Origin of the sequence: Streptomyces sp. NPDC004609 (genome assembly GCF_042873655.1) — a bacterium.
In the GTDB taxonomy this organism is placed as follows: Bacteria; Actinomycetota; Actinomycetes; order Streptomycetales; family Streptomycetaceae; genus Streptomyces.
This window is the reverse complement of sequence record NZ_JBIALS010000005.1, coordinates 172,837-286,270: the sequence shown is the minus strand read 5'-3', so window position 1 is coordinate 286,270 and position 113,434 is coordinate 172,837. Positions and strand designations below refer to the sequence as shown.

Sequence of the window (113,434 nt, the reverse complement as noted above, 5' to 3'; positions counted from 1 at the left end):
GTGGAAGAGGCGTGGAAGCCCCTCTGGGAGCATCTGGACATCGCGAACGACGACTTCATCCGCACGACGGAGAAGCGGCACACGGACCGTGTGCAGGAGTTCGTGCAGGACCTGTACGACAAGGGCGAGATCTACCAGGGCGGGTACGAGGGCCCGTACTGCGTGGGCTGCGAGGAGTACAAGCTCCCGGGCGATCTGATCGACGGCGAGGGCGAGTACGCGGGGCAGAAGCTGTGCCCCATCCACAAGAAGCCGGTGGAGCTGCTGAAGGAGGAGAACTACTTCTTCAAGCTCAGTGAGTACGGTCCCAGGCTGCTGGAGTTCTACGAGGCCAACCCGGGCTTCATCCAGCCCGAGTCCGCGCGCAACGAGGTCGTGAACTTCGTCAAGCAGGGCCTCCAGGACCTCTCCATCTCGCGCTCGACGTTCGACTGGGGCATCAGGATCCCGTGGGACGAGAAGCACGTCATCTACGTGTGGGTCGACGCGCTGCTGAACTACGCGACGGCCGTCGGCTACAACGAGAACCCGGCGAAGTTCGCGGAGACCTTCCCCGCGAACGTCCACCTGGTCGGCAAGGACATCCTGCGCTTCCACGCGATCATCTGGCCCGCGATGCTGATGGCGAACGGCCTGCCCGTGCCGGGCCGGGTCGCCGCGAACGGCTGGCTGATGGTCGGCGGCGAGAAGATGTCCAAGTCGAACCTGACCGGCATCAAGCCGCAGGACCTCACCTCCCACTTCGGCGTGGACGCCTACCGCTGGTACTTCCTGCGCGCGATCGCGTTCGGCCAGGACGGGTCCTTCTCCTGGGAGGACTTCACCGCCCGCTACACGAGCGAGCTGGCGAACGACTACGGCAATCTCGCCTCGCGGGTCGCGGCGATGGTCGCCAAGTACTTCGACGGCACGCTCCCGGAGGCGACGGCGTCCGGTGAGGCCGAGCGGGCGGTGCGGGACGGGCTGGCGAAGGCCGTCGCCGAGGCGGACCGGAAGATCGGCGACGAGCTGGACTTCCAGGGCGGCATTCTGGCGATCTTCGACTTCGTCAAGCAGGTCAACGGCTATCTGACGGAGCAGGAGCCCTGGAAGGTCGCGAAGGACCCGTCGCCGGAGGGCCAGGCGCGGCTCGCCACGATCCTCTACACGGCGGCGGAGTCGCTCCGGGCCGTGGCCGTCCTCCTCAACCCGGTGATGCCCCGCACGTCCGAAGCCCTGTGGGACTCCCTCGGCGCGGAGGCGTCCCTCGGCGCGCTGGCCGCGCAACGGGTCCAGTCCGCGGGCGAGTGGGGCGGGCTGCCGGCCGGCTCCCACGTCACCAAGGGCGCGGTGCTCTTCCCCCGCCTGGAGGAACCCACCACCTCATGAGCCCCCGCTGAGGGCTTCGCCCCCGGCCCCTCCGGGACCGCTCCCCAGCAGATCCGACACCCGGGGACCTGCTGGGGGAGTAGTCCCTCGGCTGCTCCACCCCGCGCCCTGCAGCCGGGCAGGTCTTACATTTGACCTACAACGTCAGGCCAGTGGGGCACTGACAGCGCGATGGAAAACAATCCAGCCCCCGCAATACCACGGCGGGAGCGGTCCATTTCTTGACGGCTCAAGTTGAGGATCCCTTCCAGCGTGGAAGGATAGCTGTTCGACTCCCCCGAAGGCGCGGGAAAACCCGCCGTGGGTGTGATGGGGCGCTGCAATTTTCGCGCGAGCGCTTCCAGGATTAACGGCCGCGACTCTTCCTTCGGCAGGTTTCCGTTGAGCCACTGGTTCACGGACGTTGTTGGTACTTGCCGGGGTGCCGCGTTCGGCGCCAATGCGGTGGGGTGCCTGCGGTGACTTTGAGACGACTGGGCAGCTGACTGTCACCTACGACAACTTCTCCGTAAGACCCTCCACGCGTCCCTTCATAAGAATGTATGGCGGAAATAGTGGGTCATTGAACCTGTAGCGAAATCTCCGAAGAACGCCACGTTTTGTGAGGATTCCGCCGCGCGCATCATCGGGTGACGAGAAGTCTTTAAAATGCGTAGCGAAGGCCGGAATATCGTACTTACGCCCGGAGATTTCACACAGCTTCTCTCTGACATCAGGAGCGTGAGCACTCTTGAGGCGTACGTTGCTGCGCTCGGGGGAAAGCTTGAGATCGTCGCGGACTTCGGCGACGAGAAAATCATCCTGGGCTAGAGCGAAGCTTTTACCACGGAGGCGGAACGTGCACGCGTTCCGCCTCCACGGTTCGTAGCCTGGTTGTTCGGAGGAGCCAGGCGCTCTCTGGTCGCGACCACCGGAACCTGCTGATCGCAGCCCATCAGCGGCTCGGCGGCCCCGGTCTGTCCATCAATTCCGCGAACGTCCCGGCCGGCAGCACGAATTCCATGTCAGTAACCCTTTCAACAGGGAAACGTCATACCTCCCGGCGCGGTGGAAAGCCATGCGGCAGCGGACGCAGCCGGATCGGCTGGCCGGCGCCGGGGGCCTTTCACGTTCGTCACACGCGAGTGGTGTGCTGGTCCAGGACGGCCCGCAGCAGGTCGAGGCCCTCGGCCTCATGCAGGCCCCGCTTGGGCAGGACGTCGAGGCACATGATGTTGGGGTCCCGGCTGAGCAGGACGAAGTGGCCTGCCGTCTCCCGGTAGCCCTGGAAGACGGACCACTTCTGGACCAACGTGCTGTGGTCGCTGCGGCAGGTGATCCCGGCCGGAGACACGGTGACGCGGTACTCGCCCTGCCATCCGATGATCCGCTGCACATGGGCGGCCTGCAGCCGTGGGTACCCCCACACCAGCAGGACGACGAACAGGAGCAGAACCGTCGAGACCACGTCGATACTCCCGCGGCCCATGGCGGAGAGCAGCCAGTGCCCCACCCACAGTGCGAGGAACACGCCCCGCAGCAGCAGTCCGGTCCGCTTGATCCGCTCGCGGACCCGCAGGCCGACCAGTGTGTCGGCGGACTGGGGCCGGTACGCCAGCTGGACCGCGGTCCGCCCGTCCACGACACCGTCAGCAGTCTCCGCGAAGTTGCCGGTGCCTTCGGCGCTGCGGCCCTCGGCCATGATCCCTCCCCGGTATGAAGACCTGCGGATCCTACCGAACCTCAGTGTCCTCGATGACCCGTGGCTCCGGGCCTGACCGGGCCACCGCCCCGGTGACCGGCCCGGTGCCGGTGATACGGCCTCAGCGGGCGAGTTCCTCCGCCGGGCCCATCGCGACGACCGGCCGGGCCGAGGGGTCCAGGCGTCGCAGGAGGTCCTTCATACGCTCCCGGGCCAGGCCCACACAGCCCTCCGTGCCGCCGCCGTGGCCCACGTGGATCCAGATGCCGCCGCCGCGGGAGGTGCCGAGGGGGCGGGTCCAGTCGAGGGGGGTGGTGCCGGGCTTGCGGTTGTAGTTGACGGCGACGACGTAGTCGAACGCACCGCGCTTCGGCTCGCCCTCGAAGTTCGTGCCGCCGGTACGGAACGCCGGGCCCCGGTCGTACGGAAGCTCCGTCCCCGGATCGGCCAGCCGCCCGCCCGCGTCGGTGAGGCCGAAGACCCCTATCGGGGAGCGGAGATCGCCCTGGCGGTGGTGCCGGGTCCAGCCTCGGTGGGCGTTGCGCGCGGGCCAGGGGTCGGCCGCGGGCTTCCAGCCGAGTACGGGATCGCGTTCGTACAGCGTCCCGGTGGAGTGGTTGGAGTCCATGGACGCGCCGGTCACCACGAACACCTGCCGTGTCCCGGCGCCGATGCGTGCCCGGGTCAGCGGCCCGAGGCCGGGTATCTCCGCGGGTCCCGAAGAGGTGGGCGACGCCTTGTGCTGCCCGGCGCCGCCGAGCGCCGGGGTGGGCGCGGAACCGGGCCCGCGCCCGGCGGCACCGGAGCCGGAACCACCCGCCTGGCAGCCCGTGAGCAGCAGCCCCACGGCCAGCGCGAGTACCGGAACCATGCGCTTCATCGCCGCTCCCCCGTCCTTTTCGTTCCCGGCTGCGGTCCCGGCTGGGTTCCCGGCGGCGTTCCCGGTACGTCCGGCGAACGCGTCGAGGGCGGGCCGGGAGCTTCCGTATCGTCGAAGCGGGCGCCTTCGACGCGATCCTTCATGTCGTTCACCGTGCTCTCCGGCATGTCTTCGGCACCGCAGAGAACGGCGGAGATCAGAACGCCGGGATCCTTCGCACCGGCGATGAGAGCGCTGTACGAGTAGGCCCCGCCGATGCTCAGGCAAGCGGGCGTGGGCTTGGCCAGCCGGTTCAGCGGTATGCCGTGCTTCCTCAGCTTCAGGGGCCATTTCCCGGAGTGCTCCGGGGTCAGTTCGAGGAGCGCGCCGCCGGGGCGCAGCCTGTCCAGGGGCATGCACGCGCGCTGGTCGTCCGCCGCGCACGGCCGCGGGAACGCGCGGAGGGGCTGATCCGCCGCGAACCCCCGGGCGGGCACCTTGAACTCCCCGGACTCCGGCAGCTCCAGCGTCTGCCAGCCCCCCGGGAGGCGGAGCCTGAGCCCGGCGAGCTCCGGATAGCCGACCGTGCGTTCCCCCACCGTGCCGGAGGGCGGCGGCGGCACGGTGGGTCCCCCGGAAACGGAGGGCGCGGCGGGCGGCACGGGCCCCGGGTCGCGCAGAGCGTCCGGGAGCAGCGTTCCGGCGAGCGCCAGCACGGTCACGGCCGTCGCGGTCGCGCCCACCGCCCGCCTGCGGCGCCGCCGGATCCGTTCCCGTATCTGCTCCAACCGTCCCTCGGGCGACGGCAGACGGGGAGTGGCGCGCTCCAGCAGAACGCGCAGCTCCCGTTCCCCGGACCCACCGCTCTCATCGGTCCCGTCCCGCATCCCGGTCCCGTCCGGCATCCCAGTCCCGTCCCGCATCCCGGTCCCGTCCGGCATCCCGAGCCGGTCCGGCACACCGGCCCCGCCCGGATCGCCGGGGCGGGCGTCACGGCCACCGGGCCGGGTGTCACGATCGCGCACGGCAGTCACCACCCTCCGCCATCGCGGCGGGGAGCAGCGCCCGCAGCGTACGCAGGGCCTTCGCCGACTGGCTCTTGACCGTGCCGGGCGCGCAGCCCAGCGTCGCCGCCGTGTCCTCGACGCTCAGGTCCTCGAAGTAGCGCAGGACGACCACCGCCCGCTGGCGCACCGGCAGGGCGCGTACGGCGGCGGCGAGCGACTGCTCCAGGTCGACGCTCTCGTACGCGTCGTACGCCCCCCGGGGCGGGGCCGTCTCCGGCAGCTCGCCGTGCGGCACCTCGCCCCGCCAGCGTCTGCGCCACCAGGAGGCATGGGTGTGGATCAGCGCCTTGCGTATGTACGCCTCCGGATGGTCCCCGGCGATCTTCCGCCACCTGGGCCAGACCCGGGCCAGCACGGTCTGCAGCAGATCCTCGGCGAGATGCGCGTCGCCCGTGAGCAGCCAGGCGACTCGGAGCAGCCTCGGGCCCCGGGCGGCGACGAATTCCTCGAAGCCGCCGTCGTCGCCCTGGGAACCCATCCTGCCGCCCTCGCCCTTGAAGCCCTCGTGTTCCGTCGTCCACGTGAGGGGAACGCGGTGGGGCGGGTATCGGGTTGCCCTCCGTACCGTGTTCACACCCCCGGCGGCGCGGACATGTGCCCGGGGCCGCGTCCCCCGCCGGGTAAGGCCCACCGCACCCGCGCGGGACCGGTGCCGGGTGCCGGTGCCGACGGGAGCGGCCCGAAGCGGCCCGCGCCCCCACGCCGTCACAGATGCCGTCTACAGCGCGTCGGTTCACCCGGCGGCCACGCATACGGATCCCCGGACGGCCCGGCGCACGGAACTCCGGCAACGACCCGAAACGGAACCGGGAACGGCCCGAGAACGCGGAAGGCCCCGTACCACCGCGGCGGTACGGGGCCTTCGCCCGGAAAAAGTCAGGGAGCTCCGGGTCCGGGTGTCACTCCCCGGGCTTGGCGACCGGCTTGCGCAGCTGGATGTTCAGCTCCCGCAGCCGTGACTCGTCCAGCTCGGTCGGCGCGCCCATCATCAGGTCCTGCGCGTTGCCGTTGAGCGGGAAGGCGATGGTCTCGCGGATGTTCGGCTCGTCCGCGAGCAGCATCACGATGCGGTCGATGCCGGGGGCGATACCGCCGTGCGGCGGGGCGCCGAGACGGAAGGCGCGCAGCATGCCCGCGAACTCGTGCTCGACGGTCTCGCGGTCGTAACCGGCGATCTCGAACGCCTTGAGCATGACCTCGGGCTCGTGGTTGCGGATGGCGCCGGAGGACAGCTCGATGCCGTTGCAGACGATGTCGTACTGCCAGGCGAGGATGTCGAGCGGGTCCTTCTCCTCCAGGTCCTTCATGCCGCCCTGGGGCATCGAGAAGGGGTTGTGGGAGAAGTCGATCTTCCCGGTGTCCTCGTCCTTCTCGTACATCGGGAAGTCGACGATCCAGCAGAACCGGAAGACGCCCTCCTCGAAGTGGCCGGACCGCTTGGCGGCCTCGACCCGGACGGCGCTCATGATCCTGGAGACCTCGTCGACGTCACCCGCGCCGAAGAAGACGGCGTGCCCGGCGGCGAGGCCGAGCCGCTCGGTGAGGACCTTGACGTTCTCCTCGGTGAGGAACTTGGCGATCGGACCGGAGAGCGTGGGGGTACCTCCCTGGCCCCCAGGGCCATGGGGGACGTCTTCGGCGACGCGTACCCAGGCGAGGCCCTTCGCGCCCTGCTCGATCGCGTACTCACCGAGCTGGTCGAAGAACTTGCGCGGCTGGGCGGAGACGTCCGGCACCGGCAGGGCGCGCACGTGCTTGCCCGCGAACGCCTTGAACTCGGAGCCCTCGAAGACATCGGTGATGTCGAACAGTTCCAGCTTGGCGCGCAGGTCCGGCTTGTCGTTGCCGTACTTCAGCATCGCCTCGCGGAAGGGGATGCGCGGGAACGGCGAGGTGACGTGCCGGCCGTCGCCGAACTCCTCGAACAGCTCCGTCATCAGCTTCTCGACGGGCCCGAAGACGTCCTCCTGCTCGACGAAGCTCATCTCCAGGTCGAGCTGGTAGAACTCGCCGGGCGAGCGGTCGGCGCGGGCGTCCTCGTCGCGGAAGCAGGGCGCGATCTGGAAGTAGCGGTCGAAGCCGGAGATCATCAGCAGCTGCTTGAACTGCTGCGGGGCCTGCGGCAGCGCGTAGAACTTGCCGGGGTTCAGCCGGGAGGGGACCACGAAGTCACGGGCGCCCTCGGGGGAGGTCGCGGTGAGGATCGGGGTCGCCATCTCGTTGAAGCCGAGGGCGGTCATCTTGTGCCGGATCGCGGAGATCACGGCGGTGCGCAGCATGATGTTGCGGTGCATGCGCTCACGGCGCAGATCGAGGAAGCGGTACTCCAGACGCCGTTCCTCGTTGACGCCGTCGTCCGTGTTGATGGTGAAGGGGATCTGGGCCGCGGCGCCCAGGACCTCGACCTCCGAGACCTCGATCTCGATCTCACCGGTGGGCAGCTCGGGGTTGACGTTGTCCGCGCCCCGGCTGACGACCTTGCCGTCCACCCGGACGACGGTCTCCTTGGTGAGATGGCTCAGCGCCTCGTTCGCCGGGGTGCCGGGGCGGGCCACGAGCTGGGTGATCCCGTAGTGGTCGCGCAGATCGATGAAGAGGATGCCGCCCAGGTCTCGGCGATTGTGCAGCCAGCCGCTCAGCCGGACGTCGGAGGAGACGTCAGAGGCGCGGAGCTCGCCGCAGGTGTGGGACCTGTACCGATGCATTCTCGTTCATCCAGTCTTGGGGATTCGGGGGTGGCCGGGCCTGTCAAGGTTACCGCCCGGCTCCCCCGCCCCTCATTGGCTTATACATGCCACGGAACGGCTTCCGGCGGTCCGGTGACCGGGCCCTCGACGGTGGCCGCCGGGCCCGGCGGCCCGGGGGGTGTGACCAGGCCGACGACCGCGGTGTGGACCCCGCCACATCGTCCGGGAGCGGATCGGAATAAAGTGAGGCAATGCGCACCGAGGACGTCCTGGCCGCGATCGCGACCGGCCTGTGGCGGTGGGACAACGCATCCGGGACGGTCACCCTCGACGCCGAGGCCGCCCGGTTGCTGGAGCTGCCCGTGGAGCCCGGTACGTACCCCGCCTCCGTCGTACGCTCCCGCTTCCACCCCGTCGACTGGAACGAGATCAACGCCGTCGTCTCCCTCGCGCTCGCCGAGGGCACGGTCGCCGAGGGCCGACTCCGCATCGTCGACGACGGGGGCCGGGTCGTGCGGACGATCCGGAGCCGCTCCAAGCCGCTCGCGGCCGGCGACCACGGCACGTACGAACTGATCGGCATGCTCCAGGAGGTCGCCGAGCCCACCGAGGGCACGGCCGCGAAGACCCCCATCACCGGTGACTGGCGGCGCTCGCGGGAGGCGTTCCTGCTGGACGCGGGCCGGGCGCTCGCCGAGGCCCGCTCCACCGCCGAGGTGCTGCGGGTCGCCGCCTCCCTCTCGATGCCCGGCTTCTCGCCCGACGGGCTCGCGATCTTCGGCGCGGCCAGCGACCGGCTGACGATCATCGGCCACCACGGACACCAGGGGGCCGGTGAGGACCCGTTCAGCGATATGCGGCTGGACACCGACCACCCGGCCGCCGAGGTCGTACGCACCGGCCGGGCGGTGTATCTGCCGAACCCGGAGGAGTACAGCCGCCGCTATCCCACCAGCTGGCCGCTCGCGCAGCCGCTCGGGCGCCAGTCGTGGGCGTATCTGCCGCTGATCGTCGCGGGACGCACGATGGGCGCGTGGATGGCCGCGTTCCGGCACCAGGTCGTCTTCACGCCCGACGAGCGCTCCGTACTGACCACCGTCGCCCGGATGCTGGCGCAGGCCCTCGCTCGGGCCGGGGTCGCGGAGTCCGAGCGCGAGCTGTCGCTCGGCCTCCAGCGCTCGATGATGCCCGTCCTCGGCCCCGCGATCCCGGGGATGGCGGTGGCCGCGCGCTATGTGCCCACCGGCGGCGGCCTCCAGGTCGGCGGTGACTGGTACGACATGATCCCGCTGCCGTCCGGCCGGATCGCCCTGGTCATCGGCGATGTGCAGGGCCACGACGTGCGTGCGGCCGGGCTGATGGGCCAGCTGCGGATCGCCCTGCGCGCGTACGCCTCCGAGGGACACCGGCCCGACGCGGTGCTCGCGCGGGCGTCCCGCTTTCTGCACGGCATCACCGACACGTACGAGAAGGCCGACTACTCCAGCCCCCGTTTCGCCACCTGCCTCTATCTGGAGGTCGACCCGGCCAGCGGCGGTATCGAGATCGCCCGGGCCGGTCATCCGGAGCCCGCGGTCCGTATGGCCGACGGCACGGTGATCCTGCGGCCCACCGAGGGCGGGCTGCCGCTGGGCATCGACCCGGACTCGGACTATCCGACGACCCGGCTCACGCTGGAGCCCGGCGAGACGATGATGATCTGCACGGACGGCCTGCTGGAGACCGGCGGGCACGATCTGGACACCGGGTGGGCCCGGCTGCGGGAGGTCCTGGAGACCCACCCCGACCACGCGTCGCTGGAGGAGCTGGCGGACTCCCTCGTCCAGGCCGTCCACGGCCCGGTCTCCCACTACACGACCGGCCCGCTCGCGGACCGCCGCGAGGACGACGTCGCCGTCCTCCTCATCTCCCGCGACGGCACCGCCGCGCGCGAGGCCCCCCGCCGTACGGCCATGACCATCGCCCAGGCCGAGCCCGAGCGCATCTCGGCGGCCCGCCGGACCGCCCGGGAGCTGCTCCACGACTGGGCCGACCCGGAGCAGGTCGACGCCGCGGTGCTCATGGTCTCCGAGATGGTCACGAACGTCCTCGTGCACACCGACGGCAACGCCCTGCTCGTCGCCGAGGTGACCTCCGGTGACAGCGAGGGTCCCCGCCGGGTCCGCGTCCAGGTCAGCGACACGAGCGACGACCTGCCGCATGTGCGCCGGCCGGGCGAACTGGCGTCCTCCGGCCGCGGACTGGTCCTGATGGAGGTGCTCGCGGACGCGTGGGGCGTGGATCCGCGGGGCGAGGGCAAGTCGATCTGGTTCGAGCTCTACGAGTCGGCGAAGACGGGTGCTCCGGACACCATGGGCGGCACGGGCGGCGGCTGAGCGGGCCGTGAGGGGTGACGGGTTCGGCGCCACCGCCGTGTCCGTACGTGTCACCGCCGGACCGCTCGGTGCCCCGGCTCGGGCCGAGGCGGTCGCTCCGGTACGGCTGCCGCTGCCCCGGGGTTTACGGCTCCGCTGCCCCGAGGCCCCCGGGCATCCCGAGGCCCGTACGCGACCCGTCGGCCGTGCGCGTGACGACGCGTCCGGAGCCCCGGAGTGCCCCTGGACCGGCCGGGGGTGATCCGGCGCGGTCCGGCCCGAGGGCGGCTGACTGTCGGGCCATCTCCGGTAGGGCCTGGAGACGGCCCCCATCGCTGCGGCCGGCCACCGGCTGTCCGGGACCGCCCGGAGTGCCGGCGATCCGGTACGGGCAAGGCGGCGCGGCCGTCAGCCGCCCGCCGGGTCGAGCGCCGGGTCCGGGTCGGGCGTCGGGTCCGGGTCGAGCGCCGGGTCCGGGGCGGATGCCGCATCCGAGCCGGTCGCCGGGTACGCCGTCTCCAGGGGGCGTTCCGCTCCGAGCGCGGTGTGTTCGGCGAAGGCCGCCGGGCCGAGGGCGGCCAGGACGGCGGCGGTGACACGGTCCACGTCGGCGCGCTCGGCCAGGGGCAGCGGGGCGCCGGTGGCGAGGCGGGTCGCCGCGGCCGTACCGAGCAGCGCGGCGGCCTCGTGATGGCGGTCCGCGAGGGCCAGGGCGCCGGCGATGCCTTCCAGGGCGAGCGCGACGGCCCGGGGGTCGCCGGTCGTACGGGCGACGGTGAGGCCCTCCTCCTGGAGCCGCAGCGCGGTGGGCGCGTCACCGCGCAGTTCCGCGCAGAAGCCCAGCTCCGCCAGGATCAGCGCGTTGGCGCCGTCGAGCCCGACGGTCCGGTGCCAGTCGAGGACCGCCCGCATATGGGTCTCGGCCGCGTCCAGATCACCCTCCCGGCGGGCGCCGAGGCCCAGCCCCAGCTCGGCGTTGATCTCCCCGGCCCGGAAGCCCTGGTCGGCGGCGAGCCGCCGCGACCGCTCGTGCAGTTCCCGTGCCTCGCCGAGATCACCGGCGAGCAGGGCGATCCGGCCCAGCCCCGACAGCAGGTCCGCCGCCTGGGTGGTCAGCCCGAGGCGCTCGGCCATGCGCAGGCCCTCCCGCTGGAGGCTCCCGGCCCGTTCGTAGTCTCCGTGGATCTCGGCGAGCGACGCCAGGGGGTAGATCGTGCACAGCCGGGCGGCGTCGTCGCCCAGTTCGCGGAAGAGGTCCGCGCTGCGGGTGCCGTCCCGCCCGGCTCCGTCGAGCGCGCCGGCCAGCAGCAGCTGCACCGAACGGTCGGCGAGAGCCGCGGCCGTGCCCCACCGGTCGTTCCCGGCGCGGAAGCCGTCGAGCGCCTGCTCGGTCAGGGCCCGGCCCGCGGGAGCGTCGCCGGTCACGCGCAGGGCGTGGGACAGGATCCAGGCGGCGTGCGCCCGCCACGCGACGTCCCCACCCGGGCCGCTCGGGCCAGCCGGGCCGCTCGGGCCGCCCGCGCCACCCGGGTCGCTCAGGTCACCCGCGCCACCCGGACCACCCGCAGGACCACCACCCCCGGAACCACCGTCCGCGGAACCGTTTCCCTCCGGGCCGCCGCCCGCGGCATCGGCGCCGGCCGCCCTCTCGTACCCGGCCAGCGCGTCCTTGATCCGTACGGCGCGGTCCGCCCCGTCGCCCGCCATGATCGCGAAGGCGGTGCCCCAGACGGAGACCCGCGCCCGCAGCTCCTCGGGGGCCGCGCCCGGGGCCGCGAGTGCCGACTCCAGGGAGCGCCGCCCCTCCCCCAGCCTGCCGCGCATCACCCAGTACCAGGCGAGGGACGCGGTCAGCCGCAGCGCGGACGCGGTCCGCCCGCTGTGGAGGGCGTGCGTGAGGGCGACCCGCAGATTGGCGGACTCGGTGTCCAGCCGGTCCAGCCACTCCCGTTGGCCGGGGCCGCGCAGCCGGGGCCCGGCGTCCTCGGCGAGGGCCAGATGGTGGGTGAGGTGCCGCTCCCGTACCGCGTCGGTCTCCCCGGCCCCGGCCAGCTGTTCCAGGCAGTACGCGGCCACGGATTCGAGCAGCCGGTAGCGCGGCCCCGCGGCCACGGGCGCGGCGACCAGCAGCGAGCGGTCGACCAGTCGGACCAGCAGATCGAGGACGTCCGCCCGGTCGACCCCGTCACCGGCGCAGACATCCTCCGCCGCCTCCAGGGTGCATCCGTCGGCGTGGACGGCGAGCCGCCGCAGCACGGTCCGCTCGGGCTCCGTCAGCAGCTCCCAGCTCCAGTCGATGACGGCGCGCAGGGTCTGCTGCCGGGCGGGCGCGCCCCGCGCGCCCGAACTGAGCAGCCGGAACCGGTCGTCGAGCCTCTCCAGCAGCCGGTGCACGCCCAGGGCCCGCACCCGTGTCGCGGCCAGTTCGATCGCCAGCGGAATGCCGTCGAGACAGCGGCAGATCGCCTCCACGGCCGGGGTGGTGTCCGCGTCGAGGACGAACCCGGGCGAGGTGGCGGCCGCCCGTACCGCGAACAGCTCGACGGCGCTGCTCTGCCGGAGCGTGGGCACGGTCCACAGCGTCTCCCCGGCCAGGGCGAGCGGCTCCTGACTGGTAGTCAGGACATGCAGGCCCGGCGCCGACCGCAGCAGCGTCTCCACCAGGGTGGCCGCGCGGTCGGCGACGTGCTCGCAGTTGTCGAGGACGAGCAGGAGTTCCTTGGTCCGCAGGGCCTCCGCGAGCCGCCCGGCGGTGGTGAGCCGCGCGTCCTCGGGCAGTACGCCCCACACGGCGTCGTCGCGGACACCAAGCGCGGTGGCGACGGTTCCGGCGATGTCCGTATCCGGTTCCGAGCCCGCGAGTTCGACGAGGCAGACGCCGTCGGGGAAGGTGTCGGCCAGGTGCCGGGCGGCCTCAAGGGCGAGGCTGGTCTTGCCTACGCCGCCCGGACCGGTCAGGGTGACCAGCCGCCGGGTGCCGATGAGTTCCCGTACCTCGGCGAGTGCCTCCTCCCGGCCGATCAGCCCGGTCAGCGCGGCGGGCAGCTGGGCGCGGGGGCGCGGGTCACCCGTCGGCGGCGCGGGCGCGGCGGGTGCCTCCAGGGCCGGGCTCTGGTTCAGCATCGCCTGCTGGAGGGCGGCCAGTTCCGGGCTCGGGTCGAGGCCGAGCTGATCGGCGAGCCGGGCGCGCAGATCCTCGTACCCCGCCAGGGCCTCGCTCTGCCGTCCCGCCCGGTAGAGGGCGCGCAGGTGTACGGAGCGCAGGCGCTCGCGCAGCGGGTGCCGTTCCACCATGGCCGTCAGCTCGCCGACGAGGATCCGGTGCTCGCCGAGTTCGAGGCGTGCCTCGGCCAGTTCCTCCCGGACGACGAGCCGTTCCTCCTCCAGCCGGTTGACCGTCGCCCTGGTGAAGGGCTCCTCGGCGAAGTCCGCGAAGGCTTCCCCGCGCCACAGGTCGAGCGCCTGGGTGAACAGGGCCGCCCGCGCACGCGGTTCACGGACAGCGCGGGCCCGGTCGGCCAGCCGGGCGAAGCGGACGCTGTCCACGGCGTCGTCGGGCGCGACCAGGGCGTATCCGGGTGCTCGGGACTCCACGAGGTCACGGCCGCCCGGTTCGGCCTCCTCCAGGACCCGGCGCAGCTGGGAGACCTTCGCCTGGAGCGCGCGCCTGGGGTTGCCGGGCGGCTGCTCGCCCCAGAGGTCGTCGATCAGACGGTGCGCGGAAACGGGCCGGCCCGCGTCGACGAGGAGCGCGGCGAGCAGGGCTCTGACCTTGAGTTCGGGGATCGTGACGGGCAGGCCGTCGGCCGTCCATACGCTCAGTTGCCCCAGAACCCCGAATCGCATGCCGCAACCGTAACCCGGGGCGCGGAGGCCGGCCCTGCCGCGCGGGGGATCCCGAGGACCGGGCGCGTACCGCGGCGGCCTGTCCGAGCCGGTACCGGCCGGTCCGGGCCCGTCCGGGCCTGGGGGCTGTCCGGACTGAAAGAGCCGTACGCCCGTGCCGTGAGCCGTTCCGGGCCGTACCGCGCGGGCCCGAACAGGGCCGCAACACCGTCCGAGCCGGATCCGAAGCGCCCGGGCGGAGTCTGGGAACCGCCGCGAGGAGAGCGGTGGAAACCGAATGACGATGACAAGGAGCAGGCCATGGGAAAGCTCAACGGCAAGACGGCACTGGTGACCGGGGCCAGCCGGGGGATCGGCCGGGCCATCGCGCTGGCGCTGGCCGCCGAGGGCGCACGGGTCGCGGTGCACTACGCCCGGGACGAAACCGCCGCGAAGAGCACGGTGGCGGCGATCGAGGCGGCGGGCGGGCAGGCGTTCTCGATCCGTACCGAACTGGGCGTCCCCGGGGACGCCGAGGCGCTGTGGGCGGCCTTCGACGAACACGCGGACGGGGTCGACATCCTGGTGAACAACGCGGGGGTCGTGGGCAACGGCCTGATCCACGAGGTCAGCGAGGAGGACTACGACCGGGTGTTCGCGGTCAACGTCAAGGCCCCCTTCTTCGTCACCCAGAAGGGCCTGGAGCGGCTGCGCGACGGCGGGCGGATCATCAACATCTCCTCCGGCGTCACCAAGGTCGCCTTCCCCGCCATGACCTCGTACGCGGCGGCCAAGGGCGCCGTCGAGGTGCTGACCCTGACCCTCGCCCAGACGCTGGGGTCGCGCGGCATCACCGTGAACGCCGTCTCCCCCGGCACCATCGAGACGGATATCCACCCGTGGATGGCGGACCCGGCCGCGAAGGCGCACGCGGCGAAGTTCTCCGTCTTCAACCGGGTCGGCCAGCCGGCCGATGTCGCCGATGTCGTCGCGTTCCTGGCCACGGACGACGCCCGGTGGATCACCGGCCAGAACCTCGACGCCAGCGGCGGTTCCGGCCTCGGCCTGTGACCGCCTCCCCGCCCGGCCGCCGCGTCCAGCGGCGGCCGGGCTTCCCGGTTTCGCCGCGGCGCCGACCGCGCACCACCGGCAGCCCCGAACCGGCGAATCCCCGCACCGTACCCCCTGCGCCGGAACCCCTGTACCGAACCCCCGCACCGGAATCCGAACCCCGATCGTTTCGACGTCACTGGAGGCGTGACCATGTCCCGGACCCTGCTCGTACTCGCCCATCCCCGCGGTGACGCGCTGACCACCCAGGTCGCGGAGCGCACCCGCCGCAGACTGGAGACGGCGGGGCACACCGTCGATCTGCTCGATCTGTACGCGGAGGACTTCGACCCCCGGCTGACCCCGCCCGACGAGCCCGACTGGGAGAACCGCGAGAAGGTCTACTCACCGGAGGTCCGTGCCCATATGGCCCGGATCGAGGCGGCCGACGACATCGTGGTGGTCTTCCCGGTCTGGTGGTTCTCCCTCCCCGCCGTCCTCAAGGGGTGGATCGACCGCGTCTGGAACTACGGCTTCGCCTACGGGCGGAGCAAGCCCCGGCTCGCGGGCAAGCGGATGCTCTGGCTCGGCCTGGCCGGATACTCCGCCGAGGCGTTCGCCGAGAAGGGCATGGTCGAGGTGGTGGACCGGCAGCTGCGGGTCGGCATCAGCGAGTTCTCCGGCATCGACCGGGTAGCCGTACACCTTCTCTACGGCTCCGAACTGTCCGGCGTCCCGCACGCGCTGCGCGCCGGCCGGGTACGGGAGCTGTTCGCGGGCGCGGACGCGGCCCTGGACACCCTGCACGCGCTGCCCGCACCGCACGCGGAGGCGAAGACCGAGGCCGCCGTGCTCGGATGACGGCGGCGGCGCAGGACACCGGCCCCGGGACAGGTTCCCGGGGCGGACGCCTGTGGGGAACCGCCGGGACACCCCTGCGGGTACCGGGCATCCCCACGCGTGAGTGACGCCCGCGCCACACCCTGCGCGCGTACCACCGGACCGCCCCCGGGCGGCCTTTCGTACGGGAATCCATCCGCACTCCTGATGGCGGGACCGCGCGTTCGCGTTCGCGCGGTGTGTCACGGTCGCGATTCGTCCAGGATGGTCTCGTCGAACACGGTGTCCGACCACTCCAGGGTGTTGAGGTCCTGCTGCCAGGCGCGGCGCTGAAGTCCCAGGGTCGCGATGGTGCGAAAAGCCTTCCCGCCGATCCGGAACTCCGTCGACTTCACCTCACCGTCCTTGGACCAGACGATCTCCGGGACCCATACGCAGTCGCAGGTACGTGTGTTCACTCTGAGGTTGATCGTGAGTGCCCTTCCACCCACGAGTTCCTGCGGCAGCGCATCCCGGCCCCTGAACCTCACGGTCGCGAAGTCGGCGCCGCCGTCGAGGTCGGCATAGGCGTTCAGAGTCGCGGTTCCCCCTCCGCACTGTCCGTTCTGAAGCCCCACCAAGGTCGCCTTGTCGGCGGCCGGGGCCGACTTCCGTCCGAGGACTTTGATACGCAGCTCCTTGATCTGCAACGGTCTGCTGTCGCCCGGTTGCACATCGATACTGAGATGCGTACTTGCGGGGTCTCCCGCCGTTTCCTCGTTGATGAGCTTCGGATCCGGTCGGCCGTCTTCCAGCACGGGGATCTCGGAGAAGTCACGGGGAGGCCTGTTGACCACCCACGCCTGCCACGGGCACAGATATTCGTTGCGGAGATAACGAATTCCCTCTGTCTCGGCTTCGGACTGATCCACCTGTCTGCCTCCCGCGGACGAGGGGGGATCGCCTGGTGCGGGGGAGTCCGCTTCGGACGCGGACGAGGAACCCGATACGGACGGTTGCGGACCCGGTTTGGTGGTGACCGCGATCCTCGGCGAGAGGGAGCCGGATATGTACAAGGGCGGCTTTTCCTCGCTGAATTGATCACCAATCCATGAGAAGCCGCCGACAACTCCCAGCCCGATGACCATCACGAGAACCGGCGCGACGATCATCGTGGCGGTGAAGTTCCCGTCCCTCAACGGCAGATACCGCTGCCAACCGCCCCGCTGACTTGTGGCGCCTGGTGCGGACTGCCCATCGGGCGCGGGCTGTCCGGGAGCAGCCTGTCCGGGCGCGGGCGCCGGGGGTGGCGAGGGAGCCGCCTGCGGCCGGGCCGGCGGCTCCGGGGGTGTACCACTCGGTTGTGGCTCCGGTGAGTCCGGTAACTGCGTGGCGTCGTCCGGCATGAGGGTCTCCTGGAACAGGTGGAGTGATCGGAGGATTCCCGCCGGAGGTCGTACTGGGCAGGAAGCCGGGCAGGAATGGGTACGGCTCAGTTGTCCGCATCGACGATGACGTCGTAGTGCGGTGTGGTGAGGGAGTTGATGGCCGTGTCCAACTTCTCTGTACTGAGGATGTAGGTGCCCGGATGCAGATCCGGGATCGCCTGGTACCGGCCGGTGAAGAAGGGCTCGGTACCGGTCCAGTACCCGGACCCCAGGCTGTGCTTGAGAATCCAGCCGCCGGGCATGATGACGGCCGGGTACACCGGGCCGATTCCGTCCCGGTCGATGCTGAAGGACGCGCCGGCATGGGCATCGGCGCCCGGTGCGCTGACCAGAGTGAAGGAGAAGTACCAGACGTTGAACGGTGAGCCGGGCGTCAGCGGCAGGCATCCCCGGGCGATTACCGGGCGGACGCCGACGGCTCCGAGGCGCAGTGGGTCGGAGAAAGTGCCGCTTCCCGGGAGAGAGCCGCAGTCCAATGCCCCGGAATACGGGGTTCGGTCGGTGGCGCCACCGGCTGAGTCCCAGTCGTTGAACGGATCCGCCTCGTCGGGCGCCGGACTGTCCTCGGTGGCGGTCTCTTCGGTGGTTTCTGAAGCGGAGGGTTCTGGAGCGGCGGATTCGGAGACCGGGGAGGATTCGCTGATTTCGGGGGTCGGCGAACCGGTGCCGGGAGAAGGTGCGGAGGAACTCACCGGCGGAGAATCCGCCCTGGTCGTACGGTCGGACGAGAAGCCGCATCCGCTTGCGAGTAGGAGCCGCAGGGCGGCGTGGAGGTCCTCGCCCGGCTCGGCCCCGCCGGACGGCAGTTCCCACAGCCCGCCCAGGTAGTCCTCGGCAGGACGGTGCAGCAGCAGCACCCGGCCGACGGAATCGCTGATGACCGCGCCGACGACGTGCTTGGTGATGCCGTCGTGGTCGGCGGCTCGAATGAGGCGGTCGAGGAGAGCGGTGTGGGCGGGTGCGGTCACGGCAGGTCCTTGTGGTCGTGGGTGACCTTGGCCAGGTTACCCAAGGGCTGTCCCGCGGCTGGACGTCCACCGGAAAGGAGGGCGGGGCAGGTCGATCGGGCTCCCGCCCCGCCTTGTTGGTCGTCCGCGCTGACAGAAGACCCCGCGGACGGGAGCCCGGGCCCGTGGGCCGGCGCACCGCCTTCGCCCGCCTCCGTGATCGTCACCCGGCAGGAGGCCATGAGCCGGGCTGCTGCGATCCGGGCGGCGCCTCGGCTCCGGTATGAGCCGTGGCGGTCCGCCGGGACACAGGCAGCCGACCGTCTTCCCGGTCGCGCCTGTCTCGTATCGTGCGTCCGGCCGGGCCGGCCTGTGCACTGAGGTCCAAGAAGCGTGCGTTCGCAGTCAATGACAGGGGAGTTGATGGCCCCGACCCTGGGTGCATGCCTGGGAAACGGTCCCGGCGGACTCACCTGGAGGAGCCATGGCACGGATCCGGAAGCGGGCGGCGGTACTGGGCAGCGTCCTCGGCCTCGGCCTGGGAGTGCTGGCCCAGGGCACCGCGCACGCGGTGTCGTACACGGAGTACACGTCCCCTTCGCAGTACGGCCGCGCCACCATGAACACAACGACGCACATGCTCGAAATCTGGGACACCGACACCGACTCGCGACGGGTGACCGCGTGGGTGTGGAACCACAGCCGGGGCAGCGTCATGGTCGCTGTGGGCTCTGACGCCAACGGGAACAACGGCATGCCCGGGTACGGCACCGGCAGCTGGAACTACAGCGCCGGCGACTCGCTGGAGATCGAGGTGTGCCGCCAGAACGGAGTAGGAGGGCCGTTGGACATGTGTGCCTGGAGCTTCTTCACGGCCTGACACACGCGGTGGGCCGGGGCGACTCGCGTCACCCCTGCCCACATCCCGCACCTCCCTCGTACCACGCGCTCCGTAGCGTGGTCGGCTTCCGCTCAGTGCACGGCGACGGCCTTCTCACCGGACTTCTTTCCCTCGGCTCCCTCCGGACCCTCTGTTCCTTCCGGTCCCGGCTGCCCCGCGTCCACCCCGTCCACGGCGTCCACCGCGTTCCCCGCGGCCTCCGCGTCCGGTCCCTGGTGCCCCGCATCCACCGCGTCCGGTCCCTGGTGCCCCGCGGCCTCCGCGGCGGCGGCCGCGTTCTCCTCGCCCGCACCGATCGGCGCGACGTGCCGCAGCAGGGTGAACGTGAGGACCGCCGTGACCAGGGCGAGGCCCGCGCTCACCAGTGCCGCCGTGTGGAATCCGGCGGTGAAGGCGTCCCGGGCCACGGTCAGGAGCTGACCGCCCAGGTCCCCGGGGAGCCGCGCCGCCTCGGCCGTCGCGCCCCCGAGGGTGTCCCGGGCCGCCTCCAGCGCACCACCGGGCACCCCGGCGGGCGCCTGTGCGCTCACCTCGTCGCGGTAGACCGCGACGGCGACACTGCCGGTGCCCGCGATCCCCAGGGCCAGCCCGAGGTCGTACGCCGTCTGCCCGGTCGCGGCGGCGGCTCCCGCCTTCGCGGCGGGCGCGGCACCGACGGCGAGCGCGGTACCCAGCACACTGATCGGGGCGATCCCGAACATCACGAGCGCGAGCCCGAGGGAGACGGCCACGACGCCGCTCCCGAGGGAGAGCCCGAACCCGGCCAGCGTGACGGCGATACCGCCCACGATCACGTAGGCGGGCAGCGTCCGCCGGGCCAGGACCGGCGTCAGCTGGGAGCCGACCACCAGGCCCGCCGCGCCGGGCAGCAGCCACAGACCGGCCGCGAGCGGGGACAGCTCGCTGATGCCGAGCAGATACTGCGGCACGAGGTACTCGATGCCGTTCAGGGCCATCATGCCGAGGAGCAGTGTCAGCAGTGCCCCGGTGAAGGCGCGGTTCGCGAAGAGCCGCAGATCGAGCAGCGGGGTCTCCAGCCGCTGCTGGCGCCGCGCGAAGAGCACTCCGGCGACCACGCCCGCCGCCATGGCGGCCAGATACGTGCCCTGCGGACCGTACTCGGCGAGCTTCTTGATGCCGTAGACGGCGGGGAGCACGGCGAGCAGGAACAGCACCACACTGATCAGGTCCAGCCGCCCGGCGTCGGGATCCCGGTACTCGGGCAGCAGCGCCGGTGCCGCCACCAGGACCGGCAGCATCACCGGTACGCCGACCAGGAACACGGAGCCCCACCAGAAGCTGTCGAGCAGGACGCCTCCGATCACCGGCCCGATCGCGATACCGGCGGACAGGGCGCTCACCCACATCGCGATGGCGGTGGCCCGCTGGCGGGCGTCGGTGAACATATGGCTGATCAGCGAGAGCGTGGACGGCAGGACGGCGGCCCCCGCGACCCCGAGCAGCGCCCGGGCGGCGATCAGCATCTCCGGGCTGGTGGAGTAGGCCGCGAGCAGCGACGCCACGATCACCCCGGCGGACCCGGCGACCAGCAGCTTTCGCCGCCCGATACGGTCCCCCAGCGTACCCATGATCACCAGGAATCCCGCGGTGAGGAACCCGTAGATGTCGGTGGTCCACAGCAGCTGGCTGCTGGACGGATTGAGGTCGGCGGTCAGATAGGGGGTGGCCAGCCACAGCACCCCGAGGTCGGCGGTCATCAGCGTGACCGGCAGCAGCAGCACGGCGAGCCCGAGCCACTGCCGTGCCCCCGCCCTGTTCTGGTTCTTCGTCGTGGAAGTCATGCCAGCACTGTCCGCGCCACCGCTTCGGATCCGGCTCGGACACTGTTACGCCCCTGTTCGGCCCGCGCTCCCGCCCGGCTTCACGAGGCCGCCGGCCGGGTGACGTGAACGCCGCCCGGCGGCTGAACGGCCGGCGCCCGGCACCGGAGAAGTCCGGTGCCGGGCGCTGACGTGGTGCGTGGCGGTCAGCCCCGGGCGGCGTACGAGACGAAGCCGTCCCACGCGGCGAGGGAGAGGGCGAGTTCGGGGCTTCGCTGGTCCTTGGAGTCCCGGACGTGGATCGCGTGCGTGCCCTTCGCCACCTCGACGCAACTGTCACCGTCGGAACCGCTGTAACTGCTCTTGAACCAGCCCAGTTCGGACGTGCTCATAGCGCTCCTCGCATTCGCTTCAGCAGGCCCAGGGAATCCTCCTGGGAGGGCCTGGGACCCAGGCGCTGGCGTAGTGCGTGGCGGTCAGCCCTGGGCGGCGGCGTACGAGACGAAGCCGTCCCACGCGGCGAGGGAGAGGGCGAGTTCGGGGCTTCGCTGGTCCTTGGAGTCCCGGACGTGGATCGCGTGCGTGCCCTTCGCCACCTCGACGCAGTCGTCACCGTCGGAGCCGCTGTAACTGCTCTTGAACCAAGCCCGTTCGTCGATGCTGCTCATAGCGCTCCTCGCAGTTGCTTCAGCAGGCCCCTGGAGTCCTCGGAGTTGAGAGCCTGTGAGCGCAGTCTCGCATACCGCTGGAGCGTGATGCTGACCTCCTTCGGGTCGGAGATCAGCATTCCGCCACGCTGGCCCTCCGCGTAGCCGAACCACCGGTTCTCGGGCGTCTCTGCCAGTCGCACGGGCCCGTCCAACCCCGCATGATCCGGCTGGTATCGCGGCATGATCTGCAACTCGACGTTGAAGCGCGACGACCGCTCCAGCAGATGATCAAGCAACTCCCGCGTCACGTCAGGGCCTCCCGTACCGCGCTCGACGAGTGCCTGCTCGATGATGAAGCTGAACGCGATCGGTGGCCTGCGCTCGAACAGTTGCTGCCGTTCCAGTCGAGCCGCAACCTGCTTGGTCACCTGCTCCTCGTCCTTCACCGGCGGAACGCTTTCGGTCACGGCCCGCGCGTACCGCTCGGTCTGGAGCAAGCCGGGAATCACGCGGCACTCGTAGGTCCACAAGGTCGCGGCTTGCGCCTCCAGCCGAGCCCACTGCCTGAACCAGCTCGCCAGCCCCGCCTGCCGCGTCAGATGCGGCGCGGCCTTCCGCAGCGCTCCCGTGTTTCCCAGCAGTTCCTCCGCGCGCTCCACGAAGTCCCGGTCCGGCATGCGTCGGCCCTGCTCGATCGAGGCGACCGTGTGCTTCGAGAAGCGGACCAGCTCCCCGAACTCCTCACGGCTCAGGCCCGTGTGCTCCCGTAAGGCCTGGAGGAACGCGCCGAAAGTGCGCAGACTGTCCGACGCCCCCGGCTCCGCGCCTGTTCCCCCCGCCGCCCCCACAACGCCGCCGTCCGAGTCCTCGTAGGCCATCGCCGGCCACCTCCTGTGCACACCAGCCCTGCCGTACCACCTTCTGACTCGGCCCATCGTCACGCCGCGTGATGCGTACCGTCCATCGAACATCCGCGTACGCAGACGCCGAGTACGCGGGCCACCGCTGGTGAACGGCCGACCCGCCGTCATCGCGTGGGCACCGGCCACCACCGCCCATCCCCCACCATCCGCGAAGCGCCGTCACCGCAGGTGTGTTCACATGTCGCGGATGTCCGCCGTATCGCCGGTACGTGGCGCGGTGTCGCTCGCCTCGGGTACTTCACGGGCTCCGTGAGTCATCAGACCTGGTGTTGACCGTGGCTCTGCCACAGGTCGGTGAGCGACCGCCCCGCCCCGGGCGCGCCCGCCAGCAGGACCGGTGAGTCGAAGGTGAACGCCCCACCGTCAGCGCCGAGCACCACCCGCCCCTGCTCGTGACACAGAGCGACTCCGGCCGCGACGTCCCAGGGCTTGGGGGCAAGGCACACACAGGCGTCCATCCAGCCCTCCGCCACGCCCACCAGGTCCAGGGCCATCGAGCCCTGCATGCGGACGCGGTAAGCCTCGTCCTGGAGACGGGCGAGGAAGCGGCGCGTGCTGCTGCCGTGGCCCAAGCCGGTGCCGGAGACGCCCACGACCGCGCGGCCCACGTCCTCGACCACCGGGCGCGACTGCGGGCTACCGGGCGTCGTCCACCGTCGGCCGAGGGCCGGTGCGTGCACCACGCCCAGCAAAGGGACGCCCTCGTGCGCATAGGCGAGCGACACGGCGTACATCGGTGCGCCCCGCGCGAAGTTCATCGTGCCGTCGATCGGGTCGAGCAGCCAGCAGCGTTCAGGGAGCGGTGACCCTGTCGGCGAGGACTCCTCGCCGACGACAGGGATCCGTGGAGTGCGGGTGGCCAGCACCCGCGTCACCCGGGACTCCACCTCGATGTCGGCGGCGGTGACCTCCTCGCCGGAGGCTTTGAACCGCGCGGACCGCCATTCCCCGTCGGCCGTCGCCAGCCAGGTGGCCGCCTCGTCCACGGCCTCCTCGGCGACCGTCAGAAGATCGTTCCGGACCGTCACGTTCGGCTCAGCGGTCGTTCCAGCAGGGTCTCCGCATGGGCACCGTGCTCGCCCATCACGTAGAAGCTGAGCCGGTCGAAGACCCACTCCTTCGGCAGACTGACTCGGTCCCGCGCGGTTCGGGCCAGTTGCAGGGCGGTCTCCTCGTCGGTACGACCCAGCGTCACATGCGGGGCGTAGGCATCCCCGGTGTACCGGTAGCCGTAGCGCTCGTAGCTGGTGCGCTCGTCGTCGGTGAAGCGGGAGACGTCCTTGTCACCGTCGAAGAAGGCCCGGTCGAGGTGTGGATCCAGCACCGCAAGCGCGGCCGCCTGCAGTGCCTGGAGCAGCGGCGGCCGCTCCAGGGCGAGGAAGAGCCAGCCGGTGGGCTGGTAGACCACGCCCGTACTGGCCAGGGACACCTCACCGCGCAGACCGTTCTCGACCGCCGACGCTCCGATGGTCTCAAGCGCCTTCTCCGGGGCGAGCGAATCGGCGAAAGGGCCCTGGAAGACGGTGACATGGGGGAGATTGCCGTCCGGGTGCAGCCTAGGCCGCAGATGTACGCCACCGCCGACGTCCCTCTGCAGTTGAACGGCGGTACGCAGATGGTCCGCTCGCGGTAGCAGGGCAAAACCGAGCCGTCTAGTCACGGGTGAGCTCCTAGTTTCGTGATCACATGAAGTGCCGCGTCGAGTCCTCGCCGCGTAGGTGTCGTCATCCACGGCGGACACCCAGCCTGACCGAGCAGCCCTGCCGAACCAGCCCCACGGCGGTGTTCGACGCCGCGCCTCCCGGCAGCACGCAGCACTCCTTGCCCCGTGGCTTCGCGTGCTCCGCAGGGAGCCGGCCGGTCCGGGCGATGACGTCGACATTCACACTGCCCAGGATCAGCACGCGCTTCGGTGCGCTCATGGCCGTCCCCAGCGGTAACTCTCGAACAGCACATGGCGCACCAGCTGCTCACGGCTGTCGGGAAGCGTCTCCGGCGGAAACGAGGCGTGGGTCACCAGGTCACGGACCAGACGCTGGTATGTCTCGTCGTCGGACCCGCACTCGTGGAACGAGCGCATCAGCTCCCGGTGCAACTCTGCGGGATGCAGATCCAGCTCCTCCAGCCACGCCCGGTTCGCGATGAACACGTTGGCGGCCGCCGAACGCAGCCGTGCCTGAGTCGGGGGCGGCAGCATGTCGGAGTTGAGCAGTTCGAAGTACGCATCGCCCTCCTGCGCGTGCATGCGCAGATTCTGACCGCCGACCGCCAGCACGTCCCGGTTCAGATGGAACAACTCCAGCCCGAGATGGTGCGGCACGTCGAGGACGCTCACCCCCATGTCCGCCAGGCCCGCCTCGTCGGTCGACAGAGCCGAGAGAAGGTTGCCGAACATGTCGCTGTGCTTGGGCACCGCGATGTGTGCACCCGCCGGATTCGCGAGGAACTCCTGTGCCGTCACGCCACCCCACCGGCCGCCGCGGGCGGCGAGCAGGTAGAAGTTGCGGCCGCCCATCGAGTAGCCGACCCGGCCGACGGGAACCACCTGATCGCGAATCGCCTGCTCGGTTTCGAGCAGGCGGAGCATGCGTTGCTCGTTGTAGACCGCCACGTCGAGGGTTCGGGTCGACACGTCCCGTACGAGATTGTCCGACCAGGGGAGCTGCACCGGCACCACACGGTGGTTCCGTCGTGCCAGAGCCTTCTCCAATCCGCAGCCGAGCAGGACGGCCTTCACCACGATCAGGGTCGAATCGGCGAGGCGGGTCGTGTCGCTGCTGCGCCGGTGGTCGGACAGCTCGTGCCGGACAGCGTCTTCGGCCAGCGATCTGCTCGTCTGCCCGTACCACACGGCCAACTGTGTCAAGGCGTTGAGGCAGGGTCTGACGTCCTCCGCGGAGATCTCCTCGGCCGGCACGTCCTGGGCATGGCTGCCGTAGTTGCCGTAGTTCTGGATCGTGCGCACGGCAAGGACGACCTTGGGCGGTACCAGGTTCTTGGCGGAGAGCACGGTCAGCAGGGATTCGAGTGTCGGCTTCGAACCGACGGCCTCCCGGATGGCAATGTCCAACAGGATCGACTCCGCTGCTCGCCTCGCTGTGCCGAGGAAGACCTCGGGGTCCGATTCGGCGTACCTCAGAGCCTTTCTGTACAGCCGGAGCGGCTCCCCCTCGTTGCCCGTCACTCCGTGTCCCGCATCCTCATCTCCCAGGTCCGCGGAGAGCAAGCTAACAGTGTGATCGGCTGGGGGTACAGGCAGTAACCGGTCGTCGCCGTCATCGGCTCCCGCGGTCGGCGGCGCGGATGTCATCTGCTGTCACCGGGCCCTTTCCCGCGCAGCGAGGACAGCACGAGGCGGCCGTAGCGCGTGGTGAGAACCAGAGCCGTGGCAGCCAGGGCGGCGACCAGTGCGATGACGACGGCCGTGACTCCCTTGGCGTCGAGCACCTGAAGAATACTCAGGGCGGTCCCGACGGGCAGGCCGAGGATGGTCAGCACGCCGAGTGCGCCCGCGATCTGCTGACTCTCCTGGGTCTGTACCAGCCGGGCGTAGTCGGCCGCTTCGGCAAGGATCCCGTCGAAGCGCTCCGCGAGGCGGTACTGGGCCTGGAAGCTCAACAGCAACTGGTTGGCCGGGCCGTGAGCGGTGAGGTGCTGGCGCCAGTAGGTGCTGCGGAACGTGGCGATGTGCCGTTCGAGGGTGGACACCCGATGGGCCAGTTTCGGACCGTCGAAGACACCGGAGAGGCCCTCGGTCAGTTCGTCGATGTGGTCGCGCTGGACGGTGCCGAGCAGCAGGGCGTCGAGGTAGACGGTGCGGCAGTGCAACTGTGCGAAGGCGTAGAAGTCACCGTTCCCCGCGTCGGGGCGATGTCCGAGAAAGGCGGCGCCGTGGCGTAGTACGAGGGCGCTCCAGTCCGCGGATATCCGCAACGCGTGCCCCGTTCGTTCGGGCCACTGCTCAAGCGGAGTGGGGAAGTCACTGTCCGTGGATCGTGAGGCGAGATACCAGAGCCAGCGGTCAGCAGTGTCAGGCAGTCGGCCGTCCTGCCGCAGCACGGGGGTGACCTGCACGTCGGGCGTGAGGAAAGCGATCGTGTACGGGCGGGCGATCGCGAACGGAGCGGTGGCGCCGCGCAGTTCGGCGATCCCGTCGAGCAGCACCACGGGGGAGAGCGGGCCGTCGAGCGGGTCAGCGGCGGTGCGGGTGCGGTTGCCGATGGCGCGCAGCGTCTCCAGCAAGGCCGGGCCTTCCACATCGAAATGCAGCACCGCGAGTCCATGGTCCGGGTAACGCGCGGTGGCGGTGGCCAGCAACTCGACCCCCCGCAGGTGCAGCGATTCGTGCCGCACATCCATGAGCCGATACCAGCGGCACGGCCGTTCCGGGGTGCCGTAGAGGGCGCGAGCCGTGGCCGGGGTGAAGTACGTCTGACGGGTGCTTGTGTCGGTGCGGCGGCTGCCCAGCTCGAAAGGTATGGGCCCGGTCGGCCAGTCGACGGGTGCGGTGAACCGGACGGGCAGGACGACGGCCAATGCCTGCCGCACGCCGGTGACGGAACTGAGGTCCGTGGTCAACGGGGTCGCCTCCGATACGGGACTGGCGGTCTTGAGCCGGGCGGGCCTCAGGATACGGATCGTTCTCGGGGTGAGCAGGACACTCCTCTGCCGTGAGCCGTGCCGTACGCGTGTGATCCGGCGTTCATTCCCGGATGGGAAGCTTGCAGCATGAACGATGCCGCCCCGGCGCCCACTCCCGCGCCCGAGCCCCGCCGCCGTGCCCGAGTCCGCGCCCCCGAGCTGCGGGGGCGTGCCTGGCTCAACACGGGTGACAGGGACCTCACCCTCGCCGATCTCCGGGGTCGGATTCTGATTCTCGATTTCTGGACCTTCTGCTGCATCAACTGCCTGCACGTCCTGGACGAGCTGCGCGAGCTGGAGGAGAAGCACCGCGACACCGTGGTGATCATCGGGGTCCACTCGCCGAAGTTCGTGCACGAGGCCGATCACCAGGCGGTCGTGGACGCGGTCGAGCGGTACCAGGTGCGCCACCCCGTGCTGGACGACCCGGAGCTGGCGACGTGGAAGCAGTACGCCGTACGGGCGTGGCCGACGCTCGTCGTGGTGGATCCCGAGGGGTACATCGTCGCCCAGCACGCCGGGGAGGGACACGCGCACGCCATCGCAAAGCTGGTCGCGGAGCTGGAGACCGAGCACGCGGCGAAGGGGACGCTCAGGCGCGGGGACGGGCCCTATGTGGCGCCCGAGGCGGTCGGGACCGAGCTGCGGTTCCCCGGGAAAGCGGTCGTGCTGCCGTCCGGGAACTTCCTCGTCTCGGACACCACCCGGCACCGGCTCGTGGAGCTGGCGGCCGACGGGGAGACCGTCGTACGGCACATCGGCGGGGACGGGGAACTCAACGAGCCCCAGGGGCTCGCGCTGCTGCCCGACGGGCGGGTGGCCGTCGCCGACACGGTGAACCACGCGATCAAGGCGTACGACCCGGAGAGCGGGACGGTCGAGACGCTCGCCGGGACCGGGCGGCAGTGGTGGCAGGGGTCGCCTACCGCCGGGCCTGCCCGGGAGGTCGATCTGTCGTCGCCGTGGGATCTGGCCTGGTGGGGGGACCGGCTGTGGATCGCGATGGCCGGGGTGCATCAGCTGTGGACGTACGACCCCGGGGCCGGGACGGTTCAGGTCGCGGCCGGGACCACCAACGAGGGGCTCGTCGACGGGCCCGCCGCCGAGGCGTGGTTCGCGCAGCCGTCGGGGCTCGCGGCTGCCGGGGACCGGTTGTGGATCGCCGACTCGGAGACATCCGCGCTGCGCTGGATCGACACCGGCGGAGCTGTGCACACGGCCGTCGGCACGGGGCTGTTCGACTTCGGGCACCGGGACGGGGACGCCGGACAGGCCCTGTTCCAGCATCCGCTGGGCGTCACCGTGCTGCCGGACGGATCGGTCGCCGTGAGCGACACGTACAACCACGCTCTGCGCCGTTACGACCCGGTGAGCCAGGCCGCGACCACCCTCGCGACCGATCTGCGGGAGCCGTCGGACGCGGTCGTCGTGGGCGAGGACATCGTGGTGGTGGAATCGGCCCGGCACCGGCTCACCCGGCTGCGGCTGCCGGAGGAGGCGGTGCGGGTCGAGCCCGTCGCCCACCGCACCCAGCGGGCCGCGACCGAGATCACGGGTGGCGCGCTCCACCTCGACGTGGTCTTCGAGGCGCCCTCGGGGCAGAAGCTCGACACCCGTTACGGGCCCTCCACCCGGCTGCTCGTCTCCGCGACGCCTCCCGAACTGCTGCTCGGCGGCGATGGCGCGGGGACGGACCTCTCCCGCGAGCTGGAGATCGACCCGGAGGTCGGGGAGGGCGTGCTGCACGTCTCCGCGATGGCCGCCTCCTGTGACGACGACCCCGCGAACGAGTACCCGGCCTGCCATGTCCATCAGCAGGACTGGGGCGTTCCGGTCCGGATCACCCCGGGCGGTACGGACCGGCTGCCGCTGGTCCTGGCGGGGATGGCGTAAGAGCCGCGCACCGGGGGGCTCGTCATTGTGCGCGGGGTCACGTATCCCCGTCCAGCTCCCCGGGGACGGGCGCGGGCACCAGGGTCTGGGCGTGCTCGGGGCACGCGTGGACGGTCATGGGAGCCCCGCTCGGCCGTGCGACCCGCCGGACCGGGAGGGGCGCGAGGGTCCAGCGCCCGCACACGCAGCAGGTGGCGCTGGAGTCGGCGGGCGGTTCGCAGGTGAGTGCGTCGCGGGTCATGCGGGCACCCCCAGCCACCCGACGGCGGACCCGTCGGGTGAGAACGGCACGTCGTGGCCGAGGACGGCCGCCACTGCGGACACCCGGCGCTGCCGCTGCCGTTCCCACTCCTCTTCCTGGCCCTTGATCCAGTCGCGGAGGTACGGGGGTACGCGATGCCCCCGGGGAGTAGGCGCGGTCCGGGCGAGGACATGCGGTGGGACCGGGGTGGCCGCCGTGCAGATCACCGGCGGGGCGGGCTCGGGCAGGTCCGCGAAGTGGGCGGCGGAATGGCGCCCCGGCCGGGCCCGGCGGGTGGGCGGGAAGAGGTCCAGGACCCTTATGAGGGCACGGGCGATACGATCGCGCATACGTCGGTCAGCTCCTCGAAAGCTGTTTCGGCGAGCCCCGGACGGACCGTTGGCGCGGTCCCCCGGGGCGCTTTGTGCCGGGGTGGCAGCGGGCGGGCGGTGCGGTGGGCGCCGTCCCCCGGAAGTGCGGTCACTCCCATCTCGTGCTCCAGTTGCTGCGTTCGTTCCTCTCGGCCAGGGCGGGGCGGAGCCGGTCCGTGACAGTGGCCGGACGCAGATCCGCACGGGAGGCGTCCCATTCGATTCCGCCGGTGGGTGGCCGGAGATAGAGGCGATCCCATTCGGTGTCCATGACCACTCCGAGCACCTTTTTCCGTGTGTCGAACACAAGTGTCCCAACGGTGAGTTGGGGTTCCTCTTGCTGTGCGGCTTCGCTGCCATCGGTCACAGCCGCTCCTCTCCGTAGCGAAACCACTACCAGGGCGCATCAGAGTGACCTACAGTCGGAAGGGTCTTCAACGTTCCTGTTTTGGAGGGCACATTGGTAAATCGCAAGGAGTTAAATCCCGAGGCAAGCCCGGAAGCGGCCTTCGGCGCACGACTCCGCAGTTCACGTGAGGCACGCGGGTGGAAACAGGACGAGCTTGCCGAGCAGTTGGGATATACCGGCCGACATATTTCGGCGGTCGAAACCGGTCGCAAGCCTCCGACTCTGCGATTCTCGCGTGGTTTGGATGCCGCCTTCGGAGTCGAAGGCACGTCCGAATCATTCGAACGCGTGTGGCGCGAAATCCGGCACGGCTCGCTGCTGGAAGGCTTCCCCGAGTACGTCGGCTACGAAGCCAGGGCGGTCGAGATCCGGTTGTACGAGATCGGAATCATTCCGGGGTTGCTCCAGACACCGGAGTACGCCAGCGTCCTCGCGAACAGCGCCGTAGAGCGCGGCAGCATCACGCCCGAGCAGGCCGATGAGCGGGTCTCGTTCCTCGCCGAGCGGCAGGCGGCCCTGACGCATCCGAAGCCACCGATGATGCTGCTCGTCATGGATGAGAGCTGCATCCGTCGCCCGGTGGGCGGCCCCACGGTCATGGGCCCGCAGCTCGACAGGCTGGTGGAGTTCGCCGAACTCCCCAACACCATGTTGCAGATCGCCACGTATGACATTGGCGAGCGCAGGCCGTTCAACCTGCCTGTCAACCTGGTGACGCTCTCCGACCGGTCCGTACTGTCCTACGTCGAGTCCCAGACTCGTGGCCACCTGGACCGCGAACTCTCCTCAGTACTACCGCTGTTGACGGCCTACCATCAATTACAGGCCGTATCAGCCTCACAAGCGGAGTCCGTAGCCATGCTCCGCGAGCTTCGAAAGGGCACCCCGTGACGACGACCGACTTCCCCTGGGCCAAGTCCTCCTACAGTGACAACGGTGGCAACTGCGTCGAATGGGCCCCGGCGCACGCGTCCGCCACCGGCATAGTCCCCGTCCGCGACTCCAAGACTCCGACCACCCCCATACTGAACCTCTCCGCCACCGCGTTCTCCGCCTTCGTGGCGGGTGTCAAGACCGGTGGATTCGGCTCCGCCTGATCCGCCACACCCGAAAGGCCCCGCCACTCCCCCGCAAGAGGAGCGGCGGGGATGTTGTACGGGTGCCGGCCGAGGGGGCCGGGTCAGGCGCCTTCCAGGAACGCCGTCAGCGCGTTCGCCAGCAGATACGGGTCCTCGGCGCCGCACAGCTCGCGCGCGCTGTGCATCGACAGGATCGCGACCCCGATGTCGACGGTCCGGATGCCGTGCCGCGCCGCCGTGATCGGGCCGATCGTCGTGCCGCACGGCATCGCGTTGTTCGACACGAACGTCTGCCACGGCACCCCGGCCCGCTCGCACGCCGCCGCGAACACGGCCCGGCCGCTGCCGTCGGTCGCGTACCGCTGGTTCACATTGACCTTGAGGATGGGGCCGCCGTTGGCGCGCGGGTGGTGCGTCGGGTCGTGGCGCTCGGGGTAGTTGGGGTGCACGGCGTGGCCGGTGTCGGAGGAGAGGCAGACCGTGCCCGCGAAAGCGCGCGCCCGGTCCTCGTACGTACCGCCGCGCGCGAAGACCGAGCGCTCCAGCACCGATCCGAGCAGCGGGCCGTCCGCGCCGGTGTCCGACTGGGAGCCGTTCTCCTCGTGGTCGAAGGCGGCGAGCACCGGGATGTACGGCAGGTCCCCGGTGGCCGCGACCGCCGCGAGCGCGGCCGTACCGGCGTGCACGGAGAGGAGGTTGTCCATCCGGGGCCCGGCCACCAGCTCCCGGTCGCGGCCGAGGTACGACGGCGGTTCGATGGAGTGCACCATCAGGTCCCAGCCGGTGACCTCGCCCGCCGGGAGCCCGATCTCCTCCTCCAGGAAGCGGATGAGGTCGCCCTCCCGGACGTCGCCGAGGCCCCAGATCGGCTGCATATGGCGCTGCTTGTCGAGCTTCAGCCCGTCGCTGTGGACGGAACGGTCCAGGTGGATCGCCAGCTGCGGCACCCGCAGCAGCGCCCGGTCGATGTTGACCAGCCGCTCCGAGCCGTCCCTGAGGCTCAGGCGCCCGGCGAGACCGAGGTCACGGTCGAGCCAGGTGTTGAGCAGGGTTCCGCCGTAGATCTCGACGGCGATCTGCCGCCAGCCGGCCGAGCCGGTGTCCGGCAGCGGCTTCACCCGCAGATTGGGCGAGTCGGTGTGCGCGCCGACGATCCGGAACGGGGTGTGCGCCCGCGCCCCCTCCGGTACGTACCAGGCGATGATCGCGCCGCCCCGGAGCACATACCTGCCCCCGGTCGTCCCGTCCCAGGCGTCCGTCTCCAGCACCTGCCGGAAACCGGCCTTCTCCAGCCGCTCGGCGGTGACCGTCACGGCGTGATACGGCGACGGCGCGGCGGACAGGAAGGCCATCAGGTCGTCGGTGTGCCCGCGGCCGAAGCGGACCGCTGCGCTGCTGGTGCTCATGGGGCCACTGTAACCACGGGGGCAGGGCCGGGAGGGGGCTCCTCGGACCGGAGGACGCCCCACCGCGCTCCAGTACCGCACCGGTGGTTCCTCGGACCCCTCACCAGCCGTTCCCCCGGTTCCGTCACCGGCCGTTCCCGCGTCCCGTCACCCACGGTTCCCCCGTTCCGTCACCGGCCGCCGGCCGGTCCTCCGGCGGTCGCCGCCCGCCCTTGCGCCACCGCGTGGCCCCGAGTGAAGACCGGGGCTCCCAGGGCGCCGGGGCCGCTCCCCCAGGAGTGCGCGGCCTCAGGAGTCTCCGATCTTGCGGTAGTCGAGCGCGCCGTCCTTGAGCTTCGCGGTCGGCCGCTCGCCGTTCTGCACCTGCCGGGAGCGCTCGGCGATCACCTTGCCGACGGCCATCAGCTCGTCGCCGGTGTAGATCTTCGCGTTCAGGCCGCCGGTCTCGATCACCAGCACCGTGGTGCCGACCTGGCTCATGACCACGGAGCCCTGGCTCCTCAGCTTGCTCTTGCCCCGTTTGGCGGCCGACGACTCACCGATCACGCCGGGCAGCGGAGAGGTGACGGTGTCCCGCGGGTCCAGGGACCCCTGGGCATGCCGGTCCAGCAGTGCTCGGGAGGCGGTGGTGGCCGCGGCTGCGTCCTCGTACGCGTACACGCTGAAGGCGAGGGTGCCGGCGTCCCCGCGGGCGAACATGGTGCCGCTCGCGAAGAGGGCACCCTCGCAGATCGGATCCTTCTTGTTGACGCAGCTCACCGGCGCCATGTCCTGGGTGCGGAGATCGACCGCGACCGGCTCCCCGGAGGTGGAGCCGCCCCAGCCGGGGAGATCCGCTTCGCGCGGCATCACGGCCGTGACCTGCTCCGCCGTCAGCACGGTCGCCTTGCCGGGCGCGGGCCGCGTTCCCTTGTCGCCCCGCTCCCCCTGGCCGGCCCGGTCGGCCCGGTCGCCTCCGCCGCCGTCGTCCGAGCCGCACCCCGTCAGCAGCAGCGCCCCCGCCACCGCCCCGGCCGCCGCGAAACGCCCAAGACGGCCATACCTCGTGTTCCCCGTGATCCGCATGTTCCCCCCATGTGTTGGCGGCGATCATACGGACGGCCCGCCTCCTGAAGGAATCCCCGGGGAAGCGGGCCGCCGTATGACGTCGGCTACACACCGGCCGCCTTAGAAAGCCGCCTCGTCGAGGTCCATCAGCGAGCCGTCCACCGACTCCGCGATCAGGCGCTCGGCCGAGACACCGGGCAGGACGTTCGCCGCGAAGAACTTCGCCGCCGCGATCTTGCCCTGGTAGAACGGCACGTCCTTCGCCGAGGCCGTCTCCAGCTTCTCCGCCGCGACCGCCGCACCGCGCAGCAGCAGATAGCCGACGACGACATCGCCGGAGGCGAAGAGCAGCCGGGTGGTGTTGAGGCCGACCTTGTAGATGTTCTTCACGTCCTCGCCGGTCGCGATGAGGTCGTTCGTCATCGTGCCGACGATCGCCTCCAGGTCGACGGCCGCCTTGGCGAGCGCCTCACGGGCCGGGGCCAGGTCCTCGCCGCCGGTGCCGACCGCGAGGAACTTCCTGATCTCCCCGGAGAGGCTGTTGAGCGCCTGCCCCTGGTCGCGGACGATCTTCCGGAAGAAGTAGTCCTGGCCCTGGATGGCGGTCGTGCCCTCGTAGAGGGTGTCGATCTTGGCGTCCCGGATGTACTGCTCGTGCGGGTACTCCTGGAGGTAGCCGGAGCCGCCGAGGGTCTGGAGCGCCTGGGCCAGCTGCTCGTACGACCGCTCGGAGCCGTAGCCCTTGACGATCGGCAGCAGCAGGTCGTTCAGCGCGACCAGGGCCGCGGTGTCCTCGCCCTCGGCCTGCTTCGCGGCGATCTCGTCCTGGATGGAGGCCGTGTACAGCACCAGGGCGCGCATGCCCTCCGCGTACGCCTTCTGGGTCATCAGGGAGCGGCGGACGTCGGGGTGGCGGGTGATGGTGACCTTGGGCGCGGACTTGTCCGTGAAGTTGACCAGGTCGGTGCCCTGGACGCGCTCCTTGGCGTACTCCAGCGCGTTCAGGTACCCCGTGGAGAGGGTGGCGATCGCCTTGGTGCCGACCATCATCCGGGCGAACTCGATGATCATGAACATCTGGCGGATGCCGTCGTGCTTGTCACCGATCAGCCAGCCCTTGGCGGGGTGCCGGTCGCCGAAGGTGATCTCGCAGGTGTTGGACGCCTTGAGACCCATCTTGTGCTCGACGTTCGTGGCGTACACGCCGTTGCGCTCGCCCAGCTCGCCGGTCTCCCAGTCGAAGTGGAACTTCGGCACGAGGAAGAGGGAGAGGCCCTTGGTGCCGGGTCCGGCGCCCTCGGGGCGGGCGAGCACGTAGTGGAGGATGTTCTCCGACATGTCGTGCTCGCCGGAGGTGATGAAGCGCTTCACGCCCTCGATGTGCCAGGAGCCGTCCTCCTGCTCCACGGCCTTCGCGCGGCCCGCGCCGACGTCCGAACCGGCGTCCGGCTCGGTGAGCACCATGGTGGAGCCCCACTGCTTCTCGACGGCGATCCGGGCGATGTTCTTCTGGGCCTCGTTGCCCTCCTCGAAGAGGATCCCGGCGAAGGCCGGGCCCGAGGAGTACATCCAGATGGCCGGGTTGGAGCCCAGCAGCAGCTCGGCGTACGACCAGATCAGCGAGCGGGGGGCGGTGGTGCCGCCGATCTCCTCGGGCAGGCCCAGGCGCCAGTACTCCGAGTCCATGAAGGACTGGTAGCTCTTCCTGAAGGACGCGGGGACGGGCGCGGTGTTCGTCTCCGGGTCGAAAACAGGGGGGTTGCGGTCGGCGTCCGCGAAGGATTCGGCCAGCTCGTTCTCCGCGAGCCGGGCGATCTCGGCGAGGATGCTCTTGGCGGTGTCGACGTCCATCTCCGCGAACGGGCCGGTGCCGTACAGCTTGTCGCGCCCGAGGACCTCGAAGAGGTTGAACTCGATGTCGCGGAGATTCGACTTGTAGTGCCCCATGGCGACGGCTCCGTAAAGATCGGGGAGGCGGGTCCTCGTACTCATACCAATCGGTAACAATCATGATGCTACCCACGGGTAATAAGTTTCAACCCCCTTCCCCGACTGTGACCTGCGCCCTACCGCGGCCCGCGGAAGGGGTCGACAGCGTACAGGCCGTGGTCATGGCACCCGAAGGACTCGGCCGGAGGGCCCGCCCCCGGGTCGCTCGGCGGCGCGCCTAGGTCCACCCGCCGAGCCCCCGGCCACGCGTGGATTCCGGGGCGCCCGGCCCCGCCGCCCGGCGGGTTCCGCGCGTCGTTTCCGTCGGGATCCCGTCCTGGGTGCCCACAGCGGTGCACAGCGGGGACGAGCGGCCGACCGACTCGTTACTCTTGCGGTCATGTACGGCTATGACCAGAGTCAGGGCGCGCAGCAGCAGTACGCACCCCAGCAGCCATACGGGGGGCCGCCCCCCGGGCAGCCGCTCTACCCGGAGCCTTCACCTCCGTCTCTCGCCGACGCTGTACGGGCCTTCACGACGGCCTCGCTCTCCGCCGAGGACTTCCAGCAGATCTTCGCGACCTCGAAGGTCTACTGCCCGCGCGGGGACAATCCCGGGTTCCTGGCGCTGCACAACACGCAGCAGCCGGTGATCCCGATGTTCACGTCCCTCAAGGAACTGCGCAGGTACGCGGGCAAGGAGTCCAAGTACTTCGTGATCACCGGGGCGGAGGTGATCGATCTGCTGCCGACCGGGTACGGCTTCGTCCTCGACATGGAGGGGGAGCACCGGATGGTCTTCGACGCGAAGGCCGTGGAGCAGATGGTCGACTTCGCCATGCGCCGGATGTACGGCTGAGCGCGGCGGGCCGTACGCGCCGACCTGTCCCTGTCCCATGGGTGCCCGGGAGGAATACCTCCCGGGCCTTTCTCGTTCCTGGGTAGCGAGAAGTTCAGGATTCAACTAACCTGTTCCACAGGTCGCAGGTCGCACAAGGAGGTACCCCCATGCCCGCAGTGACTGTCGACAACCCGCTCACCCTGCCGCGCGTCTCCGCGCCGGCCGACGCCGTGGCCCGTCCCGTACTCGCCGTGACCACCGCCCCGAGCGGTTTCGAGGGGGAGGGTTTCCCGGTCCGGCGCGCGTTCGCCGGGATCAACTACCGGTACCTCGACCCGTTCATCATGATGGACCAGATGGGCGAGGTGGACTACGGAGCCGGTGAGCCCAAGGGAACGCCCTGGCACCCCCACCGCGGTTTCGAGACCGTGACGTACCTGATCGACGGGACCTTCGTCCACCAGGACAGCAACGGCGGCGGCGGAACCATCAAGAACGGCGACACCCAGTGGATGACCGCCGGCTCCGGCCTCCTGCACATCGAGGCACCGCCGGAGGAGCTGGTCGTGTCCGGCGGGCTCTTCCACGGACTCCAGCTGTGGGTGAACCTCCCGGCCGCCGACAAGATGATGGCCCCCCGCTACCAGGACATCCGCGGCGGCCAGGTGCAGCTGCTGACGTCCCCCGACGGCGGCGCGCTGCTCCGGGTCATCGCCGGTGAGCTGGACGGCCACGAGGGCCCCGGGATCACCCACACCCCGATCACGATGATCCACGCGACGCTGCGTCCGGGCGCGCAGATCACCCTGCCGTGGCGCCAGGACTTCAACGGGCTCGCGTACGTCCTCGCCGGACGCGGCACCGTCGGCACCGAGCGGCGTCCGGTCCACATGGGCCAGACCGCCGTCTTCGGCGACGGCGGCTCCCTGACCGTACGGGCCGACGAGAGCCAGGACTCCAACAGCCCCGATCTGGAGGTCGTCCTCCTGGGCGGGCAGCCCATCCGGGAGCCCATGGCGCACTACGGGCCGTTCGTGATGAACACCCAGGAGGAGCTGCGCCAGGCGTTCGAGGACTTCCAGAAGGGCCGGCTGGGCACGATCCCCGCGGTCCACGGGATGTCCGAGGGGCTGTAGGGCCTGAGGGACCGCGGGGTCCCGCGGCCACCGGCTCACCGTTCTGTCCCCGAAGGCCCTGCCCGGATGTCTCTCCCGACGTCCGGCCGGGGCCTTCGGCGCTTTCGGGGTTCCCGGGCCGGGGGTCCCGCCGCTCGATGGCGCGCGAGCACGCCACGACCTGCCCGCGCTGACGGCCGTCGGCCCGGCGCGAGGCGCGCGCTCCTGCCGCCCGGGCATGGGAAGTCCTGCGGGCTGACGGCTGACGGCTGACGGACTCACGGGTCCGGTTGACGGGTTGTCACCCGGTTGGGCGCCGTGCGCGGGACGGCGTCCCGGAGCCGTGATCGGCTGGAAGGGTGCAGACTCTCCTTCCCGAGCCGGTACGGCGGCTCGCCGCCTGGTGCGTCGTCCTCCTGCTGATCGCCGGGGTCGGCGCGGTGGGGATCTGGCTGATCATCTACTTCCGGACGGCCGTCACACCCGTCCTCCTGGCGATCCTCGGAACCGCGCTCCTCGGGCCGCTGCACCAGCGGCTCGTCCGGATGGGGGTGAACCGCTCGCTGGCGGCGGGGCTGACCTGTGTCGCCGTGGTCGCGGTCGTCGGCGGGGCCACCTACATCATCGTCACGGCCCTGATCGACACCGGCGATCAGATCCTCGCCGCGCTGCGCAGCGCCGCCAAGGGGATCAGCAAGCACTTCGGGGCGGCCGGGACCTCCCTCAACGATCTCGCCTCCAACGCGAGGGAGCTGCTGTCGAAGTTCGGCGGAACCGCCGCGTCCGGAGTGATCAGCGGGCTGAGCGTGGTCGGTCAGGCGATCGCCACCGCTGTGCTGGCCCTGCTGCTGATCTTCTTCTTCCTGCGCGACTCCCACAAGGCGGCGGGCCTCGCGCGCGCGATCACGCCCGGCCCCGGCGGGGACACGCTCGAAGCGATGGGCCGCAGGGCCTTCGAGGCCGTCGAGGGCTTTATGCGCGGCACCACCTTCATCGCGCTGATCGATGCCTTCTGCATCACCATCGGCCTGCTGATCCTGCGCGTACCGGGGGCGGTCGGCCTGGGCGCCCTCGTCTTCGTCGGCGCCTACATCCCCTATCTCGGAGCGTTCCTCTCGGGCGCGGTCGCGGTCCTCGTCGCCCTCGCCGACCGCGGCTGGGTGATCGCCCTGTGGGCCCTCGGTGTCGTCCTCGCCGTCCAGGTCCTGGAGGGCCATGTCCTCCAGCCGGTGATCCAGAGCCGTACGGTCCAGATGCACCCGGCGGTCGTCATGCTGGCGATCACGGCGGGCGCGGGCCTCGCCGGCATCCTCGGCATGCTTCTCGCGGTCCCGGTCACCGCGGCGGCCTTCGGTGTGATCGGCGAGCTGAGAACGCGCTACGGAAACGGAAACGCCCCCACGACCGGCCCCGCCCCCTCCGCCCCGGACTGAGCCGACGGCGCGCCGACTACGATCCGCCCGCGTTCACCGGCGTACCCCTGCTCCACAGTTCCTCGGCGTGCTCGGCGAAGCGCGAGAACGTCCCGCCCTCGCCGTGCCGGCGAAGGCGCCCGCGAACACGGAACAGCGCGGCCCCGGCCCCGCGCGTCCGCCTCCCCGAAGGCCGGTGGGCGGTGCCGCCGCCCGAGCCGGCAGAGCAGGTAATCCTTCGCGCCGACAACCGAAGCGGGTCAGTCAGTCGTCCAGGTCGATGGCGAAGTCGACGACGGTGGTGTCACCGCGGCGCACGACCGGATGGGCGACCTCGACGACGCGGCCCGTGTCCGCGATGTGCCGACGGGTGTAACGGATGACCGGAACACCTGCCCCCACACGTAGCGTCGCGGCCTCGGCCTCCGTGGGCATCGCGGCGGTGAACGACTCCGTGATCCTCGTAACGGTGATACCGAGGCCGGCCATCTGTGCCCGGGTCCCGCCCGGCCACGGTTCGTTGATCGGATCCGCCACCGGCGTACCGGCCACGTCTGACCAGCGTACGTAGCTGGTGGACATCTGCGTGGGCTGATCGTTGTCGTAGAAGACGAAGTGGCGTGCGAGGAGCCGCTCACCGGGCTCGCACTCGAAGAGCGCGGCCAGCTCGGAATCCGCGTGGACCTTCTCGAACCGCTTGTCGAGGCGGTACTCGGACCATCCGATGTCCTGGTCGCGGGTGTAGGGCGTGGCCTTGGCACCGGGGACGGTGCGATACCGGTCTGCGGCCATACGGTGCACAGGCGGCCGAGGCCTGACGAGCGTGCCCGCCCGCGCCTTGGTCTGGATCAGCCCCTCGTTCCGAAGCAGGCCGAGAGCATTGCGGATCGTGGTCTCCGAAACGCGGTACTCCTGGCAGAGGGCGGGCAGCGTGGGGAGGCGGTCACCCGGCCCGAACTCGCCAGAGGAGATGCGCCGCCTCAGGTCACCGGCGATCCGCAGGTATTCGGGCTGTGCCACTCCCGTACCGCCCTTCTCAATGATCGCGTCAATCTGAGTACACATACTCTCCCCTCTCTACTTGACCTGCGCCAACTCCCGGGACGATTTGAGTACAGAAACGCATTATCTGTACTCAGATAGCGAGAATCCGGGGTGCAACCATGCCTGAATCGGGGCATACGTGGCGACAGGCGTTCAAGGGTCAGCCCATAGAGGCCAGCAGCGTCCGCGACTGGACACGCAGCCGCCTCGACAACGAGGACGCCCCGCTCGTGGCCAACGAGCTCTTCATCGCGGTCCTTGGCTGCTACGACCGTCGGCCCGATGTCATTGACATGACCATCTCGACCGCCGACCACCGTGCCCGCATCACCGCCACGGGACACCAGCCGCTGCCGATCCTCCAGATCCATGGCCCCGGTGCGCTCATCATCAGCAGGCTGTCGGAATCGTCCGGCGCCTCAACCGACTTACACAGCCTGTGGGCACAGCTCACAACAAGGAGTGACCACAGCAAGGCACAGACGTGACGGGAGCCGTCGGGAAACCCAACGAGCGATACATATCGCCTCCCGACCAACTCAGAGTCTGGCCAGGCCTGGACACCCGCCCACCGGGCGACCAGCACGCGACGAACCACAGTCGGTCCCCGACTTCGCTGATCCCGATCACGGCGCGCCCTGAAACCAATCCCCGCGCAGGCTCCCCAGAGCACTGAATGACTCCTCCAGTCAGCGCAGGGCCATTGCACCTGTACACAAAAATCTGCCCTGGCGAACCGCATGGAACCGGTCCGCCAGGGCTCCGACCGAGCAGCCGTTGAGGAGCTGATCGACGTATGCGTGACTCCGCCTTCCGGGCCCTCACCCGGATGCTGGGCTTACTTCCCCTACCGTGGCGGACCGCGCCCGGCCGCCATTCCGCGCGCCATCTGGCCCGGCAGCCGCAGCCGAAGCCCCTGTCAGTCCATGAGAGCCCGTGGTCCAGGCCCTGGACCGGCCCCACGAAGGAGCAGGCCCGCGCGATCTTCCGGCAGCAGGCAGAGAGGAACGCCGACAGCGACGTACAGCCCTCTACATCGTCCCGCACGGCATCCACCTCCCCCGCACCCACACGACGGTTTTCGCATGACCGCCGAGAGTCTGATCACCGCACTTCCGCCCGCACGTACCGCGATCTGCTGCCGCTGCGGCCGAGCCACCACCGCACCTGTTGAAATCCGCTATATCGAACGTTCCAACGCCCCGGGCCTGACCCTCTACGCCTGCCCCGAGGACGCCATCGCCCTGCAACCCGGCCCCGGGCACGACGAACTTGCCATGCCCCGGATCACCGGCGAGGGACAGTGAGGACCTGCCCTGGGCCACCCGAGTCTCCGGATCGCGAGGCGGCAGACAAGAGGGCCGGGAGGCCGACATGCCGGAGTGCCCGCGCGCTGAACAACGCGGCCCGGCTCGTCCGTCCGCCTTTCTGAAGGCTGCCGGGCGAAGCTTCGCCCGCGCCGGCCGACCCGCCGGGACCAGTCGTCCAGATCGGGCGAGGTCGAGGACACCATCCCCACAGCCGCCGTGCCGACGCCCCGCGCATGAGGGTGTGCTCATCGCCGCGTGCTCAGGGGTCGCGGAAAGGGACGGGTTCGTACCGCTCTGGGGCGGTCTGGCGGGGCGTCTCGTGCGTACCCCCACCGCCCAGGTATTCGAGGCCCGCGCTCGGGCCTACGATCGTCACACGAAAGCACTGCCGGGCCACCGCCCGGCAGCGTAACTTAAGCGCCGAGCCTCCCACACAGCGAACCGTCAGCCGACCACCCGTCAACAGCCAAGTCCTAGCAGCAAAGCCGTCAGCCGCCCAGCCCGCGTACCGCAGAATCGTCGAGGGGTCCCGTGACCGTCCATCCCAGCCTCCAGACCTACGCCGATGCCTGGACCCACTCCATCGAATCGATAGCCGAGCTGGTGAAGCCGCTCGTCGAGGGTGAGTGGAACCGGCCCACGCCGTGCCCCGCCTGGTCGGTGCGGGACGTGGTCTCGCATGTGATCGGCATGGAGACCGAGATGCTCGGCGATCCACGGCCCATTCACACCCTGCCGCGTGATCTGTACCACGTGAAGAACGACTTCGCCCGGTACATGGAGATGCAGGTGGATGTACGCCGGCATCACACCGCTCCGGAGATGACGTCGGAGCTGGAGTACACGATGATCCGGCGGGCCCGTCAGCTGCGGAACGAGAACCGCGCGCCGGACACCATGGTCCGCGCCCCCCTCGGTGCCGAGCAGACGCTGGAGGTGGCCATGCGGATGCGCGCGTTCGACACCTGGGTGCACGAGCAGGATCTGCGGAACGCGCTCAACAAGCCGGGGAACCTCGACTCTCCGGGCGCGCTGATCACCCGGGACGTGCTGCTGGAGGCTCTGCCGAAGGTGGTCGCCAAGGACGCGGGCGCGCCCCCGCACTCGGCCGTGGTGATCGATGTGCACGGGCCGCTGGAGTTCCTGCGTACGGTACGGGTGAACGCGGACGGCCGCGGCACGGTCGACGGAGCGCCCTCGCTGGGGCCCGTGGTGACCCTGGCGATGGACTGGGAGACGTACTACCGGCTGGCCTGCGGGCGGGTCCGGCTGGGCGCCGTCGCCGACCGGATCAAGGTGGACGGGGACCAGGACCTGGCCGCGGCGATCCTGCGGGAGTTCGCCGTCACGCAGTGAGAACCCCTGTGAAGGGCACTGCGAGGGCGCGGTGAGGCCGCCCGCCACCGCTCGCGCCAGGATGCGCACCGCTCACGCCGGGACACGCACCGCCACGTCGCGCACCGCCCCTCCCCGGACGGACACGGCGCAAGCCCGGACGCGCGCCGCTCACGCCGGGACGTGCACCGTCTCCACGCGGCTCGCCACCAGCCTCTCCCGTTCCAGCCGTACCGTCCGTCCCCGCAGGCGCAGGATCTGCGTGATGCCCAGCGCCTCCAGCACGAAGACGCAGGAGAACGCGATCCGGTAGTTGTCCCCGGTCGCGTCCAGCAGCAGACCGATCGCGAGCAGTGTCGTCATCGAGGCCGTGAAACCGCCCATGTTGACGATTCCGGACGCCGTCCCCTGACGCTGCGGCGGATTCGCCGGGCGGGCGAAGTCGAAGCCGATCATCGAGGCCGGTCCGCAGGCACCGAGCACCGAGCACAGGACGATCAGCAGCCACAGGGGAGCGCGATCGCCGGGATACGCGAGGGTCGCGGCCCAGACGACCGCGGTCGCCAGGACCGTGCCGAGGGCGAGCGGGATACGGGCCGCGTGATGGCGGGCGATGACCTGTCCGTACACCAGGCCCACCACCATGCTGACCAGCACCACCAGCGTCAGCAGCAGGCCCGCGGTGTCACGGCTCTGGCCCTGGTCCTCGACGAGGAACGGCAGGCCCCACAGCAGCATGAACACCATCGCGGGGAACTGGGTGGTGAAGTGGACCCACATGCCCAGCCGGGTGCCGGGCTCCCGCCAGGACCGCGCGATCTGCCGGCGGACGAACGCGGCGCCCGCGTGCTGCGCCGGGGGCGGCGCATGGCCCTCGGGGTGGTCCTTGAGGAAGACCAGCACCAGCACGAACACCAGCGCTCCGGCCACCGCGCTGCCCCCGAAGGTGGCGGCCCATCCGGCATCGTCCAGCAGACGTGCGATCAGCATGGTGGAGACGAGGTTGCCCGCCATCCCGAAGAGCGCGGCGACCTGGGCGATGAGCGGCCCCCGGCGGGCGGGGAACCACCGGCTGCCGAGCCGCAGCACACTGATGAAGGTCATCGCGTCGCCGCAGCCGAGGAGGACCCGCGCGGCGAGCGCCATGCCGTACGAGGGGGAGAGCGCGAAGCCCAGCTGCCCGACGGTGAACAGGGCCGCGCCGATGGCCAGCACCTTCTTGGTGCCGAGCCGGTCGACCATCAGGCCGACGGGTATCTGCATGCCCGCGTAGACGAGCAACTGGAGTATGGAGAAGGTGGAGAGGGCGGAGGCGTTGACGTCGAAGCGGTCCGCCGCGTCGAGTCCGGCGACCCCGAGGGACGTACGGAAGATGACGGCGACGAAGTAGACCGCGACGCCGATGCCCCAGATCGCGGCGGCACGGCGGCCACCGGGCGGGTCGCCGGGCAGGGAGACGGCGGAGGTCATCGGACCTCCCCCCTCGCCAGCTTGCTGAACCAGCCCACATGCCGGTGGACGAGATCGGCGGCCCGGTCCGGGTCGCCCGCGCGCAGGGCGTCGAGGATCTCGCCGTGCTCGGTGACGTTCTTCGCGATCCGGTCGGGGTGCGCGTGCATGATCGCGACGCCCATTCTCAGCTGGCGGTCGCGCAGTTGGCCGTAGAGACGGGAGAGGATCTCGTTGCCGCCGCTGCGCACGATCTCCGCGTGGAAACAGCGGTCGGTGACGGCGACGGCGGCCAGATCCCCGGCCTCGCCCTGCCGCTTCTGCTGTTCGAGCAGTTCTTCGAGGCGGGCGAGCAGCAGCGGTGACGCCGGTACGGCCTTGCGGGCCGCGTGCTCCTCGACCAGCAGCCGGGTCTCGATCACATCGGCGATCTCCTGCGCGGAGACGGCGAGGACGAGCGCGCCCTTCTTGGGGTAGAGCTTGATCAGCCCCTCGACCTCCAGCTTGAGCAGCGCCTCGCGGACCGGGGTGCGCGACACCCCTACCGCCTCGGCCAGCTCGCCTTCGGTGAGGAGGGTGCCGCCCTCGTAACGGCGGTCCAGAACAGCCTGCTTGATGTGGGTGTAGACGCGTTCGGCCGCGGGAGGGGCGGGGGCGGTGGCAGGCATGCGCACAGCATAGATACATGAGGGGTGCATCTGTAGGCCCCGTCCACGATGCAGACACGGGGAGTCCACCGCGAGAGAGCGGACCAGGCCGGGTTCAGGACGAGGACCGGAGCCGGGCCCGGGACGAGAGGCGGGCCCCCGACCTGCACCGCACCCGCGCGCACCACCCACCGCCGAGAACCACGCGAAAGATTTACCTCCCGAGCGCATCCATTCGCATCGCGGAAGCGTCTCCCCTACGGACCCTCCTGCCACTCGGGTCCCCACACACACTTTTTCGCAACGCATCCGTCAACTCGGAGATCTTCTCTTGATATTCAGCCGCGTGCGCGTGCGCAGAGCCGCCACCGCCGCCCTCTCCGGCGGCCTCCTCCTCGCCGCTTCCCCCCTCGCCGCGCCCGCCCAGGCGGCGCCCGCGATCCCGTCCATCAGCGCCAAGGGCGGCTACATGGTGGACCAGGCGACCGGCAAGGCGATCTACGGCAAGAGCAACAACACCCGCCGCCAGATGGCCAGTACGACCAAGGTCGTCACCGCCATCACGGTCCTCACCACCCCCGGCGTGAACCTCAACCGCAAGGTGACCGTCAAGCAGGCCTACCGCGACTACGTCGTCCGCGAGGGCGGCAGCTCCGCGAAGCTCCAGACCGGGGACGTACTGACGGTCCGTCAACTGCTGTCGGGGCTCATGCTGCCCTCCGGCTGCGACGCCGCCTACGCCCTCGCCGACACCTTCGGCACCGGCAGCACCACCGCCGCCCGGACCAAGTCGTTCATCGGGATGATGAACAAGAAGGCCGCCAAACTCGGCCTCAAGAACACCAAGTTCGACTCCTTCGACGGGATCTCGCAGGGCGGGCAGAACTACACCACCCCCGCCGACATGGCGAAGATGGCCCGCCACGCGTTCTCCAGCACGGTGCTCCAGGAGGTGGTGAAGGCGACGAAGTACGTGACGACCGCCACCACCAGCAAGGGCACCAAGCGCACCTACACCTGGACCAACACCAACACCCTGCTGGGCTCCTACAAGGGAGCCGTCGGCATGAAGACCGGCACCGGCACGGCGGCCGGCCCCTGCCTGATCTTCGCCGCCACCCGTAACGGCAAGACGTACGTCGGTGTCGTCCTGAACGGAACCGACCGCTTCCGGGACGCGGCCAAGCTGCTCGACTTCGGTTACGGCTCCACCACCGCGAAGAGCATGTCCCTGCGCTCGCTCCCGGCGGGTACCCAGCGCGACTAGTGCGGTGACGCGGACGGTCCGGGCTCTCCCGGACCGTCCGACGGAACATCTCCCGGCCGTCCGGGAACGCCTCCCGGACCGTCCGCGAACATCCTCCGGAACTCCCGCGTACGGCGGGGACGGACAGCGCGGGGCCCCGTGACACTGTGCCGTGTCACGGGGCCCCGGTTCGTTCCCGTGGCCCGGGACCTCTCGGGCCGGGGCCCGTCAGGCCCAGGTGATCAGCCGCTTCGGGTTCTCCAGTATCGCCGCGATGTCCGCCAGGACCCGGGAGCCCAGCTCGCCGTCGACCAGGCGGTGGTCGAAGGAGAGCGCGAGGGTGGTGACCTGGCGGGGCTTGACCTTGCCCTTGTGGACCCACGGCTTCAGGCGGATCGCGCCGACCGCGAGGATCGCGGACTCGCCGGGGTTGAGGATCGGCGTACCGGTGTCGACGCCGAAGACGCCGACGTTGGTGATGGTCACCGTGCCGCCCTGCATGGCCGCGGGTGTCGTCCGGCCCTCGCGGGCGACGGAGACCAGCTCACCGAGTGCCCGCGCCAGTTCGGGCAGGGTCTTGTCGTCCGCGTCCTTGATGTTCGGCACGATCAGACCGCGCGGGGTGGCCGCCGCGATGCCCAGATTGACGTAGTGCTTCTGGACGATCTCCTGGTTCACCTCGTCCCAGGAGGAGTTGATCGCGGGGTTCCGCTTGATCGCGACCAGCAGTGCCTTGGCGATCAGCAGCAGCGCATTGACCCGTACGCCCGCCATGTCCTCATCGCCCCGCAGCTCGTCGACGAGCTTCATCGTCCGTGTCACATCGAGCGTCACGAACTCGGTGACGTGCGGCGCGGTGAACGCGCTGCCGACCATCGCCGCCGCCGTGGCCTTCCGTACGCCCTTGATGGGGATACGCGTCTCCCGCGCGCCCGCCGCGCGCGGCGCGGGTGCCTCCTGCCCGGCCGCGGGGGCGACCTGGACCACGGGCACGACCGCCGGCGCCGGTGGGGCCACGGCCGCGTGCACGTCGTCGCGCGTGATGATGCCGTCGGGCCCCGTCGGGGTGACGTCCGCGAGGTCGACGCCGAGGTCCTTGGCGAGCTTGCGCACCGGCGGCTTCGCCAGCGGGCGGGGGGCCGTGGCGACCCCGTGGCCGTTCAGCTCGTTCTGGACGGCGGCGGTCGCCTGCGCGGCGGCGGCCTGCCCGGGAACGGTCTTGCGCGCCCGGCGCCTGGTGGACGTCTCGGCCACGCCGTACCCGACGAGCACCGGCTGACGGCCTCCCGGCGCGGCCCCCGGCTCCCCGGCGGCCTCGGCGGGCTCCGCCGCCACCGGCGCGGCGGCCCGTGCCGAGGAGGCGGGACCGGCCGCCGTGGCCGGGACGGCGGCCGGAGCGGCCCCGGCGGCACCCCGAGCGGCAGCGGAACCCGTACCGGATCCCGCGCCCGGAGCAGAGCCGGCGGCGGAAGCGGAACCCGAGTCCGGACCCGGTCCCGGCCCGCCCGGCGCCACATCCACCGAGATGATCACCTGGCCGACATCGACGGTCGTGCCTTCGGGGAAGCGCAGCTCATGCACGACCCCGTCGTACGGAATCGGCAGCTCCACCGCCGCCTTCGCCGTCTCGACCTCGCACACGATCTGCCCGTCCGTGACCGCGTCACCGGGCTGTACGTACCACTTGAGGATCTCGGCCTCGGTGAGCCCCTCGCCCACATCGGGCATCTTGAACTCGCGGAAGCGGAGCGAAGTGTCTTGTGTCATGGTCCTCGGCACTCCTCAGTACGCGAGCGAGCGGTCGACGGCGTCGAGTACCCGGTCCAGCCCCGGGAGGTACTCCTCCTCCAGCCGCGCCGGCGGATAGGGGGCGTGGAAGCCGCCCACCCTCAGCACCGGGGCCTCCAGATGGTAGAAACACCGCTCCGTGATGCGAGCGGCGATCTCCGCGCCGGAGCCGTAGAAGACGGGGGCCTCGTGGACGACGACCAGCCGGCCCGTCCTCTCCACCGACGCCTGGACGGCGTCGAAGTCGATCGGGGACATCGAGCGCAGATCCAGCACCTCGACGGACTTGCCCTCCTCGGCCGCCGCGGCCGCCGCCTCGGTGCAGACCTTGACCATCGGCCCGTACGCGGCGAGCGTCAGATCCGTGCCGTCCCGGACGACCCGCGCGGCGTGCAGCGGGCCCGGGATGGCCTCGGTGTCGACCTCGCTCTTGTCCCAGTAGCGCCGCTTCGGCTCGAAGAAGATGACCGGGTCGTCGCTCTGGATGGCCTGCTGGAGCATCCAGTACGCGTCCGACGCGTTCGACGGCGAGATGACCTTGAGGCCCGCGACATGCGCGAAGAGCGCCTCGGGCGACTCGCTGTGGTGCTCGACCGCGCCGATGCCACCGCCGTAGGGGATGCGTACGACGACCGGCAGCTTGATCTTGCCCAGCGCGCGGGCGTGCATCTTGGCGAGCTGCGTGACGATCTGGTCGTACGCGGGGAAGACGAAACCGTCGAACTGGATCTCCACGACCGGCCGGTAGCCGCGCAGCGCCAGCCCGATCGCGGTGCCGACGATCCCGGACTCGGCGAGCGGGGTGTCGATGACCCGGTCCTCGCCGAAATCCTTCTGGAGGCCGTCGGTGACCCGGAAGACGCCGCCGAGCTTTCCGACGTCCTCGCCCATGATCAGGACCTTGGGGTCGGTCTCCAGGGCCTTGCGCAGCGACTCGTTGAGCGCCTTGGCGAGCGGAAGCTTCTGTACGGCCATGGTTAGTTGCCCTCCTCGGCGAAGGACGCCTGGTATGCGGCGAACTGGGCGCGCTCCTCGTCCACGAGCGCGTGCCCGTCGGCGTAGACGTTCTCGAAGATCGCCATTGGGTCCGGGTCGGGCATGGCACGGACGGCCTCGCGCACCCGCCGGGCGAGCGCTTCGCTCTCCTCGTCAAGCGCGCGGAAGTACGCCGCGTCGGCGTGGCCCTCCCGCTCCAGATGTGTCCGCAGCCGCAGGATCGGGTCCTTGGCCTCCCAGGCCGCCCGCTCGTCGTCGTGCCGGTACTTGGTCGGGTCGTCGGAGGTGGTGTGCGCGCCCATCCGGTAGGTGAACGCCTCCACCAGCGTCGGGCCCTCGCCCCGGCGGGCCCGCTCCAGCGCGGACCGGGTCACGGCCAGACAGGCGAGTACGTCGTTGCCGTCGACGCGGACGCCGGGGAAGCCGAAGCCCTGCGCGCGCTGGTAGAGGGGCACCCGGGTCTGGCGCTCGGTGGGTTCGGAGATCGCCCACTGGTTGTTCTGGCAGAAGAAGACGACGGGCGCGTTGTAGACCGCGGAGAAGGTGAACGCCTCCGCGACGTCGCCCTGGCTGGAGGCGCCGTCGCCGAAGTAGGCGATGACGGCCGAGTCGGCGCCGTCCTTGGCCACGCCCATCGCGTAGCCGGTGGCGTGCAGCGTCTGGGAGCCGATGACGATGGTGTAGAGGTGGAAGTTGTTGGTGCGGGGGTCCCAGCCGCCGTGGTTGACCCCGCGGAACATGCCGAGCAGATTGGTCGGGTCGACCCCGCGGCACCAGGCGACGCCGTGCTCGCGGTAGGTCGGGAAGACATAGTCGTCGTCGCGCAGCGCCCGGCCGGAGCCGATCTGCGCGGCTTCCTGGCCGAGCAGCGAGGCCCACAGGCCCAGCTCGCCCTGGCGCTGAAGGGCGGTGGCCTCGGCGTCGAAGCGGCGGGTCAGAACCATGTCCCGCAGCAGCCCGCGCAGCTCGTCCGGGGTCAGGTCGATCTCGTATTCGGGGTGCTGGACGCGCTCGCCCTCGGGCGTCAGCAGCTGTACGAGCTGCGGCTCGGAACTCTGTGGTTTTTTCGCGGCGCTCACGCGCTTGCTGCGTCGCGGTTTGCGAGCGGCAGTGCTCTCCACGGTCACGTGCGTGCTCCTCCGTCTGTCCGGTCCCCCGGGTTCGCCGGGAGCCTGGGGTCGCCCCTGCCGTTGGCAAGGGGAGGCTCGCCTGCTCTCGTCGCCCGCACGGGGTGGGTGCGGCGCCGGGAACAGGCGTGACAGGTGCCCCGGCGAGCGCCCTGTCCAAAGCACGTTACCCAGTGGGCCGCATTCCTGCGAAACCCCATTTGACCTGCGTTTTTGCTTGGATTTCCAAGTAAATCGGCAAACAGGGCAAACAGCCACTGGTCACAGCCTCGGTCAAGCTGTCGGTGACAGCCTCGCGAACCGCCGGGAACAACCGGAACGTTATCCCGGGCACCTGGGGCACGGGAAGAGTCGATGTGTGAGACTGCAGTCGTGCGCGAAGAAGGAAAAATCACCGTATTCCTGCTCGATGATCATGAAGTCGTCCGGCGCGGCGTCCATGAGCTGCTCTCCGTCGAGGATGACATCGAGGTCGTCGGCGAGGCCGGAACGGCGGCGGACGCGCTGGCGCGGATCCCGGCCACCCGGCCCGATGTGGCGGTGCTGGACGTCCGGCTGCCGGACGGGAGCGGTGTGGAGGTCTGCCGTGAGATCCGTTCCCAGGACGAGAACATCAAATGCCTGATGCTCACCTCTTTCGCGGACGACGAGGCCCTTTTCGACGCCATCATGGCCGGGGCCTCGGGATATGTCCTCAAGGCGATTCGCGGCAATGAGCTGCTGTCGGCGGTACGGGATGTGGCGGCGGGCCGTTCCCTGCTGGACCCGGTGGCGACCGCGCGGGTACTGGAGCGGCTGCGGGACGGCAACAACCCCAAGCGCGACGACAAACTGGCCGGCCTGACGGAGCAGGAGCGCAAGATCCTGGATCTGATCGGCGAGGGCATGACGAACCGGGCGATCGGGGAGCGGCTGCACCTCGCCGAGAAGACGATCAAGAACTATGTCTCCAGCCTGCTCTCCAAGCTGGGGATGGAGCGCCGGTCCCAGGCGGCGGCGTATGTGGCACGGCGGCAGGCGGAGCGACAGCACCACGGATGAGCCCGGGCCCGGGTGAACGCGGGCCCGGGTGAACGTGGGGGTCCCCTCGGGCGGGGTGCGCGCACGGGCGGCCGGTGGGCGGGGTGCGCGCCGTCTCGGGGTGCGCGCGGCGCCCGGATGCGCGGGCGTACCGGCGCACGGGCGGATGCGCGGATGCGCGGGGGTGTACCGGTGGGCGCCCGGATGCACGGTGGACCGGCGCACGCGCGCCCGGATGCGCGGCACCGACGGCTACCGGCGGTACGCCCCGGCCGTACGGCGCTGCGCACACCGACCGTACGCCCCTGACCAGGAGTTTTCACCCTGCGTAAGCGCGTCACTCGAATGGGCTGACCCGTCCGGGCCCGGCCCTGTGGGACTTACGTCCCCGTGGAGCAGGGGCCCCGGCCCCTTCACGGCGGGCACACAGGTCACCGACAGTGGAACGTATGTCCACCGAGGAACTCCGCGCCATCGAGCTGCTCGGCCGTGTCCCGTACGGCCGGCTCGCGACGAGCATGCGAGCGATGCCGTTCGTGGCCCCCGCCCGGCACATCGTGAGGGACGGGGGTGTCGTCCTGCGGATACACGGCGGCTTCGGGTACCACCGGGCGTGCAACGGCAGCGTCGTCGCGTACGGCGCGGACAACTTCCACTCCGGCGGAAGGACGATGTGGTCCGTCCAGTTCACCGGCACCGCGGAGATCGTCCGGCCGACGCGGGAGCAGATGCTGATCTTCGGCGACGAGCCGCTCCGGGCGGACGGCGAGCGGTTCGAGCCCGTCTTCATGCGCGTCGAACCCCAGTTCGTCACCGTGCATACCCTGGACTATCTCGAAGAGCAGCCCAACGGACACGCTGTGTGATCTAACATCTGGCGGGTGCCGAGCCCAACTGCCCCCGCTCCACCCGTCGGTGCGCTGCTGCGCCGTTACGAGGACCCCGGCGAGCCGCTCTCCTGTCAGCCGGTGACCCAGGGGCTCCTCAACCTCGGTTACCGGCTCGCCACGACCCGGGGCGCGTACTTCCTCAAGCACCATCTCGACGGCGACCACGAGGCCATCACCCGCCAGCACCGGGCCACCCAGCGCCTCCAGACCCTCGGTGTGCCGGTCGCGCCGCCGGTGGAGGACGCGAGAGGCGACACGGTGGCGGTGATCGGGGGGCGCTGCTACGCGTTACATCCCTGGGTCGACGGCCGCCACCGCGACGGCGCGCATCTGACGGCGTCCCAGAGCCGGCGGCTCGGCTCCCTCCTCGGACTCGTCCACACCTGTCTGGACCAGGTCATGGACCAGCACCGGACGGAACAGCGCGAGGACGCGTACGAGAGCGCGGACCCCGCCGAAACCTTCGCCCTGATCGACGAGTTACTCGCCCTGGCCCGCTCCGCGAGACCCCGGGACACTCTGGACGCCCTCGCCGAGCACCGCCTCCTGGAACGCCGGACCCTCCTGGAACTCCACGCGGACCGCCGTCCTCCCCCCGCCTCGGCCGGCGGCTGGGTCCACGGCGACTTCCACCCGCTGAACCTGCTCTACCGCGATGCCGAGCCCGCCGCGATCGTCGACTGGGACCGCCTCGGCGTCCAGCCCCGCGCCGAGGAGGCGGTCCGCGCGGCGGCCATCTTCTTCGTCCAGCCCGCCGGTGAACTCGAACTCCCCAAGGTCCGCGCCTACGCCCGCGCGTACCGCCACGCGACCGGCGCGGACACCGCCGAACTCGCCGCCGCCGTCCACCGCGTCTGGTGGGAGCGTCTCAACGACTTCTGGATACTCCGCTGGCGCTACCAGCTCCACGACCGCAGGGCCGACCCGCAGTTCGCAGCGGTGTCGGCCCTGGCGGTGTGGTGGACGCGGGAGTACGCGGCGGTCCGGGACGCGTTCGCGACCTGAGCGGGCTCACCCGCGGTGCCGGGTCCGGCCGTACGTCCCACCGGTCCACCCGTGGCATGCCCGGCCGTACGCCTCCGTACGGCTTCCTCCACCTCGTACGCCCGGCCGTCCGCACGTCCGGCCGCACATCCCGTGATGACGTCCCGTCCGGAGCCCGTCCGGTCAGTTGATGCCATTGGGCGGGTTGTCCGAGCTGCCGCCGCCCGGATTGGCGGGCTCCGAGTCGGACGGACCCGGCTCTTCCGACTGGGAGGCGCTGGGGGAGGAGGACGCGGTCGTGTCGTCCGGCGGCGAGGGGTCGCCCGACGGCTCGTTCACCGGCGGCGGCTCGGCCGGCCGGCTGTACGTCGGCTTCCGGGTGTTCTCCCGGTACGTGGGGGGGTCGTCCACTTCGTCGTCCGCCGACGGCTCCTCCTGCTGTGTCGGGGACTGGCTCGTCGTCGGTGCCGGCGACTGGGAGGTCTTCGTGTCGTCCTTGGGCTTTCCGGTCTTGTCCGCCGCGTTCAGCGCGAAGGCGACACCGGCGACGACCGCCACCACCGCGAGCGCAGCCATCAGCCACACCTTGTTGCGGCCGCCCCGGCCGTTGCCCCTGGGCCCGCCGACGTAGCCCCCGTCGTCCGGGTTCATGGGCGGCAGGATCGGCCCCTGCGAGGTGTCACCGTGCGCCGACGGGTGCGCGGCCGTCGGACCGGTGACGCCCTGGGGAGGGGTGCCTCCCTCGTACATCCCGACCGGGCCGGTGTTCCAGCTGCCGTTGTGGCTGCCCTGCTGCTGGAGCATCTGCAGCGCGTACTGCACCAGCCCGCGCATCTCCTCCGAGCTCTGGAACCGGTCGTCCGGATCCTTCGCGAGGGAGCGCATGACCAGGCCGTCCAGCTCCGGCGGCACCGTCTCCAGGACCTCGGACGGCGGCACCGGGATGTCCTGGACATGCTGATAGACCACCGACAGCGGGGTCTCCCCGGTGAACGGGGGCCGCAGCGCCAGCAGCTCGTAGAGCAGACAGCCCGTCGCGTACAGATCGGAGCGGTGGTCGACCGCCTTGCCCAGCGCCTGCTCGGGCGAGAGGTACTGCGGCGTGCCCATGACCATGCCGGTCTGCGTCATCGTCGTGGAAGCGCCGTGCAGGGCGCGCGCGATGCCGAAGTCCATCACCTTCACCGCGCCGGAGTTGGTGATGATCACGTTCGCGGGCTTGATGTCGCGGTGCACGATGCCGTGCTGGTGGGAGTAGGCCAGGGCCTCCAGCACCCCGGAGACGATGATCAGCGCCTGCTCGGCCGGGGGCGCCTCCGCGTTGATCAGCAGATCGCGGATGGTCCGGCCCTCGACCAGCTCCATGATGATGTACGGGACGGCCTGGCCGCCCACCTCGTCCTCGCCGGAGTCGTACACCGCCACGATGGCGTGGTGGTTCAGCCCGGCGACCGACTGCGCCTCGCGGGTGAAGCGGGCCTTGGAGACCGGGTCCTCCGCGAGATCCGCGCGCAGCAGCTTCACGGCGACCGTGCGGCCGAGCCGTACGTCCTCCGCCGCGAACACCTCGGCCATGCCGCCGCGTCCGAGGCGGTGCGTCAGGCGGTAGCGGCCGTCACCGACCAGCCCGCCGGCGCCCCAGGAATCGGCCGCATCCGGCACGCCGCCGACGCCTGCTTCGGGTTCGGGTGCCATCAGTCCTCGCCGTCGTAATCCATGGAGCCGTCGTGTCTGGTGAAGCCGTCGTGTCCGGGTGGAACCGTCGTGCCGGGCGAGGCCGCGGTGCCTGCCCGCCGGACGGCGGTCGGCCTGACCGCCGTACCCGTCGAGCCGGTGTCCTCGCCGATCCGTGAACCGTCCATCCGTTCCGCTGTGCGTCAGTCTGCGTCAGTCAGTGCGTCGGTGATGCCGTGTGTCCGTGGTGCGGTGAATCAGTCGTGCCGTGTACGTGCCGTGTATCTGTGTATCAGTGGATCTGTGTAGCGTGCCGAGTTTCGTTCTGCTGCCTCACGCTACAGCCTTCGTACGACAGGACCGCCCGGGATGGACCGGTCATCAAACCCGCTGTGAGCACGGCCACGCAAATTCCCGCCGATCCGGTAACGCTTGCGGGACGCTTGTCGTGCGTACGGTCACGGAACGGGCACCCGGCTTGACGTGTCGGGCACCTCGGGCAGACTTGCCACGTAAAACGGATCGCGGATCATCGCGCGCCGCCGGAGTTCGCGCAAGTCGGCACCGGCTCTCGCGCCGAGGGGGATGCACAGTCATGAGCCAGGACGGCGCGCAGGGCCGCCATGCGGGCGGTTCCGTGGCAGGTGGCCGGTATCAGCTCCGCGACCTGCTCGGCGAGGGCGGGATGGCCTCCGTCTATCTGGCGTACGACTCCGCTCTGGACCGCCAGGTCGCCATCAAGACCCTGCATTCGGAGCTGGGGCGCGAGCAGTCCTTCCGCGAGCGGTTCCGGCGTGAGGCACAGGCCGTGGCCAAGCTGTCGCACACCAATATCGTCTCGGTCTTCGACACCGGCGAGGACACGCTCGACGGCTCGCTGATGCCGTACATCGTGATGGAGTACGTGGAGGGCGCGCCGCTCGGCTCCGTGCTCCACGAGGACGTCCAGCGGTATGGGGCCATGCCCGCCGACAAGGCGCTGAGGGTGACGGCGGACGTCCTGGCGGCGCTGGAGACCAGCCATGAGATGGGCCTGGTCCACCGGGACATCAAGCCCGGCAATGTGATGATGACCAAGCGCGGCGTCGTCAAGGTGATGGACTTTGGCATCGCGCGGGCCATGCAGTCGGGCGTCACCTCGATGACGCAGACCGGCATGGTCGTCGGGACCCCCCAGTATCTGGCGCCCGAGCAGGCGCTCGGCCGCGGTGTGGACGCGCGCTCCGATCTGTACTCCGTCGGCATCATGCTCTTCCAGCTGCTCACGGGCCGGCTGCCGTTCGACGCGGACTCACCGCTGGCCATCGCGTACGCGCATGTGCAGGAGGAGCCGGTCGCTCCCTCGACGATCAACCGGTCCGTCACCCCGGCGATGGACGCGCTGATCGCCCGTGCGCTGAAGAAGAACCCGAACGAGCGGTTCCCGAACGCCACGGCGATGCGGGAGGAGTGTCTGCGGATCGCCGGCGCCGGCGGAACGGCCGCGCCGGCGATCAACCCCGGGGCCCCGGTGGCGAGCGGTTCGGGCGTGGGCTCGGCGGTCTTCCCGCCGCTGGACCAGTCGGCGCCGCAGGCCCCGGCCCACGGGGTGCAGACGCCCTACCAGGCGGGTCCCTACGGGGCGCCGACCCCGCCTCCGGCCGTGGGACAGCCGACGCCTCATTACGGCTATCCGCCGGTCGCCACACCGAACACCCCCGCCGGGTACCAGGGGCCGACGATGCCCCCGGCCCCGTACACCATCTCGCCGCAGCAGCCGGGCGGGAACGGGGGCGGTGGCGGCCGGGGCAAACATGTGCTCCTGATCGTCGTCAGCTCGGTGCTGGGGCTGCTGTTGGTCGCCGGGCTGATCAAGGCGCTCACGGACGGCGATCCCGGGAAGGACACGGGCAGCGGTGGCAGCAGCCCGAGCCAGTCGGCGGACACGGGTGCGGTCATCCCGCCGGACCGCACCCGCCGGATCGAGTCCACGAAGTGCTCGGACGCCAGCGAGGACGGCACGGACCCCTCGAAGGTCTACGCGCCCGACCTCCGCTACCGGGACGTGCTCTCCGTGAAGGAGTGCCTCCGCGCCGCGGGGTGGACCTGGAAGATCACCGAGGTCGACAACCCGCAGTATCCGAAGGACGCGGTGGTGGGCCAGTACCCGAGCCAGGGGCAGGGGGTCCTGCCGAAGAACCAGGAGTTCGAACTGGAGGTCTCCACGGGCAAGTCGGGCTGAGGCACGCGCAGCCGGAGGGAAACGCGTAGCCGTACGGGTACGGGTGCGGGTGCGGGTCGCCGTACAGGCGCGTATGCGGGTTGCCGTACAGGCACGGGTCGCCGTACCGGTGCGTATGCGTACCGTGTGCGCCTATCCGTACGGGGCACGTGTCGCCGTGCGGGCTTACGGTCGCCGCCCCTCCTTCTCGGCTCCCTCGCTCCCCCGCCGCTTCCTGCCCTCTGCGCTTCCCGCGCTCACCGGCTGTCCCCCCGGCTCCTTCGCAGCATCCGCCCGAGATGCCGGGTTTGTCCCGTTATGTGACGCTGAGTCCGTCGTCACAGCCGCTCGGCACGGGAGGGGGTCACCCGGTGATTCCAAGGCTCCGCATACGGTGCGCGATCGCGGTCGCCTCGCTCATGGTGCTGGCCACGCCGCTCGCCGCCCACGCGGAGGAGTCCGCGGCACCCGACACGGCGCCCCGGCCCGGGCGGTCCGCCGCCGGCACCACGGGCCCTGCAAAGCCCCCACCCGACCCGGCCCCCCCGACCGCCGCACCAACGGCCGTACCGGCGCCCGCCGCGCCCGCCGCGTCACCCTCACTCGCGGGACGGCCCGCGGGCGAGGGGCGGCCCCGGCCCGGGCGGCCGCCCGTGAGCGCCGCGCCCACCGAGGCCGGTGACACCGGGGCCAGCCCGTCCGCGAGCGCCTCCTTGTCACAGTCCCGTCCCGGTTCGGCGTCCGCCTCCGCGCCCGCGGCCCCTCCGTCCGCACCGCCCCGGAGGCCCCGGGCCCCCCTTATGGAGGACGACCCCCCTCCGGCGGACACCGAAGAGCCGGCCGCGGAGCACCCGGAGCCGTCGCTGAGCCCTGACGCGCCCGCCGCCGCACGTCAGCGGCCCGCGCAGGCCGCTCCCCAGCCCACGGCGCAACAGGTCTCACCGGCCTCCCTCGGCCTCGGAATCGCGCTCATGGGCCTCGGAATAGGTTTTCTGGGCGTCCGCATGAGACGTCGCTGACCCTCGCGCGAACCGCCGCGTCCCCCTTGAGACGGACCTCCGGAGTCCGCCTGACGACGGTTGGCCCGGGGCGGCATACCCGGTATACATACTGAGTATGTCCATCCGCCACGGGCTCCTCGCCCTCCTGGAACACGGGCCCCGCTACGGCTCGCAGCTCCGTTCGGACTTCGAATCACGCACGGGAGCCACCTGGCCGCTCAACGTCGGCCAGGTCTATACGACGCTCAGCCGGCTGGAACGCGACGGCATGGTCGCCCAGAGCGGTGAGGACGACGCGGGCCATGCCCTGTACGTCATCACCGAGACCGGGCGCACCGAGCTGAAGAGCTGGTTCGAAGCGCCGGTCGACCGCAGCAGCCCGCCCCGGGACGAACTGGCCATCAAGCTCGCGATGGCCATCGGCGCCCCGGGGGTGGACGTCCGCGCCGTCATCCAGTCCCAGCGGCATCACACCGTGAAGGCGATGCAGGACTACACCCGGCTCAAGGTCCAGGCACTCGCCGAGATCGAGGGCAGGGCCAAGGGCGCGGACGCGCGGGAGCGGGATGTGGCCTGGCTGCTGGTCCTGGAGCAGCTGATCTTCCAGACCGAAGCCGAGGCGCGCTGGCTCGACCACTGCGAGGCCCGGCTGATCCGGCTCTCCGTCACGGCCGAACGGAGAGCGGCACAGCATCCGAACACGGCCGCCCCGCTGCTCGGGCAGCCCTCGCCACCGGTGTCCTCCGAGGCCCGCAGCGGGGCTCCCGAGCGGCCTCCGGGCTGACCCGGGCCCACGCACCCGTACGACGCCCGCACGACCGGCCCGCCGGGTCCGCATCCACACACGGACCACGACCTCTCGGGCCCACAACTGCACAGGCTTTCCGGCGTACCGGCTTCTGCGGCGCAGGACTCTCCGCACCGGAGGCTTCCGCGCCGAGGGGCCATCGGCACCACGGGCCCCCGCAGCACGGGGCCTCGCACCACCGGGCCATCCGCACCACCGGACCATCCGCACCACGGGCCTCCGTACGACACGGCTCAGCCTCGACTCGGCTGGACTCAGCTCTGCTCGACCCGGCCGAGTCCCGTTCGGCTCAGCCCGGATTCACCGGCCCGGTGAACCACGGAGTCCACGCTCTCGGATCCCTCCACGCACCACCCGTGATCCGAGGACGGCAGCTCCACCCGAACCGCAGGGCCTCGCCGGCTCCCCGGCCCCACAGGCCCTCCGCTCTGTCCGTTCAAGGGGGGAACCCACCCATGTCCCATCCCACGCACCATCAGTCACAGCAACCACAGCAGACGCAGGGATCACAGCGTCCGGTGCTCCAGCTCCAGCAGGTGGCCCGGATCCACGGCAGCGGGGCGACCGAGGTGCATGCGCTCCGGGGTATCAACCTCGATGTGTTCCCCGGTGAGCTCGTCGCCGTCATGGGGCCGTCGGGCTCCGGCAAGTCCACGCTGCTCACCATCGCGGGCGGTCTCGACATGCCCACCTCGGGCCAGGTGATCGTCGAGGGCATCGACATCACCACCGCGGACCGCAGGAAGCTGGCCGCGCTGCGCCGCCGCAGCATCGGCTATGTCTTCCAGGACTACAACCTCATCCCGGCGCTGACCGCCGCCGAGAATGTCTCCCTGCCGCGTGAACTGGACGGCACCTCCGCGCGCAAGGCCCGTGGTGAGGCCCTCGCCGCCCTGGAGGAGATGGAACTGGGCCATGTCGCGGACCGCTTCCCCGACGAGATGTCCGGCGGCCAGCAGCAGCGCGTCGCCATCGCCCGCGCCCTGGTCGGCGACCGGCGGCTCGTGCTCGCGGACGAGCCGACCGGCGCCCTGGACTCCGAGACCGGCGAATCCGTGCTGGCGCTGCTGCGCGCCCGCTGCGACTCGGGTGCCGCGGGTGTTCTGGTCACGCACGAACCGCGTTTCGCGGCCTGGGCGGACCGGGTCGTGTTCCTCCGTGACGGCGCGGTCGTCGACCAGACCGTACGCAGCGAGGCCGACTCCCTGCTGTCCGGCCAGGCGGCCGAGCTGTGAGGACCTGGTACCACTCCTGGCGTGCCGCGATCAGGATCGCCCGGCGTGACGCCTGGCGCGCGAAGGGACGGAGTTCCCTCGTCCTCGCGATGATCGCCCTGCCCATCCTGGGAGTCAGCGCGGCCGATGTGACGCTGCGCAGCGTGGAGCTGTCCGCCGAACAGAAGCTGGAGCGGTCGCTCGGGGCCGCGGATGCCCGGGTGAACGACCCCGGTCTGGGCGGAGCGCCCCTCATGCAGGCGCCCCAGCCCGGCATGTACTCAACGGTCGAGAAGTACGACGACCGCCCCTACCCCGAGGGCCGCACCGAGATCACCAAGGCGCTGCCCGCGGGCGCCACATCGCTGAGCGATGCGCTCGGCCGGTCCAAGCTCCATACAGAACACGGTCTGCTGAGCACCGAGATCCGGGAGCTGAAGTCCACGGATCCGATGGTCAAGGGGATCATGGCCCTGAAGAAGGGCCGGCTCCCGCAGAAGGCCGAGGAGGTCGCGGCGACCACCGCCTTCCTGGACAAGAGCGGTCTGAGCGTGGGCTCCAAGCTCACGGCCCGTCATCTGGACCGCGCGTACACGATCGTGGGCGCGTACGAGCTTCCCGGCGCGCTCAAGACCGATCAGATCAATGCCCTGCCGGGCTCCCTCCTCGCGCCGCTCGACAAGGCCCTGGCCAAGCTGGAGCTGCCCACCACCGAGGCGACCACCAGCTATCTGGTGACGGTCAAGGGTGGTTTCACGTGGAACATGGTCAAGGAGGCCAACACCAAGGGTGTGATGGTCGAGTCACGTGCCGTCACCCTGAATCCGCCGGCCGACTCCGAGGTTCCGCTGTTCCAGCAGCCGGACTGGCAGAGCTGGGAGACCAGTCCGGCGGCCGACGCCGCCGCGCTCGCCGCGGTCGCCACCGTCGTCGGTCTCGCGATCCTGGAGATCTGTCTGCTGGCAGGACCCGCCTTCGCGGTCGGCGCCCGGCGCTCGCGCCGTCAGCTCGGTCTCGTCGGGGCCAACGGCGGAGACCGCAAGCACATCCGCGCCATCGTCCTCGCAGGCGGTCTGGTGATCGGGGTGGCCGCGGCGGTCATCGGCACGGTTCTCGGGCTGCTGCTCACCATCGTGCTCAGGCCGATACTGGAGGATTACGCCGGCAGCCGGTTCGGCGGACTCGACATCCGGCCGCTGGAGCTTCTCGGTATCGGGGCGCTCGCCGTGTTCACGGGGGCGATGGCCGCGCTCGTACCGGCGATCACCTCGTCCCGCCAGCCCGTACTGGCCTCGCTCACCGGCCGCCGGGGCATCCGCAGGAGCAGCCGCGTACTCCCGGTGATCGGTCTGATCGCCGTCGCGCTCGGCGCGGCCATCGCGCTCGCCGGATCGATGTTCATGAACAGCTTCATCGTGGTCGGACTGGGTGCCGCCATCGCCGAACTCGGTGTTGTCGCCCTCACCCCGGCCCTTGTCGGGCTGTTCGGCCGGCTGGGACGCTTCCTGCCGCTGTCCCCGCGGCTCGCGCTGCGTGACGCGGTACGCAACCGGGGACGCACGGCCCCGGCGGTGGCCGCGGTGCTCGCGGCGGTCGCGGGCACGGTCGCGGTCGCCACCTACGCCGCCAGCGGGGACGCCCAGGCGCGGGCGCAGTACACGCCCCGGCTGCCCCACGGCGCGGTCATGGTGCTCGACGAGCAGAACGGCCGGGACGTCCCCGCCATCCGCTCCACCGTGCAGCGCATGCTGCCCGTCGATGTGCGGGCCGACGTGGACCGGATCGTCGTCGGCAAGGCCAGCTGTTCCGCATGGGAGACGGGCAACGGCTGCGGGCGGTACGAGGTGTTCGTGCCCCCGGCCCACCGCTGCCCGCTCGATTCCATGAGCGGTAGGGACGACCCGGCGCAGAGGTACACGGTGGCGGAACGGCGCAAGCTCGCCGAGGACTGGCGCTGCAAGGAGACGAGCCAGTACTCCTACTACGGCAGCACTCCCGTCCTGGTCGGCGGCCCGAAGCTGCTGAAGGCACTCGGCATCAGCGATCCCGGGGCGGCCAAGGCGCTGGAGTCCGGCAAGCCGATCGCCTTCGACAAGCGCTATCTGGATGCCAAGGGCAAGATCGGCATCCGGCTGATCACCGACACCGAGGCCGCCGACAAGGCGCTGGAGGACGGCAAGGAGGCCCCGGGTGTGATCAAGTCCTTCGACACCTACCGGGCGCCCGAGAACACCCACGCGTACGGCACCCCGATCATCATGCCGCCCGCGGCGGCCAAAGCGGCCGGCCTCAGCACCGTCCCGTACGGCGCGTACTACTCGACGGACAGGATGCCGACCAGCAAGGAGCGCCAGCAGCTGGACGGTGAGCTGGCGAAGATCGGCAACGAGGTGTCGTTCCACATCGAGGAGGGCTTCGTCAGCGAGACCGACATCGCCATGCTGGCGCTCGCCGTCTTCGCCGGACTGATCACCATCGGCGCCGCCGGCATCGCCACGGGCCTCGCCCAGGCGGACGCGGAGGCCGATCTGAAGACCCTGGCGGCGGTCGGTGCCCCGCCGAGGGTGCGCAGGACGCTCAGCGGGTTCCAGTGCGGAGTGGTGGCCCTGATGGGGGTGGTCCTCGGATCGGCGGCGGGGGTGCTGCCGTCGATCGGGCTGCTGCTCACCGAGCGGCGCGATCAGATGGAGATGTACCGGGAGTCCCTCGACGCCGGCTACTCCGGAACGAAGCCCTTCATCCCGATCGTGATGCCCTGGCCGACCCTGGTCGCCCTGCTGATCGCGGTTCCCCTCGGAGCCGCTCTCCTCGCGGCCCTGGTGACCCGCTCGCGGGGCGCTCTGGCCCGTCGCGCGGCCTCATAACGGTTCACCTGCGGTTTTGTGCCCCCGTGCGGGAGTGATCACTCCCGCACGGGGGCACACCACGTGATGACGCATCTGTGCGAGAGAATGGCTGCATGGAGATGCCGAGGAATGAACGGTCGCAGGAGAGCCCCCATGTTCTGGTCGTGGGGCAGGACGGTATGGCACTCGGCGGCGGTGACGGTGACGACGAGTCGCGCGAGGTCCCGGTGACGGAGATGGTCGAGCAGCCCGCGAAGGTCATGCGGATCGGCAGCATGATCAAGCAGCTGCTGGAGGAGGTCAGGGCGGCACCTCTCGACGAGGCGAGCCGGGTCCGCCTCAAGGAGATCCACGCCAGCTCGGTCAAGGAGCTGGAGGACGGGCTCGCGCCCGAGCTCGTCGAGGAGCTGGAGCGCCTTTCCCTTCCCTTCACCGATGAGGTGATTCCCTCGGAGGCGGAACTCCGCATCGCCCAGGCCCAGCTGGTCGGCTGGCTGGAGGGGCTGTTCCACGGTATCCAGACGGCTCTGTTCGCCCAGCAGATGGCCGCGCGGGCCCAGCTCGAACAGATGCGCCGCGCCCTTCCGCCCGGGGTCTCCCACGACGAGGACAACCCCCAGCACGGCCCGGTCCGCTCCGGCCCGTACCTGTAGAGCCGTAGAGCTGCCGGGCCTGTCCTTCCACGGTCCGTCGGTGCCCGGGGCCCGCTGTCGGGTTCCGGGTCCCGCTGCCGGCGCGTCGCGCAGCCGGCAGGGACCCGAGCACCTGTGACGCGGCTCCACCCAGCCCCCGGGACAGGCGAGGAGGCCCGCCCTCCCCGCCCGTCCCGGGGGCTGGCTCATGTCCGGTGCAGCTTCCCGCGAGGGCTCGGGGGTCCCAGGAACCCGGGGCTCGGGTGCCGGGAAGGCTCGGGCTCCGGGGCTCAGGGGTTCGGGTTCCGGGAACGCTCGGGCCCCGGGGGCTCAGGGGCGGCTCTCGCGAGGGCTCCGGACCCGGGATTCCCGGGCTCGGGCCCCGGGGTTCTGGAGCTTGGGTCCCGGGAAGGCTCGGGCCCCGGGGGCTCCGGATCCGCGAGGGCTCGTCGCGTCGCGTCGACGGAGGCGGCTCACGGGATCAGTCCGTGCGCAACAGCACCTTGCCCACATGCGTCCCCGACTCCAGCACCCTGTGTCCCTCCGCCGCCTCCCGCAACGGCAGCTCGCGGTCCACCACGGGCCGGATCCGGCCCCCCTCGATCAGCGGCCAGACGTGCTCGCGGACCGCCGCCACGATCGACGCCTTCTCGCCCAGCGGACGCCCCCGCAGCGAGGTCGCGGTCACCGCCGCACGCTTGCCCAGCAGCGTCGCCAGATTCAGCTCGCCCTTGACCCCGCCCTGGAGTCCGATCACCGCGAGACGCCCGTTGACCGCGAGAGCCCGTACATTCCGGTCCAGATACTTCGCGCCCACGATGTCGAGGATGACGTCCGCCCCGTCCCCCTGCGTCGCCTTGCGCAGTTCGTCCACGAAGTCCTGCTGCCGGTAGTCGATCAGAATGTCCGCACCCAGCTCCGCGCACCGCTCCAGCTTCTCGGGCGTGCCCGCCGTGACGGCCACCCGGGCGCCCACTGCCTTGGCGAGCTGGATCGCCATGGTGCCGACACCGCTCGCGCCGCCGTGGATCAGCACCGTCTCGCCCGGCCGCAGGTGCGCGATCATGAACATGTTCGACCACACGGTCGCGGTCACCTCGGGCAGCGCCGCCACGGTGACCAGGTCCAGTCCCTGCGGGACGGGCAGCAGTTGCCCCACGGGCACCGCCACCTTCTCCGCGTAACCGCCGCCCGCGAGCAGCGCGCACACCTCGTCGCCGACGACCCACCCCGAGACCCCCGGACCGAGGGCCGCGATCCGGCCGGAGCATTCGAGTCCGGGATACGGGGACGCCCCCGCCGGCGGCTCGTAGAAGCCCTGCCGCTGAAGCAGATCCGCGCGGTTGACCGCGCTCGCCGCGACGTCGACGAGGACCTCGCCCTCGCCGGGTACGGGATCGGGCACTTCGGCCCACACAAGCGCCTCGGGGCCACCGGGTTCGGGAATCGTGATCGCATGCATGGCCGCGAGGCTACTCCGGCCCCGCCCCGAAGCCCCCTCCCGCCATCACACCCCGCGCCGGTGTCCCGAGTGGGGCGGCACCGCTCCGTCCGCCCGGACGATGGTGATGAGACGGTCCGTCAACTGCAGCGGACTGGCCGCCGGATCGTCGTATCCGATCAGCCGGTGCCCCCGCAGCACACTCACCACCAGGTCGTCGGTGTCCCGGACGTGGAGCCCCACCTCTGCCTTTATGACCGGCCGTTCGACAAGATCGAGCCCGCTGCCCTGCTGGATCAGGTCCTCCATCACCGCCCCCGCGCTGGGGCTGAGCACGGACAGGCCCAGCAACCGCCCCGCCGCACTGGCACTCGTGATGACCGCGTCCGCGCCGGACTGCCGCAGCAGGGGCGCGTTCTCCTCCTCGCGTACGGCTGCGACGATCTTCGCGTCCTTGTTCAGCTGGCGTGCCGTCAGCGTGACCAGCACCGCCGTGTCGTCCCGCTGGGTCGCGATGACGATCCGCCGCGCCCGCTGCACCTCCGCGCGGATCAGCACATCACTGCGGGTCGCATCGCCCACGACCCCCGTGAACCCCTCCGCGACCGCGCCGTCGACGACCTTGCTGCTCGGGTCGACGACAACGAAGTGGTCCTTCCGCAGTCCCGTCGCGGTCAGCGTCTGGATCGCGGAACGCCCCTTCGTTCCGAAGCCGACAATGATGGTGTGGTCACGCACGCCATGCCTCCAACGCTCATCCGCACACAACTCGTGCCCGACCGGTGTCCGCCCCGGGAGCCGCCGTACGACCGCGCACGGCACGCACACCTGCCGAGTTTCACGGACACGTGTCGAGCCTTGCTCCCCACCCGCCCGGAAGATCCGCGACCATGGTCACTCATGCCGACCGACTGGGCCAACGCCGGAGGGGACACGCGATGAAGGGCGAGAAACAACCGCCGCCCAAGGCAGGGAGGTTCTCGATCCTGCGGTCCCTCTGGTACCGCTCACGCAGCGAGGCCAAGGACGACGCCGAAGCCGGGCGCTCCATCACCATGCCGACGCAGGCGGCCGTACCGCCCCTTCAGCAGGTGCTGCGGCGGCTGGCCATGGCTCTGCTGGTGCTGTCGATCACCACACTGCTCGTCTGGCTGGACCGCTCCGGCTACAACGACAACGCTGACGGCAAAGTCGACTTCCTGGATGCCGCGTACTACACGACCGTCACCCTCTCCACCACCGGTTACGGCGATATCGCCCCGGTCAGCGACGGCGCGAGGCTGACGAACATCTTCATCATCACGCCCCTGCGCGTGGTGTTTCTGATCATCCTGGTCGGTACCACCCTCGAAGTGCTCACCGAGCGCACCCGCCAGCAGGTACGCGTCCACCGCTGGCGCTCCCGCATGCGTGACCATGTGGTGGTGGTCGGATACGGCACCAAGGGCCGGCACGCCATCGAGACCCTGCGGGGCCAGGGGATCACCAAGGACAAGATCGTCGTGGTCGACCCTCAGCAGAAGGCCGTGGACGCCGCCGGCGCCGACGGTCTCGTCGCGGTCCTCGGTGACGCCACCCGCTCCCGTACGCTCCTCCGGGCAGAGCTGCAGACCGCCGCCCGAGTGATCATCGCCCCCCAGCGGGACGACACAGCGACCCTGGTCACCCTCACCGCGCGCCAGCTCAACAAGCGCGCCGCCATCGTCGTCGCGGTCCGGGAGGACGAGAACGTACCGCTGCTGAAGCAGAGCGGCGCGGACACCGTCGTCACCAGCTCCAGCTCGGCCGGTCGGCTGCTGGGTGTGTCGACGGCCAGCCCGCATGTCGCCGACACCCTGGAAGACCTGATGACACACGGCAGCGGACTGAGTCTCAAGGAACGTTCCGTGGGCAAGGACGAGGTGGGGCGGTCGCCGCGCGAGTGCTCGGACCTGGTCGTGGCGGTCGTCCGCCGGAAGACGATGCTGGACTACGCCGACCCGGAGGTCGCGCGCCTTCAGTTCGGGGACCGTCTGATCACCATCAGCCGGGAGGAGCCGCCTTACTGAGCCGTGTCACGGATCCCTGAGCCGCATCCACGGAGGGCGTTTCACGTGAAACACCCTCCGTGACGTCCGGTAGCCCCGCTGTGACGGAAGTTCCCCTCCCGCAGCGGGATCAGGGCACAGGCCCGTGGACGACCGTCAACTCGGCGTCCAGGTGAGCGTCAACTGGGCATCCACGGGAGATCCAGGACCTCCAGCTCCTCACCGGGCCACGAACCGCCCGGCGGCACGACCGCCAGCCCGTCGGCGGCTGCGATCCCCCGCAGCATCGCGGGCCCGTTGTAGTGCAGCGGCACCAGATACCCGGCACGGTGGACGACCGGCACCAGCCGCGTGTCGTACGGATGTCCCGGCACCCCGCCCCGTACGGGCACACGGTACGGAACGCGAGCCGGCAGGCCCGCGAGTCCCCGCAGCAGCGGCTCGGCGAGTGTGAGCAGTCCGGAGACGGCCGCGAGCGGGTTGCCCGGCAGCCCCACCAGATGGCCGACCGAGGGGCCCTGTTCACCGGCCTCCGCGCGGGCGGGGAGGCGAGCCAGCAGCATCGGATGCCCCGGCCGGGCGCCGACTCCGTCGATCAGCAGCTCCGCACCCGCCTTCCGCAGCACGGGATGCACATGGTCGACCGGTCCCGCGGCCGTGCCCCCGGTGGTGAGGACGAGATCGGCGCTGGAGGTGGTGACGGCCCGGTACAGGGCTTTCGCGTCGTCGCCGAGCCACCGGGTGGCGACGACCTCGGCCCCCAGGGCGTCCAGCCAGGGGCCCAGCATCGGCCCGAGGGCGTCCCGGATGAGCCCGTCGTGCGGCAGGCCCGCCGCGAGCAGCTCATCGCCGAGCACGAGGATCTCGACGCGGGGCCTGGGGACGACGGCCAGCTCGTCGTAGCCCGCCGCCGCCGCGAGCCCGAGGACCGCCGGGGTCACCGCGGTGGCTGCGGGCAGCAGAAGGTCTCCGGAGCGGCACTCCTGGCCGCGTGGCCGGATGTCCTGGCCGGGAGTCACCCGCCCGTCGGCGTAGAGCAGCCGCTGCCCCGCGTCGGTACGGGCGTGCTCGGCGCGGATCACCGCGGTGGCCTCGGGCGGGATACGGGCGCCGGTCGCGATGCGTACCGCCGTACCGTCCTCCAGCGGCCGGGACTCACCGCGTCCGGCGAGGATCGATCCACCGGCGTGAAGAGTCCAGGGGCCGGGGCCCGCAACGGCCCAGCCGTCCATGGCGGAGGTGTCGAAGGAGGGCAGATCGCACAGCGCGGTGAGCGGCTCGGCCAGGACATGGCCGGCGGACTGCCCCAGCGGGACTCGGCGCGTCCGCCGCAGTGCGGCACGCCCGACGCGCCCGGCGACGCTCCGCGCCTCGGGCCACGCCGTCGCACGGTGGGCGGCGGCTCCTGGTTCCCCGCCCACGCCACTTCCCGGCCCGGGGTCGCGGCGCTCGGCAGTGTCCTCGTGGCCTCCCCGACGCCCTACCAGTGCGAGCGCGTCCTCCCATCCGTCGGAACCGGCTGCGGCGGTTCCGGGCCCGGTCTCACCGGCGGCGTCCCGTCCGGCGGACCCAGCGGTGGGCTCGGTGACGGACCCGGCGGTGGGCTCAGCGGTGGGCTCGGTGACGGAGCCCGGGTCGGGGCCGGTGCCGGGGCCCTGGTCGGGGCCCGGGCCGGGGTGGGTGGCCCGGGAGCGGTTCTGGCCGCTCATCCGGCGTCGGGCCGGTCGGGTCCGCCCGCCGGCGGGGCCTGCTCCGCCTCCTGAGCCCAGCGCAGGGCGAGCGCGGCGGCTTTGCGCGCGGCTTCCGCGACCGCCTCCGGACCGCCGTCCCGCACGGACGCCGCCGCGTACCCCACGAGGAACGTGGTGAGCGGCGCGGCGGGGCGGGCGACGCCGTGCGCGGCATCTCGGGCGAGGTCGAGCAGCGTCTTGGTGTCGACGTCGAGTTCGACACCGAGTTCGTCCTTGACTGCGGTGATCCATTCGTCCAGCACGTGCTCATGCTCCCTGATATGGGCCCTGGCGGTGGAGATGTCCTCCCAGGTGTCGCAGTCGAAGGAGGCGAGCGGGTCCGCCTCGACCCCGGCGAGGTCCAGCTCCTGAGTGAGCAGCCGCAACGGAAGCCCGGTGAGAGCCCCGTACTCGGTGGCGAGGAGAGCGATCTCCCGGCGAAGGGGTTCGGTCCGGTACGCGGCCACCAGCGGCTGCTCCCGCCCCCCGGCGTCGATGAGCATCGCCCCCTCGCGCCGACTCGCACCGAGGTCCTCGACCAGTCGGCGCACCGTCGCCTCACCGAGGAACGGGAGATCCGCCGAGAGCACGAGAACGGCCTCCGACTCCGCCCCGAGCTGCCGCGTCCCGGCGTCCAGCGCGGCGACCGGGCCACCGCCCGGCGGGTCCTCACGGGCCCAGACGACCGGGCGCGCGGTGGGCCTGCGACTCCCGACGACCACGGTCCGCCCGGCACCCCGGCAGGCGCCGAGCACCCGGTCGAGCAGCGCCCGCCCGCCCACGCTCAGCGCGGGCTTGTCCGCCCCACCGAGCCGCTTCGCGGCGCCTCCGGCCAGCACGATGGCGTCATACGCGGTGTTGCCCCAGGTCGCGGTCATGCCTGAAGTATGTGCCGCGCCCACGACCCCGGGAACACCGAGTGGATCACCCACCGGCCCGCCGGACCACGCCCGACACCCGCCCTTCCCGCCCGGTACGCCCGCCCCTCCGGCCCGGCCCAGCCCGGAGCAAACCCGGGTCGGCCCAGATCGGCCCGGTCCGGAGCAACCCGGGGCACGCCCGGCCCCTTCCGGCTCGGCCCGGGGCAGGCCCGGGTCGGTTCAGAGCAAGCCCGGGGCAGGTCCGGCTCCTTGCAGGTCGGTTCAGAGCAGGCCCGAGGCAGGCCCGGCCCCTTCCGGCTCGGCCCAGGCAGGTCCGGGCGGTCCGAAGCAACCCGGGGCAGGCGCGGCCCCTTCCGGCTCGGCCCGGGCAGGTCCAGATCGGTTCAGAGCAAGCCCGAAGCAACCGGGGGCACGCCCAGCCCCTCCCGACTCGGTCCGAGGTAGATCCAGATCGGTTCAGAGCAAGCCCGGGGCAGGTCCGGGCGGTACCGGCCGCCCGCTCACTCCGTACGGCCCGGCGCGCGGTCTCTCAAGACGGCCCCGGCAGCCCGACGACCGGGTCACCCGGGCCTCCGCGCCGTACGGCAGCCGTGCCCGCCCGAAATGACCTCCGTACCGCTGCCCACGGCATACGGTCGCGCAGGCCCGGCCGACCAGGCACCCGCACATCCGGCGAAGCAGGCCCCCCAGCCCACCCGGGGCCGTACGGGAGTCATGCCCCTCCGAAACCTCTGCACCACCGCCCAGGCATCCGGCCGCGCAGGCCCCCGGGGCCGACCAGGCACCCGGCACATCCGGCGGACCGGCCACCCAGCCCGCCGGGGCCACCCCGCCCCGCCCACGCCGGGCCGAGCCAGGGCAGCCCGGACCGACCACCGGCGGTCGGCGGTCGGCGGTCGGCGGTCGGCGGTTGGCGGTCGGCGGTTGGCGGTCGGCTAGAGCGTCCGCAGGAGCACCGTCGGCTGCTCCACACAGTCCGCGACGTACCGCAGGAACCCGCCCGCCGTGCCGCCGTCGCACACCCGGTGGTCGAAGGTGAGCGAGAGCTGGACGACCTGGCGCACGGCCAGCTCCCCCTGGTGCACCCACGGCTTGGGCACGATCCTGCCGACCCCGAGCATCGCCGCCTCCGGGTGGTTGATGATCGGGGTGGAACCGTCGACGCCGAACACCCCGTAGTTGTTCAGCGTGAAGGTGCCGCCCGTCAGTTCGGCGGGAGTCAGCCTCCCCTGCCGGGCCGACTCGGTCAGCCGCCCGAACTCCTCGCTCAGTGACTCGGCCGAGCGGCTGTGCGCGTCCCGCACGACCGGGACGACGAGCCCGCGCTCGGTCTGCGCGGCGAACCCCAAGTGCACCTCGGGCAGCCGCACGATCTCCCGGGCCTCCAGATCCACCGTGGAGTTCAGCTCGGGATAGCGGGCGAGGGCCGCCGTGCAGATCCGGGCGAGCAGCGCGAGGAGCGATATCTTCGGCCCGCCCGCCGCGTTCATCGAAGCCCGCGCGGCCATCAGCTCCGTCGCGTCCGCGTCGACCCAGCACGTGGCGTCGGGGATCTCGCTCCGGCTGCGGGACAGCTTGTCGGCCACGGCCCCGCGCACTCCGCGCAGGGGTATCCGCTCGCCCCTGGTGACGGCAGGGGCGGGGGCGGTCACCTGCTCGGGGGTGGGCGGCGCTTCGACGGCGGCCCGCATGGCGTGCTCGACGTCCGCGCGCAGGATCAGCCCGTCCGGGCCGGAACCGGTCAGCCGCCGCAGGTCCAGCCCGTGCTCCCGGGCGAGCCGCCGCACGAGAGGGGAGATCACGGCCACGGGCCCGCCGCCCGCCCCGTCACCGAGCACCCCGTCACCGGCCGTCACGGTCCCGACGCCCGACCGGTCCGCCCGGACGGCGGTGGCGACGGACCCGCCGGTCGCGGTGGCGGAACGCTCCGGAGCAGCGGGCGGCGCGGCGGGTGCGGTGGCCGCCGCCGGGGCGACCGGAGCCGGCCGGACCCGCCGCCGACGGGCCGCGGGCGCCCCCGTCCCGTACCCGACGAGCACATTGCCGGACGATTCACCGCCGCTTCCAGCCGTCCCCGAGCCGCCGCCCGGGGAACCGCCCCCGGGGGATCCGGCGGAACCGGGGGATCCGGGGGAACCCGTTGAACCGGTGGTCCCCGAGGACGCCGAAGAATCCGCGGCACCGGGCCCCAAGGAGTCCGGTCCGCCGTCCGCCGCGCCCACCGCGACCGTGATCAGGGGCGCCCCGACCGGAAGTTCCGTACCCTCCTCGCCGAAGCGGGCGGTCACCACACCCCCGTAAGGGCAGGGCACCTCCACCATCGCCTTGGCCGTCTCGACCTCGACGACGGGCTGGTCGACGGCGACGACATCGCCCACCGAGACCAGCCAGCGCACGATCTCGGCCTCGGTGAGTCCCTCCCCGAGATCCGGCAACCTGAATTCGAGCACCTGAGCCATCAGCTCTCCGCCTCCCACTGCAACCGCGCCACCGCGTCCAGCACCCGGTCCACTCCAGGCAGATGGTGCCGCTCCAGCATCGGCGGCGGGTAGGGAATGTCGAATCCGGTCACCCTCAGCACGGGTGCCTCCAGGTGGTGGAAGCAGCGCTCCGTCACCCGGGCGGCGATCTCGCCCCCCGGACCGCCGAATCCGGTCGCCTCATGGACGACGACCGCCCGCCCCGTGCGCCGCACGGACGCGCAGACCGTCTCGTCGTCAAACGGCACCAGGCTCCGCAGATCGACGACCTCCAGGTCCCAGCCCTCGGCGGCCGCCGCCTGCGCCGCCTCCACGCAGACCGGCACGGAGGGCCCGTAGGTGATGAGGGTGGCGCTGCTGCCCCGGCGGCGGACCACGGCCCGCCCGATGGGCTCGACCGCGGCCGGCGACTGAGGAGACCAGGCCGCCTTCGACCAGTACAGCCGTTTCGGCTCCAGGAAGATCACCGGATCGTCGGAGGCGATGGACGCCCTGAGCAGCCCGTACGCGTCCTCGACCGTCGCGGGTGTGACGACATGGAGCCCTGGGGTCGCCATGTAGTACGCCTCGGAGGAGTCACTGTGGTGCTCGACGCCGCCGATGCCCCCGCCGTACGGAACCCGGACGGTGATCGGCAGCGGCATCGCGCCCCGGGTGCGGTTGCGCATCCGGGCCACATGGCTGATCAGCTGCTCGAACGCCGGATAGGCGAAGGCGTCGAACTGCATCTCCACGACCGGCCGCAGCCCGTACATCGCCATGCCGACGGCGGTGCCCAGAATGCCCGCCTCCGCCAGCGGCGTGTCCGTGCAGCGGGCGTCGCCGAACTCCGCGGCGAGCCCGTCCGTGACCCTGAAGACCCCGCCGAGCGTGCCGACGTCCTCGCCCATCACATGGACGGACGGGTCCTCCGCCATGGCGTCGCGCATGGCGCGCTGCAGCGCCTGCGCCATGGTGGCGGGCTTCACCGCGGGCGCGGCCTGGGGTGGGGTCGTGGCGGTGGTCATCGTGTCTCTCCCTCCGCGCCTGACGGGTCCGCGTCGAGTCCCTCGGCGTCCAGCTCGGCGCGCAGCTGCGCGGCCTGCTCCCGCAGCTGGCCGGTCCGCTCGGCGTAGACATGGGCGAAGAGGTCCATCGGGTCGAGCCCCGCGTCCGCGTTCATCCGCTCGCGCAGCCGTGCCGCCATCGTCTCGGCGGCCTCGGTGACCGACGCCCTCCGGTCGTCGTCCAGCAGACCCCGCTCGGTCAGCTCGCGCTCCAGGAGCAGGATCGGGTCGTGGTCGCGCCATGCCTCGACCTCGGCGTCGCCGCGGTAGCGGGTGGCGTCGTCCGCGTTCGTATGCGCCTCCATGCGGTAGGTCACGGCCTCGATCAGCGTCGGGCCGCCGCCGTGGCGGGCTCTCGCCACGGCCTCGGAGAGCACCTGGTGGACCGCGGGCGCGTCGTTCCCGTCGACGAGGCGGCCCGGCATCCCGTAACCCACCGCCTTGTGGGCGAGGGAGGGCGCGGCGGTCTGCTTGGCCAGCGGTACGGAGATCGCGAAGCCGTTGTTCTGCACCAGGAAGACGACGGGGGCCCGCCACACGGCCGCGAAGTTCAGCGCCTCGTGGAAGTCGCCCTCGCTGGTGCCGCCGTCGCCGACCATGGCGAGGGCGACGACGTCGTCCCCCTTGAGCCGGGCCGCGTGGGCCAGTCCCACGGCGTGCGGCAGCTGGGTGGCGAGGGGAGTGCACAGGGGGGCGATGCGGTGCTCGTACGGGTCGTACCCGGTGTGCCAGTCGCCGCGCAGCAGGGTCAGGGCCTGCACGGGGTCCAGGCCGCGCGCGACGGCCGCGAGGGTGTCGCGGTAGCTGGGGAAGAGCCAGTCCCGGTGCTCCAGCGCCAGCGCGGCCGCCACCTCGCACGCCTCCTGGCCGGTGCTCGACGGATAGACGGCGAGCCGTCCCTGCCTGGTCAGAGCGGTCGCCTGGGTGTTGTACCGACGGCCGCGGACCAGCTCGGCATACAGCGTGAGCAGCAGCTCGGGGTCGGCACCGGCGGCGGCGTCGGTGCCGAGCACCCGGTACGGCTCGGGGTCCGGGAGCAGGGGTGCGGGGTCGGTGCGGGGCCGCCACGCCGGGGGCGGGGTGGGCCGGTACGCGACGGCCCCGGGCAGCTCCTGCACCGTCATGCTGCTCTTTCGCAACGCGAGCACCTCCTCGTGGGAGCGACTGGGGAGGCGGCCGGCTGTGACCCGCCTCACCTACCGATTGTTCGGTCGTTGACGCAATTTGGCTACAGGCGGCTTCAGCCTGTGGACAAACGGTTCTCCACAGCCTGAGATAGGCACAGGTCGTCCATGACAGGGAGGCGGGGGGACATGGCAGCTGAACAAATGGCCGAGGGCGGGGACCGCACCGAGCAGACTCCTCCACCGCGGGCGCTCGATGCCATCGACCGCGACATCCTGCGCATCCTCCAGTCGGACGGACGCGCCTCGATACGTTCGGTCGCCGAGCGGGTCCATGTGTCACGCGCCAACGCGTACGCCCGGATCAACCGGCTCATCGACGACGGGGTGATCCGGGGGTTCAGCGCCCGTGTCGACCACGAGCGCGCGGGCCAGGGAGCCTCCGCCTACATCACGCTCAAGATCGTGCAGAACTCCTGGCGCACCGTCCGCGAGCAGTTGGAAGCGCTGCCGGGAGCGGCCCATATCGCCCTGGTCAGCGGTGATTTCGACGTACTGCTGCTGGTGCACACACCGGACAACCGCACCCTGCGCGAACTGGTCCTGACCCGGCTCCAGTCCATCCCGGAGGTGCTGTCCACCCGCACGCTGCTCGTCTTCGAGGAGACGGATCTCGATCCCGTGCCGGACTCCGGCCGGCCGAGCCGACCGAGCCATACGCTTCCGTCCCCGGACGCCGATCAGCTCTGAGGGGGTGCCTGATGGGATCAGCTCTGAGAGGGTGCTGACGGCGTCTCAGCCCCCCTGAGGCCCCGCCCGCAGCCCGTCGAACGCGATGCGCACCACCGTCTCGGCCAGCCGGTCGCCCTCGTATCCGCTGCCCGGATGCGGCCGGTACCACTCCACGAGGGAGTTCACCATGCCGAAAAGCAGCCTCGTGGCGAGCCGGATGTCGACATCCGCGCGGAGATCGCCGTCCGCCGCGGCCGCCTTCAGCAGGTCGGCGACCCTCTGGTCGAACTCCCGGCGGCGCTCCATCGCCCACCGCTCGGTCCTGGTGTTGCCGCGGACGCGCAGCAGCAGCGTCACATACGGCAGATCGGCCATCAGCACCTCCACGGTGCGCCGGGTCACGTACTCGACCCTTTCGATGGCCCGCCCGCGCTGCGCCCCCGGCTCGTCGAGCACGGCGAAGAGCCCGTCGAGCGCCCGGCTCACGGCCCTGCGCAGCAGCTCCTCCTTGCCCGCGACATGGTGGTAGATGGACGACTTGGAGATGCCCGCCGCCTTGGAGAGATGCTCCATCGACGTGCCGTCGTAGCCACGCTCGTTGAAGATGCGCACGGCCACCGTCAGCAGCGTCTCGGGCGTGTAGGTGTCGCGCTTGGCCGTGGTCATGAGACGTCGCCCTCTCCCGCGCACGTGCGCCGAACAAGCGCGAGGCCGGGGGCATAGCGCCCGCCCGGCACACATCGGTGGAGGTTCTCCAGCAGGGTGCGGGCCCAGCCGGCGGGCAGCCGGCGGTTCCATTCGAGGGGGCCGAGCGGGTAGTTCACCCCGAGCCGCATCGCCGTGTCGATGTCGTCCTCGGTCGCGACGCCCTTGGTGACCGCTTCGGCCGCGATGTCGATCAGCATCACGACGGTACGGGCGACGATCATGCCCGGTACGTCCTCGATGACGCTGACCTTCTTGCCGAGTGCCTGGAACAGCCCGGTCGCCTCCTGAAGGGTGCGTTCCGCGCCGTACGGGGCGGGGGCGAGCGCGATCCTGGTGGCGGCCCGGTAGTCGGGCGCGAGATCGAAGTGCACGAGGTTCCGTCCGGTGGCCGGCTCCCCCTGGGTGAGCTCCAGACGTCCTCCGCCGGGCAGCACCAGCCCGGTGCCCGTGTCGGCGTCCCGTCGGGTGACGGTGATGCCGGCCTCGGCGATCATGTCGAGCAGCTCGGCGGCGGGCCCCGGATCGCCTTGCGCGATGACATGGGCGGGGGCCTCGGCGGGAGCCGCGGTGCGCGGCTCGGGCCGGTCGGCGCCCTCCCCGTAGTCGTACCAGCCGCGGCCCGACTTCCGGCCCAGCAGCCCCGCCTCCACGAGCCGTCGCTGGGCCAGGGAGGGCGTGAACTTCACGTTCTGGAAGAAGGATTCCCATACGGAGCGCGTGACGGCCTCGTTGACGTCCTGGCCGATCAGATCGGTCAGTTCGAAGGGGCCCATCCGGAATCCGCCGCATTCACGCAGCACCGCGTCGAGGGTGGCGGGGTCGGCGCCCCGGTCCTCGTGGATAGCGAAGGACTCCGCGTAGAAGGGCCTGGCCACGCGGTTGACGATGAACCCGGGCAGATCGGCGCAGCGCACCGGGGTCTTGCCCCAGGCCGCCACGGTCGCCCACGCGCGCGTGGCGGACTCCTCGTCCGTGGCGAAGCCGCTGACGACCTCGACGAGGGGGAGCAGGGGAGCGGGGTTGAAGAAGTGCAGTCCGACGACGCGGCCGGGCCGCTTCAGGGCGCCCGCGACGGCGGTGACGGAGAGGGAGGAGGTGTTGGTGGCGAGCAGGCAGTCGTCCGCGACGATCGCTTCCAGGGCGGTGAACAGCTCCTGCTTGACCGTCGGTTCCTCGACGACCGCCTCCACGACGAGCGCCGCGTCGCCGAGCCGGGCGAGATCGTCCGCCGGGTGCAGCCGGGCGCGCGCCCGGTCCCGCTCGGCGGCGTCCATACGCCCCTTGTGGACCAGCCGGTCCAGCTGGGCACCGATGCCGTCCGCCGCCTGCGCCGCCCGCCCCGGTACGGCGTCGTAGAGCCGTACGGGGTGGCCGGCGGTGAGGGCGACCTGGGCTATGCCCCGCCCCATGGCGCCGGTGCCGACCACGGCCACGACACGGCTCCGGTCGACGGGCCCCGGTGCGCCGGGGCTCTGCTCGGTGACGGTCATGGAGGTGATCCTCCCCGATGAGTTTTCCACAGGTTCGACAGGCCCCCTTGTACCGACCGATCGTTCGGTTACTCTAACTCTGTCGTTACGCCCCTGCCCAGCCCGACGAGGAGTTCGTCCGTCATGCAGCTGACCGAGACCCGGCTGACCAGCCACCGGGCGACGCTCGACCAAGCCCTCGAAGCGATCCGCACCCGTGCCTACTGGTCACCCCACCCCGAGCACCCCAAGGCGTACGGAGACAGCGCGCCCGCCGACGGCCTCGCGGCCTTCGAGGCGCTCCGCGGCACCCGCTTCGACCTCGACCAGCCGGGCACCGACGGCTGGACGGGCGCCGAAGTCTCTCCGTACGGCCCCGACTTGCGCATCGAGTACCCGCACCCCGATCCCGATGTGCTGCTCCCGGCCATGCGCGCCGCGATGCCCGCCTGGCGCGACGCCGGGCCCGAGCAGCGCGCCCTGGTCTGCCTGGAGATCCTCTCCCGGATCAGCGCCCGCACCCATGAGTTCGCCCAGGCCGTGATGCACACCAGCGGCCAGGCGTTCATGATGGCCTTCCAGGCCGGCGGGCCGCATGCCCAGGACCGCGGTCTGGAGGCCGTGGCGTACGCCTATCTGGAGCAGACCCGTACGCCGGCCGCCGCCGACTGGTCGAAGCCCCAGGGCAAGCGCGACCCGCTTCAGCTGCGGAAGACCTTCACCACGGCCGGCCGCGGTATCGCCCTGGTGATCGGCTGCAACACCTTCCCGACATGGAACGGCTACCCGGGCCTGTTCGCTTCCCTCGCCACCGGCAATCCGGTGCTGGTCAAGCCGCACCCCCGTGCGGTGCTCCCGCTGGCTCTCACGGTGCGTGTGGCGCGCGAGGTGCTCGCCGAGTCCGGCTTCGACCCGAATCTCGCCTCCCTGGCCGTGGACCGCCCCGGTGAGGGCATCGCCAAGAGCCTCGCGGTCCGCCCCGAGGTCAAGATCATCGACTACACGGGCTCCAGCGCGTTCGGCGACTGGCTGGAGGCCCACGCCCGCCAGGCGCAGGTGTACACCGAGAAGGCCGGTGTCAACACCGTCGTCGTCGACTCCACCGACGACTACAAGGGAATGCTGTCCAATCTCGCCTTCTCCCTGTCCCTGTACAGCGGCCAGATGTGCACCACCCCGCAGAACCTGCTGATCCCGCGCGACGGCATCCCCACGGACACCGGTCACAAGTCGTACGAGGAGGTGGTGGGTGATCTCGCCGCCTCGGTCGGCGGTCTGCTCGGCGACGACGCCCGGGCGAACGCGCTGCTGGGCGCGCTGGTCAACCCCGAGGTGAAGAGCCGTCTGGAGGGAGCCGCCGGGCTGGGCGAGGTGGCGCTGGACTCCCGGGAGGTCATCAACCCCGACTTCCCGGACGCGGTCGTCCGCACCCCGGTGATCGTCAAGCTCGACGGCGCCAAGCCGGATGCCGAGGGGGTCTTTCTGTCCGAGTGCTTCGGCCCGGTCTCGTTCGCCGTCGCCGTGGACTCGACGGCGGACGCGCTGGACCTGCTGCGGCGCACGATCCGCGACAAGGGCGCGATGACGGTCGGCGCGTACACCACGTCCGAGGAGACCGAGCGCGCTCTTGAGGAGGTGTGCCTGGACGAGTCGGCGCAGCTCTCCCTCAATCTGACCGGCGGGGTGTACGTCAACCAGACGGCGGCGTTCTCCGACTTCCACGGCTCCGGCGGCAATCCTGCGGCGAACGCCGCCCTGTGCGACGGCGCGTTCGTCTCGAACCGCTTCCGGGTGGTGGAGGTCCGGCGCCAGGCATGACCGCCGGTCCGGGCCCCGGTGCCGGCCGTGGCCCCGCATCCCCTCGGGGGCCACGGCCGGCACGGCGGACCGGGCCCGTCACGGGCCCCTGGACGACCGGAGACGTCACCGGGCCCTGGACGGCCGAGACACCCCAGAGGGATCCGGCGGAGGAGCCCACGGGGCCGTCGGAGCGGCACCGGGACACGCTTGCGCGGGCCGGGGCGGTCGGCGGGCTCTACGGGGACGGGATCCGCGCGTGCCGCTGCACCCAGGCATGCATGGCGATCGCCGCCGCCGCGCCCGCGTTGATCGACCGTGTCGAGCCGAACTGCGCGATCGAGCACACCATCGACGCGTGCTTACGGGCCTCGTCCGTCAGGCCGGGCCCCTCCTGCCCGAAGAGGAGCACACACCGGCGCGGCAGCTCGGTGCGCTCCAGCGGCACCGCCCCCGGGAGATTGTCGATCCCGATGATCGGCAGGTCCTCGTCCGCCGCCCACCCGGTCAGCGCGGGCGTGTCCGGGTGGTGGCGCACATGCTGATAGCGGTCGGTGACCATGGCACCGCGCCGGTTCCAGCGGCGACGGCCCACGATATGGATCTCCCGCGCGAGAAAGGCGTTGGCGGTCCGCACCACCGACCCGATGTTGAAGTCGTGCCCCCAGTTCTCCACGGCCACATGGAAATCGTGCCGCCGGGTGTCCAGGTCGGCGACGATCGCCTCGCGCGTCCAGTAGCGATAGCGGTCCACCACGTTGCGGCGGTCGCCCCCGGCCAGCAGCTCGGGGTCGTAGCGCTCGCCGGCGGGCCACGGCAGCGGATGCGGGCCCACGCCGATCTCGGGGCCGTACCCGTCGTCGTACTGGACCGGGTCGTCCGTGCGCTCGGGCTTCTCCGTGCGCTCGGACTCCTCCGGGCTCCGGGGCTGCTCGGGGCTCTGGGGTTTCTCGGGGTTCACGGGCAGTTCCTGGGTGGTGCTCACCCCACGAGCGTACGGGTGTGTCCGGGGCTCTCCTGTCGCTGCTCCGGCACCACCGGATCCCCGTCCGGCGCGGGCGGCTTCCCCGGTGTGCGCTTCAGCAGCCGGTCCCGCCCCCACGAGAACCGGGCACCCAGCCAGACCAGGAAGACGGTGGGCAGGAACACCGCGTCGGCGGCGATCATCGCCATCGAGAAGAACGGCAGGCCCAGGATGACGGCGATGCCCGCGTGCTCCATGATCATGACCACGAGCAGGACGTTCTTCACCCGGCGGTTGAAAAGGGTGAACGGGAACGCGACCTGCACGATGACCGTGACATACGTCAGCACCATGACGATCAGCCCCCCGGAGGCGAGCAGATCGGAGAGGGCGGGCCAGGGCGTGAAGTATTCGAGTTTGAGCGGGTAGTAGAGCGCGGTGCCGTCCTGCCAGCGTGATCCCTGGATCTTGTACCAGCCGGCGGTGGCGTAGATCAGACAGACCTCGGCCATGATCACGAGGAGGGCCGCGTTGTGGGCCAGGTTGGCGAGGCAGTCCAGCAGAATGCGCACCTGACCCCGGGGGGCGTACCGGTTGGCCGTCCACCACAGACCCAGCCCGATCCAGACCACCCACATGACCACCAGGAAGAACGCGCCGGTCCGGTTGAGCAAGGTGGCCGTGAGCAGGCCGAGTCCCAGCACCAGCCACAGCGCGGGGCCGACCCGGTCGTACGGGGGCTCCTCGGGAAGGCCGGGCGCCGCGCCCCGGCCGGCGGCCGCCCCGGCGGCGAGCGGCTCGGTCACGGACCGCTCGTCCGGGTACCGCTCGGCCGGGGATGTGCCGTTCGGGTGCCGGTCATGTGCCGGGAGGTCGTCCGGGTGCCGGTCGCCCGCAGGCCCGCCGGTCACGGACGGATGGGCCGCGGACCGCTGGGCCGGCTCCGCCGGGCTCACGGCCGCCGCGCGGGCCGCACGGCGCGCGTCCAGGGACCAGACCCGGCCACAGCGGGTGAAGACCAGATAGACGGCCATCAGATGGATGACGTTGTCGCCGCCGTCTCCCATGAGGATGGAACGGTTCTGGAGCGACAGCACCCCGACCATGAACAGCACGGACATCGTGCGCGTCCGCCAGCCGAGCATCAGCAGCAGACTGGAGAGCACGGCGAGTGCGTAGACCGCCTCGAACCAGATGACGCCGTCCGACCACATCAGCACGGTGAACGCGTCGTTGCCTGCGATCAGCTCGCGCCCCATCTCCCAGCTCCACGGCCCGTCCGGACCGTACAACTCATGGCGGTGGGGCAGCTCACGGAGGAGGAACAGCAGCCAGGTCAGGGCGAAGCCGATCCGGACGACGGCGCTCTGGTACGGGCCGAGGGCCGTCGCGGTGACCCGCTGGAGGAACCCGGCGGACTTGCTCGTGGATGTGTCGCTCACCGGTCGGCCTCCGTACGCCTCGCACGCTCGGTACCGCCGTTGTCGACCCCGCCCGGCAGATCGGCTTCGGTGACCGGCCACCACGGCAGTACGCGGTAGACGGGGCGGGTGTCGGTCTTCTCGCCGCTCCACACAGGCGCCTTCACGAAGGCCGACGAGGACCTGACCTGGACACGGTCGACGGAACCGCCGAGGTCGTGGCGTTCCAGGCGCAGCATCACGATCCGGCGCAGATAGGCCTCGGACAGGCGCCCGCGCGTTCCGGTGGCGCGTTCCTGGTTGTCGTGCGAGTTGGTGTAGAAGTCCCAGGCCCGGCGCAGTTCGTTCTGCGAGGTGTGACTGGGGAGGAGAGAACCGCGTATCGCCCGGACGTCCTCGGCGGTCAGATCGATCCAGTCGGTGGTCCTACGGTCACCGTCCGGTGTTCTGACCTCGGCTTTCACCTGTACGGCGATGTTCTGCTGGAGCGGATTGGGAGCGAAGAGCTTCCAGTTCTGTTCGAACTCGGGGTAGATCCACGCGTCGATGCCCTTGCCGTAGTGCTTGGTGACCGTGTTGGACGGTGAGACATGCAGAAACACCATGGTCAGGTGGACACAGGCGAGTAAAGCGACGAGTCCCAGGGCCAGGGCGGCGACGGCCTGGTAGGGGAGCGAGAGCGCCGCGATACCGCTGGACGGCGCCGCGGGCGCGGGCGTCCGGCCATCGGGACCGGCTGTGGAGCCGGGGCCGGCCGCAGGTCCGGAGCCGGAGCCGGGCGCGGCTTCCGAGGCGGCCGCAGGTCCCTGCTCGACGCCGGGCGTGGGCACGGGCGCGGCTCCGGAGGCGGCTCCGGGCTGGGGCCCGGGCAGCGGCACGGCCTCGGGACGAGGCGGGCTTTCGGCCCGAAGCACCGCGTCCGGTACGCCGGAGCCGGGTGCTCCGGCCCCCGGTATAGGGGGCTCCGCGGTATCGCGGTCGTGGCCGGGCGCCGGTGGCGCACCGGGCGTGGCCACCCGGTCGGCCCCGCGTGCAGGACCTGGTTCCCGCTGGTCCGGAGGCCGGGGCGCAGCGCCCGGGGACGCCCCGGAACGCCCGGCTCCCGCGCCCTCGACGTCATCGCCCTCGTAGGAGTTCATCCCGCCCCGATCCCCGCCCGGTCCCGCCTCGGTTATCCACAGGGTTGACACCCTAAGGGCCGCCGACTCACCATTGAAGTCCATGAACCGAACGATCGGTCGGTAGGGGGTCCGGATGACGGCAGTGACTGCGGATACGGCGGAGATGTACGAGGCGGTCTTCGACGCGGCCGTGGCGGCGGACGAGCGCGTTGAGCCCCGCGACTGGATGCCGGACGCCTACCGGGCGACCCTGGTCCGGCAGATGGCACAGCACGCGCACTCCGAGATCATCGGTATGCAGCCCGAGGCGAATTGGATAACCCGCGCGCCCTCCCTGCGGCGCAAGGCCATCCTCATCGCCAAGGTGCAGGACGAGGCGGGCCACGGGCTGTATCTGTACAGCGCGGCGGAGACCCTGGGCACCAGCCGCGAGGAGCTGCTGGACAAGCTCCACGCCGGCCGCCAGCGATACTCCTCCATATTCAACTACCCGACGCTGACCTGGGCCGACGTCGGTGCGATCGGCTGGCTGGTGGACGGAGCCGCGATCACCAACCAGGTCCCCCTCTGCCGCTGTTCCTACGGCCCCTATGCCCGTGCGATGGTCCGGATCTGCAAGGAGGAGTCCTTCCACCAGCGCCAGGGGTACGAGCTGCTGCTCACCCTCTCCCGTGGCACACCCGCCCAGCACGAGATGGCCCAGGACGCGGTGAACCGCTGGTGGTGGCCGTCGCTGATGATGTTCGGCCCTCCCGACGACGAGTCGGCCCACTCGGCGCAGTCCATGGCCTGGAAGATCAAGCGTCACTCCAACGACGAGCTGCGCCAGCGCTTCGTGGACATCTGCGTCCCCCAGGCCGAGGCGCTGGGCCTCTCCCTCCCCGACCCCGACCTGCGGTGGAACGAGGAGCGGGGCCACCATGACTTCGGCGCCATCGACTGGTCCGAGTTCCACGAAGTCCTGAAGGGGAACGGGCCGTGCAATGAGCAGCGGCTCGCCCAGCGCCGCCGCGCGCACGAGGAAGGCGCCTGGGTCCGGGAGGCCGCGGCGGCCTATGCGGACAAGCACCGGGGCGGCCGGCAGCAGACCCCCCGGACCCCGGAGCCCCAGGAGGCGACCGCATGAGCAGCTCGAAGGACTGGCCGCTGTGGGAGGTCTTCGTGCGTTCGCGGCGCGGCCTGTCCCACACCCACGCGGGCAGCCTGCACGCGCCGGACGCCGAAATGGCGCTGCGCAATGCCCGGGATCTGTACACCCGGCGCAATGAGGGCGTCTCCCTGTGGGTCGTGCCCTCCACCGCCATCACGGCCTCCTCGCCGGACGAGAGGGATCCGTTCTTCGAGCCGGCCGGCGACAAGCCCTACCGCCATCCGACCTTCTACGAGATCCCGGAAGGGGTGAAGCACCTGTGACGACGACCGCCCATGCCGCGGCACTGGCCCTCGGCGACGACGCGCTGGTGCTCTCGCACCGGCTGGGGGAGTGGGCCGGCCATGCGCCCGTCCTGGAAGAGGACGTCGCCCTCGCCAATATCGCGCTGGATCTGCTGGGGCAGGCCAGGGTCCTGCTGTCCCTCGTCGGGGACGAGGACGAGCTGGCGTATCTGCGCGAGGAGCGGGCCTTCCGCAATCTCCAGCTGGTCGAGCAGCCGAACGGCGACTTCGCGCACACCATCGCCCGCCAGCTCTACTTCTCGGTCTACCAGCGCCTGCTGTACGGGCGGCTGGCGGCCTCGGACGGCGAGTTCGCGGACCTCGCGGCGAAGGCGGTCAAGGAGGTCGCCTACCACCAGGACCACGCCGAGCACTGGACCCTGCGGCTCGGCGACGGCACCGCGGAGAGCCATGAGCGGATGCAGCGGGCCTGCGACGCGCTCTGGAGGTTCACGGGCGAGATGTTCCAGCCCATGGAGGGCCTGGATGTCGACTGGCCGGCGCTGGAGGCGCGCTGGCTCGAATCGGTGACGGCCGTTCTGCTGCGGGCGACCCTGACCGTGCCGGCCGGACCGCGGTCCGGCGGCTGGGCGGCGGGTGCCGGACGCCAGGGCCTGCACACCGAGTCCTTCGGCCGGATGCTCGCCGAGATGCAGCATCTGCACCGCAGCCACCCGGGGGCGTCATGGTAACCGGCATCCGTCGGGGAGCCGCCCCGGCCCCGGCGCCGCAGCCGCCCGGGACCGCCGGTCCGCGGGAGCCCGAGACGGCGCCCCGCACCGGGGATACCCGGCTGGAGGCCGAGCTGCGGCGCCTCGTGGGCTCGGTGCCCGATCCGGAGCTGCCGGTGCTGACGCTGGCGGAGCTGGGTGTGGTGCGCGGGGCACGGCTGCTGGGCCCCGGCCGGGCCGAGGTGACACTGACCCCCACCTACACCGGCTGCCCGGCGATCGAGACCATGACCGCCGACATCGAGCGGGTACTGCACGACCACGGCATACCGGATGTCTCGGTCGTCAGAGTCCTCTCCCCCGCCTGGTCGACGGACGACATCAGCGCGGAGGGCCGACGCAAGCTCGCCGAATTCGGGATAGCCCCGCCCCGTCCGCACGCGGCGGCAGGCCCCTCCGGGCCCCTTCCGCTCACCCTCTCCGTGCGCTGCCCGCACTGCGGCTCCACCGAGACGGAGCTGCTGAGCCGGTTCTCCTCCACCGCGTGCAAGGCGCTGCGCCGCTGCGTCGCCTGCCGTGAACCGTTCGACCACTTCAAGGAGTTGTAGATGTTCCACTCACTCCGGGTCGCCGCGGTCGAGCAGCTGACGGACGACTCGGTCGCCGTCACCCTCCGGGTGCCGCCCGAACTGCGGGAGACCTTCCGGCACACCCCGGGGCAGCATCTGGCCCTGCGCCGGGTGGTCCAGGGCGAGGAGATCCGCCGTACGTACTCGATCTGCGCCCCCGCCGTTCCTCCCGGCGCCGATCCCGTGCTGCGGGTGGGCATCCGGCTCGTCGACGGCGGCGAGTTCTCGACGTACGCCCTCAAGGAGCTGTCCGTCGGCGATCCCGTCGAGGTGATGCCCCCGATGGGCCGCTTCCTGCTCGACCCCCGCCCCGGATACTTCGCGGCGATCGTCGGCGGCAGCGGGATCACCCCGGTGCTGTCGATGGCGGCGACGGTGCTGGCGCGGGAGCCGAAGTCCCGGTTCTGTCTGATACGGAGCGACCGGACCATGGCGTCGATGATGTTCCTGGACGAGGTGGCCGATCTCAAGGACCGCTTCCCGGACCGCTTCCAGCTGGTCACCACGCTCTCGCGCGAGGAGCAGCAGTCCGGCCTGCCGTCGGGGCGGCTGGACCGGGAGCGGCTGAGCGGCCTGCTGCCCTCGCTGCTCCCGGTGGAGGATGTGGACGGCTGGTTCCTGTGCGGGCCCTTCGGGCTGGTCATGGGCGCGGAGCGGGCGCTGCGCGGGCTCGGTGTGGACCGGAGCCGTATCCACCAGGAGATCTTCCATGTGGACGACGGTTCGGCCCCCGCTCCGGCGCCCCTGGCGGCACCGGCCCATGCCTCGCTCACGGCGACGCTGGACGGTCGGTCGGGCACCTGGCCCGTCAAGGAGGGGGAGTCGCTGCTGGAGACGGTGCTGCGCGCCCGCTCGGACGCGCCGTACGCGTGCAAGGGCGGGGTCTGCGGCACCTGCCGGGCGTTCCTGGTCTCGGGCGAGGTGCGCATGGACCGGAACTTCGCGCTGGAACCCGAGGAGACGGACTCCGGCTATGTACTGGCCTGCCAGTCGCACCCGGCCACATCGGAGGTCGAACTCGACTTCGACCGCTGAGGTCCAAGGGGGCGGTGGACCATGACGCCACGGGGGCCGTTCTCTGGGCGGGGGCCGATCCCTTTCCGCCCGGGCGCAGCGCCGGGGCTTACCGCCCTGTGTTCATTTTCAGGAACCTGTTCTATCTTGACGATCCGTCAGATCCGGCGGTCCGCGTACGGGAGGACAGGGCTGTGGACTTCACCTTCACCGAGGAGCAGCAGGCGGCCGTCGAGGCGGCGAAGGCGGTCTTCTCGGATGTCGCGCCCGACGCGGTGCCGAGTCCGGCGCTCACACCGGGCGCGGTGGCCGAGGAGTTCGACCGACCGCTGTGGGCCAGGCTGGCGGACGCCGATCTGCTGAGCCTGGTGCTCTCCCCCGAGCGCGGAGGCGCGGGGCTGGACTCCATCGCGCTCTGTCTGGTGCTGCGCGAGTCGGCGAGGGTCCTCGCCCGGGTGCCGCTGCTGGAGACGAGCGCGGTCGCCATGGCCGTGGAACGTTACGGCGGCGCGGAGCTGGCCGACGAGCTCCTCCCCCGGGTCGGCCGCGGTGAGCTGGTGATCTCCGTCGGAGCCCATGGCCGCAGCGGTCACGACCCGGCCGAACTCGCCGTCGCCGCGCGGCGGGACGGCACGCGCCGCGTCGTGAACGGTGCGGGTACCGGGAGCGACGGGGGTCGGGGAGCGGCGCACCGGTCCGGGGACGGGGACGGCTGGGTGCTGGACGGTGTGCAGACGGGTGTGCCCTGGGCCCACTCCGCCGATCTGATCGCCGTCCCCGCGCACACCGGCGAGGGCCGTGCCGTTCTGGCGCTGGTCGCTCGGGACGCGCAGGGCGTCACGCTCGCCGAGCAGTTCTCCACCAGTGGCGAGCGGTATGCCGAGGTGACGCTGGACTCCGTGCGGATCGACGACCGCGAACTGATCGACGCCGAGGACGCCTGGGAGTGGCTGCGTCAGCTTCTGGCCACCGGGACCTGCGCGCTCGCCCTCGGCCTCGGTGAGCGGGTGCTGGCGATGACGAGTGAGTACACCGGAAAGCGCGAGCAGTTCGGGTTCCCGGTGGCGACCTTCCAGGCGGTCGCGATCCAGGCCGCCGACCGCTATATCGATCTGCGGGCGATGGAGGCGACTCTGTGGCAGGCGGCCTGGCGGCTGACACCCGCGAGGGGGAGCGCCGGGGTCGGCGGCCCGCTGCCGGTGGCCGGTGATGTCGCGGTGGCGAAGATCTGGGCCTCGGAGGGCGTACGCCGTGTGGTACAGACCGCCCAGCATCTGCACGGCGGCTTCGGCGCGGACACCGACTACCCGCTGCACCGGTATCACGCGTGGGCCAAGCAGCTGGAGCTCTCCCTGGGGTCCGCCGCGGCCCACGAGGAGGCCCTCGGCGACCTGCTGGCCGCCCATCCGCTCGGCTGAGACCGGGGCCCCGGGACGACGGCCCACGGTGCCGTACCGGGCCTCGGAGCACCCTTCAGCCCGCCTCCGGGCGACGGCACGACGGCCGGGCAACCCCCGATCGGCCGGGAGACCGGACAGCCGGGCCGCACACGGCCCGGACCGCGTGAGGCCCGCTCGGCGAGGTGACGCCTGTCCGGACGGCCAGGAAGGCCCACTCCGCACCGCCCGCCGTCTCGGCCGAGCCGGCCGACGCCGCCACGCAAACGGCCCGCACGGACGCCGAAGCGCTCAGGCACGCAGACGGCCCGCTCAGGCGCTCAGGCGCTCAGGCGCTCAGGCGCTCAGGCGCTCAGAGGACAAACGCCGGGCTGCCGTCGTCCGTGACCATCGGACGGCCCGCGCCCTCCCAGGCGAGCATGCCGCCGTCGACGTTCACGGCGTCGATGCCCTGCTGCACCAGATACTGGGTGACCTGGGCCGACCGGCCGCCCACCCGGCACATGACAAACGCACGGCGCCCCTCCGCCACCGCCTCGGTCACCTCGCCGAACCGGGCCACGAAGTCGCTCATCGGCACATGCAGCGCACCCTCCACATGCCCGGCCTTCCACTCGTCAGCCTCGCGGACATCGAGCACCAGGCCGTCGGACGGCACGGCGGCGGCATCCACCGAGGGCAGCGGGGCGAAATTCATGGGTCAAGCCTTCTCTCGTGGGGACCTCGTGGGGCGATGGCGGGAACAAGGACGTCAGCGCCCGGACACCTCGTCCGGGCCCGGCGTACGGACGGGCGAGCCCTGCCCGGCACTCCGGGAAAACTACTCCACCCACCGGGACAGTTCCCGCTCCCGCTCGGCGACCTGCGCGAGCAGCTGCTCGGCGATCTCCTCCAGCAGCCGGTCCGGATCGTCGGGTGCCATCCGGAGCATCGCGCCGATCGCGCTCTCCTCCAGTTCATGGGCGACGGCGGCCAGCAGCTCCCTGCGCTGCGAGAGCCACTCCAGCCGCGCGTACAGCTCCTCGGCCTCGCTCAGCCGATGCTCAGCGGGTACGGGCCCCGCCTCCCACTCCGCGGCCAGTTCGCGCAGCTGCTCCGCGTCACCGAGCCCATAAGCGGCGTTCACCCGCGTGATGAACTCCTCGCGTCTGGCCCGCTCCGGTTCGTCCTGCGCCAGATCCGGGTGCGCCTTACGGGCCAGCTCGCGGTAGAGCCTGCGGGCCTCCTCGCTCGGCCGCACCCGCTTGGGCGCTCGCACACGCTGACCGCTCAGCATCGCGCTGGCCTCGGGGGAGAGGCCGTCGGAGTCCATCCAGTCGTGGAACAGCTCGTCCACACCGGGCATCGGCATGACGATCGCCCGCGCCTCCTGCGCCTTGCGCAGGTCCTCCGGGTCACCGGTGCGGGCGGCTCTGGCCTCCGCGATCTGCGCATCCAGCTCGTCCAGACGCGCGTACATGGGCCCGAGCCTCTGGTGGTGCAGCCGGGAGAAGTTCTCCACCTCCACCCGGAACGTCTCCAGAGCGATCTCGAACTCGATCAGAGCCTGCTCGGCCGCGCGCACGGCCTTCTCCAGCCGGGCCTCCGGCCGCAGCTGCGCGTCCTGCTCTTCGTCGTTCCGGGTCGTCGGCCCGCCGGGCACATCGTGGGTCACCCGCTCAGCCTACGGGCGCGACCGGGCCCCGGGTCACACTCCCAGCTCAGCCGTGATCCGACCGCTCTTGATCGCCGACAGCAGCGCCGAGTGATCCGCTTCCGTGCGGTCCGCGTAGAGCACGGCGAAGGACGCCACAGCCTCGTCCAGCTCCTCGCTCTTGCCGCAGTAGCCGGAGAGCAGTCGGGGATCGGCGCTGTGGGCGTGGGCGCGGGCCAGCAGGGCACCCGTCATCCGCCCGTAGTCGTCGAGCTGCGCGGCGGTGAGCGCGGCCGGGTCCACACTCCCCTTGCGGTTCCTGAACTGCCGTACCTGGAAAGGCCGTCCTTCGACCGTCGTCCAGCCCAGCAGGATGTCACTGACGACCTGCATCCGCTTCTGGCCGAAGACCACCCTGCGGCCCTCGTGCTCGCTCTGCGGTGTCTCGAACCCGGCGGCGGCCAGATGGGGCAGCAGCGCGGACGCCCGTGCCTCCTTGACCTGGAGCACGAGCGGATCGCCCCGGTGGTCGAGCAGGAGCACCACATAGGAGCGGGTGCCGACGCTTCCGGTGCCGACGACCCGGAAGGCCACATCGTGGATCTCGTACCGCGCGAGCAGCGGCAGCCGGTCCTCCGACACTGTGCCCAGATAATCCGCCAGCGACGAGGCGACGGCAGCCGCCTCCGCGTCGGGCACCCGCCGCAGCACCGGAGGCGCGTCCACAAAGCGCCGCCGTTCGCCCTCCGCGTCCGAGAACGCCTCCGTCGCCTTGGCGGCAAAGCGGGCGCTGGTGTTGTTACGGGCCTTCTCCGAGACCCGCTCCAGGGTGCCGACCAGATCACGCGCGTCCGTGTGGGACACCAGCTCCTCATCCGCGATCGCGTTCCACGCGTCCAGCGCGGGCAGCTTCGCCAGCAGTCGCATGGTGCGGCGGTACGCGCCCACGGCGTCGAAGGCGGCGGCGCGGCATATGTCCTCGTCCGCGCCGACCACCCGGCCCGCCAGCACCAGCGAGACCGCGAGCCGCTTCAGGTCCCACTCCCAGGGGCCGACGACGGTCTCGTCGAAGTCGTTCAGATCGATGACAAGCCGACCGCGGGCGTCACCGTACAGACCGAAGTTCGCCGCGTGTGCGTCGCCGCAGATCTGGGCGCTCACACCGGTCGTGGGGGTGCCGACGAGATCGTGGGCCATCAGTCCGGCCGAGCCCCGCAGAAAGGCGAAGGGCGAGGCAGCCATCCGGCCGACCCGTATCGGCGTCAGCTCGGGCACCCGGCCCTTGCTGGACTCCTCGACGGCCTCGATCGCGTCCGGCCGGTCGACCGCCGGGACCAGCGAGTCGTGCGAAGACCTCGGCACCCGGTCCCGAAGCGCCTTGCCGATCTGCTTGGGCGACCGGGCGGCCTCCGCACCAGCGGTTCCGCGCCGTGCGAAGCCGGGTACCACCGGAATCCGTCCGCCGCCTGCGGAGCGGGCCTGCCCGTCGCGCCCACCCTCGGCGGAGCCCGCCGTCCCCGCCTGCGTAAGCCCTACCAGCGCCACCGACTCAGCCTCGCTCATGCACTGCCCCGCTCCCGTGCCTGTTCAACATCAATTGCCCATGACCGTACCGCCGCTTTCCGGCGGGCGTCTCCCCTGTGGGCAACTCCGAAGAGGCCGCCCGGAACAGCGAGCACCGGCGCCCCGGCCTCCAACCCCGGTCCTGCCCAGGTCCGTTCGGCCTCTCAGGGCGTCGTCGCAGAACGGCCACCCATCCGGCAATGTTTCACGTGAAACAGACAACGCGGATGTTCCACGGGAAACACCACCCGAGAGCCACCTCCCCCGCCAAAGCGGCCACCCTCACTCCGAGTCACCCCGCCCGGCCCGCCCGCGGCACCCGAGTGCCCAGCACCTGCGCCCTCGGCACAAGCCCCTGCCCGCTTCCGCTGAGCCCGAGGCCCCCAGCCCTTCGGCACAGGCCCCAGGCCCAGGGGGCATACTCGGGATCCCGCGCCTCACATACCGCTGCGCCGCGCCCTCAGGCGCCCAGCCCGGCGTCCCGGGCCAGCAGCGCCGCCTGCACCCGGTTCTCGCACTCCAGCTTCGCCAGGATCCGGCTGACATACGTCTTCACCGTGGCCTCGCTCATATGCAGACGCCTCCCCGCGTCCGCGTTGGAGAGCCCCTCGCCGAGCAGCGCCAGCACATCCCGTTCCCGTGCACTCAGCCGGTCCACCCGCGCCCGCGCCCGCTCACCGCGGGCCGCCGCCCGCCCGGTGGCCAGCTGATCGACCACATGGCGGGTCGCTCCGGGGGAGAGATAGGCATCGCCGGAGGCGGCGGCCCGTACGGCCCCGATCAGCTCCGCGGGCGCGGTGTCCTTCAGCAGAAAGCCCGCGCCCCCGGACTCCAGGGCCCGCAGCACGTTCTCCCGCTCGCCGAAGGTCGTCAGAATGATCACCCGCGCTCCCGGGACGGTCCTGCGCAGCTCCCCCATCGCCGTGAGCCCGTCCATCACCGGCATCTGGATGTCGAGGAGCACCACATCGGCACGGCGGGAACGCGCCAGCTCGATCGCCTCGCGCCCGTTCACGGCCTCCGCCACGACCTCGATCTCCTGGTCGGAGGTGAGGATCATCCGGATCCCGGCCCTGATGAGCGGCTCGTCATCCGCGATGACGACCCGGATCCGCGGCCCCGCCATATCCACCCTCGCACTCACCCATGTCGATCCGGTCCACCGGCCGACCCCAGCATGCCCGAACCATCCCGCCCGGCCCGTCACCGATACCCGCGGCCCACTCCCGCACCGCTCCCGCATCGGCCCGCTCCCGCGTCCGGTGCCGTCAGCGGCAGCGGGCCCTACATCGTGACCTCGTACGACTGCTTCTCGATCAGCTTGCCGTCCTTGAAGCAGAACCGGAAAACCGGCTCCTTGTCCCAGCTGCTGGAGCCCTCCTCCGCCATCAGCACCAGGCACGCGGACCCGGCGGGCTCCACCGGTGCCTCCTTTTTGTCGCCCAGTCCCTCGGTGAAGAAGTTGTCCCCGCTCGGCAGCCGGTCGCGCACCTCGTCCTCGTCCGCACCGACCTTCACCGCGTTGTACGTGGACCGGTCGATCATCCCGTCTTGCAGGGCGTCGACGAGGAAGTACCCGCCGACGACAACGGCCGCGATCAGCAGCACCACCGCCACCAGGGATATCCCACAGCCCAGGCCGATGCCGCCGGCTCTGCTGCCCCGGCCGTAACTCCCGTCCGGCTCACTCATCATCGGCCCCTTCGTCGAGGTGTCCCAGTTCATGACCGGAACACCATGTCCGTGGGGAGCCGCGGGTGCCTGCTGAGCAAAGTCGTCGTCCGCCGATACCAAAGGCGCTGCTTCCACCGCCCCGTACGGCAGCATCCCCGCCACCCGGAAACCGCCGCCCTCCGCGGGCCCGGCGTGGACGATCCCGCCGACCAGCCGGGCCCGCTCGCGCAGCCCGGTCAGTCCCTGTCCCCCGCTGACCGCGTCACCGGCCACCCTGGGATCTACGACACCGCTGACGATCTCCACGACGAGGGAGTCGGGCTCATATCTCAGCTCCACGCCGATGGGAGCGCCCGGAGCGTGCTTGTAGGCGTTGGTCAGCGACTCCTGCACGATCCGGTACGCGGCGTGGTCGGCCGCGGCGGGAAGGGGCCGCTGCTCGCCCGAGCGCCGCAGCACGACCTTGTTGCCGGCGGCCCTGGCCGCCTCCGCCAGTGCGTCGATACCGGCCGTCCCCCGTGCGGCCCGGCCCGATTCGTCGACCGGCGCCTGGGAACCCTCGACCCCGTCGCGCAGGATGCCGACGACCTCGCGCAGCTCGTGCATCGCGGCCACGGAGGCGTTCCGCAGCACACCGACGGCCTCCCGCTGCCGCCCGGTCAGTTCACGGTCGACCTCCAGCGCCCCGGTGTGCACGGAGATCAGGGCCAGCTGATGGCCGAGGCTGTCGTGCATGTCCTGGGCGATGCGCTGACGCTCCAGCAGCCGGGCCTGGCCGGCGATCATCCGGCGCTCCCGCAGCAGTTGGGCGTTGCGCTCCCGCAGCGCTTGCAGCAGCGTCCGGCGCTGGCTCCAGTAGCGGCTGGCCAGACCGGGGACAACCGCGGTCGCGAGATAGGCCAGAGTCGTCACCAGGGCCAGCCCCAGGGGCATCCCGTCCGACCGGTAGAGGGCGAGGAGGGAGCCGCCGACGTAGAGCACGTATCCGACGGTGAACGCGGCAAGCGCCCGCCCGGCGCCCTCGATCCTGCGCCCGGCCGACCAGGCGACGACTCCCATGACCAGGGAGAAGCCGCCCACCACCCCGCCGAGCGCGGCGGTGACCACCAGAACGGGGACGGGCAGGCGGCGACGCAGCAGCGAGCACCCGGCGGCCCCGAGCGCCGCGGCGAGCATCCTCGGCCCGCTCTCGCCGAGGATGTCCTCGACCCCGGCCGCCAGCAGGGCCAGCACCAGCGCGAGTGTCAGCTCCCCCGCCGGCCCCCGCCTCGACAGCGCCGCGGCACCCCGGCCCGGGAGATCCGCGGGCGCCCGCCCCGGCGACCACGGCTCGGGCACCATCAGCCACGTCCAGCCCGCCCGGAGCCCGGCCCAGATCCTCATCGACACGTTCACATCCGCACCCTAGGCAGCCGGGTCCGGGGCCTACGGCCCACTTTCGTCCCGTACGGGAGCGACGAACGTCGACGTCGTACCGTCACGGATTCCACGGCGCCGGTGCCGACGGGCGGGACGCACCGGAGCAGGACACCGGAGAACGCGGAAGCCCCACAGGTCCATGACCTGTGGGGCTTCCGATCTTGTGCGCGAGGGGGGAGTTGAACCCCCACGCCCTTTCGGGCACTGGAACCTGAATCCAGCGCGTCTGCCTATTCCGCCACCCGCGCATTGGGTGTTGTCGCTGGGCTCCGCACTGTCGGGTGTGTCCCCCTGGCGACATCCAGAAGATTAGCACGCAGTCCTGGGTGGATTCACATCCGTTTGTTGGGGCAGCCCTGACCGGGGAACACGGACGGGACGGAGAGCCGGGACCGGAGGGGAGACGCCCGGGGAAGGGGGGAAAGCCAAGGGAAAGGGAAAGGACGGCGGGACGGGAAGTACAGCAGGGCGGCGGGGAAGGAGAGCAGGAGACGGGCAGGGGAACCGGGAACGGCCGGCGATCGTTCCTTCTCTCGCGGACCTCGGCACAGGATTCGGTTCGGCACGGGACTCGGTACGGACCTCGCGGAAGATCCGGCCCGCGTCGGTGCGGGCCCCGGCAGGACGGTCGGCCGGGACCTCGGCACAGGGCCCTGCGGGCCTCGGCCGGATCCGGGCCGGGACCTCCGGCCACGGTGCCGCCGGAAAGCCGGGGAAAGCCGGTGCGGGAGTCGGTGGAGGAGGTCGGCGGAAGAGGCCGGTGCGGACCTGTGGGCGGCCCCGTACGGACATCGGCCGGGCCGCTCGTACAGGCCCGCCGCCGCTCCGCAGCACGGCCCGCCCCCCGCTCCTCCGCGGTCCACCCCGGGTGCGGGACACTGGCATGAGGCCGCCTCTACGATCCGTGTGAGAGGTGACACTCATCGACGGGGCAGACAAGGGGAACCAGCCGATTTCCCGACGCGTGGATACGATCAGTAAGCAGTATCAGGACGGCAGCAATGGAGGAGGTGCCCGATGGGAGTCCTGAAGCGTTTCGAGCAGCGACTCGAAGGTCTGGTCAACGGCACCTTCGCCAAGGTGTTCAAGTCCGAGGTCCAGCCCGTCGAGATCGCCGGCGCTCTCCAGCGCGAGTGCGACAACAACGCGACGATCTGGAACCGCGAGCGGACGGTCGTCCCCAATGACTTCATCGTCGAACTGAGCACGCCCGACTTCGAGCGGCTGAGCCCCTACTCGGGGCAGCTCGGCGACGAGCTGGCGGGTCTGGTGCGGGACTACGCCAAGCAGCAGCGCTACACCTTCATGGGCCCGATCAAGGTCCATCTGGAGAAGGCCGACGACCTCGACACCGGTCTGTACCGGGTGCGCAGCCGGACTCTCGCGTCGAGTACGTCACAGTCTCCCGACCGGGACCCGGCGGGCCCCGGCGCCCCCGGTGGATACGGCTACCCGCCCCGCGCGGTGCCGAGCCCGCTCCCCGGAGCGCCTCCCATGCCGTCCGCACCGCCTCCGGGCGCGGGACGCCCGGGCCTCGCGCCCGTAGGCCCGGCGGGTGGTCCCGGCCCGCTGCCGGGAGCGCAGGTACGACGCTGGATCGAGATCAACGGCACCCGCCATCAGATCTCCCGCCCGACGCTGGTGCTGGGCCGCAGCACCGACGCCGATGTGCGGATCGACGACCCCGGCGTCTCCCGCCGGCACTGTGAGATCCGGACCGGAACGCCCTCGACGATCCAGGATCTCGGGTCTACCAACGGCATCGTGGTAGACGGGCAGCACACCACCCGCGCTACGCTCCGCGACGGCTCGCGGATCGTCGTGGGCAGCACCACCATCGTTTACCGGCAAGCCGAAGGGTGAAGCGGGGGCAATGTCAGAGCTGACCCTGACGGTCATGCGGCTAGGTTTCCTGGCCGTTCTGTGGCTGTTCGTGATCGTGGCCGTCCAGGTCATCCGCAGCGACCTGTTCGGCACGCGCGTCACCCAGCGCGGTTCGCGCCGGGGCGGGGACGCGCGCCCGCAGCAGGCGCGCCAGCCCGCCGCGCCGCCGCCGCAGCGCCAGCAGTCCGGCAACCGGCAGCGGCGGGGGGCACCGACCAAGCTGGTCGTCTCGGAGGGGACCCTCACCGGCACCACGGTGGCGCTGCAGGGCCAGACCATCACGCTGGGCCGGGCGCACGATTCGACGATCGTGCTGGACGACGACTACGCGTCCAGCAGGCATGCCAGGATCTACCCGGACCGTGACGGCCAGTGGATCGTCGAGGATCTCGGGTCCACCAACGGCACCTATCTCGACCGGACCCGGCTCACCACCCCGACACCGATTCCGCTGGGCGCGCCGATCCGCATCGGCAAAACCGTCATCGAGCTGCGGAAGTAGTAGGACTAATGACAGCGCGCGAGCGGAGCGAGCGAGCCGCAGCGGTCCCGACAGCGGACCGGGACCGGCTCCCGACCGGAGGGTGGGCAGTGTGGCTCGAGACCGGCTGTACCCCGAGGCAGCATCGACAGGGCAGGGGCAGGTGCGCATGAGTCTGTCTCTGCGCTTCGCCGCCGGATCGCACAAAGGCATGATCCGGGAGGGCAACGAGGACTCCGGCTACGCCGGTCCACGGCTCCTGGCGATCGCCGACGGCATGGGGGGGCAGGCCGCCGGTGAGGTCGCCTCCTCGGAGGTCATCTCCACTCTCGTCACGCTCGACGACGATGTGCCCGGTTCGGACATTCTCACCTCGCTCGGTACCGCCGTGCAGCGCGCCAACGAGCAGCTGCGGCTGATGGTCGAGGAGGACCCCCAGCTCGAAGGCATGGGCACCACGCTCACCGCCCTGCTCTGGACGGGCCAGCGGCTCGGTCTGGTCCATGTCGGCGACTCCCGCGCCTATCTGCTGCGCGACGGCGTGCTGACGCAGATCACCCAGGACCACACGTGGGTGCAGCGGCTGGTCGACGAGGGCCGTATCACCGAGGAAGAGGCCACCACCCACCCGCAGCGCTCCCTGCTGATGCGCGCGCTGGGCAGCGGCGACCACGTGGAACCCGATCTGTCGATCCGTGAGGTCCGGGCCGGCGACCGCTATCTGATCTGCTCCGACGGACTCTCCGGCGTGGTCTCCCATCAGACGATGGAGGACACCCTCGCCAGCTACCAGGGCCCGCAGGAGACCGTTCAGAATCTGATCCAGCTCGCCCTGCGCGGCGGCGGCCCGGACAACATCACCTGCATCGTCGCCGATGTCCTGGACACCGACTCCAACGACACCCTCGCGACCCAGCTCAGCGACACCCCGGTCGTCGTCGGCGCGGTCGCCGAGAACCAGTACCCGCTGAACGACGGCGGCGCGATGCAGACCCCGGCCGGCCGCGCGGCCGGTCTCGGCCGCCAGGTGCCGCAGCAGCAGCCCGGCGGCTTCGGCCCGCCCGGGAGCGGCGACGGCGTGGGGTACGGCGGGACGCCGCCCGAGGGCGGCTTCGGCGCGTACAACGACGACGAGTTCGACAAACCGCGCGGCGGCCGCACCTGGCTGAAGCGATCCTTCATCACCGTGCTCGCCCTGGCGGTCGTCGGCGGCGCCCTCTACGGGGGCTACCGCTGGACGCAGACGCAGTACTACGTCGGCTCCCGGGACGGGCACGTCGCGCTCTACCGGGGCATCAGCCAGGACCTGGCGTGGGTCTCGCTCTCGAAGGTGGAGAAGGATCACCCCGAGATCGAACTCAAGTACCTACCGCCCTACCAGCGCAAGCAGGTCGAGGGCACGATCACCCAGGACAGCATCGGCAGAGCGCGGGCGAAGATCGACGAACTCGCCGGCCAGGCCGCCGCGTGCAAGAAGGAAGAGCAGCGCCGTGAGGCGGCCGACAAGGCCGCCACGGCGCCTCCCGGCGAGGGCGAGGCAGGCGGCACCGCCGGCACCCCGGCCGGCCAGAACACCAGCAAGCCGTCCGCAGCTTCTCCCTCCCCGGGCCCCACCCTCTCGGAGGAGGAGCAGAAGCTGGCCTCGAACTGCGGGAAGCAGTAAACAGCCGTAGGGGGCCTTCTCCGCCATGAGCGTTGTCACCAACACCACCACGATCGGTGCGATCGACGCACCGAGCCGCCGCAACACCGAGCTGATGATGCTCGCGTTCGCGGTGGCCATTCCGGTGTTCGCGTACATCAATGTGGGACTCGCCCTCGACGGGGAGCTGCCCGCCGGAATCCTCGGTTACGGGCTGGGGCTGGGCCTGCTCGCGGCGGTGGCCCATCTCGTGGTGCGGAAGTTCGCCAAGTACGCCGACCCGCTGCTGCTGCCGCTGGCGGTGCTGCTCAACGGGCTCGGTCTGGTGATGATCTGGCGGCTGGACCAGTCGCCGCGCCTGATCCGCCGTGCCGAACAGCTCTTCGGCGGCTTCTCCCCGGACGCGCCCAAGCAGATGCTGTACTCGGCGATCGGTATCGCGCTCTTCGTCGGGGTGCTGCTGGTGCTCAAGGACCACCGGATCCTCCAGCGGTACACCTATATCTCGATGGCGGTGGCGCTGGTCCTGCTGGTGCTGCCGATGTTCTTCCCGGCCCGCAACGGCGCGAAGATCTGGATCAGCCTGGGGCCGATCAACATCCAGCCGGGTGAGTTCGCGAAGATCATCATCGCGATCTTCTTCTCCGGTTACCTCATGGTGAAGAGGGACGCTCTCGCGCTCGCCAGCCGCCGGGTGATGGGGCTGTATCTGCCGCGGGGCCGCGACCTCGGCCCGATCCTGGTGGTCTGGGCGATGTCGATCCTCATCCTCGTCTTCGAGACCGACCTCGGCACCTCGCTGCTGTTCTTCGGCATGTTCGTGATCATGCTGTACGTGGCCACCGAGCGGACCAGCTGGATCGTCTTCGGTCTGCTGATGTCGGCGGCGGGAGCGGTCGGCGTGGCCACCTTCGCGACCCATGTCCAGCAGCGGGTGGACGCCTGGCTCAACCCCTTCTCCGACAAGGTCTGGGGCCAGAGCGACCAGGTCGGCCAGGCGCTGATGTCCTTCGGCGCCGGCGGCACCCTGGGCACCGGCTGGGGCCAGGGCGACTCCGACCTCATCCAGTTCGCCGCCAACTCGGACTTCATCCTCTCCAGCTTCGGCGAGGAGCTGGGGCTCGCCGGGATGATGGCGTTCCTGATGCTGTACGGCCTGATCGTGGAACGCGGTGTGCGTACGGCGCTGGCCGCCCGCGACCCGTTCGGCAAGCTGCTCGCGATCGGCCTCTCGGGCGCCTTCGCCCTCCAGGTCTTCGTGGTCGCCGGCGGTGTGATGGGCCTCATCCCGCTGACCGGTATGACGATGCCGTTCGTCGCGGCCGGCGGCTCGTCCGTGATCGCCAACTGGGCGCTGATCGCCATCCTGATCCGTATCAGCGACACCGCACGCCGGCCCGCTCCCGCCCCCGCACCGTCCCCCGACGCCGAGATGACCCAGGTGGTCCGACCGTGAACAAGCCCCTGCGCCGGATCGCGATCTTCTGCGGGCTCCTCGTACTGGCCCTGCTGGTGCGGGCGAACTGGCTCCAGTACGTGGACGCCGACGAGCTCAACACCAACGACAAGAACCGCCGTATCCTGATCGACCGGTACGCCAGCGAGCGCGGCAACATCATCGTCGACGGCAACCCCATCACGGGCTCCGTCAAGACCGACGACACCGACTTCGCGTACAAGCGGACCTATGTCAACGGCCCGATGTGGGCGCCGGTGACGGGGTACGCCTCGCAGGCGTTCGACGCCAACCAGCTGGAGAAGCTGGAGGACGGCATCCTCACGGGCAACTCCGACCAGCTCTTCTTCGACCGCACGATGGCGATGTTCACGGGCGACAAGAAGAAGGGCGGCAATGTCGTCACCACCCTGAGCGGCGCCGCTCAGAAGGCCGCCTTCGAGGGTCTCGGCCGCAAGAAGGGCGCGGTCGCGGCCATGGACCCCAGGACCGGCAAGGTCCTCGCGCTGGCCTCGACCCCTTCGTACGACCCCTCGTCCTTCGCCGGCAACTCCGACGCGGACACCAAGGCGTGGACCACGCTGACGTCGGAGGACAACAAGGACAAGCCCATGCTCAACCGGGCGCTCCGCGAGGTCTACCCGCCCGGATCGACGTTCAAGGTGGTCACCGCGGCGGCGGCGCTGGAGCACGGCAAGGTCGACGACATCAACGCCCCGACCGACACCCCCGAGCCGTACACCCTGCCCAATACCCGGACCGTGATGAAGAACCAGGTCAGCGGGTGCGAGAACGCGACCCTGAAGAAGGCGCTGGAGGTCTCCTGCAACTCCGTCTTCGCCAAGCTCGGTGACGACGTCACCCGGGACAAGATGCTGGAGACGGCGCAGAAGTTCGGTTTCAACAACGCCGAGCTGGACACCCCGGTCCGCGCGGCGGAGTCCCGCTACGACAAGACGATGGACCGGTCCAGCAACTCGCTGTCCTCGATCGGCCAGTTCAACACCGCGGCCACCCCCCTCCAGATGGCCATGGTCGCCGCCGCGATCGCCAACGACGGCAAGCTGATGAAGCCGTACATGGTCGACAAGCTGGTCGCGCCCAATCTCGACGTGATCTCCCAGACCAAGCCGCAGGAGATGAGCCGCCCCCTCTCGTCGGAGAACGCGCAGCTCGTCCAGGACATGATGGAGAACGTCGTCGAGAACGGCGGTGGCCGCAAGGCCGCCATCGGCGGCGACGTCAAGGTCGGCGGCAAGACCGGTACCGCCCAGCACGGTGAGAAGAACAGCAAGCGCCCGTACGCGTGGTTCATCTCGTACGCCAAGACGGCCGAAGGTTCCCCGGTCGCGGTGGCGGTCGTCGTCGAGGACAGCGACGCCAGCCGGGGCGACATCTCCGGTGGTGGCCTCGCCGCCCCGATCGCCAAGGACGTGATGAAGGCGATCCTGGACAAGTGAGAAAGTGCCAGGGAAATGAGTGAGAAGTGACGCGTATCACGTCCACCTCTCATACCTGCACATTGCGATACCGGTCAGGTATCAGGTGAAGGTCACGGGCCGACCGGGTGGTGGGCGCCCGGTAGCCTTTGCGCGAGCAGCACACCACCGGACCACTGACAGGTGCGGTGGGGACTGACGGAGAGGGCTGGAACTAGTTATGGAAGAGCCGCGTCGCCTCGGCGGCCGGTACGAACTGGGCTCGGTGCTCGGCCGCGGTGGCATGGCGGAGGTCTACCTCGCCCACGACACCCGGCTCGGCCGCACCGTCGCCGTGAAGACGCTGCGGGCCGATCTCGCCCGTGACCCGTCCTTCCAGGCCCGGTTCCGCCGGGAGGCCCAGTCGGCCGCCTCGCTCAACCACCCGGCGATCGTCGCCGTGTACGACACCGGCGAGGACTATGTCGACGGGGTCTCGATCCCGTACATCGTCATGGAGTACGTCGACGGCTCCACGCTCAGGGAACTGCTGCACTCCGGGCGCAGACTGCTGCCCGAGCGCACGCTGGAGATGACGATCGGCATCCTCCAGGCTCTGGAGTACTCCCACCGCAACGGCATCGTCCACCGTGACATCAAGCCCGCGAACGTCATGCTGACCCGCACCGGCCAGGTCAAGGTGATGGACTTCGGCATCGCGCGCGCCATGGGCGACTCCGGGATGACGATGACCCAGACCTCGGCCGTCATCGGTACCGCCCAGTACCTCTCCCCCGAGCAGGCCAAGGGCGAGCAGGTCGACGCCCGCTCCGACCTGTACTCCACCGGCTGCCTGCTCTACGAGCTGCTCACCGTCCGGCCGCCCTTCGTCGGCGACTCCCCGGTGGCCGTGGCGTATCAGCACGTACGCGAGGAACCGCAGCCGCCCTCCACCTTCGACCCCGAGATCACGCCCGAGATGGACGCCATCGTCCTGCGGGCCCTGGTGAAGGACCCGGACTACCGCTATCAGTCCGCCGACGAGATGCGGGCCGACATCGAGGCGTGCCTCGACGGCCAGCCCGTCGCCGCGACGGCGGCGATGGGCGCGGTCGGCTACGGCGGATACGGCGGCGGCGAGCAGCCCACCACGGCGCTGAGGCAGGCCGACCCGGCCGCCCAGACCTCGATGCTTCCGCCGATGAATCCCGACGACGGCGCCGCCGGGGGATTCGGCGGCTATGACGACCGCCCGGACCGGCGCCGCCAGAAGAAGTCGAACACCTCGACGATCCTGCTGGCGGTCGCGGCCGTGCTGGTGCTGGTCGGCGCGATCCTCATCGGCAGGTCCATCTTCGACGGCAGCGGTGACAGCCAGGGCGATGTGACCGTGCCCGTGCTGGTCGGCAAGACACTCGAAGAGGCACAGGTCCTCGCGGGCAACGCCCAGGTCAAGGTCGCCCAGTCCGGTACGGAGCGCTGCGACCAGCCCACGGGCTCGGTCTGCAGCCAGACGCCCGAGTCCGGGAAGATGAAGCAGGGCGAGACCATCCAGGTGGTCGTCTCCGAGGGCGCGCCCAAGATCGAGGTCCCCGACGTCACGGAGAAGTCGGAGGAGAACGCCAAGGAGGCCCTGACGCGCAAGGGCTTCAAGGTCGTCGTCAAGACGAGCGAGTCGTCGGACGAGGACCCCGGCACGGTCATCGAGCAGAACCCGCCCGGCAACAGCCAGGCCGAGAAGAACTCGGTCGTCACCATCACGGTCGCCAGGCAGGCACAGAAGAGTGTGCCCCCGGTGGTCGGGAACCAGCTGCCGAACGCCCAGCAGCAGCTCCAGACACTGGGGTTCCAGGTGACGACGGAGTTCATCGACTCCGACCGGCCCAAGGACCAGGTCATCAGGCAGTCCCCGGAGGGCAACACCAGGGCGGCCGAGGGCTCCACGGTGAAGCTCACGGTCTCCAAGGGACCCGAGCAGCAGGCCCAGGTCCCGAATCTGTTCGGCCAGACGCTCGGCAACGCCAAGGCGATGCTGGAACAGGCCGGTCTCCGGATCGGTAACATCGACGGCCCCGAGGACGACAACGCGCTGGTGGTCGCCCAGAACCCGCCGGCGGGCCCGGCGAACGGCAACGACCAGGTCAGCGTCCGGACCCAGGACGTCGGCGGTGGGAACGGCAACAACGGCGGCAACAACGGCGGGCTCATCAACGGGGGAATCGGCGGCGACTGATTCCGCCCACCGTCGAGCGAACGCCCGGAGGCCCCGGCACCCCAGGAGGGTGCCGGGGCCTCCGGCGTGGTGGACCGACTCGCCGTGGAGCGACTCACGGCGCGGAGGCGGCCGCACGGGAGTCGCGCGGGCGTGTCCGGTGGCCGGGCCCATCGTGGTGGTGTGAGGTGGCCGTGGGCAGCGCCCGGTCATCGTGGCAGTGCCCGGTCACCGTGCGGGTGCATGGGCCTACCGTGCGCAGTAAGTACTGCGCGTCGCTCGCACGGATCGTTTCAGCGGAGTTCCTCGGGGCGCGTGCGGTCGTTGTCGACCTTGACCTCGCGCACCAGCTCGCCCCAGACGATATAGCGGTAGTCGGAGGTGAAGACGGGGGTGCAGGTCGTCAGGGTGATGTAACGGCCCGCCTTGGTCTTCCCCGACTGCTTCGGGACCGGGTCCAGCACCTTCACGTTGTACTTCGAGGTCTGGGGGAGCTTCTCGTAGACCTTGTAGACGTACCAGGTGTCCTTCGTCTCGAAGACGATCGGGTCGCCCACCTTGATCTTGTGGATGTTGTGGAACTTCGCGCCGTGGCCGTCCCGGTGCGCGGCGAGGGTGAAGTTGCCCTTGGCGTCCCAGGGGAGCGCGGATGCGACCGGCTCGGTGTAGTAGCCCGCGATGCCGTCGTTCAGCTTCTTGGGATCGGTGCCCTTCTTCACCAGCACCTCACCGTTGTCCATGGCGGGCACATGGAGGAAGCCGATGCCGTCCTTGGTGTCGAGCCCCCGGGGCGCGTTGTCGCTCTTCCAGCCGTCACGCATCCGGTCGCTCTGGCGGGACGCCTCGCGGTCCGCGACGACATTCGTCCACCACAGTGAATAGGCCACGAAGAGCCCCAGGACCACGCCCGCGGTGATCAGCAGTTCGCCGAGGACACTGATGGCGCCGGCGACCCGGCTGCGCGCACGTGACACTGCACCTGTTCCCGTCTGATAGTCCCCAGGGCCTGCCCTTGATCAGGCCCTAGCCTATGAGCGCGTCCGGTTTGCCCTTGCTGCGCGGCCGTTCCTCGACCATCTTGCCCCACACGATCATGCGGTAGGTACTCGTGAATTCCGGCGTGCAGGTCGTGAGAGTGATGTACCGGCCGGGCTCGGTGAAGCCCGATCCGGGAGGAACCGGACCGATGACACCGATGTTGGACGGTGAGGTCTGGGGCAGGATGCTCGCCATCTCGTACGTGTAGTACGCGTCCCTGGTCTCGACGACGATCGGGTCGCCCGGCTTGAGGCGGTTGATGTAGCGGAACGGTTCGCCATGGGTGTTGCGGTGGCCGGCCACCGCGAAGTTGCCCGTACGGTCGGCGGGCATGGCGGTCTTGAGCCTGCCGTCGGCGTAGTGGCCCACCATCCCCCGGTCGAGGACCTTGTCCTTGTCGATCCCCTCGGCGACCGGGACGACGACGTCGAGCTTGGGGATGTACATGATGGCGAAACCCTGGCCGGGCTCGAAGGCGCCGGGTGTGCGCTCGTCCTTCTCGAAACTGTCCTGGATCTTGTTGGTCTCCTTGCTGACCTCGTGCCCGGCACGGACATTGGTCCACCAGAGCTGGTAGGTGACGAAGAGGAGCATCAGCACGCCGAAGCTGATGAACAGTTCCCCTATGGCCCGGCTGGCGATGACGGCGGGGCTGTCCTTGGCGGCGCGGGCTGCCCGGCGGGCCTCGATCCGTGAGAGCGGCCGGGCGGGCGCGTCGGAGGCCATGGCGGTGGCGGGGTCGGGCTGTTTACGTCCCCGGCCCCTGGCGGCCCTGCGCCGTTCGGCCCGCCCGGGGCCGGGCGGGGGCGGCGACACCGGTGTCCGTACCGAGGGGGCCGAGTCGGCGGGCGGCGTTCCGAGCGCGCGGCGGGTGTCGGACGTACGCAGTCCGATGGTGGCGTCGTCCCGGTCGGGCGCCACGGCCCTCCGGTCCGGAGCGTCGCCGTACTCCGGCCCGGGTCCTGATTCCGGACCGACGAGCGGATCGAGGCCGGTGACCGGCTCGGGGCCGGGTGCTTGCAGCCGGGCCGGGGCCTGTTCCGGGACGGGCCCGCGGTCCCCGGTGTGGCCCTGTTCCCGGATGTGGTCCCGCTCCGGGATGTGGCCCTCTTCCGGGGCGTGCCCGGGGCCTGTGCCCCTCCGGCCGCCGCCCCGGTGGTCGGCTCCGGGTACCGGCTCGGACACCGGGATCGGCTCGGGGACGGGTGGCCGTACATCCGGACGGCCGTGCAGCGGCCCGGTGAGGGGATCGGTCAGGGGATCGGACGCCGGGCCGGGCCGCCGACCGTTCACCCGGCCGCGTACCGGGGCTGCCAGGGGATCGGTGAGGGGGCCGGTCAGCGGATCGGTGAAAGGGCCGGGCGCCGGGGGGTCCTTCGGCAGACGGTGCCGGGGCTCCGGTCTCTGCTGAGGCCCGGACCGCGTGAACCAGTCGTCCTGGCGGCCCGTCTCGTCAAACGGCTCCGGTCGCGCCGACGTGGTGCCCGCGGAAGCCGCCGGGCCCGTCGGAGGCTGCCCGTACACCCCGTGCTCCGGCTGGAGGGACGGACGGGCATGCCGGGGCTGCCGGGCCCGCTCCGGCTGCGCGGGAGCTCCGGACGGTGCCGGATCCCGGGGCGGGGAGGGAACAGGGAAAGGGACCATCGCCGGAGTCAGGGATGGCGCCTGAGCCGGGGAGAGGCCGGGGCCCTCGGCCCAGGGCGGGGCCCCGGGCTGCGTGCCCGGCTGCGGTCCGGGCCGGCCGTCCGTCCACGACGCCGGCTCATGGGCCGGCGTCCCACCGGACCCCGCCGCCACACGGATGTCCGTCAGGGGGTCGGGCTCCTCCCCAGGACGCGGGGCGGTCACGCCACGGCCTTGCCCACCACCGGCGCGAGACCCGCCGAACGCTCGACGGCACCCGTGTCACCGCACTGCGCCAGCCAGTTGGCGAGCATCAGATGCCCGTGCTCGGTGAGCACCGACTCGGGGTGGAACTGCACGCCCTCGACGGGCAGCTCCCGGTGCCGCAGCCCCATGATGATGCCGTCGGCCGTCCGCGCGGTGACCTCCAGGACATCGGGCAGGTCGGCGGGCTCCGCGGCCAGCGAGTGGTAGCGGGTCGCGGTGAAGGGCGAGGGCAGCCCGGCGAAGACGCCCCGGCCCTCGTGGGTGACGGGCGAGGTCTTGCCGTGCAGCAGCTCGGGGGCCCGGTCCACGACACCGCCGTACGCCACCGCCATCGACTGCATCCCGAGGCAGACCCCGAAGACGGGTACCCCCGTGGCGGCGCAGTGGCGGACCATCTCGATACAGACACCGGCCTGTTCGGGGGCGCCGGGGCCGGGGGAGAGCAGAACGCCGTCGAAGCCGTCCTGGGCGTGGGAGAGTGCGACCTCGTCGTTCCGTACGACCTCGCACTCCGCGCCCAGCTGGTACAGATACTGGACGAGGTTGAAGACGAAGCTGTCGTAGTTGTCGACGACCAGGATGCGGGCGCGCGCACCGTTGCGCCCGAGCCCCCCGAAGACACCCTCGGCCCCGGTCGTGTGCGTGGTTCCGGTCGTGCTGCTCGCGCCGCTCATCGGGACGCCCCCTCCTGGCCCGTGCCGACGCCTGCGCCACCGGCGCTCTCACCGTCGACCGTCACATCGTTGAACGGAAGCAGCGGCTCCGCCCACGGGAAGACGTACTGGAACAGGACATAGACCATCGCGAGGACCAGCACGAGCGAGATGAACGCCCGCACCCATGCGTTGCCCGGCAGATGCCGCCAGATCCAGCCGTACATGCCGTCCCTTTCCGTTCGGTACCGCTCCAGACTAAGGGGCGGCAGGGGCCTGCGGGTCAGCTGCGCAAAGCTTCCGGTTTGCCCTGCGTCACAGGCTGGGTGGCGTCCAGATGGGCCCACGCGATCAGCCGGTGGCTGCTGCCCCACTCCGGATCACACGTCGTCAAGGTCAGATACCGGCCCGGATCTTTGAAAGGTGACTTCTTCGGAACGGGATCGATCACTCCGATATCGGTCGGGACCGTTCTGTAGGGCTTTCTGTCGATCCGGTAGGTGAACCAGGTCGTGCCGTCCGTTAGTACGACGGCGTCCCCGGGCCGCAGCCGCGGAAAGTCCTTGAAGGGGTCACCGTAGGTCCGGCGGTGTCCCGCGACCGAGAAGTTCCCCCGGCTGCCGAGCGCGGCCGTGCCCGCGTAGTGGCCGAGGCCCTTCTTGAGGGTGCCGACCCCGGTGCCTTCGAGAACGGGCCAGTCCCATGTCCGGCCGAAGCGTGGGATGTACATCACGGCGAAGGGCCTGCCGTCGCGGTAGGCGGCGGGCGGCCGCGGGGCCCCGTCCGAGCGCCCGGGGGCGGCTCCGCTTGAGGCGGCGGAGCCCGGCCGGCCGCCGGGGGCCGCCGCGCCGTCGGGAGCGCTGACGGGCGGTGCGATCGCGCCCCGCGACCACTCGTCCTGGAGGCGGTCGATCTGCCCGTCGGTGGCACCGGCCGCCTTGACCCCGGTCCAGAACAGCACGTACACCACGAACAGCACGATGACGGCACCGACCGTGATGCACAGTTCGCTGAAGCTCCTGACGACCAGCCGAACCGACACCGGACCCCCAGCGCTACTCCACGGGCTTCGCGTAATGGAGATCCACTGTGCCCGAGTACCCCGGAAGAGTCACCGCCTCGCGCTCGTCGACTTTCCAGCCGAGGCCGTACGCCTGCACGTACAGCTGGTAGTTCCGGATCGCCGGGGACGCGTCGAGGGCCTTCTGGAGCCGCCCCCGGTCGCCGACGGCGGTGATCTTGTACGGGGGTGAGTAGACCCGCCCCTGGAGGATCAGGGTGTTGCCCACGCACCGCACGGCGCTGGTGGAGATCAGACGCTGGTCCATGACCTGGATGCCCTCGGCCCCGCCCTGCCACAGGGCGTTGACGACCGCCTGGAGGTCCTGCTGATGGATGACCAGGTCATTGGCTGTCGGCTCCGGGTAGCCGGAGGCGGCCCGGGCATTCGGCGGAGCGTCGTTGAGAGTGACGGTCAGCGCGTTGCCGCTCACCTTCTCGGTGCCCGCGGCGCGCTTCAGGGCGCCGAACTGCTCGTCCTGCGCCTTGGTCGAGCCGTCGTCGCGCTGGGCGAGGGCGTCGACGTCGTCGCGGAGGGCCGCCGTGGACTCGTCGAGTTCGCCGTTCTTGTCGCTGCGCTGCTGGATCAGGTCCGAGAGCTTCAGCAGGGAGTCGTCCGTACGGAGGTTGGTGCCCTTGGCGGTGTTGAAGGAGGTGACGAAGATCAGCCCGGCGAGGGCGAAGACGGCAGCGGTCAGCACCCTGCCGGTCACCCGTCGTCCACCCATCGTCGAACCCGTACCTCTTGCCTCGTGTGCCACTCGGACCGCTTCCGGCACCGGCCGCCTTGGGCCCCTGGCCGGAAGTCGGCAGAATTGCTCAGCGTACCCTTATCTCATCAGGCGCCGCGGAAGCACTACGCTAACGGACGCCCGGGGGAGGCAGTGGTCCCCGTCGCTCCAGCCCCCGGCGCCAGCCACAGTTTCCCTGCGCGGTCACGCAGCGCATCGACAGGAGAGTCCCTCGTGCCGAAGTCACGTATCCGCAAGAAGGCCGACTTCACGCCGCCTCCGGCCACGAAGCAGGCGACGAACATCAAGCTCACCAGCCGCAGCTGGGTTGCGCCGGTGATGCTCGGGCTGTTCCTGATCGGGCTCGCATGGATCGTCCTCTTCTATGTGACCGAGGGCGAACTGCCGATCAAGTCCATCACGAACTGGAACATCGTCGCGGGCTTCGGGTTCATCGCGGCGGGCTTCGGCGTCTCCACCCAGTGGAAGTAGCGGAAGCCGCGCAGGCGGGGAGGGTCGCGGGGACAGCAGCCCGACCACCTCGACGTCAAGCTCTGCCCCAAGGTTATCCACAGCGTTGTCCACAGTGGGGAAAAGGTCAGACGATCTGTGGATAACCTTCAGAACGTTGACGCCGGTGTGACTGCGTCGACCACCTTGATGATGTGCTCCGTCCCTTGTCCCCGCTGGGTAAACCCGTAGCGGCGACAAGGGGCACACATGTTCCCCACAGCATGCACAAGATCCGCCACACACTGTGGACAACTGTTGGGACGCGTCCCGCTCAGGTGAGCGACGACAGGGTCCCGGACCAGCGGATGCGGTGCTCCCGGGCCGACTCCCGGACCTCCGCGTCCACACACAGCCGCTTCCGGATCGCTCCGGAGCCACCGCGGTCGAGCCGGAGCCCCTGCGGTGGTCCCACCCTTCCCGGGCATGCCGGATCACTCCGGCATGGCTCGGGGCCGGTTCGCGGTGGGGTCGGCTCCGGATCATCGACTCCGGTGATCGGTCCGGGACGCTCATCCGGTGAGCGCCATGGTTCTGACGATCATGATCACGACGATCACCAGCAGAACAGCGGCAAACGTGACCGCCTGGATGGCCGTACGCCGCTCACGCGGCCCGTAGACGAGCCCCAGAGTCAGCAGCACACCGGTCACCAGACCGCCGACGTGCGCCTCCCAGGAGATCGAGTCGGGCCGGGAGAAGGTGATGAGGAGATTCAGCGCGATGATCGCGATGACCGGCCGCATATCGAGGTTCGAGCGCCGCGCCAGCACGGCGAAGGCTCCGACCAGGCCGAAGATGGCACCCGAGGCACCGATCGTCCCCCGCCCCGGGAACTCCAGCAGATACACGACGGCGTCACCGCCGAGCCCTGAGATCAGATAGAGGGCGAGGAAACGGCTGCGGCCGAGCGCGGGTTCCACCATCCTGCCCAGGAACCACAGGGCGAGCATGTTGAACGCGAGGTGCGCCATCTCCTGGTGCACGAACATCGAGGTGAACAGGCGGTACCACTCGCCGTCCGCCAGCCCGACGATCTCGCCCAGCCGCGGGTCGTACGCGTATCCGACCAGCTCGGTCTCGTGCACGAACCGCCAGCCGAGCGCGAGCACCAGGACGTACACGGCGAGATTGATCCCGACGAGGATCTTGGTGACCAGGAACGAGTCGGCCGCAACCGTGCCGCCGGCGATGGTGCGCGGCTGATTGGCCGTGGGGCTGTGACCCGTACCGGAGCCGGTACGGACACATTCCGGGCACTGGAACCCGACGGACGCGCTGATCATGCACTCCGGACAGATCGGGCGCTCACAGCGGGTACAGGTGATACCGGTCTCGCGATCCGGGTGCCGGTAGCAGCTGGGCACACTGTGCGCGCCCGGCGACTCAGGTGGACTGCCTGGCGCCTGGTCCATGAAATCCCTCAATCACTATTCCCGACTCAACACACCGCCCCGTCCATCCAGACGGATGGACGGGGCGTATTTGTTCCCCGACCGCGTGGCGGGTGTCCGCACGGGGCACGGGGAAGGTGTGCGGGAGCGGGTCCGCCGGTGCGTACGCGGGCGTACAGACCCCTCAGAGCCTCGAACGCGCGCCGACGCCGGAGCGGGGCGGCGCGGCAGCACACTGAGTGCCGGGCAGGGGCGCAGGCGCCCGGTGGGCTCAGCCCTCGCGGGTTTCGACGACGACGGACTCGATCACCACGTCGTCGAGCGGGCGGTCGGTGCCCGGGTTGGTCGGCGTGGCCACGATCGCGTCCACGACCTTCTTGCCGGCGTCGGTGCTGACCTCGCCGAAGATGGTGTGCTTGCGGGTCAGCCACGCGGTCGGGGCCACGGTGATGAAGAACTGCGAGCCGTTGGTGCCCGGACCGGCGTTGGCCATGGCCAGCAGGTAGGGACGGTCGAAGGCGAGCTCGGGGTGGAACTCGTCGGCGAACTCGTAGCCGGGGCCACCGGTGCCGTTGCCCAGGGGGTCGCCGCCCTGGATCATGAAGCCGCCGATCACCCGGTGGAACACCGTGCCGTCGTACAGCCTGTCGCTGGACTTCTTGCCGGTGGCCGGGTGGGTCCACTCACGCTCTCCCTGCGCGAGCTCGACGAAGTTCTTGACCGTTTTCGGCGCGTGGTTCGGCAGGAGCCGGATCTCGATGTCGCCGTGGTTGGTCTTCAGGGTGGCGTAAAGCTGCTCGGCCACGGTCCTGCCTTCCGTAAGTCGTCTCACTGAACGTCCCCGATCCTCGCACGGAAGGGCGGCCCGGGCGGAAATCCGGTCGGAGTGAGCGCAGCGAAGGCGCGCCGCGGCCGGAATCGTGGCATCGTCGTTCGCAGGTTCCCCGTACGACCCGGATGCCCGCGCCGCTGACCCGGATGCCCGCACCACATGCCGAGACGGCGGTCGGCAGGCATGATTTCCCAGCAGACGGAAAGGCGAAATGTGCCGAGCTGGGGCGCACCCCAGGACCCCAGAAACGCCACCGAGGAGGAGGATCCCCGTGACCCGCATGGACAGCGTGCGCGCCGCGACCGATACGGCGAAGGACAGCGTGCTGCACGCCGCGGAAGTGGTGGCGCCATACGCCGGTACGGCCAGGAACCAGGCCGTGCACTACGCACACGAAGCCCGCGTACGGCTCGCGCCGAAAGTCTCGAAGGCCGCTCAGCAGGCCCGCGTCCAGTACGGCACCCGTGTGGCGCCGCATGTGCCGCCGCAGGTGGACGACGCCGCGCACCGGGCAGCGGTCCATGCCCGGAAGGCCGCGCGTCAGGCGGCGGACTACACCAAGCCGCGTATCGAGCACGCGGTCGCCGCGGCTCAGCCCGTACGGGAGGAAGCCGCTGCTCGCTCCACCGCCGCGCTGGCCGCGCTACGCGGTCAGGTGACGCCGAAGGAGATTCGGAAGCTTGTGAGGAAGCACGAGCGGCGGGCGAAGGCCGCACGGTTCGGCAAGGGTCTCGCGATCGTCGGTGTCGTGGCTGCCGGGGCCTTTGCCGTGTGGAAGTGGTGGGACAAGCAGGCGAACCCCGACTGGCTGGTGGAGCCGCCCGCGGCGACCGAGGTCTCCGGGCGTGATCCGCTGTCGTCCGTCGACGGCAGTCCGGAGGCGCTGGATCCCGAGGTACAGGCCAAGCAGGCCGAGTCGGAGGCTTCGGACCGCGACGACCGCCGCTGATCGGACACCGCCTTTGAGGCGGGCTTCGGTGGATGGCGCCGGGAGTTGCCGATGCGGCTCCCGGCGCTTCACGCTGCCGCGAGGTCTGCGGTAGAGGGGTGCGCGGCGGTGCCGGGAGCAGGTGCGAGGTCCCGTACGGGGCGCGCGGCCAGGTGGGTGACACGGCGCTGCGCATCCCCCTGCTCCCGCTCGTGCTCCGATGCGAGCGCCCGGTCCGGGGCGCCCCGGCGGGCGTCCGACGATGACACGGCGGCCGTCACCGGCACGGCGTACAGAGGGGCGAAGGCGGGGGGCGCGGCGGGCAGGCCGGTCGCACCCGTCCGCTCGTCCTCGCTCCGGCGCGGGTGACCGGAGTCGGCGGAGGGCTCGACCGAGACGGGCGCGTCCTGGGCGGGCACGAGGAAGGCCGGAGCTGCGTCCTGGGCGGAGGCGTGGACAGGAGCGTTGTGGACAGAGGCGTTGTGAGCGGGGACCCGGCCCATGGCCGTACGGCTGCCGTCGGGGGTGCGGCCGTCTTCGTGGGTGCGGCCTTCAGGGGCGCGGCTGTTCCCGGACGTCCGGTCGGTGAGCATGCGGTCCATGGCGGCCGGTGTGTCCCCTGCCGCGAAGGAGTCCGGGGTTCGCACCCCGCCCGGAACGACCGCCCGGTCCACGACCCGTGAGCGGTCCGCCCTCAGCGCCCGGTCCGCCACCGCTTCCGCGGCCCGGACGGTCAGGGGACCGTCGAGGTCGAACGCGGGCACCTTGCGGACCGAGGGCGACGCCCCGTGCGCCTCGGCACGGATGCGCTGCTTGATGGTGGGCGGCAGCGACCTGTCGCGCGCTCCCGTGTTCCAGCGGGTGCTCTGCGCGGGCACCAGCGCCGGCAGCAGGGCCCGGGCGGCTCGCTCGCGCTCCCGCTCCTGGCGCACAAGCACCGGTCGACCGGTGTGCGCCGGCTCCTGAGGCTTCACCGCGCCCTCGGGCTGCGCCGACTCGTCCGGCGTCCGCACGGCGGCCTGCTGCGCGGCGGCGGAGCCGGTCAGCCCCAGCGACGCCAGCAGCGCGACGAGCGCGCCGAGAAGCGCACTCCACAGATTTCTGACCTTGGCACAGGTCATGACCCCTCGCTTTCAGATTGGGCGATCTGCATACCTTTCTCATGATGTGTATGCATCTTGAGTTGCGAGGGACCGACGCAGCCGCTAAGCGGTTCTTCTGATGAACACCACCCGTACGGCCCACACCGCCCCGGTTGCGGCACCCGGGAACCGGTGCTGCGGCAGAGGGCGGCGCGGGATGGCACCAGAGAACACAGTCATTGCGCCCCTCCGGCGGAATGTGGCGCCACATGGGGCTTGCATGGGCACCAAGGGCAACACCGTCATGACGCTACGGGCCTCACCCGACGAGAGCCATCGGGACCGGTAGCCGTTTCACGTGAAACATCAGCCTGATAGCCCGTTTCACGTGAAACACCAGGCCCAGAACGGGGGCACCGGATCTCCGGCGCCCCCGGAGGGATCAGCGGCGCTTGGGCTCGGGACGCTGGCCCTTGGAGTCGACCACGGCACGCTCCAGAACGGCGGTGCGCCCGGTGACGGTGCCCGCCTTGACGTCGTCGAAGCCTTTGAGCTGGACAACACGCTCACCGAGATAGGCATACGTGGACCGGTCGAAGACCCACTCCGAGCGGGAGCCGTCCGACGCATCCGTGTGAGCGACGGCGATACCGTCCCGGCCGAATCCGTCCTCCGCCTTGTCCAGGACCACCACACCCGGAATCTTCGCGGCGGCCTGGTAAAGGGCAGCGGACAGCTTGGGCGGAGCAAACTCTTCACGCAGCAGGTCGCCGATCGCGGTGAACGCCTGGGCGTGTGGCCCCCTGCTCTTGCCCTGGCCCTTTGAGTCCTTGTAGATCTTCTCAAGCAGAACATCAGGGTCGGTCGGGAGTGTCTTGAGGTAGTTGTAGCCAC

At 70.9% G+C, this 113,434-nt stretch carries 99 protein-coding genes, 1 tRNA gene and 1 pseudogene (2 of these 101 running past the window's edge); 40 read left to right on the top strand and 61 right to left on the bottom strand.

Annotation, left to right across the window (positions count from 1 at the left end):
* Positions 1–1,368: the 3' portion of a methionine--tRNA ligase gene (metG, locus tag ACFYT4_RS07450; protein WP_389266206.1), read on the top strand. The gene continues 249 nt to the left of window position 1, outside the view; the window shows 1,368 of its 1,617 coding nt (coding positions 250–1,617); its start codon lies off the left edge, out of view; it ends in the stop codon at positions 1,366–1,368.
* 125 nt (positions 1,369–1,493) lie between these two features.
* On the opposite strand, the gene ACFYT4_RS07445 is transcribed toward metG, so the two are convergent.
* The 6 genes from ACFYT4_RS07445 to aspS form a co-directional block, all read right to left on the bottom strand.
* Positions 1,494–1,766 (bottom strand): hypothetical protein, encoded by a 273-nt coding sequence (locus ACFYT4_RS07445; protein WP_389266204.1) that lies wholly within the window; start codon positions 1,764–1,766, stop codon positions 1,494–1,496.
* Between the two features lie 716 nt (positions 1,767–2,482).
* A complete protein-coding gene (locus ACFYT4_RS07440; protein ID WP_389266202.1) occupies positions 2,483–3,049 on the bottom strand; it encodes a YcxB family protein in 567 nt (188 codons plus the stop codon).
* 121 nt (positions 3,050–3,170) lie between these two features.
* Positions 3,171–3,929, bottom strand: a complete 759-nt coding sequence (locus ACFYT4_RS07435; protein WP_389266200.1) for a L,D-transpeptidase family protein — start codon at positions 3,927–3,929, stop codon at positions 3,171–3,173.
* The gene (locus tag ACFYT4_RS07430) at positions 3,926–4,933 is read right to left on the bottom strand and encodes a hypothetical protein (protein WP_389266198.1); all 1,008 of its coding nucleotides are present in this window, start codon (positions 4,931–4,933) and stop codon (positions 3,926–3,928) included. Before ACFYT4_RS07430 ends, ACFYT4_RS07435 begins: the two co-directional genes overlap by 4 nt.
* The gene (locus ACFYT4_RS07425; RefSeq protein ID WP_389266196.1) at positions 4,920–5,453 is read right to left on the bottom strand and encodes a SigE family RNA polymerase sigma factor; all 534 of its coding nucleotides are present in this window, start codon (positions 5,451–5,453) and stop codon (positions 4,920–4,922) included. The genes ACFYT4_RS07430 and ACFYT4_RS07425 overlap by 14 nt, the downstream gene beginning before the upstream one ends.
* A gap of 421 nt (positions 5,454–5,874) precedes the next feature.
* Positions 5,875–7,680, bottom strand: coding sequence for an aspartate--tRNA ligase (gene aspS / locus ACFYT4_RS07420; protein ID WP_389266194.1), 1,806 nt, complete (start codon positions 7,678–7,680; stop codon positions 5,875–5,877).
* 233 nt (positions 7,681–7,913) lie between these two features.
* Here aspS and ACFYT4_RS07415 point away from each other — a divergent pair, with 233 nt between their 5' ends.
* Entirely contained in the window at positions 7,914–10,037 is a 2,124-nt protein-coding gene (locus ACFYT4_RS07415; RefSeq protein WP_389266192.1) for a SpoIIE family protein phosphatase, read from the top strand.
* A gap of 387 nt (positions 10,038–10,424) precedes the next feature.
* Here the strand turns inward: ACFYT4_RS07415 and ACFYT4_RS07410 are convergent, their stop codons facing one another.
* Positions 10,425–13,862, bottom strand: a complete 3,438-nt coding sequence (locus ACFYT4_RS07410) for a BTAD domain-containing putative transcriptional regulator (protein ID WP_389266190.1) — start codon at positions 13,860–13,862, stop codon at positions 10,425–10,427.
* Positions 13,863–14,162: 300 nt separating this feature from the next.
* Between ACFYT4_RS07410 and ACFYT4_RS07405 the strand changes: the two genes are divergently transcribed.
* Positions 14,163–14,912 carry an SDR family oxidoreductase gene (locus ACFYT4_RS07405; protein ID WP_389266188.1) on the top strand — a complete coding sequence of 250 codons (750 nt, stop codon included), beginning with the start codon at positions 14,163–14,165 and terminating at the stop codon, positions 14,910–14,912.
* A gap of 192 nt (positions 14,913–15,104) precedes the next feature.
* Positions 15,105–15,752 carry an NAD(P)H oxidoreductase gene (locus ACFYT4_RS07400; RefSeq protein ID WP_389266186.1) on the top strand — a complete coding sequence of 216 codons (648 nt, stop codon included), beginning with the start codon at positions 15,105–15,107 and terminating at the stop codon, positions 15,750–15,752.
* Positions 15,753–15,973: 221 nt separating this feature from the next.
* Here the strand turns inward: ACFYT4_RS07400 and ACFYT4_RS07395 are convergent, their stop codons facing one another.
* Both ACFYT4_RS07395 and ACFYT4_RS07390 read right to left on the bottom strand, forming a co-directional pair.
* Positions 15,974–16,882: a hypothetical protein gene (locus ACFYT4_RS07395; RefSeq protein WP_389266184.1), complete on the bottom strand. Its 909-nt coding sequence runs from the start codon at positions 16,880–16,882 to the stop codon at positions 15,974–15,976.
* A 320-nt stretch (positions 16,883–17,202) separates the two neighbouring features.
* Complete coding sequence (locus ACFYT4_RS07390) at positions 17,203–18,126, bottom strand: NUDIX hydrolase (protein WP_389266182.1); 924 nt, start codon at positions 18,124–18,126, stop codon at positions 17,203–17,205.
* A gap of 463 nt (positions 18,127–18,589) precedes the next feature.
* Between ACFYT4_RS07390 and ACFYT4_RS07385 the strand changes: the two genes are divergently transcribed.
* Positions 18,590–18,985, top strand: a complete 396-nt coding sequence (locus ACFYT4_RS07385) for a hypothetical protein (protein ID WP_389266180.1) — start codon at positions 18,590–18,592, stop codon at positions 18,983–18,985.
* 92 nt (positions 18,986–19,077) lie between these two features.
* On the opposite strand, the gene ACFYT4_RS07380 is transcribed toward ACFYT4_RS07385, so the two are convergent.
* The 9 genes from ACFYT4_RS07380 to ACFYT4_RS07340 all read right to left on the bottom strand — a co-directional run bounded on the left by ACFYT4_RS07380 (position 19,078) and on the right by ACFYT4_RS07340 (position 26,908).
* Positions 19,078–20,808 (bottom strand): MFS transporter, encoded by a 1,731-nt coding sequence (locus tag ACFYT4_RS07380; RefSeq protein ID WP_389266178.1) that lies wholly within the window; start codon positions 20,806–20,808, stop codon positions 19,078–19,080.
* A gap of 185 nt (positions 20,809–20,993) precedes the next feature.
* Positions 20,994–21,179, bottom strand: a complete 186-nt coding sequence (locus ACFYT4_RS07375; protein WP_389266177.1) for a DUF397 domain-containing protein — start codon at positions 21,177–21,179, stop codon at positions 20,994–20,996.
* Positions 21,180–21,263: 84 nt separating this feature from the next.
* On the bottom strand, positions 21,264–21,455 hold the full coding sequence (locus ACFYT4_RS07370) for a DUF397 domain-containing protein (protein ID WP_389266175.1): 192 nt from the start codon (positions 21,453–21,455) through the stop codon (positions 21,264–21,266).
* Positions 21,452–22,315, bottom strand: a complete 864-nt coding sequence (locus ACFYT4_RS07365; protein WP_389266174.1) for a helix-turn-helix domain-containing protein — start codon at positions 22,313–22,315, stop codon at positions 21,452–21,454. The genes ACFYT4_RS07370 and ACFYT4_RS07365 overlap by 4 nt, the downstream gene beginning before the upstream one ends.
* A 302-nt stretch (positions 22,316–22,617) precedes the next feature.
* On the bottom strand, positions 22,618–23,388 hold the full coding sequence (locus tag ACFYT4_RS07360; RefSeq protein ID WP_389266173.1) for an inositol monophosphatase family protein: 771 nt from the start codon (positions 23,386–23,388) through the stop codon (positions 22,618–22,620).
* Positions 23,385–24,020: a 2'-5' RNA ligase family protein gene (locus ACFYT4_RS07355; protein WP_389266171.1), complete on the bottom strand. Its 636-nt coding sequence runs from the start codon at positions 24,018–24,020 to the stop codon at positions 23,385–23,387. Before ACFYT4_RS07355 ends, ACFYT4_RS07360 begins: the two co-directional genes overlap by 4 nt.
* Before the next feature lie 64 nt (positions 24,021–24,084).
* Positions 24,085–24,282: a PfkB family carbohydrate kinase gene (locus ACFYT4_RS07350; protein ID WP_389266169.1), complete on the bottom strand. Its 198-nt coding sequence runs from the start codon at positions 24,280–24,282 to the stop codon at positions 24,085–24,087.
* Positions 24,279–25,544, bottom strand: coding sequence for a DUF4145 domain-containing protein (locus ACFYT4_RS07345; protein ID WP_389266167.1), 1,266 nt, complete (start codon positions 25,542–25,544; stop codon positions 24,279–24,281). Before ACFYT4_RS07345 ends, ACFYT4_RS07350 begins: the two co-directional genes overlap by 4 nt.
* Before the next feature lie 122 nt (positions 25,545–25,666).
* A complete protein-coding gene (locus ACFYT4_RS07340) occupies positions 25,667–26,908 on the bottom strand; it encodes a hypothetical protein (protein WP_389266165.1) in 1,242 nt (413 codons plus the stop codon).
* A 180-nt stretch (positions 26,909–27,088) separates the two neighbouring features.
* Between ACFYT4_RS07340 and ACFYT4_RS07335 the strand changes: the two genes are divergently transcribed.
* Positions 27,089–28,894, top strand: a complete 1,806-nt coding sequence (locus ACFYT4_RS07335) for an NHL domain-containing thioredoxin family protein (protein WP_389266163.1) — start codon at positions 27,089–27,091, stop codon at positions 28,892–28,894.
* Between the two features lie 37 nt (positions 28,895–28,931).
* On the opposite strand, the gene ACFYT4_RS07330 is transcribed toward ACFYT4_RS07335, so the two are convergent.
* From ACFYT4_RS07330 to ACFYT4_RS07320, 3 genes are all read right to left on the bottom strand, one after another.
* Positions 28,932–29,135, bottom strand: a complete 204-nt coding sequence (locus tag ACFYT4_RS07330) for a hypothetical protein (RefSeq protein ID WP_389266161.1) — start codon at positions 29,133–29,135, stop codon at positions 28,932–28,934.
* Positions 29,132–29,485: a hypothetical protein gene (locus ACFYT4_RS07325; RefSeq protein WP_389266159.1), complete on the bottom strand. Its 354-nt coding sequence runs from the start codon at positions 29,483–29,485 to the stop codon at positions 29,132–29,134. Before ACFYT4_RS07325 ends, ACFYT4_RS07330 begins: the two co-directional genes overlap by 4 nt.
* A gap of 130 nt (positions 29,486–29,615) precedes the next feature.
* Positions 29,616–29,873, bottom strand: a complete 258-nt coding sequence (locus ACFYT4_RS07320; RefSeq protein WP_389266157.1) for a hypothetical protein — start codon at positions 29,871–29,873, stop codon at positions 29,616–29,618.
* Positions 29,874–29,966: 93 nt separating this feature from the next.
* Here ACFYT4_RS07320 and ACFYT4_RS07315 point away from each other — a divergent pair, with 93 nt between their 5' ends.
* Entirely contained in the window at positions 29,967–30,806 is an 840-nt protein-coding gene (locus ACFYT4_RS07315; RefSeq protein WP_389266282.1) for a Scr1 family TA system antitoxin-like transcriptional regulator, read from the top strand.
* Complete coding sequence (locus ACFYT4_RS07310; RefSeq protein ID WP_389266155.1) at positions 30,803–31,012, top strand: DUF397 domain-containing protein; 210 nt, start codon at positions 30,803–30,805, stop codon at positions 31,010–31,012. The genes ACFYT4_RS07315 and ACFYT4_RS07310 overlap by 4 nt, the downstream gene beginning before the upstream one ends.
* 83 nt (positions 31,013–31,095) lie before the next feature.
* On the opposite strand, the gene ACFYT4_RS07305 is transcribed toward ACFYT4_RS07310, so the two are convergent.
* The 3 genes from ACFYT4_RS07305 to ACFYT4_RS07295 form a co-directional block, all read right to left on the bottom strand.
* Positions 31,096–32,400, bottom strand: coding sequence for a M18 family aminopeptidase (locus tag ACFYT4_RS07305; RefSeq protein ID WP_389266153.1), 1,305 nt, complete (start codon positions 32,398–32,400; stop codon positions 31,096–31,098).
* A 288-nt stretch (positions 32,401–32,688) separates the two neighbouring features.
* Positions 32,689–33,465: a hypothetical protein gene (locus tag ACFYT4_RS07300; RefSeq protein ID WP_389266151.1), complete on the bottom strand. Its 777-nt coding sequence runs from the start codon at positions 33,463–33,465 to the stop codon at positions 32,689–32,691.
* 102 nt (positions 33,466–33,567) lie between these two features.
* The gene (locus ACFYT4_RS07295) at positions 33,568–35,394 is read right to left on the bottom strand and encodes an acyl-CoA dehydrogenase (RefSeq protein ID WP_389266280.1); all 1,827 of its coding nucleotides are present in this window, start codon (positions 35,392–35,394) and stop codon (positions 33,568–33,570) included.
* Between the two features lie 382 nt (positions 35,395–35,776).
* Between ACFYT4_RS07295 and ACFYT4_RS07290 the strand changes: the two genes are divergently transcribed.
* The 3 genes from ACFYT4_RS07290 to ACFYT4_RS07280 all read left to right on the top strand — a co-directional run bounded on the left by ACFYT4_RS07290 (position 35,777) and on the right by ACFYT4_RS07280 (position 38,765).
* The gene (locus ACFYT4_RS07290; protein WP_389266149.1) at positions 35,777–36,235 is read left to right on the top strand and encodes an SseB family protein; all 459 of its coding nucleotides are present in this window, start codon (positions 35,777–35,779) and stop codon (positions 36,233–36,235) included.
* 149 nt (positions 36,236–36,384) lie between these two features.
* The gene (locus ACFYT4_RS07285; RefSeq protein WP_389266147.1) at positions 36,385–37,353 is read left to right on the top strand and encodes a pirin family protein; all 969 of its coding nucleotides are present in this window, start codon (positions 36,385–36,387) and stop codon (positions 37,351–37,353) included.
* A 338-nt stretch (positions 37,354–37,691) separates the two neighbouring features.
* On the top strand, positions 37,692–38,765 hold the full coding sequence (locus ACFYT4_RS07280; RefSeq protein WP_389266145.1) for an AI-2E family transporter: 1,074 nt from the start codon (positions 37,692–37,694) through the stop codon (positions 38,763–38,765).
* Between the two features lie 243 nt (positions 38,766–39,008).
* On the opposite strand, the gene ACFYT4_RS07275 is transcribed toward ACFYT4_RS07280, so the two are convergent.
* Positions 39,009–39,809 (bottom strand): GntR family transcriptional regulator, encoded by an 801-nt coding sequence (locus ACFYT4_RS07275; protein WP_389266143.1) that lies wholly within the window; start codon positions 39,807–39,809, stop codon positions 39,009–39,011.
* Between the two features lie 209 nt (positions 39,810–40,018).
* Between ACFYT4_RS07275 and ACFYT4_RS07270 the strand changes: the two genes are divergently transcribed.
* From ACFYT4_RS07270 to ACFYT4_RS07260, 3 genes are all read left to right on the top strand, one after another.
* Positions 40,019–40,276, top strand: coding sequence for a hypothetical protein (locus ACFYT4_RS07270; protein ID WP_389266141.1), 258 nt, complete (start codon positions 40,019–40,021; stop codon positions 40,274–40,276).
* A gap of 597 nt (positions 40,277–40,873) precedes the next feature.
* Positions 40,874–41,095, top strand: coding sequence for a hypothetical protein (locus tag ACFYT4_RS07265; protein ID WP_389266139.1), 222 nt, complete (start codon positions 40,874–40,876; stop codon positions 41,093–41,095).
* Between the two features lie 534 nt (positions 41,096–41,629).
* Positions 41,630–42,454: a maleylpyruvate isomerase family mycothiol-dependent enzyme gene (locus ACFYT4_RS07260; RefSeq protein ID WP_389266137.1), complete on the top strand. Its 825-nt coding sequence runs from the start codon at positions 41,630–41,632 to the stop codon at positions 42,452–42,454.
* Between the two features lie 150 nt (positions 42,455–42,604).
* Here ACFYT4_RS07260 and ACFYT4_RS07255 read toward each other — a convergent pair whose 3' ends face one another.
* Both ACFYT4_RS07255 and ACFYT4_RS07250 read right to left on the bottom strand, forming a co-directional pair.
* A complete protein-coding gene (locus tag ACFYT4_RS07255; protein WP_389266136.1) occupies positions 42,605–43,903 on the bottom strand; it encodes a nitrate/nitrite transporter in 1,299 nt (432 codons plus the stop codon).
* Positions 43,900–44,550 (bottom strand): GntR family transcriptional regulator, encoded by a 651-nt coding sequence (locus ACFYT4_RS07250; RefSeq protein ID WP_389266134.1) that lies wholly within the window; start codon positions 44,548–44,550, stop codon positions 43,900–43,902. The genes ACFYT4_RS07255 and ACFYT4_RS07250 overlap by 4 nt, the downstream gene beginning before the upstream one ends.
* A gap of 331 nt (positions 44,551–44,881) precedes the next feature.
* Here ACFYT4_RS07250 and ACFYT4_RS07245 point away from each other — a divergent pair, with 331 nt between their 5' ends.
* The gene (locus ACFYT4_RS07245) at positions 44,882–45,796 is read left to right on the top strand and encodes a D-alanyl-D-alanine carboxypeptidase family protein (protein WP_389266278.1); all 915 of its coding nucleotides are present in this window, start codon (positions 44,882–44,884) and stop codon (positions 45,794–45,796) included.
* A 207-nt stretch (positions 45,797–46,003) separates the two neighbouring features.
* On the opposite strand, the gene ACFYT4_RS07240 is transcribed toward ACFYT4_RS07245, so the two are convergent.
* Genes ACFYT4_RS07240 through pdhA (ACFYT4_RS07230) form a run of 3 tightly spaced genes read right to left on the bottom strand, consistent with a single transcriptional unit; the run spans position 46,004 to position 49,686 of the window.
* The gene (locus tag ACFYT4_RS07240; RefSeq protein ID WP_389266132.1) at positions 46,004–47,542 is read right to left on the bottom strand and encodes a dihydrolipoamide acetyltransferase family protein; all 1,539 of its coding nucleotides are present in this window, start codon (positions 47,540–47,542) and stop codon (positions 46,004–46,006) included.
* A 15-nt stretch (positions 47,543–47,557) separates the two neighbouring features.
* Positions 47,558–48,538: an alpha-ketoacid dehydrogenase subunit beta gene (locus ACFYT4_RS07235; protein WP_389266130.1), complete on the bottom strand. Its 981-nt coding sequence runs from the start codon at positions 48,536–48,538 to the stop codon at positions 47,558–47,560.
* A gap of 2 nt (positions 48,539–48,540) precedes the next feature.
* On the bottom strand, positions 48,541–49,686 hold the full coding sequence (gene pdhA, locus ACFYT4_RS07230) for a pyruvate dehydrogenase (acetyl-transferring) E1 component subunit alpha (protein WP_389266128.1): 1,146 nt from the start codon (positions 49,684–49,686) through the stop codon (positions 48,541–48,543).
* A gap of 372 nt (positions 49,687–50,058) precedes the next feature.
* Between pdhA (ACFYT4_RS07230) and ACFYT4_RS07225 the strand changes: the two genes are divergently transcribed.
* The 3 genes from ACFYT4_RS07225 (at position 50,059) to ACFYT4_RS07215 (ending at position 52,601) form a co-directional block, all read left to right on the top strand.
* Positions 50,059–50,727: a response regulator gene (locus ACFYT4_RS07225; protein WP_389266126.1), complete on the top strand. Its 669-nt coding sequence runs from the start codon at positions 50,059–50,061 to the stop codon at positions 50,725–50,727.
* A 428-nt stretch (positions 50,728–51,155) separates the two neighbouring features.
* On the top strand, positions 51,156–51,572 hold the full coding sequence (locus tag ACFYT4_RS07220) for a pyridoxamine 5'-phosphate oxidase family protein (RefSeq protein ID WP_389266125.1): 417 nt from the start codon (positions 51,156–51,158) through the stop codon (positions 51,570–51,572).
* 15 nt (positions 51,573–51,587) lie between these two features.
* On the top strand, positions 51,588–52,601 hold the full coding sequence (locus ACFYT4_RS07215) for a phosphotransferase (RefSeq protein WP_389266123.1): 1,014 nt from the start codon (positions 51,588–51,590) through the stop codon (positions 52,599–52,601).
* Between the two features lie 162 nt (positions 52,602–52,763).
* Here ACFYT4_RS07215 and ACFYT4_RS07210 read toward each other — a convergent pair whose 3' ends face one another.
* Positions 52,764–54,275 (bottom strand): protein kinase, encoded by a 1,512-nt coding sequence (locus ACFYT4_RS07210; protein WP_389266121.1) that lies wholly within the window; start codon positions 54,273–54,275, stop codon positions 52,764–52,766.
* Positions 54,275–54,442 carry a hypothetical protein gene (locus ACFYT4_RS07205; protein ID WP_389266119.1) on the bottom strand — a complete coding sequence of 56 codons (168 nt, stop codon included), beginning with the start codon at positions 54,440–54,442 and terminating at the stop codon, positions 54,275–54,277. The genes ACFYT4_RS07210 and ACFYT4_RS07205 overlap by 1 nt, the downstream gene beginning before the upstream one ends.
* Before the next feature lie 407 nt (positions 54,443–54,849).
* Here ACFYT4_RS07205 and ACFYT4_RS07200 point away from each other — a divergent pair, with 407 nt between their 5' ends.
* From ACFYT4_RS07200 to ACFYT4_RS07180, 5 genes are all read left to right on the top strand, one after another.
* Positions 54,850–56,475 (top strand): protein kinase, encoded by a 1,626-nt coding sequence (locus ACFYT4_RS07200; RefSeq protein WP_389266117.1) that lies wholly within the window; start codon positions 54,850–54,852, stop codon positions 56,473–56,475.
* Between the two features lie 1,095 nt (positions 56,476–57,570).
* Positions 57,571–58,239 carry a PadR family transcriptional regulator gene (locus ACFYT4_RS07195; protein ID WP_389266115.1) on the top strand — a complete coding sequence of 223 codons (669 nt, stop codon included), beginning with the start codon at positions 57,571–57,573 and terminating at the stop codon, positions 58,237–58,239.
* Positions 58,240–58,718: 479 nt separating this feature from the next.
* Positions 58,719–59,498: an ABC transporter ATP-binding protein gene (locus tag ACFYT4_RS07190; protein WP_389266113.1), complete on the top strand. Its 780-nt coding sequence runs from the start codon at positions 58,719–58,721 to the stop codon at positions 59,496–59,498.
* The gene (locus ACFYT4_RS07185) at positions 59,495–62,341 is read left to right on the top strand and encodes an FtsX-like permease family protein (protein WP_389266111.1); all 2,847 of its coding nucleotides are present in this window, start codon (positions 59,495–59,497) and stop codon (positions 62,339–62,341) included. Before ACFYT4_RS07190 ends, ACFYT4_RS07185 begins: the two co-directional genes overlap by 4 nt.
* A 95-nt stretch (positions 62,342–62,436) precedes the next feature.
* Complete coding sequence (locus ACFYT4_RS07180) at positions 62,437–62,976, top strand: bacterial proteasome activator family protein (protein ID WP_389266110.1); 540 nt, start codon at positions 62,437–62,439, stop codon at positions 62,974–62,976.
* Positions 62,977–63,436: 460 nt separating this feature from the next.
* Here ACFYT4_RS07180 and ACFYT4_RS07175 read toward each other — a convergent pair whose 3' ends face one another.
* Together ACFYT4_RS07175 and ACFYT4_RS07170 are read right to left on the bottom strand one after the other, a co-directional pair.
* Entirely contained in the window at positions 63,437–64,417 is a 981-nt protein-coding gene (locus ACFYT4_RS07175) for an NAD(P)H-quinone oxidoreductase (protein ID WP_389266108.1), read from the bottom strand.
* Between the two features lie 45 nt (positions 64,418–64,462).
* Positions 64,463–65,152, bottom strand: a pseudogene (locus tag ACFYT4_RS07170) (potassium channel family protein); the annotation flags it as partial.
* A 182-nt stretch (positions 65,153–65,334) separates the two neighbouring features.
* Between ACFYT4_RS07170 and ACFYT4_RS07165 the strand changes: the two are divergent.
* Positions 65,335–66,444, top strand: a complete 1,110-nt coding sequence (locus ACFYT4_RS07165) for a potassium channel family protein (RefSeq protein ID WP_389266106.1) — start codon at positions 65,335–65,337, stop codon at positions 66,442–66,444.
* Between the two features lie 158 nt (positions 66,445–66,602).
* Here the strand turns inward: ACFYT4_RS07165 and ACFYT4_RS07160 are convergent, their stop codons facing one another.
* The 5 genes from ACFYT4_RS07160 to pdhA (ACFYT4_RS07140) form a co-directional block, all read right to left on the bottom strand.
* Positions 66,603–68,132, bottom strand: coding sequence for a molybdopterin molybdotransferase MoeA (locus ACFYT4_RS07160; protein WP_389266104.1), 1,530 nt, complete (start codon positions 68,130–68,132; stop codon positions 66,603–66,605).
* Complete coding sequence (locus tag ACFYT4_RS07155) at positions 68,129–69,031, bottom strand: NTP transferase domain-containing protein (protein WP_389266102.1); 903 nt, start codon at positions 69,029–69,031, stop codon at positions 68,129–68,131. Before ACFYT4_RS07155 ends, ACFYT4_RS07160 begins: the two co-directional genes overlap by 4 nt.
* Positions 69,032–69,969: 938 nt before the next feature.
* Positions 69,970–71,493 carry a dihydrolipoamide acetyltransferase family protein gene (locus ACFYT4_RS07150; RefSeq protein WP_389266100.1) on the bottom strand — a complete coding sequence of 508 codons (1,524 nt, stop codon included), beginning with the start codon at positions 71,491–71,493 and terminating at the stop codon, positions 69,970–69,972.
* Positions 71,493–72,521: an alpha-ketoacid dehydrogenase subunit beta gene (locus tag ACFYT4_RS07145; RefSeq protein ID WP_389266098.1), complete on the bottom strand. Its 1,029-nt coding sequence runs from the start codon at positions 72,519–72,521 to the stop codon at positions 71,493–71,495. The genes ACFYT4_RS07150 and ACFYT4_RS07145 overlap by 1 nt, the downstream gene beginning before the upstream one ends.
* Positions 72,518–73,684, bottom strand: a complete 1,167-nt coding sequence (gene pdhA, locus ACFYT4_RS07140; protein WP_389266276.1) for a pyruvate dehydrogenase (acetyl-transferring) E1 component subunit alpha — start codon at positions 73,682–73,684, stop codon at positions 72,518–72,520. Before pdhA (ACFYT4_RS07140) ends, ACFYT4_RS07145 begins: the two co-directional genes overlap by 4 nt.
* 204 nt (positions 73,685–73,888) lie before the next feature.
* On the opposite strand from pdhA (ACFYT4_RS07140), the gene ACFYT4_RS07135 reads away from it, so the two are divergent.
* The gene (locus ACFYT4_RS07135) at positions 73,889–74,434 is read left to right on the top strand and encodes an Lrp/AsnC family transcriptional regulator (RefSeq protein ID WP_389266274.1); all 546 of its coding nucleotides are present in this window, start codon (positions 73,889–73,891) and stop codon (positions 74,432–74,434) included.
* A gap of 45 nt (positions 74,435–74,479) precedes the next feature.
* Here the strand turns inward: ACFYT4_RS07135 and ACFYT4_RS07130 are convergent, their stop codons facing one another.
* Together ACFYT4_RS07130 and ACFYT4_RS07125 are read right to left on the bottom strand one after the other, a co-directional pair.
* The gene (locus ACFYT4_RS07130; RefSeq protein WP_389266096.1) at positions 74,480–75,082 is read right to left on the bottom strand and encodes a TetR/AcrR family transcriptional regulator; all 603 of its coding nucleotides are present in this window, start codon (positions 75,080–75,082) and stop codon (positions 74,480–74,482) included.
* The gene (locus ACFYT4_RS07125; RefSeq protein WP_389266094.1) at positions 75,079–76,614 is read right to left on the bottom strand and encodes a 3-hydroxyacyl-CoA dehydrogenase; all 1,536 of its coding nucleotides are present in this window, start codon (positions 76,612–76,614) and stop codon (positions 75,079–75,081) included. Before ACFYT4_RS07125 ends, ACFYT4_RS07130 begins: the two co-directional genes overlap by 4 nt.
* Before the next feature lie 123 nt (positions 76,615–76,737).
* On the opposite strand from ACFYT4_RS07125, the gene paaN reads away from it, so the two are divergent.
* Positions 76,738–78,411 carry a phenylacetic acid degradation protein PaaN gene (paaN, locus tag ACFYT4_RS07120; protein WP_389266092.1) on the top strand — a complete coding sequence of 558 codons (1,674 nt, stop codon included), beginning with the start codon at positions 76,738–76,740 and terminating at the stop codon, positions 78,409–78,411.
* A gap of 217 nt (positions 78,412–78,628) precedes the next feature.
* Here the strand turns inward: paaN and ACFYT4_RS07115 are convergent, their stop codons facing one another.
* The 3 genes from ACFYT4_RS07115 to ACFYT4_RS07105 form a co-directional block, all read right to left on the bottom strand.
* A complete protein-coding gene (locus ACFYT4_RS07115; RefSeq protein WP_389266272.1) occupies positions 78,629–79,231 on the bottom strand; it encodes a TrmH family RNA methyltransferase in 603 nt (200 codons plus the stop codon).
* A gap of 140 nt (positions 79,232–79,371) precedes the next feature.
* Positions 79,372–80,796 carry an HTTM domain-containing protein gene (locus tag ACFYT4_RS07110; RefSeq protein WP_389266090.1) on the bottom strand — a complete coding sequence of 475 codons (1,425 nt, stop codon included), beginning with the start codon at positions 80,794–80,796 and terminating at the stop codon, positions 79,372–79,374.
* Positions 80,793–81,605 (bottom strand): DUF5819 family protein, encoded by an 813-nt coding sequence (locus ACFYT4_RS07105; RefSeq protein ID WP_389266088.1) that lies wholly within the window; start codon positions 81,603–81,605, stop codon positions 80,793–80,795. The genes ACFYT4_RS07110 and ACFYT4_RS07105 overlap by 4 nt, the downstream gene beginning before the upstream one ends.
* Before the next feature lie 424 nt (positions 81,606–82,029).
* Here ACFYT4_RS07105 and paaA point away from each other — a divergent pair, with 424 nt between their 5' ends.
* The 6 genes from paaA (at position 82,030) to ACFYT4_RS07075 (ending at position 87,062) form a co-directional block, all read left to right on the top strand.
* Positions 82,030–83,022: a 1,2-phenylacetyl-CoA epoxidase subunit PaaA gene (gene paaA / locus ACFYT4_RS07100; RefSeq protein WP_389266086.1), complete on the top strand. Its 993-nt coding sequence runs from the start codon at positions 82,030–82,032 to the stop codon at positions 83,020–83,022.
* Positions 83,019–83,309, top strand: a complete 291-nt coding sequence (gene paaB, locus ACFYT4_RS07095; RefSeq protein ID WP_389266085.1) for a 1,2-phenylacetyl-CoA epoxidase subunit PaaB — start codon at positions 83,019–83,021, stop codon at positions 83,307–83,309. The genes paaA and paaB overlap by 4 nt, the downstream gene beginning before the upstream one ends.
* Positions 83,306–84,022, top strand: a complete 717-nt coding sequence (gene paaC, locus ACFYT4_RS07090) for a 1,2-phenylacetyl-CoA epoxidase subunit PaaC (RefSeq protein WP_389266083.1) — start codon at positions 83,306–83,308, stop codon at positions 84,020–84,022. The genes paaB and paaC overlap by 4 nt, the downstream gene beginning before the upstream one ends.
* The gene (paaD, locus tag ACFYT4_RS07085; protein WP_389266081.1) at positions 84,016–84,609 is read left to right on the top strand and encodes a 1,2-phenylacetyl-CoA epoxidase subunit PaaD; all 594 of its coding nucleotides are present in this window, start codon (positions 84,016–84,018) and stop codon (positions 84,607–84,609) included. The genes paaC and paaD overlap by 7 nt, the downstream gene beginning before the upstream one ends.
* Positions 84,610–85,665 carry a 2Fe-2S iron-sulfur cluster-binding protein gene (locus ACFYT4_RS07080; RefSeq protein WP_389266079.1) on the top strand — a complete coding sequence of 352 codons (1,056 nt, stop codon included), beginning with the start codon at positions 84,610–84,612 and terminating at the stop codon, positions 85,663–85,665. It abuts the gene before it with no gap.
* 173 nt (positions 85,666–85,838) lie between these two features.
* Positions 85,839–87,062, top strand: a complete 1,224-nt coding sequence (locus ACFYT4_RS07075) for an acyl-CoA dehydrogenase family protein (protein ID WP_389266077.1) — start codon at positions 85,839–85,841, stop codon at positions 87,060–87,062.
* 331 nt (positions 87,063–87,393) lie between these two features.
* Here the strand turns inward: ACFYT4_RS07075 and ACFYT4_RS07070 are convergent, their stop codons facing one another.
* The 6 genes from ACFYT4_RS07070 to ACFYT4_RS07045 form a co-directional block, all read right to left on the bottom strand.
* On the bottom strand, positions 87,394–87,738 hold the full coding sequence (locus ACFYT4_RS07070) for a rhodanese-like domain-containing protein (protein ID WP_389266075.1): 345 nt from the start codon (positions 87,736–87,738) through the stop codon (positions 87,394–87,396).
* 123 nt (positions 87,739–87,861) lie between these two features.
* Positions 87,862–88,695, bottom strand: a complete 834-nt coding sequence (locus tag ACFYT4_RS07065) for a J domain-containing protein (protein WP_389266073.1) — start codon at positions 88,693–88,695, stop codon at positions 87,862–87,864.
* 33 nt (positions 88,696–88,728) lie between these two features.
* Positions 88,729–90,237 (bottom strand): DUF2252 domain-containing protein, encoded by a 1,509-nt coding sequence (locus ACFYT4_RS07060; RefSeq protein WP_389266071.1) that lies wholly within the window; start codon positions 90,235–90,237, stop codon positions 88,729–88,731.
* Between the two features lie 460 nt (positions 90,238–90,697).
* On the bottom strand, positions 90,698–91,363 hold the full coding sequence (locus ACFYT4_RS07055; RefSeq protein WP_389266069.1) for a response regulator: 666 nt from the start codon (positions 91,361–91,363) through the stop codon (positions 90,698–90,700).
* Positions 91,364–91,521: 158 nt separating this feature from the next.
* Positions 91,522–93,294: a sensor histidine kinase gene (locus ACFYT4_RS07050; protein WP_389266270.1), complete on the bottom strand. Its 1,773-nt coding sequence runs from the start codon at positions 93,292–93,294 to the stop codon at positions 91,522–91,524.
* Between the two features lie 200 nt (positions 93,295–93,494).
* Positions 93,495–93,578, bottom strand: a tRNA-Leu gene (locus ACFYT4_RS07045).
* Positions 93,579–94,347: 769 nt separating this feature from the next.
* On the opposite strand from ACFYT4_RS07045, the gene ACFYT4_RS07040 reads away from it, so the two are divergent.
* The 6 genes from ACFYT4_RS07040 to pknB all read left to right on the top strand — a co-directional run bounded on the left by ACFYT4_RS07040 (position 94,348) and on the right by pknB (position 102,444).
* Positions 94,348–95,193 carry an FhaA domain-containing protein gene (locus ACFYT4_RS07040; RefSeq protein ID WP_389266067.1) on the top strand — a complete coding sequence of 282 codons (846 nt, stop codon included), beginning with the start codon at positions 94,348–94,350 and terminating at the stop codon, positions 95,191–95,193.
* A gap of 10 nt (positions 95,194–95,203) precedes the next feature.
* Positions 95,204–95,716 carry an FHA domain-containing protein gene (locus tag ACFYT4_RS07035; protein WP_389266065.1) on the top strand — a complete coding sequence of 171 codons (513 nt, stop codon included), beginning with the start codon at positions 95,204–95,206 and terminating at the stop codon, positions 95,714–95,716.
* 148 nt (positions 95,717–95,864) lie between these two features.
* On the top strand, positions 95,865–97,358 hold the full coding sequence (locus ACFYT4_RS07030) for a Stp1/IreP family PP2C-type Ser/Thr phosphatase (protein WP_389266062.1): 1,494 nt from the start codon (positions 95,865–95,867) through the stop codon (positions 97,356–97,358).
* Between the two features lie 25 nt (positions 97,359–97,383).
* Complete coding sequence (locus ACFYT4_RS07025) at positions 97,384–98,793, top strand: FtsW/RodA/SpoVE family cell cycle protein (RefSeq protein ID WP_389266060.1); 1,410 nt, start codon at positions 97,384–97,386, stop codon at positions 98,791–98,793.
* A complete protein-coding gene (locus tag ACFYT4_RS07020; protein WP_389266058.1) occupies positions 98,790–100,253 on the top strand; it encodes a peptidoglycan D,D-transpeptidase FtsI family protein in 1,464 nt (487 codons plus the stop codon). Before ACFYT4_RS07025 ends, ACFYT4_RS07020 begins: the two co-directional genes overlap by 4 nt.
* Positions 100,254–100,452: 199 nt before the next feature.
* Positions 100,453–102,444, top strand: coding sequence for a Stk1 family PASTA domain-containing Ser/Thr kinase (pknB, locus tag ACFYT4_RS07015; RefSeq protein ID WP_389266056.1), 1,992 nt, complete (start codon positions 100,453–100,455; stop codon positions 102,442–102,444).
* A 272-nt stretch (positions 102,445–102,716) separates the two neighbouring features.
* On the opposite strand, the gene ACFYT4_RS07010 is transcribed toward pknB, so the two are convergent.
* The 6 genes from ACFYT4_RS07010 to ACFYT4_RS06985 form a co-directional block, all read right to left on the bottom strand.
* Positions 102,717–103,397, bottom strand: coding sequence for a class E sortase (locus tag ACFYT4_RS07010; RefSeq protein WP_389266054.1), 681 nt, complete (start codon positions 103,395–103,397; stop codon positions 102,717–102,719).
* A gap of 49 nt (positions 103,398–103,446) precedes the next feature.
* On the bottom strand, positions 103,447–104,778 hold the full coding sequence (locus tag ACFYT4_RS07005; protein ID WP_389266268.1) for a class E sortase: 1,332 nt from the start codon (positions 104,776–104,778) through the stop codon (positions 103,447–103,449).
* 527 nt (positions 104,779–105,305) lie between these two features.
* Complete coding sequence (locus tag ACFYT4_RS07000) at positions 105,306–106,025, bottom strand: aminodeoxychorismate/anthranilate synthase component II (RefSeq protein ID WP_389266052.1); 720 nt, start codon at positions 106,023–106,025, stop codon at positions 105,306–105,308.
* Positions 106,022–106,231, bottom strand: a complete 210-nt coding sequence (locus tag ACFYT4_RS06995) for a hypothetical protein (protein WP_389266050.1) — start codon at positions 106,229–106,231, stop codon at positions 106,022–106,024. Before ACFYT4_RS06995 ends, ACFYT4_RS07000 begins: the two co-directional genes overlap by 4 nt.
* A 56-nt stretch (positions 106,232–106,287) precedes the next feature.
* On the bottom strand, positions 106,288–107,046 hold the full coding sequence (locus tag ACFYT4_RS06990) for a class E sortase (RefSeq protein WP_389266048.1): 759 nt from the start codon (positions 107,044–107,046) through the stop codon (positions 106,288–106,290).
* A 13-nt stretch (positions 107,047–107,059) separates the two neighbouring features.
* A complete protein-coding gene (locus ACFYT4_RS06985) occupies positions 107,060–107,791 on the bottom strand; it encodes a DUF881 domain-containing protein (RefSeq protein WP_389266046.1) in 732 nt (243 codons plus the stop codon).
* Between the two features lie 237 nt (positions 107,792–108,028).
* Between ACFYT4_RS06985 and crgA the strand changes: the two genes are divergently transcribed.
* Positions 108,029–108,286: a cell division protein CrgA gene (crgA, locus tag ACFYT4_RS06980; protein WP_389266044.1), complete on the top strand. Its 258-nt coding sequence runs from the start codon at positions 108,029–108,031 to the stop codon at positions 108,284–108,286.
* Between the two features lie 292 nt (positions 108,287–108,578).
* On the opposite strand, the gene ACFYT4_RS06975 is transcribed toward crgA, so the two are convergent.
* From ACFYT4_RS06975 to ACFYT4_RS06965, 3 genes are all read right to left on the bottom strand, one after another.
* Positions 108,579–108,719, bottom strand: a complete 141-nt coding sequence (locus ACFYT4_RS06975; RefSeq protein WP_389266042.1) for a hypothetical protein — start codon at positions 108,717–108,719, stop codon at positions 108,579–108,581.
* Positions 108,720–108,816: 97 nt separating this feature from the next.
* Positions 108,817–109,719, bottom strand: coding sequence for a rhomboid family intramembrane serine protease (locus ACFYT4_RS06970; RefSeq protein WP_389266040.1), 903 nt, complete (start codon positions 109,717–109,719; stop codon positions 108,817–108,819).
* 250 nt (positions 109,720–109,969) lie between these two features.
* On the bottom strand, positions 109,970–110,503 hold the full coding sequence (locus tag ACFYT4_RS06965; protein WP_389266038.1) for a peptidylprolyl isomerase: 534 nt from the start codon (positions 110,501–110,503) through the stop codon (positions 109,970–109,972).
* Between the two features lie 298 nt (positions 110,504–110,801).
* On the opposite strand from ACFYT4_RS06965, the gene ACFYT4_RS06960 reads away from it, so the two are divergent.
* Entirely contained in the window at positions 110,802–111,479 is a 678-nt protein-coding gene (locus ACFYT4_RS06960) for a DUF5324 family protein (RefSeq protein WP_389266036.1), read from the top strand.
* A gap of 68 nt (positions 111,480–111,547) precedes the next feature.
* On the opposite strand, the gene ACFYT4_RS06955 is transcribed toward ACFYT4_RS06960, so the two are convergent.
* Positions 111,548–112,579, bottom strand: a complete 1,032-nt coding sequence (locus ACFYT4_RS06955) for a DUF6344 domain-containing protein (protein ID WP_389266034.1) — start codon at positions 112,577–112,579, stop codon at positions 111,548–111,550.
* Between the two features lie 403 nt (positions 112,580–112,982).
* Positions 112,983–113,434, bottom strand: the 3' end of a protein-coding gene (locus tag ACFYT4_RS06950; protein WP_389266032.1) for a CU044_5270 family protein. The gene runs 589 nt beyond the window's last position; the window shows 452 of its 1,041 coding nt (coding positions 590–1,041); the start codon falls outside the window, past its right edge — the gene reads right to left on this strand; the stop codon is at positions 112,983–112,985.

Bases quoted from the DNA above. Each gene is read 5' to 3' on its own strand.
- ACFYT4_RS07195 (WP_389266115.1), top strand. From the start codon at position 57,571: ATGTCCATCCGCCACGGGCTCCTCGCCCTCCTGGAACACGGGCCCCGC.
- ACFYT4_RS07165 (WP_389266106.1), top strand. From the start codon at position 65,335: ATGAAGGGCGAGAAACAACCGCCGCCCAAGGCAGGGAGGTTCTCGATC.
- ACFYT4_RS07200 (WP_389266117.1), top strand. From the start codon at position 54,850: ATGAGCCAGGACGGCGCGCAGGGCCGCCATGCGGGCGGTTCCGTGGCA.
- ACFYT4_RS07435 (WP_389266200.1), bottom strand. From the start codon at position 3,929: ATGAAGCGCATGGTTCCGGTACTCGCGCTGGCCGTGGGGCTGCTGCTC.
- ACFYT4_RS06955 (WP_389266034.1), bottom strand. From the start codon at position 112,579: ATGACCTGTGCCAAGGTCAGAAATCTGTGGAGTGCGCTTCTCGGCGCG.
- ACFYT4_RS07035 (WP_389266065.1), top strand. From the start codon at position 95,204: ATGTCAGAGCTGACCCTGACGGTCATGCGGCTAGGTTTCCTGGCCGTT.
- ACFYT4_RS07395 (WP_389266184.1), bottom strand. From the start codon at position 16,882: ATGATCGTCGCGCCGGTTCTCGTGATGGTCATCGGGCTGGGAGTTGTC.
- ACFYT4_RS07025 (WP_389266060.1), top strand. From the start codon at position 97,384: ATGAGCGTTGTCACCAACACCACCACGATCGGTGCGATCGACGCACCG.
- ACFYT4_RS07235 (WP_389266130.1), bottom strand. From the start codon at position 48,538: ATGGCCGTACAGAAGCTTCCGCTCGCCAAGGCGCTCAACGAGTCGCTG.
- ACFYT4_RS07440 (WP_389266202.1), bottom strand. From the start codon at position 3,049: ATGGCCGAGGGCCGCAGCGCCGAAGGCACCGGCAACTTCGCGGAGACT.
- ACFYT4_RS07250 (WP_389266134.1), bottom strand. From the start codon at position 44,550: ATGCCTGCCACCGCCCCCGCCCCTCCCGCGGCCGAACGCGTCTACACC.
- ACFYT4_RS07175 (WP_389266108.1), bottom strand. From the start codon at position 64,417: ATGCATGCGATCACGATTCCCGAACCCGGTGGCCCCGAGGCGCTTGTG.
- ACFYT4_RS07050 (WP_389266270.1), bottom strand. From the start codon at position 93,294: ATGAGGATCTGGGCCGGGCTCCGGGCGGGCTGGACGTGGCTGATGGTG.
- ACFYT4_RS07275 (WP_389266143.1), bottom strand. From the start codon at position 39,809: ATGTGTACTCAGATTGACGCGATCATTGAGAAGGGCGGTACGGGAGTG.
- ACFYT4_RS07040 (WP_389266067.1), top strand. From the start codon at position 94,348: ATGGGAGTCCTGAAGCGTTTCGAGCAGCGACTCGAAGGTCTGGTCAAC.
- ACFYT4_RS07125 (WP_389266094.1), bottom strand. From the start codon at position 76,614: ATGACCGTCACCGAGCAGAGCCCCGGCGCACCGGGGCCCGTCGACCGG.
- ACFYT4_RS07265 (WP_389266139.1), top strand. From the start codon at position 40,874: ATGACCGCCGAGAGTCTGATCACCGCACTTCCGCCCGCACGTACCGCG.
- ACFYT4_RS07155 (WP_389266102.1), bottom strand. From the start codon at position 69,031: ATGACCGCGACCTGGGGCAACACCGCGTATGACGCCATCGTGCTGGCC.
- ACFYT4_RS07295 (WP_389266280.1), bottom strand. From the start codon at position 35,394: ATGGGGCACTACAAGTCGAATCTCCGCGACATCGAGTTCAACCTCTTC.
- ACFYT4_RS07425 (WP_389266196.1), bottom strand. From the start codon at position 5,453: ATGGGTTCCCAGGGCGACGACGGCGGCTTCGAGGAATTCGTCGCCGCC.
- ACFYT4_RS07220 (WP_389266125.1), top strand. From the start codon at position 51,156: ATGTCCACCGAGGAACTCCGCGCCATCGAGCTGCTCGGCCGTGTCCCG.
- ACFYT4_RS07080 (WP_389266079.1), top strand. From the start codon at position 84,610: ATGTTCCACTCACTCCGGGTCGCCGCGGTCGAGCAGCTGACGGACGAC.
- ACFYT4_RS07070 (WP_389266075.1), bottom strand. From the start codon at position 87,738: ATGAATTTCGCCCCGCTGCCCTCGGTGGATGCCGCCGCCGTGCCGTCC.
- ACFYT4_RS06970 (WP_389266040.1), bottom strand. From the start codon at position 109,719: ATGGACCAGGCGCCAGGCAGTCCACCTGAGTCGCCGGGCGCGCACAGT.
- ACFYT4_RS07415 (WP_389266192.1), top strand. From the start codon at position 7,914: ATGCGCACCGAGGACGTCCTGGCCGCGATCGCGACCGGCCTGTGGCGG.
- ACFYT4_RS07300 (WP_389266151.1), bottom strand. From the start codon at position 33,465: ATGCGGATCACGGGGAACACGAGGTATGGCCGTCTTGGGCGTTTCGCG.
- ACFYT4_RS07145 (WP_389266098.1), bottom strand. From the start codon at position 72,521: ATGACCACCGCCACGACCCCACCCCAGGCCGCGCCCGCGGTGAAGCCC.
- aspS (WP_389266194.1), bottom strand. From the start codon at position 7,680: ATGCATCGGTACAGGTCCCACACCTGCGGCGAGCTCCGCGCCTCTGAC.
- ACFYT4_RS07030 (WP_389266062.1), top strand. From the start codon at position 95,865: ATGAGTCTGTCTCTGCGCTTCGCCGCCGGATCGCACAAAGGCATGATC.
- ACFYT4_RS07240 (WP_389266132.1), bottom strand. From the start codon at position 47,542: ATGACACAAGACACTTCGCTCCGCTTCCGCGAGTTCAAGATGCCCGAT.
- ACFYT4_RS07060 (WP_389266071.1), bottom strand. From the start codon at position 90,237: ATGAGCGAGGCTGAGTCGGTGGCGCTGGTAGGGCTTACGCAGGCGGGG.
- ACFYT4_RS06995 (WP_389266050.1), bottom strand. From the start codon at position 106,231: ATGTACGGCTGGATCTGGCGGCATCTGCCGGGCAACGCATGGGTGCGG.
- ACFYT4_RS07205 (WP_389266119.1), bottom strand. From the start codon at position 54,442: ATGGACGGTTCACGGATCGGCGAGGACACCGGCTCGACGGGTACGGCG.
- pdhA (WP_389266276.1), bottom strand. From the start codon at position 73,684: ATGACGGTGCAGGAGCTGCCCGGGGCCGTCGCGTACCGGCCCACCCCG.
- pknB (WP_389266056.1), top strand. From the start codon at position 100,453: ATGGAAGAGCCGCGTCGCCTCGGCGGCCGGTACGAACTGGGCTCGGTG.
- ACFYT4_RS07150 (WP_389266100.1), bottom strand. From the start codon at position 71,493: ATGGCTCAGGTGCTCGAATTCAGGTTGCCGGATCTCGGGGAGGGACTC.
- ACFYT4_RS07290 (WP_389266149.1), top strand. From the start codon at position 35,777: ATGTACGGCTATGACCAGAGTCAGGGCGCGCAGCAGCAGTACGCACCC.
- paaN (WP_389266092.1), top strand. From the start codon at position 76,738: ATGCAGCTGACCGAGACCCGGCTGACCAGCCACCGGGCGACGCTCGAC.
- ACFYT4_RS07325 (WP_389266159.1), bottom strand. From the start codon at position 29,485: ATGCGCGATCGTATCGCCCGTGCCCTCATAAGGGTCCTGGACCTCTTC.
- paaA (WP_389266086.1), top strand. From the start codon at position 82,030: ATGACGGCAGTGACTGCGGATACGGCGGAGATGTACGAGGCGGTCTTC.
- ACFYT4_RS07365 (WP_389266174.1), bottom strand. From the start codon at position 22,315: ATGGCCTACGAGGACTCGGACGGCGGCGTTGTGGGGGCGGCGGGGGGA.
- ACFYT4_RS07160 (WP_389266104.1), bottom strand. From the start codon at position 68,132: ATGAGCGGCCAGAACCGCTCCCGGGCCACCCACCCCGGCCCGGGCCCC.
- ACFYT4_RS07180 (WP_389266110.1), top strand. From the start codon at position 62,437: ATGGAGATGCCGAGGAATGAACGGTCGCAGGAGAGCCCCCATGTTCTG.
- ACFYT4_RS07255 (WP_389266136.1), bottom strand. From the start codon at position 43,903: ATGACCTCCGCCGTCTCCCTGCCCGGCGACCCGCCCGGTGGCCGCCGT.
- ACFYT4_RS07000 (WP_389266052.1), bottom strand. From the start codon at position 106,025: ATGAGCGGCGCGAGCAGCACGACCGGAACCACGCACACGACCGGGGCC.
- ACFYT4_RS07285 (WP_389266147.1), top strand. From the start codon at position 36,385: ATGCCCGCAGTGACTGTCGACAACCCGCTCACCCTGCCGCGCGTCTCC.
- ACFYT4_RS06985 (WP_389266046.1), bottom strand. From the start codon at position 107,791: ATGGGTGGACGACGGGTGACCGGCAGGGTGCTGACCGCTGCCGTCTTC.
- ACFYT4_RS07055 (WP_389266069.1), bottom strand. From the start codon at position 91,363: ATGGCGGGGCCGCGGATCCGGGTCGTCATCGCGGATGACGAGCCGCTC.
- paaD (WP_389266081.1), top strand. From the start codon at position 84,016: ATGGTAACCGGCATCCGTCGGGGAGCCGCCCCGGCCCCGGCGCCGCAG.
- ACFYT4_RS07385 (WP_389266180.1), top strand. From the start codon at position 18,590: ATGGCACGGATCCGGAAGCGGGCGGCGGTACTGGGCAGCGTCCTCGGC.
- ACFYT4_RS07350 (WP_389266169.1), bottom strand. From the start codon at position 24,282: ATGAGCGCACCGAAGCGCGTGCTGATCCTGGGCAGTGTGAATGTCGAC.
- ACFYT4_RS07305 (WP_389266153.1), bottom strand. From the start codon at position 32,400: ATGAGCACCAGCAGCGCAGCGGTCCGCTTCGGCCGCGGGCACACCGAC.
- ACFYT4_RS07335 (WP_389266163.1), top strand. From the start codon at position 27,089: ATGAACGATGCCGCCCCGGCGCCCACTCCCGCGCCCGAGCCCCGCCGC.
- ACFYT4_RS07130 (WP_389266096.1), bottom strand. From the start codon at position 75,082: ATGACCACGGCCAAGCGCGACACCTACACGCCCGAGACGCTGCTGACG.
- ACFYT4_RS07210 (WP_389266121.1), bottom strand. From the start codon at position 54,275: ATGGCACCCGAACCCGAAGCAGGCGTCGGCGGCGTGCCGGATGCGGCC.
- ACFYT4_RS07400 (WP_389266186.1), top strand. From the start codon at position 15,105: ATGTCCCGGACCCTGCTCGTACTCGCCCATCCCCGCGGTGACGCGCTG.
- ACFYT4_RS07380 (WP_389266178.1), bottom strand. From the start codon at position 20,808: ATGACTTCCACGACGAAGAACCAGAACAGGGCGGGGGCACGGCAGTGG.
- ACFYT4_RS07135 (WP_389266274.1), top strand. From the start codon at position 73,889: ATGGCCGAGGGCGGGGACCGCACCGAGCAGACTCCTCCACCGCGGGCG.
- paaB (WP_389266085.1), top strand. From the start codon at position 83,019: ATGAGCAGCTCGAAGGACTGGCCGCTGTGGGAGGTCTTCGTGCGTTCG.
- ACFYT4_RS07330 (WP_389266161.1), bottom strand. From the start codon at position 29,135: ATGACCCGCGACGCACTCACCTGCGAACCGCCCGCCGACTCCAGCGCC.
- ACFYT4_RS07375 (WP_389266177.1), bottom strand. From the start codon at position 21,179: ATGAGCACGTCCGAACTGGGCTGGTTCAAGAGCAGTTACAGCGGTTCC.
- ACFYT4_RS07410 (WP_389266190.1), bottom strand. From the start codon at position 13,862: ATGCGATTCGGGGTTCTGGGGCAACTGAGCGTATGGACGGCCGACGGC.
- ACFYT4_RS07190 (WP_389266113.1), top strand. From the start codon at position 58,719: ATGTCCCATCCCACGCACCATCAGTCACAGCAACCACAGCAGACGCAG.
- ACFYT4_RS07405 (WP_389266188.1), top strand. From the start codon at position 14,163: ATGGGAAAGCTCAACGGCAAGACGGCACTGGTGACCGGGGCCAGCCGG.
- ACFYT4_RS07370 (WP_389266175.1), bottom strand. From the start codon at position 21,455: ATGAGCAGCATCGACGAACGGGCTTGGTTCAAGAGCAGTTACAGCGGC.